This window comes from Parabacteroides sp. AF27-14 (genome assembly GCF_003635425.1).
GTDB lineage: Bacteria > Bacteroidota > Bacteroidia > Bacteroidales > Tannerellaceae > Parabacteroides > Parabacteroides distasonis.
In genome coordinates, this window is sequence record NZ_QTLZ01000006.1 from 113,679 (window position 1) to 211,528 (window position 97,850).

The 97,850-nt window shown below is 46.4% G+C and carries 74 protein-coding genes, 1 tRNA gene and 1 pseudogene (1 of these 76 only partly in view); 51 read left to right on the plus strand and 25 right to left on the minus strand.

The features are described from left to right. The 4 genes in view from DWY79_RS08735 to DWY79_RS08750 are tightly spaced (at most 10 nt apart) and all read left to right on the plus strand, a layout consistent with a single transcriptional unit that may run on beyond the window. A protein-coding gene (locus DWY79_RS08735; protein ID WP_036617276.1) for a nucleotidyltransferase family protein crosses the window boundary here: on the plus strand, positions 1 to 242 show its 3' portion. The gene continues 94 nt to the left of window position 1, outside the view; 242 of the gene's 336 nt are visible here — the last part of the coding sequence; its start codon lies off the left edge, out of view; its stop codon occupies positions 240 to 242. Next, positions 211 to 549 (plus strand): DUF86 domain-containing protein, encoded by a 339-nt coding sequence (locus DWY79_RS08740; protein ID WP_036617273.1) that lies wholly within the window; start codon positions 211 to 213, stop codon positions 547 to 549. The genes DWY79_RS08735 and DWY79_RS08740 overlap by 32 nt, the downstream gene beginning before the upstream one ends. Positions 550 to 559: 10 nt before the next feature. Continuing rightward, positions 560 to 979 (plus strand): tRNA (adenosine(37)-N6)-threonylcarbamoyltransferase complex ATPase subunit type 1 TsaE, encoded by a 420-nt coding sequence (tsaE, locus tag DWY79_RS08745; protein WP_048927062.1) that lies wholly within the window; start codon positions 560 to 562, stop codon positions 977 to 979. Positions 980 to 983: 4 nt separating this feature from the next. Beyond that, positions 984 to 1,196, plus strand: coding sequence for an immunity 17 family protein (locus DWY79_RS08750; protein WP_005859813.1), 213 nt, complete (start codon positions 984 to 986; stop codon positions 1,194 to 1,196). A gap of 103 nt (positions 1,197 to 1,299) precedes the next feature. Here DWY79_RS08750 and rnr read toward each other — a convergent pair whose 3' ends face one another. The 7 genes and pseudogenes from rnr to DWY79_RS08785 form a co-directional block, all read right to left on the minus strand. After that, a complete protein-coding gene (rnr, locus tag DWY79_RS08755; protein ID WP_008779123.1) occupies positions 1,300 to 3,486 on the minus strand; it encodes a ribonuclease R in 2,187 nt (728 codons plus the stop codon). A gap of 138 nt (positions 3,487 to 3,624) precedes the next feature. After that, on the minus strand, positions 3,625 to 4,533 hold the full coding sequence (locus DWY79_RS08760) for an SMP-30/gluconolactonase/LRE family protein (protein ID WP_122369210.1): 909 nt from the start codon (positions 4,531 to 4,533) through the stop codon (positions 3,625 to 3,627). 368 nt (positions 4,534 to 4,901) lie between these two features. Beyond that, positions 4,902 to 6,224, minus strand: a complete 1,323-nt coding sequence (locus DWY79_RS08765; RefSeq protein WP_122369211.1) for a sigma-54 dependent transcriptional regulator — start codon at positions 6,222 to 6,224, stop codon at positions 4,902 to 4,904. Further along, positions 6,217 to 7,578, minus strand: a pseudogene (locus DWY79_RS08770) (hybrid sensor histidine kinase/response regulator); the annotation flags it as partial. The gene DWY79_RS08765 and the pseudogene DWY79_RS08770, both read right to left, overlap by 8 nt. Then, positions 7,579 to 8,454: a radical SAM mobile pair protein B gene (locus DWY79_RS08775; RefSeq protein WP_004329298.1), complete on the minus strand. Its 876-nt coding sequence runs from the start codon at positions 8,452 to 8,454 to the stop codon at positions 7,579 to 7,581. Continuing rightward, positions 8,451 to 9,119, minus strand: coding sequence for a radical SAM mobile pair protein A (locus tag DWY79_RS08780; protein ID WP_004329299.1), 669 nt, complete (start codon positions 9,117 to 9,119; stop codon positions 8,451 to 8,453). Before DWY79_RS08780 ends, DWY79_RS08775 begins: the two co-directional genes overlap by 4 nt. Beyond that, positions 9,116 to 9,892: an MBL fold metallo-hydrolase gene (locus DWY79_RS08785; protein ID WP_004329300.1), complete on the minus strand. Its 777-nt coding sequence runs from the start codon at positions 9,890 to 9,892 to the stop codon at positions 9,116 to 9,118. Before DWY79_RS08785 ends, DWY79_RS08780 begins: the two co-directional genes overlap by 4 nt. A 130-nt stretch (positions 9,893 to 10,022) precedes the next feature. Between DWY79_RS08785 and DWY79_RS08790 the strand changes: the two genes are divergently transcribed. Beyond that, positions 10,023 to 10,922 (plus strand): AraC family transcriptional regulator, encoded by a 900-nt coding sequence (locus DWY79_RS08790; RefSeq protein ID WP_004329302.1) that lies wholly within the window; start codon positions 10,023 to 10,025, stop codon positions 10,920 to 10,922. Between the two features lie 47 nt (positions 10,923 to 10,969). On the opposite strand, the gene DWY79_RS22570 is transcribed toward DWY79_RS08790, so the two are convergent. After that, entirely contained in the window at positions 10,970 to 11,158 is a 189-nt protein-coding gene (locus DWY79_RS22570) for a hypothetical protein (RefSeq protein ID WP_158593843.1), read from the minus strand. 23 nt (positions 11,159 to 11,181) lie between these two features. Here DWY79_RS22570 and DWY79_RS08795 point away from each other — a divergent pair, with 23 nt between their 5' ends. After that, complete coding sequence (locus DWY79_RS08795; protein WP_004329304.1) at positions 11,182 to 11,841, plus strand: AraC family transcriptional regulator; 660 nt, start codon at positions 11,182 to 11,184, stop codon at positions 11,839 to 11,841. Between the two features lie 21 nt (positions 11,842 to 11,862). Here the strand turns inward: DWY79_RS08795 and DWY79_RS08800 are convergent, their stop codons facing one another. From DWY79_RS08800 to DWY79_RS08825, 6 genes are all read right to left on the minus strand, one after another. Then, on the minus strand, positions 11,863 to 12,810 hold the full coding sequence (locus DWY79_RS08800; RefSeq protein WP_007560543.1) for a relaxase/mobilization nuclease domain-containing protein: 948 nt from the start codon (positions 12,808 to 12,810) through the stop codon (positions 11,863 to 11,865). Beyond that, positions 12,807 to 13,172 carry a MobC family plasmid mobilization relaxosome protein gene (locus DWY79_RS08805; protein ID WP_004329306.1) on the minus strand — a complete coding sequence of 122 codons (366 nt, stop codon included), beginning with the start codon at positions 13,170 to 13,172 and terminating at the stop codon, positions 12,807 to 12,809. Before DWY79_RS08805 ends, DWY79_RS08800 begins: the two co-directional genes overlap by 4 nt. A gap of 176 nt (positions 13,173 to 13,348) precedes the next feature. Further along, complete coding sequence (locus tag DWY79_RS08810; RefSeq protein ID WP_005775883.1) at positions 13,349 to 14,287, minus strand: toprim domain-containing protein; 939 nt, start codon at positions 14,285 to 14,287, stop codon at positions 13,349 to 13,351. A 256-nt stretch (positions 14,288 to 14,543) separates the two neighbouring features. Continuing rightward, the gene (locus tag DWY79_RS08815) at positions 14,544 to 15,749 is read right to left on the minus strand and encodes a primase-helicase family protein (protein ID WP_004328112.1); all 1,206 of its coding nucleotides are present in this window, start codon (positions 15,747 to 15,749) and stop codon (positions 14,544 to 14,546) included. A gap of 277 nt (positions 15,750 to 16,026) precedes the next feature. After that, positions 16,027 to 16,416 (minus strand): hypothetical protein, encoded by a 390-nt coding sequence (locus tag DWY79_RS08820; protein WP_004328110.1) that lies wholly within the window; start codon positions 16,414 to 16,416, stop codon positions 16,027 to 16,029. Continuing rightward, positions 16,413 to 17,636: a site-specific integrase gene (locus tag DWY79_RS08825; RefSeq protein WP_122369213.1), complete on the minus strand. Its 1,224-nt coding sequence runs from the start codon at positions 17,634 to 17,636 to the stop codon at positions 16,413 to 16,415. Before DWY79_RS08825 ends, DWY79_RS08820 begins: the two co-directional genes overlap by 4 nt. Before the next feature lie 293 nt (positions 17,637 to 17,929). Between DWY79_RS08825 and DWY79_RS08830 the strand changes: the two genes are divergently transcribed. The 12 genes from DWY79_RS08830 to DWY79_RS08885 all read left to right on the plus strand — a co-directional run bounded on the left by DWY79_RS08830 (position 17,930) and on the right by DWY79_RS08885 (position 31,372). Further along, on the plus strand, positions 17,930 to 19,057 hold the full coding sequence (locus DWY79_RS08830) for a hypothetical protein (protein WP_121962689.1): 1,128 nt from the start codon (positions 17,930 to 17,932) through the stop codon (positions 19,055 to 19,057). A gap of 5 nt (positions 19,058 to 19,062) precedes the next feature. Beyond that, positions 19,063 to 20,928: a DNA topoisomerase IV subunit B gene (locus tag DWY79_RS08835; protein ID WP_005867331.1), complete on the plus strand. Its 1,866-nt coding sequence runs from the start codon at positions 19,063 to 19,065 to the stop codon at positions 20,926 to 20,928. After that, positions 20,915 to 21,388: a pantetheine-phosphate adenylyltransferase gene (gene coaD, locus DWY79_RS08840; RefSeq protein ID WP_005859804.1), complete on the plus strand. Its 474-nt coding sequence runs from the start codon at positions 20,915 to 20,917 to the stop codon at positions 21,386 to 21,388. Before DWY79_RS08835 ends, coaD begins: the two co-directional genes overlap by 14 nt. A 23-nt stretch (positions 21,389 to 21,411) precedes the next feature. Further along, entirely contained in the window at positions 21,412 to 23,001 is a 1,590-nt protein-coding gene (locus DWY79_RS08845; protein ID WP_057328230.1) for a S41 family peptidase, read from the plus strand. 21 nt (positions 23,002 to 23,022) lie between these two features. After that, positions 23,023 to 23,550: a chromate transporter gene (locus DWY79_RS08850; protein ID WP_005859800.1), complete on the plus strand. Its 528-nt coding sequence runs from the start codon at positions 23,023 to 23,025 to the stop codon at positions 23,548 to 23,550. Position 23,551: 1 nt separating this feature from the next. Further along, positions 23,552 to 24,103: a chromate transporter gene (locus DWY79_RS08855; protein ID WP_005867334.1), complete on the plus strand. Its 552-nt coding sequence runs from the start codon at positions 23,552 to 23,554 to the stop codon at positions 24,101 to 24,103. Between the two features lie 695 nt (positions 24,104 to 24,798). Then, positions 24,799 to 26,115: a TolC family protein gene (locus DWY79_RS08860; RefSeq protein WP_008772912.1), complete on the plus strand. Its 1,317-nt coding sequence runs from the start codon at positions 24,799 to 24,801 to the stop codon at positions 26,113 to 26,115. A 120-nt stretch (positions 26,116 to 26,235) separates the two neighbouring features. Further along, positions 26,236 to 27,462: an efflux RND transporter periplasmic adaptor subunit gene (locus DWY79_RS08865; RefSeq protein WP_122369214.1), complete on the plus strand. Its 1,227-nt coding sequence runs from the start codon at positions 26,236 to 26,238 to the stop codon at positions 27,460 to 27,462. An 8-nt stretch (positions 27,463 to 27,470) separates the two neighbouring features. Next, positions 27,471 to 28,211, plus strand: a complete 741-nt coding sequence (locus DWY79_RS08870; protein WP_048927065.1) for an ABC transporter ATP-binding protein — start codon at positions 27,471 to 27,473, stop codon at positions 28,209 to 28,211. Positions 28,212 to 28,248: 37 nt separating this feature from the next. Continuing rightward, positions 28,249 to 29,469, plus strand: a complete 1,221-nt coding sequence (locus DWY79_RS08875) for an ABC transporter permease (RefSeq protein ID WP_122369215.1) — start codon at positions 28,249 to 28,251, stop codon at positions 29,467 to 29,469. A gap of 83 nt (positions 29,470 to 29,552) precedes the next feature. Beyond that, positions 29,553 to 30,620 (plus strand): sensor histidine kinase, encoded by a 1,068-nt coding sequence (locus tag DWY79_RS08880; RefSeq protein ID WP_044545769.1) that lies wholly within the window; start codon positions 29,553 to 29,555, stop codon positions 30,618 to 30,620. Further along, complete coding sequence (locus DWY79_RS08885; RefSeq protein WP_008772909.1) at positions 30,617 to 31,372, plus strand: LytTR family DNA-binding domain-containing protein; 756 nt, start codon at positions 30,617 to 30,619, stop codon at positions 31,370 to 31,372. Before DWY79_RS08880 ends, DWY79_RS08885 begins: the two co-directional genes overlap by 4 nt. 7 nt (positions 31,373 to 31,379) lie before the next feature. On the opposite strand, the gene dacB is transcribed toward DWY79_RS08885, so the two are convergent. Beyond that, on the minus strand, positions 31,380 to 32,837 hold the full coding sequence (dacB, locus tag DWY79_RS08890) for a D-alanyl-D-alanine carboxypeptidase/D-alanyl-D-alanine-endopeptidase (protein WP_122369216.1): 1,458 nt from the start codon (positions 32,835 to 32,837) through the stop codon (positions 31,380 to 31,382). 58 nt (positions 32,838 to 32,895) lie between these two features. Between dacB and DWY79_RS08895 the strand changes: the two genes are divergently transcribed. Beyond that, on the plus strand, positions 32,896 to 34,053 hold the full coding sequence (locus DWY79_RS08895) for an AI-2E family transporter (protein ID WP_121772135.1): 1,158 nt from the start codon (positions 32,896 to 32,898) through the stop codon (positions 34,051 to 34,053). Positions 34,054 to 34,122: 69 nt separating this feature from the next. Continuing rightward, a tRNA-Lys gene (locus tag DWY79_RS08900) sits at positions 34,123 to 34,195 on the plus strand. Between the two features lie 258 nt (positions 34,196 to 34,453). Here the strand turns inward: DWY79_RS08900 and DWY79_RS08905 are convergent. Beyond that, positions 34,454 to 35,287, minus strand: a complete 834-nt coding sequence (locus tag DWY79_RS08905) for a class I SAM-dependent methyltransferase (protein WP_036615536.1) — start codon at positions 35,285 to 35,287, stop codon at positions 34,454 to 34,456. 101 nt (positions 35,288 to 35,388) lie between these two features. Here DWY79_RS08905 and DWY79_RS08910 point away from each other — a divergent pair, with 101 nt between their 5' ends. After that, positions 35,389 to 36,192, plus strand: coding sequence for an AraC family transcriptional regulator (locus DWY79_RS08910; RefSeq protein WP_233563953.1), 804 nt, complete (start codon positions 35,389 to 35,391; stop codon positions 36,190 to 36,192). A 16-nt stretch (positions 36,193 to 36,208) separates the two neighbouring features. Here DWY79_RS08910 and DWY79_RS08915 read toward each other — a convergent pair whose 3' ends face one another. Beyond that, positions 36,209 to 38,497, minus strand: coding sequence for an outer membrane beta-barrel protein (locus DWY79_RS08915; RefSeq protein ID WP_122369217.1), 2,289 nt, complete (start codon positions 38,495 to 38,497; stop codon positions 36,209 to 36,211). 181 nt (positions 38,498 to 38,678) lie between these two features. Here DWY79_RS08915 and DWY79_RS08920 point away from each other — a divergent pair, with 181 nt between their 5' ends. Next, positions 38,679 to 39,917, plus strand: a complete 1,239-nt coding sequence (locus tag DWY79_RS08920; RefSeq protein WP_081031961.1) for an MFS transporter — start codon at positions 38,679 to 38,681, stop codon at positions 39,915 to 39,917. 63 nt (positions 39,918 to 39,980) lie between these two features. Here the strand turns inward: DWY79_RS08920 and DWY79_RS08925 are convergent, their stop codons facing one another. Next, a complete protein-coding gene (locus DWY79_RS08925) occupies positions 39,981 to 40,877 on the minus strand; it encodes a PfkB family carbohydrate kinase (RefSeq protein ID WP_005867349.1) in 897 nt (298 codons plus the stop codon). A 672-nt stretch (positions 40,878 to 41,549) separates the two neighbouring features. Here DWY79_RS08925 and DWY79_RS08930 point away from each other — a divergent pair. Together DWY79_RS08930 and DWY79_RS08935 are read left to right on the plus strand one after the other, a co-directional pair. Continuing rightward, positions 41,550 to 44,447, plus strand: coding sequence for a DUF6383 domain-containing protein (locus DWY79_RS08930; protein WP_233563954.1), 2,898 nt, complete (start codon positions 41,550 to 41,552; stop codon positions 44,445 to 44,447). 278 nt (positions 44,448 to 44,725) lie between these two features. After that, entirely contained in the window at positions 44,726 to 46,912 is a 2,187-nt protein-coding gene (locus tag DWY79_RS08935) for a DUF2339 domain-containing protein (protein ID WP_005867351.1), read from the plus strand. Here DWY79_RS08935 and murF read toward each other — a convergent pair. Beyond that, positions 46,907 to 48,190 carry a UDP-N-acetylmuramoyl-tripeptide--D-alanyl-D-alanine ligase gene (gene murF, locus DWY79_RS08940; RefSeq protein ID WP_005867352.1) on the minus strand — a complete coding sequence of 428 codons (1,284 nt, stop codon included), beginning with the start codon at positions 48,188 to 48,190 and terminating at the stop codon, positions 46,907 to 46,909. The two genes, DWY79_RS08935 and murF, sit on opposite strands and share 6 nt — an antisense overlap. A gap of 129 nt (positions 48,191 to 48,319) precedes the next feature. Here murF and folP point away from each other — a divergent pair, with 129 nt between their 5' ends. From folP to rsgA, 13 genes are all read left to right on the plus strand, one after another. Next, positions 48,320 to 49,159 carry a dihydropteroate synthase gene (folP, locus tag DWY79_RS08945; RefSeq protein WP_122143855.1) on the plus strand — a complete coding sequence of 280 codons (840 nt, stop codon included), beginning with the start codon at positions 48,320 to 48,322 and terminating at the stop codon, positions 49,157 to 49,159. A 34-nt stretch (positions 49,160 to 49,193) separates the two neighbouring features. Continuing rightward, on the plus strand, positions 49,194 to 49,979 hold the full coding sequence (cdaA, locus tag DWY79_RS08950; protein ID WP_122143856.1) for a diadenylate cyclase CdaA: 786 nt from the start codon (positions 49,194 to 49,196) through the stop codon (positions 49,977 to 49,979). A gap of 127 nt (positions 49,980 to 50,106) precedes the next feature. After that, complete coding sequence (pta, locus tag DWY79_RS08955) at positions 50,107 to 51,120, plus strand: phosphate acetyltransferase (RefSeq protein WP_005867355.1); 1,014 nt, start codon at positions 50,107 to 50,109, stop codon at positions 51,118 to 51,120. Positions 51,121 to 51,145: 25 nt separating this feature from the next. Next, positions 51,146 to 52,348, plus strand: coding sequence for an acetate/propionate family kinase (locus DWY79_RS08960; protein WP_036614670.1), 1,203 nt, complete (start codon positions 51,146 to 51,148; stop codon positions 52,346 to 52,348). Positions 52,349 to 52,500: 152 nt separating this feature from the next. After that, positions 52,501 to 52,794, plus strand: coding sequence for a nucleotidyltransferase family protein (locus DWY79_RS08965; protein ID WP_005867359.1), 294 nt, complete (start codon positions 52,501 to 52,503; stop codon positions 52,792 to 52,794). After that, positions 52,787 to 53,158: a DUF86 domain-containing protein gene (locus DWY79_RS08970; RefSeq protein WP_005867361.1), complete on the plus strand. Its 372-nt coding sequence runs from the start codon at positions 52,787 to 52,789 to the stop codon at positions 53,156 to 53,158. The genes DWY79_RS08965 and DWY79_RS08970 overlap by 8 nt, the downstream gene beginning before the upstream one ends. A gap of 42 nt (positions 53,159 to 53,200) precedes the next feature. Then, on the plus strand, positions 53,201 to 53,911 hold the full coding sequence (pyrH, locus tag DWY79_RS08975; RefSeq protein ID WP_122369218.1) for a UMP kinase: 711 nt from the start codon (positions 53,201 to 53,203) through the stop codon (positions 53,909 to 53,911). A gap of 155 nt (positions 53,912 to 54,066) precedes the next feature. Then, positions 54,067 to 56,730 carry a substrate-binding domain-containing protein gene (locus tag DWY79_RS08980; RefSeq protein WP_122369219.1) on the plus strand — a complete coding sequence of 888 codons (2,664 nt, stop codon included), beginning with the start codon at positions 54,067 to 54,069 and terminating at the stop codon, positions 56,728 to 56,730. 128 nt (positions 56,731 to 56,858) lie between these two features. Beyond that, positions 56,859 to 58,667 (plus strand): DUF4980 domain-containing protein, encoded by a 1,809-nt coding sequence (locus DWY79_RS08985; protein WP_005867366.1) that lies wholly within the window; start codon positions 56,859 to 56,861, stop codon positions 58,665 to 58,667. Positions 58,668 to 58,685: 18 nt separating this feature from the next. Then, complete coding sequence (locus DWY79_RS08990) at positions 58,686 to 59,558, plus strand: carbohydrate kinase (protein ID WP_122369220.1); 873 nt, start codon at positions 58,686 to 58,688, stop codon at positions 59,556 to 59,558. 3 nt (positions 59,559 to 59,561) lie between these two features. Further along, positions 59,562 to 60,728, plus strand: coding sequence for an MFS transporter (locus DWY79_RS08995; RefSeq protein WP_121961584.1), 1,167 nt, complete (start codon positions 59,562 to 59,564; stop codon positions 60,726 to 60,728). Positions 60,729 to 60,993: 265 nt separating this feature from the next. After that, entirely contained in the window at positions 60,994 to 61,557 is a 564-nt protein-coding gene (gene frr, locus DWY79_RS09000; RefSeq protein WP_005859749.1) for a ribosome recycling factor, read from the plus strand. Between the two features lie 95 nt (positions 61,558 to 61,652). Next, a complete protein-coding gene (gene rsgA / locus DWY79_RS09005; RefSeq protein WP_048927091.1) occupies positions 61,653 to 62,585 on the plus strand; it encodes a ribosome small subunit-dependent GTPase A in 933 nt (310 codons plus the stop codon). 15 nt (positions 62,586 to 62,600) lie between these two features. Here the strand turns inward: rsgA and dgt are convergent, their stop codons facing one another. Then, a complete protein-coding gene (dgt, locus tag DWY79_RS09010; RefSeq protein ID WP_122369228.1) occupies positions 62,601 to 63,926 on the minus strand; it encodes a dGTP triphosphohydrolase in 1,326 nt (441 codons plus the stop codon). Between the two features lie 622 nt (positions 63,927 to 64,548). Here dgt and DWY79_RS09015 point away from each other — a divergent pair. The 3 genes from DWY79_RS09015 (at position 64,549) to DWY79_RS09025 (ending at position 72,002) form a co-directional block, all read left to right on the plus strand. After that, positions 64,549 to 67,584, plus strand: coding sequence for a SusC/RagA family TonB-linked outer membrane protein (locus tag DWY79_RS09015; RefSeq protein ID WP_005867376.1), 3,036 nt, complete (start codon positions 64,549 to 64,551; stop codon positions 67,582 to 67,584). Positions 67,585 to 67,602: 18 nt separating this feature from the next. After that, a complete protein-coding gene (locus tag DWY79_RS09020; protein WP_121961582.1) occupies positions 67,603 to 69,255 on the plus strand; it encodes a SusD/RagB family nutrient-binding outer membrane lipoprotein in 1,653 nt (550 codons plus the stop codon). 113 nt (positions 69,256 to 69,368) lie between these two features. Beyond that, entirely contained in the window at positions 69,369 to 72,002 is a 2,634-nt protein-coding gene (locus tag DWY79_RS09025) for a glycoside hydrolase family 2 TIM barrel-domain containing protein (protein ID WP_121961581.1), read from the plus strand. On the opposite strand, the gene DWY79_RS09030 is transcribed toward DWY79_RS09025, so the two are convergent. The 3 genes from DWY79_RS09030 to DWY79_RS09040 form a co-directional block, all read right to left on the minus strand. After that, positions 71,981 to 72,583, minus strand: coding sequence for an L-threonylcarbamoyladenylate synthase (locus DWY79_RS09030; protein WP_008779135.1), 603 nt, complete (start codon positions 72,581 to 72,583; stop codon positions 71,981 to 71,983). The two genes, DWY79_RS09025 and DWY79_RS09030, sit on opposite strands and share 22 nt — an antisense overlap. A gap of 1 nt (position 72,584) precedes the next feature. Beyond that, positions 72,585 to 73,442: an enoyl-ACP reductase gene (locus DWY79_RS09035; protein WP_008779136.1), complete on the minus strand. Its 858-nt coding sequence runs from the start codon at positions 73,440 to 73,442 to the stop codon at positions 72,585 to 72,587. Between the two features lie 135 nt (positions 73,443 to 73,577). Next, entirely contained in the window at positions 73,578 to 76,043 is a 2,466-nt protein-coding gene (locus DWY79_RS09040) for a bifunctional UDP-N-acetylmuramoyl-tripeptide:D-alanyl-D-alanine ligase/alanine racemase (protein WP_121961580.1), read from the minus strand. Positions 76,044 to 76,302: 259 nt separating this feature from the next. Here DWY79_RS09040 and DWY79_RS09045 point away from each other — a divergent pair, with 259 nt between their 5' ends. From DWY79_RS09045 to DWY79_RS09065, 5 genes are all read left to right on the plus strand, one after another. Next, entirely contained in the window at positions 76,303 to 79,188 is a 2,886-nt protein-coding gene (locus DWY79_RS09045) for a glycoside hydrolase family 2 TIM barrel-domain containing protein (RefSeq protein WP_122369221.1), read from the plus strand. 24 nt (positions 79,189 to 79,212) lie between these two features. Further along, the gene (locus tag DWY79_RS09050) at positions 79,213 to 82,620 is read left to right on the plus strand and encodes a glycoside hydrolase family 2 protein (RefSeq protein WP_122369222.1); all 3,408 of its coding nucleotides are present in this window, start codon (positions 79,213 to 79,215) and stop codon (positions 82,618 to 82,620) included. A 15-nt stretch (positions 82,621 to 82,635) separates the two neighbouring features. Then, positions 82,636 to 84,774, plus strand: a complete 2,139-nt coding sequence (locus DWY79_RS09055; RefSeq protein ID WP_122369223.1) for an alpha-L-fucosidase — start codon at positions 82,636 to 82,638, stop codon at positions 84,772 to 84,774. Between the two features lie 162 nt (positions 84,775 to 84,936). After that, positions 84,937 to 88,014, plus strand: coding sequence for a TonB-dependent receptor (locus DWY79_RS09060; protein WP_122369224.1), 3,078 nt, complete (start codon positions 84,937 to 84,939; stop codon positions 88,012 to 88,014). A gap of 13 nt (positions 88,015 to 88,027) precedes the next feature. Beyond that, positions 88,028 to 89,629: a RagB/SusD family nutrient uptake outer membrane protein gene (locus DWY79_RS09065; protein WP_122143862.1), complete on the plus strand. Its 1,602-nt coding sequence runs from the start codon at positions 88,028 to 88,030 to the stop codon at positions 89,627 to 89,629. A 32-nt stretch (positions 89,630 to 89,661) separates the two neighbouring features. On the opposite strand, the gene DWY79_RS09070 is transcribed toward DWY79_RS09065, so the two are convergent. Then, positions 89,662 to 90,336 (minus strand): bifunctional 4-hydroxy-2-oxoglutarate aldolase/2-dehydro-3-deoxy-phosphogluconate aldolase, encoded by a 675-nt coding sequence (locus DWY79_RS09070; protein WP_122143863.1) that lies wholly within the window; start codon positions 90,334 to 90,336, stop codon positions 89,662 to 89,664. 39 nt (positions 90,337 to 90,375) lie between these two features. Beyond that, positions 90,376 to 91,419, minus strand: a complete 1,044-nt coding sequence (locus tag DWY79_RS09075; protein ID WP_122143864.1) for a sugar kinase — start codon at positions 91,417 to 91,419, stop codon at positions 90,376 to 90,378. A 306-nt stretch (positions 91,420 to 91,725) separates the two neighbouring features. On the opposite strand from DWY79_RS09075, the gene DWY79_RS09080 reads away from it, so the two are divergent. From DWY79_RS09080 to DWY79_RS09105, 6 genes are read left to right on the plus strand one after another with little or no spacing between them, the layout of a single operon-like run. Next, on the plus strand, positions 91,726 to 92,583 hold the full coding sequence (locus DWY79_RS09080; RefSeq protein WP_122143865.1) for a helix-turn-helix domain-containing protein: 858 nt from the start codon (positions 91,726 to 91,728) through the stop codon (positions 92,581 to 92,583). A 37-nt stretch (positions 92,584 to 92,620) separates the two neighbouring features. After that, positions 92,621 to 93,313: an RraA family protein gene (locus DWY79_RS09085; RefSeq protein WP_122143930.1), complete on the plus strand. Its 693-nt coding sequence runs from the start codon at positions 92,621 to 92,623 to the stop codon at positions 93,311 to 93,313. Between the two features lie 23 nt (positions 93,314 to 93,336). Beyond that, positions 93,337 to 94,506 (plus strand): mandelate racemase/muconate lactonizing enzyme family protein, encoded by a 1,170-nt coding sequence (locus DWY79_RS09090; protein WP_122369225.1) that lies wholly within the window; start codon positions 93,337 to 93,339, stop codon positions 94,504 to 94,506. Positions 94,507 to 94,511: 5 nt separating this feature from the next. Next, entirely contained in the window at positions 94,512 to 95,306 is a 795-nt protein-coding gene (locus tag DWY79_RS09095) for an SDR family NAD(P)-dependent oxidoreductase (protein WP_122143867.1), read from the plus strand. Positions 95,307 to 95,324: 18 nt separating this feature from the next. Further along, on the plus strand, positions 95,325 to 96,197 hold the full coding sequence (locus tag DWY79_RS09100) for an SMP-30/gluconolactonase/LRE family protein (RefSeq protein ID WP_122143868.1): 873 nt from the start codon (positions 95,325 to 95,327) through the stop codon (positions 96,195 to 96,197). A 27-nt stretch (positions 96,198 to 96,224) separates the two neighbouring features. Beyond that, positions 96,225 to 97,787, plus strand: a complete 1,563-nt coding sequence (locus tag DWY79_RS09105) for a sodium/sugar symporter (RefSeq protein ID WP_233563955.1) — start codon at positions 96,225 to 96,227, stop codon at positions 97,785 to 97,787. Positions 97,788 to 97,850 lie beyond the last annotated feature (63 nt).

Genomic DNA, 97,850 nt, shown 5'->3' on the forward strand with positions numbered 1-97,850 from the left:
CAGTGACAGAGCAATTCAATCCACAGAGGAGTGATATTGACTTGTTGGTAGAGATGGAGGATATGGATCCTTTAGAAAAAGGAGAAAAATTACTTTCTTTATGGGATAAGTTAGAAGATTTTTTTCAAAGAAAAGTAGATCTGCTTACTCGGAAAAGTTTAAAAAATCCATTTCTTTTGGAGAATATCGATAAAACAAAAATTCTATTGTATGACAATAAAAGAAAAGAAGTATTTGTCTGACATGATGAGGGCGATAAGCTTGATCGAGTCGTTTACCGCAAATACTAGATCTTATACAGAATATACAATGGATCTAAAGACGCAGAGTGCGGTGGAAAGGCAATTGGCTATTATAGGTGAGGCTTTAAATCAATATGACAAACAACCGGAACGTATATCGCTGAATAATACGCGGCAAATTGTTGGTTTCCGTAATCGGATTATACATGCTTATGATAGTTTGGATGACACATTGGTTTGGGCGATAGTCGTTAATCATTTACCGGCGTTAAAAAGTGAAGTGAAAACATTATTGGAAAATTGTTAAGTTAGATAAGATGAGCACTATAAAAATAGAAAGTTTGGATAAGATCCATGAGGCGGCCAAGGAGTTTATCGCCGGGATGGATGATCGTACGGTCTTTGCCTTCTATGGTCCGATGGGGGCCGGTAAGACTACCTTTATCAAGGCGATCTGTGAGGAATTGGGTGTGGAGGATGTGATCAACAGCCCCACATTCGCTATTATCAATGAGTACCGTAGCGATACGACGGGAGAATTGATTTATCATTTTGATTTTTACCGGATCAATAAATTGAGTGAGGCCGAAGATATTGGAACGGAAGACTATTTCTATAGCGGAGCTTTATGTTTTATTGAATGGCCGGAGAAAATAGATGAGTTGTTACCCGGAGATGTGGTAAATGTCACGATCTCGGAGAATCCGGACGGTTCACGTACTGTAGAGGTTAAGTAAGTCTATGGATCCTTCCGAATACTTTATCTTATCCTTGTTTATCGCTTTGGGATTGTTCTCAATCGTAGCGGCGATCTGTAATTTTGATTGGTACTTTAAAACCAGCGGGGCGATGACTTTCGTGAACTGGTTCGGTCGTGGCGGCGCACGTATCTTCTATGCGTTGTTGGGAATCGGGCTGATCGCTTGTGGGGCGCTGGGACTTATGTATTGGTGATAAAAAGTAAATTATACTTACTTGTCCTAGTAAGTATAATCAAAATGCCTAAGTAAGTATAACTTCGTTGTCTGATGAAGTTATACTTACTTTGAAAAAAGCCTTATTCCGCTAATTGGAAATCGAGTTGCTTACGTTCCAGATTCGCTTGCGCTACTTTGATAGTGATAGGGTCTCCCAAACGATATTGACGTTTCTTGCGACGGCCCAATAAACAATAATTCTTCTCATCAAACTCATAGTAATCATCATCCAGATCACGGATTGGTACAAGCCCCTCGCATTTATTCTCGTTCAGTTCTACGTAAAGCCCCCATTCGGTGACACCGGAGATAACGCCGTCGAATACCATGCCGAGCTTATCCTGCATGAATTCTACTTGCTTATATTTGATGGATGCACGCTCTGCGTTGGCGGCGACTTGCTCCATGCTGGAACAATGATCGCATAAATCCTCATACTTCTTTTGTATAACGCTACGGCCACCAGCTAGATAACGTTCCAGCAATCGGTGTACCATCATATCCGGATAACGGCGGATAGGAGAGGTGAAATGTGTATAGTATTCGAAAGCCAAGCCATAGTGGCCGATATTCTCCGTGGAGTAACGGGCCTTTTGCATGGCACGGATCGCCACTGTCTCGATCAAGTTCTCTTCCGGCTTTCCTTGTACATTGTCCAATAAGGAGTTGATTCCTTTGGAGACATCCGTCTTCGTGCCGTCTGTTTTCAACTTATAGCCGAAGCGACGGATAAAAGAGGCGAAATTCTCCATTTTATCTGGGTCCGGAAGCTCATGGATACGATAAACAAATGTCTTCTTAGTCTTTCCTTTAGGAGGACGGCCCACGAACTCTGCTACGGTACGGTTTGCCAATAGCATGAACTCCTCGATTAACTTATTAGCGTCTTTTGAGACCTTGAAATAAACACGGACCGGTTTCCCTTGTTCGTCGATCTCGAATTTAACCTCATAGCGGTCGAAGTTGATAGCGCCACTCTTGAAACGGCGTTCCCGCAATTTCTTGGCAAGATCGTTCAAGGCTAGAATCTCCTCTTTATAATCTCCCTCGCCGGTTTCGATCACTTCTTGTGCCTCCTCATAGGTAAAGCGGCGGTCGCTCTTGATGATCGTGCGGCAGATCCGGGAGTTTTGTACCACGGCATCGCTATTTAGTTCGAAGACAGCGGAGAAGCATAATTTTTCCTCGTCGGGACGTAAAGAGCATATTTGGTTACAAAGTCGCTCAGGAAGCATCGGTATCGTACGGTCTACCAGATAAACGGAAGTCGCACGGCTTTGCGCCTCTTTATCGATGACACCGTCCGTTTTCACATAATGTGTTACGTCGGCGATATGTACGCCAACCTCCCAGTTCCCGTTATCCAAACGGCGTGCGGAAAGGGCGTCGTCGAAGTCTTTCGCGTCCTTCGGGTCGATCGTGAAGGTTGTTATCCCCCGGAAATCCTCCCGGTTCTCAATTTCCTCCGGAGAGATCGCTTCCGGGATCTTATCCGCCGCTTTTTCTACCGAGGAAGGATATTTGTAAGGCAATCCGAATTCGGCAAGGATCGCGTGCATCTCGGCGGTATTCTGTCCGGCGATACCTAATATATCGATGACCTCACCCAGTGGATTCTTGGCTTCATCCGGCCATTCCACGATACGTACGATCGCTTTGTCGCCGTTCTTGCCCCCTTTCAGTTTATCCTTAGGGATGAAAATATCGTTTGCCAACGTCTTGTTTTCCGTAATCAAGAAGGCAAAGCCTTTAGCTACTTGAAGTTTACCTACGAAAGTACGCTCCTTGCTCTCAAGGATTTCCACGACCTCACCTTCCGGCTCGGCACCTTTACGTTTGGCGAAAAGCTGTACTTTCACTTTGTCTCCATCCATGGCATGCCCGGAATTACGTTCAGCGATAAATACCGGCGTACCTCCGTCTTCAGGGATGAAAGAATTCTTTCCATTGCTGCGGCGTGCGAAAGTTCCTACGGCTAGGGTTCCCAATCCGTTGAGACGGTAACGGCCACGGTCGATCTCGGTGATGATATCCTCGGCGGACAAATCATACAGGATGTCTACCACCTGCAATTTCTGCACTTGGTTCTCGACTCCGATGATCTTGCTGATTTGTTTATAGTTGAAAGGTTCCTTGGGAGAGGATTGGAAAACGGAAATGATGGCTTGGATCATCGCTTCTTTTTTCATACGTTTACCAACACCCTTGTCCTTTTTTCCTTTTTTCTCCTTATTGTTATCTTTTTTTGCTGGTCTATTCTTTGCCATTCTGTATAATTATTTGCATTTGTTTTTGTGGAGACGGGGCACGCCTCGTCTTTTGCACGCCATGTCTACAAAGGAAACAATTTAAATTGATATTTGGTTGACAATTGTGTTAATTAGATTTATTAAGCTCGCGGATTCTTAATGGAAACAATTCGCCGGCACCCCTTTCGCTCCGGGCTTGCAACAGAATACGCTACCGCTTAGTGGATATTCCTCAAGCTGTTCCTCACTCAATCCGGCACGGGCGGTCGTTATATAAAGCGTGTCGAGCTTATCCCCTCCAAAAGCGCATGACGCTACGTGGGGGGCCAGTACGACAATTTTTGTCAACAGGTCGCCGGTATAGGGATTGTAACAATAAACACCGCCACCTCCCCATTGAGCCACCCAAAGGTTGTCGTTGCAATCTATCGTCATTCCATCCGGGGAGCCGGTGCCCTCGGGTATATTTACGGCTACGCCATCGTACAATATGTCACCGGAGCTATCGTCATACCGGAAACGTATGATCTTACGGGTAGGTGTGTCGTTGTAATACATGTATTTCTTGTTGGCGGACCATACGATCCCATTGGAGATAGTGACTTTTGTCAACTTTGTTTCGACGGTTCCGTCTGCCCATACACAATAAAGGCTGGCAGCCCCTTTAGGCGCGCCAAATCCCATGGTGCCGATCCATAAGCGTCCGGACGGGTCGCATTTCCCATCGTTGCAACGAATCTTCCCGTTATTGTCCGGGATTGGGGCGATAGATGCCGTGTTCCCATCCGTTAGGTTTACACGTATGATCTCGTTTTGTAAAGCGACGACTACCGTACTGTCCGTTTCCGGTACGACGGTAGAGACCATGCGGTCGAACTGCCATGAACGGCAGTTTTGCAAGTCCGGTATATACTCATATAACGTCTTTCCTTCAATATCTACCCAGAAAAGTGTATTGCGATCGGGATGCCAAATCGATCCCTCCCCTGTAGTAGCTTCCGCCCGAAACGCCAGATCGGGGCTGATTATAATAGGATCGTTTATACAAGAGGTTCCTTCAAACATGATAAATGCCAATATTAATTTAATAACTATTTTTTTCATGGTATGCTATGAATCTGAGTTTACAAAGGTATAAATTTGTTTTATAATGCCATGATAAAAGATTATTATTGTAATTCTGGAAGATTTTTATAACCACTTTATTAGCAAGCAGTTCTGAGGATAAGGTAAAAATGAGGTAATGATTTGGCAACCCTGTCTATTTCTACGTTCTGCTGTGAGTTGCTGTCAATGTCTCTCGTCTTGGTACAAAAGTAGCAATAAAAATCGGATACACATCAAAATGTCCCATGATTTTTATCACAGGACGTTTTTTATCTTCGCTGAATAATCCGGTTTAACCGTTACTTCTATTTTCGGCAAGTTGCGGGCTATGATTGCTGAAATTTATACTTTAATCCATACTCTTCCAACTTGCTATACAGCGTTGTACGTCCGATTCCGAGCAATTCGGCGGCAACCTTGCGGTTTCCGTTTGCCTGCTTCAACGCGCGTAAGATGCGTTCCTTGTCCTCCGCATCGTTTCGCAAGGCGAAGCTGACAGGTGAGGTCGGTTTCGTTACGGCAAGTTCCAGATGCTCTTTCATGACAACTCCCGTCTGTGCCTGCAACACCGCGCCCATTATCTTCTGCCGAAGCTCACGGACATTACCCGGCCACGGATGGGTCAGCAATGTCTTACGGGCTTCCGCATCGAACCCAGTCACGCTACATTCCAATTCATTGTTGGCAATCTCACGGAAGAACTCCGCCAACGGCATGATGTCCTCCTGACAGTCACGCAAGGGCGGAACAGTTATCTCGAAGTCGTGCAAACGGTACAGCAAATCCTGTCGGAAACGTTTTTCAATGACCGCTTTCTCCAGATCCTCGTTGGTGGCGGCGATGATGCGGACATTGAAGCTCTTGTCCGTCTTGTCACCTATAGGGTGGTATCTCCGTTCCTGTATGGCACGGAGTAACATCTGCTGGGTTTCCAATGCGAGATTGCCTACCTCATCCAAGAACAATGTGCCACCCTCTGCCTCATTGAAGTATCCTTTCTTTGTGCTGTCCGCACCCGTAAACGCGCCTTTGACATGTCCGAAGAATGCCGAGGGCGCAAGGTCTTTGGAGAGTGAACCGCAGTCCACAGGCACAAACGGTTTCCCTGCCCTTTTGCTCTTATCATGCAGATGGTGGGCGATATGCTCCTTGCCCGTGCCGTTCTCTCCGAATATCAGCACGCTCATATCAGTAGGGGCAACTAATCTTATCTGTTGCATGATTTTCTGAAAGGCGGAACTGTCACGGGCAAAAACGGGCATACGATTTCGTCCGATACTCCGTTCTTTCAGGATGGTATGAAGCAGAGGCATAAGTTTATCCTCCACAAGCTGCTTGGGGATATAGTCCAGCGAGCCGAGTTTCATACTTTCGACTGCCGTATGCACTTCGGCATAGTTGGTCATGATGATTAACGGTTGTGTCATGCCTTCCTTGCGCATCCATCGTAATAGGTCGATGCCGTCACCGTCGGGTAGTCGTAGGTCAGAAACCACGATGTCCCCGTCTGAGGCTTGTTGCAGAAGTTTCTTCGCGGTCGAGAGGTGGTAAGCCTGCACGGTACGGAATCCTTCCCGTGCCAGCAGGTTGCAGACAAACTCGCAATACACGATATTGTCCTCCACCACGATGATTCTTGTTTTATCCATTTTCGTATTTTTCCTTTCTTCTTTTGCCTGCCGGATAATTTCAGCACCTTTATCCAGCACAGCCGGTCACCGCTTTGCATATCGCTTCGTCATCTGGAGTGGCACTTCCATGAAGTTGGGCGTAAAGTTCCCTCAATGGCTGGTCGGCACGGAGAATCTGCCATGAACTTCGCAGATGGTGTGTAAGTGTGTCCAGTTCTTGGAGGTCTTTACGCTGTTCTGCATCCTTGACCGCCTGCATTTCCTTTTCGGTTTCCGCTATCAGTTTGTCCAGCATGACGGATTCATTGCCATAAGATAGCAGAGTGGAAAAATCCGGCTTTTCATCCAATATGCTGCTTAATGCGCATTTATCCGTAATCTCCATCAGTTCGGATATGGAGAACGGCTTGAACAGGCATCCGGCAAATCCACGCCCTATAAGTTCCTCCTTGCTGCAACTGCCCGAAGCGGTTGTCACGACTATGGGAATACTCTTCGAGTTGCCTACATTGGATGAGCGCAACAGTTCCAGCAGTTCAAAACCGCTTATCTCAGGCATATTCAGATCCGTCAGAAGCAGGCTGTATTCCTTTTTTCGTATCAGCTCCATCAGTACCGAAACATTGGTACAGGTATCGCAGTGTATCCCTTCATGGGCATACATTTCTTTCAACATAAGGAGAAGTACCTCGTCATTGTCGATGGCAATCACATCATGGCAGATATGATTATGGCGCATTTGCGCTTGAATTGTCTGTTCCGGCAGTTCCTCGGCTGTCTGCATGGGAATTTCCACCGTGAAGCGGCTCCCTTTGCCTTTCTCGCTTTCCAAGCGTATAGTTCCACCGAGCATCGCCACAATACGCTGCACGATGGACAATCCTAATCCGAAGCCGTCTTTTGCGGCGGCATTTGAAAGACGTTCAAATGCACCGAATACTCGTTGTTGCTCATCTTCGGTCATGCCCGTACCGGTATCTTCAACGATAAGTTTCAGCAAACCGTTATCATAATCCGCTGCCAATGATACACTACCGTTATCCGTGAACTTGATGGCGTTTGACAACAAGTTGTTGCCGATTTGCAGGATACGTTCCTTGTCGGTCAAAACCACCGCATCGGTGTGGCTCTCCACTATCAAAGTCAGCCCCTTGTTCATGGCAATGGGCATGAACTCCGTTTCAAGAATATGCGTGATTGCGGAAATCCTGCAAGGGGAAAGGTTGGGTTGCTCCTTGCCGTTGTCCAGACGGAAGAAATCCAGCAGCGTGTTGAGCATCTCCCGCATACGCTCGGAAGATTGCCGGATATTATCCACATACATGGTGCTTTTATCCGCGCTACAACTTTTCTGCATCAGTCCGGCATAGCCTCATTTTGTCAATCGTATTTTTTCGTGGTAGAAGTAGTTTACGATGACAGGTTTGCCTTTTTCCGAGCGTCCGTATGGCAGATCGTTTATACGATACGGGAAGCCCTGCTCCTTGGCGTAATTTGAAATGTCCTGCTCCAATGCCTGCCAGTATTCAAGCCTTTTTTTATTGTAAATTTCCTCGTAAAGCGGTATGAGGTCAGGATACTTCTCACGGATATACGTCATTATCCCGCCTTTGAACTGCCCGCGTAAATTCAGGTTTTCAAGCCAGATTAAATCAGCATAATCTTTTACCTCCTCTATTATTGCCTTCACGTCTGTTATTCTGGGGAATATGGGCGAGACGAAGCATACGGTGCGGATACCTGCCTCGTATGTCTGACGCATCGCTTTCAGACGGCGTTCAATGCTTACGGCGTTGTCCATATCTGCGCAGAACTGCTCGTCGAGCGTATTGACAGACCATGACACAGTCACTTTGGGAAAACTCTTCAACAGGTCGAGATCGCGAAGGACAAGATCGGACTTTGTGCATATCATAATCTCGGCATCGCTTCCTCGCAGCTCTTCGAGCAGCCTTCGGGTACGGTGGAATTCTTCTTCATACGGATTGTAACCGTCCGTCACAGACCCTATTACAACACGTTCACCGTCGTATTTATGAGGATTCGTTATCGGCTTCCAGTTTTTTACATCTAAAAACGTACCCCACGGCTCGGTGTGCCCGGTGAACCGTTTCATGAACGATGCGTAGCAATACCTGCAGGCGTGGGGACACCCTACATAAGGGTTGACCGAATATCCTCCCACCGGCAGAGAGGATTTGGTCATTACACTCTTTACATCTATTTCCTTTATTGTATCCATATTCATTGTATTCGTCTGGTAAATTGTTCCGGCAATTCCTGAATCATTCTTTCGTCGCCCATAATCGGCAGCAAATCCTCTTTCATGAACACCGGTATGCCATGAGCCTTTGCCTGTTCTGCAATGCTAAGCACCCATTCGGGGCGCGAATATGACTTTCCTTTTCGGTTTCCGGTCTCTGTGCCTATGACAATCCAGTCAATTCCCTCGAAATCAATCTCGCCGATATCATCGAAGAGAGGTTCAAACGTGACATGGTAGTGTCGTGCTTTGATATTCTTTTTCAAATCATCAATCCTCCTTTTCTCGGAACTGCGCGTGACGGTCACGCCCATCCATACGTTCTCGTCGTCAGAGGAGAAACTGATTTTGTCAGGGCGCTTCGTCAGAAAGATATAGGCGTGCTGGGGATTGCTGCTGATCCGCTCGAAAATTTCTGCGTTCCATTCAGGCTTCCAATCGGAGAAATCGCTCATTCCTGTCATGAGCCACACATGAGGACGGGACGTATCGATGATGCGCAGTTTTCGTTCCATGTATTCAGGCACGGAAAAGTCGTCGGTAATGTGGAAACGGCGGCAGTTGTTACGGGCATAGCAGTAAGGGCATCCTATAGTGCACCCTACCACTATGTTCATGTTTTTTATCAGGGATTTAATGCAGACACTCATAACACAACTGTTTCTCCGTCCTCCGGGATAATCAGCCGGCTCATGTCGGCTTCGTGATGCGTTGCCTCATTGCGCAGAATTGCACGGGTGGTCTGGCAATGGTCGATGGCATCCATGTGTACGGCTATCAGCTTGATATGCGAAGGCAATTCGTCAAGTATCTGCATCACTTCGTTCTCGTCGGGGATGATAGGACCGTCCGTTTTGGAAAATTCGGGAAAGATTGCACCTCCGGAGTTTACCACGATATAGTCAGGATTGAACCGTTCCACGGTGTCTCGGATACATGCTTCCCATCGGCAGTCACCCATTATATAAACGGTCGGGAAGCCCTCGGCTTTTAGCACATAACCTGATACAGGTCCCATCATCTGCCCGATCTGCCCGAAACCATGATGTCCGGTCGTGCGGTAAATGGATATGCCGTCTATTGTTTTTATTTCTTCGATGGGTATCACATTTGTAAATCCGTCGTTTCTGATGGCGTCCGCGTCCTGGGGCTGAACGTAGAAAGGAATTTCTTTGGGCAAATGTGTGGGGACACTCGGCTCGTAATGGTCGATGTGATTGTGGGTCAGGAGCACCATGTCCACGCCTCCGATAATATCCTGAATAGGAATGGTGAGGTGTACCCTCGGTGTTTTATTCACACCGAGGGCCGATATCAAAGTGCCTTTGTCGGCTAAAACGGGGTCAATTAGCATGGTGTGTCCCGCATACCTGATTTTCAAGGTGGCATTGCGCACCAATTGTACTGTGGATGTCTTTTTCATGACTATATGTCTTGTTATTGATTACGGGTGCAAAGTTCGGAAGAATCCGGCGAAACATCTATGCCTGAAAAAACGGTAATTATGCCATTTTGATAAATGAAATTATTATCTTTGCAAAAACGACAAGGATATGGACGAGATAATCAACCCTGATCGACTGGTCAGCGTACCGTTCAACAAGACACGCTGCGGCGTGGATTTTTACATCAATACTGCCATAAACAAGGACATCGGACTTGTGCTGACAGAAAACAAGCGGTTTAAGACAGACTTCTTCAGCTTCTACTTTTTCCGTAAGGCAAACGGATATTTGCTACTGAACTTCCGCAAGATTGAACTGCGCGACGGCATGGTTCTCCTGCTTTCACCCCATCAGCAACAAGAGTGGCATGTAGATGAGACGGCGTTGGATTACACGTTCCTTATATTCCGCGAAGATTTCATGCGTACTTTTATCGCCGACAAGTTCTTCGTTTTTCGCCTTTTGTATTGTTACCAGACAGATACGCCGCCTTACATCAATGCCACACATGACGAAATGAAGGAATATATGCGGCTGCTCGGAAAGATTAAGTATGAGCTGATGAATCCAGTGTCCGATACGTACAATATCATTGTTTCCTTACTATATTATCTTTTGCTGATTATCAATCGTACATACGCTGCCGCCTATTGCTTGCCCGCTGAAATTGCTAAAAACAATTTCGCTTTTCGGTTCAAGGACTTGTTGGAACAGAATATCCGCACCCACCAGCGGGTGCAGGAATATGCAGACATGCTTCATGTCAGTCGCATCACACTCAATAACTCAGTAAAAGCCCAATTCGGAGTATCAGCTACCCATTTGATAAAACAACGTCTGCTTGAGGAACTGAAGAACGAATTGCTATTCTCCAACCGCACTGTCAGTGAAATGGCGGATGATTTCAATTTCTCTGATCCGAGCCATCTCATGCGCTTCTTCAAACAGCAAACAGGCAAAACATTTACTCAGTACATGACGGATTACAATAAAGGCATATACGAATAACTTCTTAATATAGTCGATAGCGGCTATCGAAATATGGTTGTTGATGTTCAGGCGTTTTTGTACTGCATGAACCATTTTACGATTTCTGGATCTTCGTGCGAGCCGAGTAAGAAAGGCTTGTCGGTATCCAGCGTCTTTATCCGTGCCATGTCGTTGGCCGACAGGGTGAAGTCTAATATGTCGAGATTCTGCTTCATGTGTTCCGGTTTCACAGACTTAGGAATAATTATGCACACTGATATTTATCGCGCCCGGACAGGTGTTCGGTGCGGAAGATGACGGCATGCAGTTCCAACCAGATGGCTACCTGCTTATGTTCCATCCCGACCTGCTGCGGAATACACCTCTCGGGCGGATAATGCGTGAATATTCGTTCTTTTCCTACGAGACAAACGAGGCATTGCACCTTAGTGTGGAAGAACGGCAAATCATCATGGATTGCTTCCACAAGATTCAATATGAATTGAACCATCCGATACACCGTCACAGCAAGAACCTCATCACAGACAGCATCAAGACGTTCCTTGATTACTGCACACGTTTCTATGACCGCCAGTTCATCACACGCGACAACCAAAACCGAGACATCCTCGCAAGATTTGAGCGGTTGCTTGACGAATACTTCCATGATGGGGCTGCTAAACGGATAGGCTTGCCCACTGTACAGTATTGTGCAGACAAGCTCTGCCTCTCGCCCAACTATTTCAGTGATTTATTGAAAAAAGAAACAGGTTCAACCGCCCTACATTTCATTCATGACAAGTCTATTGAAATAGCCAAGACGGAACTTGCATCTACAGACGACACCGTTAATGAAATCGCCTATAATCTCGGCTTTCAGTACCCGCAACATTTTACCCGACTGTTCAAGAAAGAGGTAGGTTACACTCCGAATGAATATAGAGCGCAAGTGTCGTGAGAATTGGATTAGTACAGAATATTAGAACCCAACACCTCTCTTGCGCTTAACTTTCTTCCTTCTGCGAAGTATATCCACCATTTCCTGATTGGCTTCCGCATCAGCAGCGTTATAAGATGAGCCACTGCTTTTTAGCAATCCCCAAGAGCCGTTGAACAACTCGCTTTGTGCCGTGCCGGACGGTGCGCTTGGTGTAGCCGTTTCATATATTCCGGCTGTTATTCCCATACGTTCCCTGCATCTGTTGTGCTGCAAAGCCGCGTCAATCTTGGAATAACTGAAACGCCTGTCCACTTTGGAGCCGTTGAAATGGTAGCCATTCATGGAGAATACAACACCCTGCACCTCGCTGGTCTGCCCCTTATGCTTGAAATGTACTTCCACTCCCTGCCGTTTCAGGTTGGCGATAAGCACGTTCCAGTTGCCGCATCTGCCGACTTCCATTTTGATGATGTCGTAAAGCGCATATTTCGTCCTGTCTGGCTCTTTCAGGCGGTTGCGTTTGACATTGTCCTTTCCGCCAGCCATATGCAAGCCGTATTTCAAGGTCAATTCCTTGCAGATGCGGGTACTGCGCAGACGCTCGTGCCTGTCCGATATGGTATTGCCGTTGTTGTCTATGCGGTTGAAAGCAATATGCACGTGCGGATGCTCCTTGTCGAAATGCTGGGCGATGAAGAACTGCGTATTCTTGATTCCCATCCGTTCCATATATTCAAGCGCGATGCCTGCCATGATACGGTTCGTCAGCCGTAACTCATCCTCTTTGGAAAAACTCAACGCGATATGTCCGACAGGTTTTGTCACCTTATCGTTCATCCGTGACTGGGCATTGAAACTCATGGCGATAGTTTCCAGATTTTCCATAAACAAGCCTTCGCTTGCTACTATCTGCGTATCCTTCTTCTTGTCGATGATGTAATCCACCACACCCTTGAAGTCGCTTCCTTTTACGATTTTCGCCATCATATCCCTATCTTGGTTATAAGTTCATGAATCCTTGCCACTGCCACCTTGCAGTCCCACCGTTCATCGTGGAAGCCTCCGGCGTTTGCCTTACGCGCAAGCTGGTTGAGATTGTTAGCCATGCCGCAGAGTTGGCGGATGTATCCGGCATGTTCCTCCGACAGCCGTTCTTTCACATGACCGTTACGGAAACATTCCCTCATGTACTCGCTTGGTGATACGCCCGCCTCATGCGATCGTGTCAGCAGGCGGAAGTAGTCGGCTGCCGTCATTTTCACTGCGATACGGTATTTCAGTTTCTCGGTTGCTTCCTTCTTGGGGCGACCTCCCTTGTTGCGTTCCTTGTGTTCCTTTGTCTGTTCCATATTTTATTCCTTTTAATTCGGTTACTGATTCAACTGTATAGACCGACGGGATGCCACCTCCTGCAATTTGGATGGTGGGTGGCAAGCGGTTTCGGTACACCCGAAACACAAACTTGCTACCTCCCAATCCTTAAGGAATGAGTTTCGGGCATCTCCCGTTTTTCTCATTCGGGATGTCATAATCCCAACCCTTTCTTCTTGGGTTTTACGATAGTTCTTGGCGGTGGACTAACGGCTAATTTCTGCCGGATTCCACGCAGGTAATCGTTCAGGTCTTTATGCCCTTTGTAGTTGTCGGAGAAGTCGCGGATGCGTCCGGCGAACTTCCTTTCCAATTCCCGATACGCCTTTCTTCCCGCCTCGTCATTGTCGAGCATGCAGTGGATACGTCCATACCCGTGCAGCACATCTATAGCTTTGGAAACATTGGCGGTCGAATTGAGGATGACGTAATCCTGCCTGTCAAGGTCGGGCAAGTTCGAGCAGTTCCTCTTCCGCAACGTGAGGAATGAAAGATAGTCCATCATGCCCTCGAATACAAGGCATTTCTCTCTCGCTTCTCCCTGTTGCCGAATATGGCTGATGTCTTTGGGTGCGACACAGCCTTTGAAAAAACGGTTACGCACTTCAAATCCTCCCGCCACATTCGGAAAACCGATGGCGAAATAGGGCTTGCCGTTATGGGTGAAGTGGAGCTCTTTACATTGCGCCTTTGCCAAAGCGATGTTTATGCCCCGTTCCTGCAAGTATCGGAGCAATGCCGGATGGGTGAGTTCGCCCACCTCCAAATGTTGGAAACTCGGTTCGGATGCCTGCTGGCGAAAAGAGAAAGATATGGGACGGATGTGTGGTGCCTGTTCCGCTATCTTGCCAAGCAGATAAGGCACATGGTCGGATGCGTACAGTACCCCTGCAAGTGCGATGATGTTACCACCTCTTCCCAGTCCATAATCGAACCACAGGTTGCGGTCGGTGTTCACCTTGAACGAGGCTTCCGTTTCCTGACGGAACGGGGATTTATACCACAGGCAGTTTCCCTGTTGCTTTACGGGCGAATAACCCAAACTTTGCAGATAGTCCGCAATTTTGATTTGTTTTGCTTCTTGGATGTTCATGATATAATTTCTATGGATTTGATGATGACTGTAAAAACGTTGATTTGATGAATGAGATATGTATTGTCCTATACGTTAATGCTTTATATTCTCAACATCTTCTCAACAAACCACTCACAAATAGAGAATCCAACAAACTGATGCTGTTTCCCTCTCAACTTTTCTTTTCGATTGTTGAGAATTTGTTGAGAGTGTATGCTGTTTATTATCAGTATGGTTATATCATTATTCATCAATTCAACAAAAAAGAATAGTATTACAGGGATTCAAGTTGTTCCCTTGTGACGGTGTAGAAACGACCGACTCTTTTTATCGGCTCATATCGGCACTCCCGATTGTAATTGAATTGGTAAGTGGTATATGTAAGCCCGTTAGAGGCAGGAGTAAGTTTCCAACATTCCTGCAATACCTTTCTGACTTGGTGCTTCTCCACCTTTACCTGCGAATGTACCAGCAAAAGAAGAATGTCGTTGTGGCAGAACGAGAATGTGTCCGTGCCGACACTTTCCATAATGTCAAGGATAAGTTCGCACATCTCTATCTCCAATCGGTTGCGGTTGCTGCGGATAATCTTCTGCAAGGCTTCGGTATGCAGCAAAGAGGGCGCAAACCACATACGGCTTTCCTTTTCGGTGGAAAGTTGTCTGTATTGCAGGTAATACAGAAAGGCAGGTATCTCAGCTTTCAGCTTTTGCAGGAAGTCTGTGTCATCGGATTGCAGACGGTCTATCTTGCGCACCCAATAGCGTGTTTCACCTGCATCAATGATAACAGGCAGATACTCGTTGTTGGAGCATAGCACGAACTTGGCAAAGAACGCTATCTCGTCACGGTCTTTGCCTTTGGCTTCCACCTTGTAGGAAAGTGTGGTGCTGAGGTTCTTCAACCGCTCGCTGTCCTCCCTGCGGTTGAGCAATACCTCGTCCACCACGATGAGCAGTTTTCCTGCCCAGTCGGAATTGAACTGGCTGCGGAAGTCCTCGTTGGTATTGAAAGTGACATTGTTTTGAAACACAGCTTTCAGGAAGTTCAGGAATGTACTCTTGCCCGTGTTGCGTTCTTCTGATACCAACAGCAGGATAGGCAGTTTCTGCACGGGTTGCAGGTAGAGCAATTGAAGATAGTCCATGCCCAATTCATACTGTTCACCGAAGATATGGCGCACCAATGACCGGATACAGGGAAACTCGCCTTGTTGCGGACGGTGTCCTATCGGCTCGTAGAGGTTCAGGAACTTGTCCACCACGGGACGGTAGTCCACATGGTCGGGGACGGTGCAGAAGCCGTCGTACTTCGGCACGGTGGCGAGATAGTCCTTGCCGTAGTCCTGCCGCAGTGTTTCGTTGTTCCACACGATGCGCTTCTTCACATAGCCTCCGTTCAGACGGGGCTGGTTCACTAACTTGTAGAGGGTAGTACCCACACGGATAAACTCCTCATTTTCAAAGTTGCCTTGTTTCATTAGCACTTCATTTTTTTGTTTAATCAGTGCAAAACTCGGCAATTAGCGCAGAACGGATTAACAACTCACGCATACCTCACGTAAGATTTTCTTGGATTTGGCTTTATGACATACAACAAAAGCCCGAAGAAATGCCATTCTAATGGATTTTTCTTCGGGTTTGTCGTAATCGTACGTATGAATGGCAATACACCTATTCACATACTCGTATAAATACATTGTTGGCAATGGGAATACGCATAGGTCTCACTACTTCATGTCGTCATATCATTAGAACTTATGCCTGATAATTAGACATATCCCAACCATTTATACCCAGCGAAAAGAAGATATTTGTTTTCTCTTTTCGCAAGTACAGCCTTTTAAATATGGCATTGCGCACCTGTTCCGCACCGAAGCTGTCAATGCGGAAAGCAAGTGCGACTATCATCGGAAAGCTGAACACATCGGCATGATACCCGTTCTCCTGCCGAACATACTTCTGTACCTCGTATTCTTTTAATGCTCCACTGTTATAGATGTTTCTGATGGCAGAACGAAGTGTCGGAGCAATTACTCCGAACAGTTCCACCAATTCCGGCTCGCTCATCCAAATGTTTGAGACATTCTCCGGCATGATGATATTGCCGGATTCATTCACTGTTATGCTGTTTCTTCTCATACTCATGACATCGTTATTCCGTTAAACGTCTTACTCAGTTTGTCGCCGAACATGGTCAGGTCGTTGTCGAGCTTCTGCGTGGTTATCTTTGCGTAGAGTTGGGTCGTGACTATATTCGTATGTCCCAACACACGGCTTACGCTTTCAATGGGCATCCCCTTGCTCAAAGCTAATGTTGCGAAGCCATGACGACTGCAATGAAATGATATTGACTTGGTTATGCCACATTCCCTTATCATCCGTTTCAACGGTTTGCAGATAGACCAATAGTTCAAGCCGGGGAATATACGATTGTCTTTCTGCATCGGTCGGTAGCGTTCGACAATCTGCAAGGGTATATCCAGCAGCTTCACTTGGAAGGCGACTTTTGTCTTGTGGCGTTTGGACAATATCCACTTCTCGCCGTTCACCTCCACGATGTTGTCATTCGTCAGTTCCTGAATGTCCACGAATGACAAGGCGGTGAAACTGGCAAAGATGAAAATGTCACGGATGTATGCGAGCTTGCTGTCTGCAAACTCATGTGTCATGACCGCTTTCAGTTCATCCTCCGTCAGATATTCCCGTTCTTTCACATTGGGGCTGATATGAAACTGGATGAAAGGATTGCGCGGTATCAACCCGTTATAATGCGCTTTCATGACCACGCCTTTCAGCCACATACAGTTTGCCCATATCGAACCGTTCCGCAATTCGGCTTCAGTCGAGAGGTATGCGGCGAACTCATTGATGAAATCGGGAGTAAGTTCCAACATGGACATATCGCTGCGTCTGTAAAACGACTTGATAAAGGCGGCTACATGGTTTCTTGCCCGTACACGTGCCCGATAGGTAGCCATTACCCTGTCTTTGCCTACCCGTTTCTTGAACACTTCGTTCTCACGGTCGAATGCTTTTAGCAGCGTCTCATACTCGCTGCCGATTCCCTGATAGGCGTTGCGCACCATCTCAGCCGTAACAAATGCCTCGCGGTCTGAAATGCGCTGGTAATGTTTGATGATTTGCGCCTTGATGTTGTCAAGGGCAAGGTTGATGTCTCGTGCCTCGCGGCTCTTGCCTTTCGCCTTGTTTCCTTTCACGTCCCAAAGCGTTTTCGGGATGTTCTGCTTACAACTGAACTGCGCCACAGTCCCGTTGATTGTCACTCGTCCCATGATGGGGACAATACCGTTTTTCTCCTTGCTGCCGTTCACGTAGAACAGAACCTTGAATGTGCTTCTTGCCATACTCGTTTTTTGTTTGCAAAGTTATTACTCAACGAGTTAGACCTTGATATGCCAACCTGTGCCACAAGCTGCCAAATACAACACGGTGTGTTAAAAATCACCATTCGGCGGGTAATGATTTGGAGACCGTTCTTCTTCATAAATCCGCTTTCCTTTACGTTACCTCGATTTTTCGCCTGTCCTCATTTGTCTTCGCAAACGCCTTATTGACAGGCATTACGAAGACATTTGTCCCTTTTTATTCGTCTTTTCCAGAGATTTTATGTAACTTTGCCGCTTAAATAAAATTACCGATGAGCGTAGAGATAAGAGAAGTTACCAGTAAGAAGGAGCTTAAGAAGTTTGTCAAGTTCAATATCGAATTATACAAGGGTAATCCCTATCACGTACCGGGTTTAATAGAGGAAGAGATGATGACGCTGGATAAGAAGAAAAATCCGGCGTTCGAGGTGTGCGACGCTATTTACTTCCTTGCTTATAAAGACGGGAAGGTGGTAGGCCGTATCGCCGGTATGGTGAATCACCCGAGTAACGAGGCTTGGGGACAGAAACGTGCCCGCTTTGGTTTCGTTGATTTTATTGATGATGACGAGGTGGTTGATGCCCTTTTCGGCGCTGTCGAGAAATGGGCCCGCGAACAAGGCATGGAGGAGATCCACGGTCCGATGGGCTTTACCGATATGGATCACGAGGGTATGTTGATCGAGGGTTTCGATCAGATCGGTACGATGGCTACAATTTATAATTATCCCTATTACCCCAAGCAAGTGGAGCGTATCGGATACGGAAAGGATCAAGATTGGCATGAATTTAAGATCTATATACCGGATGGCGTTCCCGAGAAGCATTTGCGTATCGGCGAGATCGTGAAGAAGAAATACGGATTGAAGGTGCTGAAGTTCAAGAACGCTAAGGAGATTATGCCTTACGCCCGTCCGGTATTCCATACATTGAACGCGGCTTTCGCTCCCTTGTATGGTTTCGCGCAATTGACCGAGAAGCAGATCGATTATTATATCAATATGTATATCCCTATGCTGCGTTATGATTTGGTAACGCTGATCGTAAGGGAAGAGGATAATGCGGTGGTTGGCTTTGGCATCTCCCTGCCCAACCTATCGAGAGCCTTACAAAAGGCTCGTGGGCATATGTTACCCTTCGGGTGGATTCATTTGCTGAAAGCGTTGAAGAGCAAACCGAAAGTAATCGACCTGTATTTGACAGGAGTCTTGCCGGAATATCAAAGTAAAGGCGTGAACGCTTTATTATTTAATGACTTGATTCCTGTCTATAAGCGTATCGGTGCCGTTTACGCCGAGAGTAACCCGGAGCTGGAGACGAATAGCGCCGTACAAGCGCAATGGGATTATTTTAAGCGAGAGCATCATAAATCAAGAAGAGCATATATTAAAAAGTTATAAGAGATATGGATGAGCTGAATTCAACGATACAACAACCTACGGAATATAACGATGATGACATCAAGACACTGGACTGGATGGAGCATATCCGCCGGCGTCCCGGTATGTATATCGGAAAACTGGGGGACGGTAGCTATGCCGATGATGGTATCTATGTGTTGTTGAAGGAGGTGCTGGATAACTCTATCGACGAGTACATGATGGGGTATGGCAAAAGTATCGAGGTGACTATCGAGGAAGGTACGGTAGCCGTACGGGATTATGGCCGTGGTGTCCCTCTGGGTAAAGTCGTGGATGTGTCTAGCAAGATGAATACCGGCGCTAAATACGATAGCAAGGCGTTTAAGAAATCCGTGGGTTTGAATGGTGTGGGTATCAAGGCTGTGAATGCCTTGAGTAGTTATTTCTTGATAACCAGCTACCGTGACGGAGAGTGTAAGCGGGTGGAATATAGTAAAGCGATCGTCACGGAGGAATCGGATATCCAACCGACCGGGGAGGCGAACGGTACGCAGGTGTTTTTTGTCCCGGATCGGGAGATCTTTAAGGATTATCATTATAAGGACGAGTTTATCGAGGGGCTATTAAAGAACTATGTCTTCTTGAACTCGGGACTTTCCATTATTTACAACGGCAAGCGTTTCTATTCCCGCAACGGTCTGGTGGATTTGTTGAACGAGAATATGACCACCGAGCCTCTTTACCCGATCATCCACCTGAAAGGGGAGGATATAGAGGTGGTTATCACGCATAGCAACCAATATGGAGAGGAATATTATTCGTTCGTGAACGGCCAGCATACCACCCAAGGCGGTACGCACCTTTCCGCTTTCAAGGAGTCTGTAGGTCGTGTCATTAAGGAATATTACAATAAGAATTTCGAGTATTCGGATATTCGTGCGGGTATCGTGGCCGCTATCAGCATAAAAGTGGAGGAGCCTGTATTCGAGAGCCAGACAAAGACCAAGCTCGGCTCGAAAGATATAGGACCGGACGGCCCTACGGTAGCGAAGTTTATCGGTGATTTCATCAAGAATGACCTGGATAACTATTTGCATAAGAATATGGAGACTTCGGAGCTTTTGCTGAAGAAGATCTTGGAGTCCGAGAAAGAGCGCAAGGCGATCGCCGGTGTTACGAAGCTGGCCCGCGAGCGTGCGAAGAAAGCGAATTTACATAATAAGAAACTAAGGGATTGCCGGATTCACCTGACCGATTCGAAAGGGGATTTGCTAGAGGAAAGCAGTATCTTTATCACGGAGGGTGACTCGGCTAGCGGTTCTATCACGAAGAGCCGTAACCCGAATTACCAAGCTGTATTTAGTTTGAGGGGTAAGCCTTTGAATAGTTATGGCTTGACAAAGAAGATCGTTTACGAGAACGAGGAGTTTAACTTGCTTCAAGCGGCCTTGAATATTGAGGATGGCTTGGAAGGTTTGCGGTATAATAAGGTGATTATCGCGACAGATGCCGACGTGGACGGGATGCATATCCGTTTATTGTTGATTACCTTCTTCTTGCAATTCTTCCCCGATTTGATTAAGCGTAATCATGTTTATATCTTGCAAACCCCATTATTCCGAGTACGTAACCGGCAGAAGACGTGGTATTGTTATTCAGAGGAGGAACGCTTGGCTGCCATAGCCGCTGCCGGGAAGAATCCGGAGATCACCCGATTCAAAGGTCTGGGAGAGATCTCTCCCGATGAGTTCAAGCATTTTATCGGCAAGGATATACGCCTTGATCCGGTGACAATGAAGAAAGAGGACCTCGTGAAAGATATGCTCGAGTTCTATATGGGGAAGAATACCATGGAGCGACAGAACTTTATTATCGATAACTTAGTGGTTGAAGAAGATGTCATCAATTGAAAATAAACGTATCGCACTTTTTCCCGGTACCTTCGATCCTTTTACGATCGGGCATCAATCCTTGGTAAGGCGTGGGTTGGAACTGGTGGACGAGATCGTGATCTCGATCGGTATCAACGATAAGAAGCTTACCTATTTCTCCTTGGAGAAGCGGATGGAAGCGATCTGGAATCTATACAAGGATAATCCAAGGGTGAAAGTCATGTCATATAATCAATTGACGGTGGATTTCGCTAAAGAGGTCGGAGCCGGCTTTATCTTAAGAGGAATCCGTACGGTCAATGATTTCGAATACGAGAAGACGATTGCGGACGTGAATCGTAAGTTGACGGGTATCGAGACTTTTATCTTGTTTACGGAACCGGAGCATACGCATATTAGCTCAAGCATTGTCCGTGAGTTGTTACGCTACGGCAAAGACATTTCCCAATTCGTCCCTAAAGAGACGAGATTGTATTGAAAATTATGAAACGAATATATCTGATGAAAAGAATCGTCTTATCCCTGCTGATCGTCCTAGGTGTGTTTACCGGAGCGACAGCGCAAAAAGCGAATATGGATGCCCGGAAGCTCCAATTGGCTTTATTCGCCATCTCTAATCTATATGTCGACTCTACTAGCGAGACGAAGTTGGTGGAAGACGCTATAGTCGGCATGTTGGATAAGCTAGACCCTCATTCCAATTATATGGACCCGGAGGAGACGAAAGAGATGACCGAGCCTTTACAAGGCAATTTCGATGGTATCGGCATACAGTTCAATATGTTGACGGATACGCTTTACGTGATTCAGGTAATCCCCGGAGGTCCCTCTGAGAAGGTGGGGTTGATGGCGGGCGACCGTATTATCCAAGTAGACGATACCTTGATCGCCGGCGTGAAGATGAAGACTACCGATATCATGAAGAAACTACGCGGACCGAAAGGTACCGAGGTGCGTGTGAAAGTAAAGCGAGGCAAGTCGCCGGAATTGATGGATTTCAAGATCGTTCGCGGTAAGATTCCCGTGTATAGTCTGGATGCCGCTTATATGGCGGATAAGAATACCGGTTATATTAAGTTGAACCGTTTCGCCGCTTCTTCCGCCGATGAATTCAGGGAGGCGTTGGAGAAGCTCCGGAAACAGGGCATGAAGAACTTGATTCTGGATTTGCAGGGAAATGGTGGGGGATATTTGAATATCGCCATAGAGTTAGCGGATGAGTTCTTGGATAAAAACCGGTTGATCGTTTATACGAAAGGGAGTAAGCAACCTCGTGAGGAGGCGAACTCTACCGCTCGTGGACAATTCCAAGAGGGACGTTTGGTCGTTCTGGTGGACGAGTCCTCGGCTTCGGCCAGCGAGATCGTCTCCGGCGCTATTCAAGATTGGGACCGTGGAGTGATCGTAGGTCGCCGTACCTTTGGTAAAGGTTTGGTACAGAAACCGATTCCCCTGCCGGATGGTTCCATGATTCGTTTGACGGTTTCCCGTTACTATACACCCACCGGACGTTGTATACAAAAGCCTTACGAGAACGGGAAGATGGAGGAGTACCACCATGATCTGATCGACCGTTATAACCGGGGGGAGTTGATGAGTGCCGATAGCATTCATTTCCCGGATTCAATGAGGTATAACACCTTGGTTTCCGAGCGTACCGTATATGGAGGTGGAGGTATTATGCCGGACGTGTTCATCCCGGTAGATACGACTCGCTATACGGATTATCACCGGAAACTGGTAGCTTCCGGTTTAGTCAATCGGGTGTCCATGAATTATCTGGATCGTAATCGGAACCAGATGATGGCTAAATATCCGAAGTTCCAGCAGTATAAGCAAGATTTCGTGGTCGGAGAGGATATCATGGAGGAGCTTCTGAAGATGGCCGGCGATGAGAAGATTGAGTTTGAGGAAGAGCAATATAATCGTTCGAAGCCGTTGATCATGCTTCAGATCAAGGCGCTTATCGCACGGGATCTCTATGATATGGCGCAGTACTTCCAGATTATCAATGATGATAATCCAAGTTACCAGAAAGCGCTTCAGATTATTAATAATAAAGAAACTTACAATAGGCTTTTAGGACGTTAGCCAACGTAAACAGATAAGGGTATGTATTGGACGCTTTTTCTGACATTCGTGAAAATCGGTATGTTTACCATCGGAGGTGGATACGCCATGTTGCCGCTTATCCAGCGGGATGTGGTGGACCGGGGGTGGATGACGAAAGAGGACTTTATCGACGTTTTCTCCGTGGCCCAATCGTTGCCGGGTATTTTCGCCGTGAATATAGCGATCTTCGTGGGTTATAAACTGAAGAAGACATGGGGCGGTTTTGTTTGTGCCTTGGGTACGATTCTCCCTTCTTTTGTAATCATGCTCTTGATCGCGTTATTCTTTACGCAGGTAAAGGATAATGTATGGGTGGAGAAGGCGTTTATGGGATTGCGTCCGGCGGTGGTCGCCTTGATCGCCGTGCCTTGTCTGACAACCGCACGCTCTATCAAGTTGAGTTACGTGCAAATGATCATACCTGTCGGGGCGGCATTGCTGATCTGGATGGGTGGGGTGTCTCCCGCTTGGATTATCTTGGCGGCTATAGCCGGAGGTTTGGTGTATGGTTTAAATAAGAAGGGCTGATATGATTTGGTTGCAATTATTATATGTATATCTGAAGATCGGTATATTGGGCTTTGGTGGCGGGTATGCGATGTTATCCTTGATACAAGCCGACGTGGTGGACCGCTATGGTTGGATTTCCTTGCAGGAGTTTACCGATATTGTCGCTATCTCTCAAATGACACCTGGGCCGATCGGTATCAATAGCGCTACCTATATAGGGTATACGGCGGTGCATAATGCGGGGTATTCGGAGACGATGAGTATCCTAGGGTCTTGCCTGACGACATTTGCGGTATGTCTGCCCTCTTTCATATTGGTTCTCTTGATCTCTTATTTCTTCGCTAAGTTCCGGAATAATAAATATGTAGAGGCGGCTTTCCTTGGATTGCGCCCGGCTACGGTCGGTTTGATCGCCGCCGCTGCCTTGCTATTAATGAATAAAGAGAACTTCATCGACTACAAGAGCTTCTTGATCTTTGGCGCCGCCTTTATCTTGACTTGGAAATTCAAGATACATCCTATCTTGATGATTATTTTGGCAGGTATCGCCGGGGTTATTTTGTATTATTGAGGATCAAATCGGCTCAATTTGAGCTGATTCTTTAAGAAGAATGACTACTTTTGAGCCGATAAAAGATAGGTGGAATGGCGTTTATTCTTACTTCTTGCTCGATATAACGCAAATCCGCTGACACACCTTTTGTGCGGAGGTAGCGAGATCGTGGGAAAGAAGTGGTGATAAGCGTGCTTTTTCGTTAAAAAGAGGCCGATTTGGGACATAATAGGTGACGAGACAGCTTGCGAGAGGACGCATTCCTTGATGCGTATACTTGCGTTAGGCGTTGTGAGCGGCTGTGCATTGGGTTGTGAGTACCTGTGAATAGGCATTCGTAGCCTGTTACAACCCTATCGTAACACTGTTTCACCCTTTTTCTTGTCTAAATAGATGAATTAGGATGAATTCATTTCACTGGAATAAAAGACTGTTTTTGGGTATTCGTCTATTAGCGAGATGATTGCCGTTTTTTTCTTTCGTATTTGGGAGTGAGCCGTACCTTTGCCCGGAATAATCGATTCTCCGGGACTTCGGTTATCATTTTGTCAAATTGTCAAATCGATGGCCTTATAAATATATATCCGCACGCTTTCCTGTCGATGCAATTGCCCGTTTAATCGGTGAAAACAGCCCCTTTTTCTAGTCTGGTTGCCCATGTTTTTAAGGTAATATAGTTTTGCTTTCGTAAAAAGATAGAAAACGAAGGCAATATGAAACAATACGCTTTATTATTCGCATGTCTGTTCTTCCTCTGTGTAGGGAGTAAGGCACAAGAGCAACCTACCCGATGGACGTTGCGTGCTTGCTTGGATTACGCTTTGGAGCATAATATCCAAGTAAAGAAAAGCAAGGTGTCGCATCTTTCCGGTATAGAGGATACGAAGCAGGCGAAAGCACAGCTTTTCCCTTCCCTTTCGGCTTCGGTTACCCAAGGATTCGTGAATTATCCTTCGAGCGACGCCGCTACGAATAATAGCTATAGCGGTAATTATGCGCTGAACGCTAAATGGACGCTTTTTGATGGAGGGCAACGTGTACAGGCGATCAAGCAACAGGAAATACAAAATACCGTCGATGAGCTGGGTATCGAGCAAAACGAGGATGATATCCAAATCTCCTTGATACAGACCTATATGCAGGTACTATATGCGATGGAGTCCGTTCGTATCAACCAAAATACGGTCGAGGTATCTACGGCGCAACGGGATCGTGCGGTGGAGTTGCTACGTGCCGGTTCGATCTCGAAAGTGGATTTGGCTCAGTTGGAAAGCCAGTTAAGCACCGATAAATATCAATTGGTCGTAGCCCAGACGAATCTAGACAATTATAAGTTGCAATTGAAGCAATTACTAGAACTGGATATAACCGAAGAGATCGAATTGGTGATGCCGGAGCTTACGGAGAAAGATATCTTAACCCCGCTTCCGAGCAAGCAAACGATTTACAATACCTCTCTGGCCGTGATGCCGCAAATAAAGAGCAGTGAGCTGGCCGTGGATATCGCCGAGCTGGAGAAGAAAAAGGCGAAAGGTGCTTTCCTTCCTTCGCTCTCCATGAACGCCGGGCTGGGTACCGGCCATCTTTCCGGAACGGATTACGCTTTCGGTAGCCAGATCTGGAATAGCTTCAACGAGAGTGTCGGATTGACGATCAGCATCCCTATCTTCAGTAACCGCCAGTATAAGACGGCCTATAACAAGGCGAAATACGCGATTACCACCAGCCAGTTGGAGTTGCTGAATGCCCAAAAGCAATTGCTGCAAACCGTGGAGGGGATCTATCTGGACGCTACCTCGTCGCAGACCCAATATACCTCGGCTACCGAACGCTTGAGTTACGTGAAAGAAAGCTATAACTTGATCGATGAGCAATTCAGCCTCGGTATGAAAAATACGCTTGAGCTATTGACGGAGAAGAACAATTATCTGACCGCCCAGCAAGAGCAGCTACAAGCGAAATACATGGCCTTGATGAGCGTTCAATTGCTGAATGTTTATCAGAAGAAGCCGGTTGCGGAGAATTATTAACCCACTAATGGATATATATATTTACTCCACTCTCTTTTTTCAAGGTTACCCTGCGACGGAGGTCGCGGGGGCCTTTTGAACAAGAATACAACGTAAAACAGAAATAAAACGAATCAGAATATGGACAAGAAGAAACTAATCATGGGCGGTGTTGCCGTTATCCTTATAGCGGGGGGCGTGTTCCTTTTCACGGGCAAATCCTCGAAAGGCGGGATCAAGCTGGAGACCGCTAAAGTAGGGCGCAGCACGATCACGAATACGGTTACGGCCACCGGTACGGTAGAGCCCGTTACCGAGGTTGAGGTAGGTACGCAGGTCTCCGGTATCATCGATAAGTTGTACGCTGATTATAACGACGTGGTGAAAGCCGGCCAACTGATCGCCGAGATGGATAAGATCAACCTCCAAGCCGAACTTCGTTCCGCCGAGGCGCAATTGGCGAGCAGCAAGACGGAGTTCGAGTATCAACAAAAGAACTACGTACGTAGCAAGGTGCTTCACGAGAAACAATTGATTAGCGATACGGATTATGAGACGGCTACCTATAATTATGAGAAGGCGAAGGCCGCTTACGACCAGAGTCAGGCCTCCATGGTGAAAGTAAACCGTAATCTCGAATATGCCACGATCACGAGCCCTATAGACGGAGTGGTTATCAACCGGGCCGTTGAGGAAGGGCAGACCGTTGCCGCCGGCTTCGAGACCCCGACGCTGTTTACCATTGCCGCCGACTTGACGAAGATGCAGGTAATAGCGGATGTGGATGAGGCGGATATAGGGAACGTGGAAGAAGGTCAACGAGTTAGTTTTACGGTGGATGCCTACCCGAACGATCAATTCGAGGGCGTGGTTCGTCAGATTCGTTTAGGGGACAGCGAAAGCACTTCCAGCGCTTCTTCCAGTACTTCTTCTTCTACGGTCGTTACCTACGAGGTAGTGATTACGGCAGATAATCCGGACTTGAAACTGAAACCTCGCTTGACGGCGAATATCACGATTTATACGTTGGAACGTGCGAATATCCTGACCTTGCCGAACAAGGCACTTCGTTTTATCCCCGAGCCCGCCATCATGGAATCGTTGGGTATGACCGTGACGGATCCGAATGCGGAGGTACAACCCGGAAAACGCTTGGTTTGGTCCCGCCAAGGAAATACCTTGAGCCCGAGGCAGATTACGGTCGGAACCAGCAACAACAGCGTGACCGAAGTAACCGAGGGCTTGAGCGAGGGCGATGAGGTAGCCGTAGATTTAGCGAGCGCCGCCAACATGCCGGAAGTAGGTGCAGGAGCGGAGCGTAGCCCCTTCATGCCGGGCCCTCCGGGAAGCAACAAAAATAAGAGATAGTTTGCGTCATGAAAGAAATTATCAGATTAGACAATATAAAACGAGACTTCCACGTAGGCGACGAGACCGTCCATGCCCTGCGAGGCGTGTCGTTCACGATTCACGAGGGGGAGTTCGTTACGATCATGGGAACCTCCGGCTCCGGAAAGAGTACGTTGTTGAACACGCTGGGTTGCCTTGATACTCCTACGAGCGGGGAGTATTACTTAGACGGAGTATCCGTGCGCACCATGAACAAGCGGCAGCGAGCGACCCTCCGGAATCGCAAGATCGGATTCGTTTTTCAAAATTACAATCTGTTGCCGAAGACGACAGCGGTAGAGAACGTAGAGCTTCCTCTCATGTACAATCCTACTTATAAAGCGGCCCAACGTAGGGAGAAGGCGGTCAACGCTTTGATCGCCGTGGGCTTGGGAGACCGACTGATGCATAAAAGTAACCAGATGTCCGGTGGCCAGATGCAGCGTGTGGCGATCGCCCGTGCCTTGGTGAACGATCCGGCGGTGATCCTTGCGGATGAGGCTACCGGCAACTTGGATACCCGTACCTCTTTCGAGATCTTGGTGCTCTTCCAGCGCCTGCACGCCGAGGGACGCACGATTATCTTCGTCACCCACAACCCGGAGATCGCCCAATACAGCAGCCGGAATATCACGTTGCGCGACGGTCATGTAACCGCCGATACGGTGAATACGAATATCTTGAGCGCCGCCGAGGCTTTGGCCCGCCTGCCCAAGAATGATGATTAGAATAATGAATTAATGTGGTAATAGCATATTATTTAGAATGAATACGACGAATTTACTAAAGATAGCCCTCCGGGCCTTGGCCAACAACAAGCTGCGGGGATTCCTCACGATGCTGGGTATCATCATCGGCGTGGCTTCCGTGATCACGATGCTGGCCATCGGTCAAGGCTCGAAGCGGAGTATACAGGCGCAGATCAGCGAGATGGGCTCGAACATGATCATGATCCAGCCGGGAGCCGACATGCGTGGTGGTGTCCGCCAAGACGCCTCTGCCATGGAGACGCTGAAGCTACAGGACTACGAGGATATCGTGAACGAGACTCGCTACGTCTCCGCCACCTCGCCCTCCGTGAACAGTAGCGGGCAGGCCATCTATGGCGCCAATAACGCCCCGACTACCGTCTACGGTATCAGCCCGGATTATATGGAGATACGCCGATACGAGGTGGAGGATGGCGATATGTTCAGCGATCAGGACGTACAGACCGCCGCCAAGGTATGCGTGATCGGGAAGACGGTGGTGGATAACCTTTTCCCCGGCGGAGAGAATCCCGTCGGTAAGGTGATCCGTTTCCAGAAGCTACCGTTCCGGGTCGTGGGCGTACTGAAAAGCAAAGGATACAATAGCATGGGAATGGACCAAGACGACCTGATCTTAGCTCCATACACAACTATTCAAAAAAAGGTCTTGGCCATTACCCATTTGCAAGGTATAACCTGCTCGGCGCTCAAGGAGGAGTACACCGATCAGGCCATAGACGAGATATCAGAGATACTGAGGCGTAACCATAGGCTGCGGGAAACCGATGATGATGATTTCACGATCCGGAGTATGCAGGAGTTGAGCACGATGTTGACAAGTACGACGGATATAATGACGACGTTGCTGGCCGCGGTGGCTGGTATCTCTCTTCTCGTTGGTGGTATCGGTATCATGAATATCATGTACGTGAGCGTGACGGAGCGTACGCGGGAGATCGGCCTCCGTATGAGTATCGGCGCGAAAGGCATGGATATCTTGGCTCAGTTCTTGATCGAGTCTATCCTTATCAGCGTGACCGGAGGATTGATCGGCGTGCTTTTCGGCGTGGGAGCCGCCTTGATCGTGAATGTCGTGGCGCATTTCCCGATCTATATCCAGCCGTGGAGCGTACTGCTCTCTTTCGTGGTATGTACGGTGACGGGCGTGTTCTTCGGATGGTACCCGGCCAAGAAGGCGGCGCAGCTCGACCCGATCGAGGCCATACGCTATGAGTAGACGAATGCTCACTAGATAAGGCTACATGGCTCATATAACGGTAGGAATGACTATATTTGCGTAGCACTAAAGAGGATAATAAGATGAATGACACACCACAATCTCCCCCTATCAAAGGTTTGGGAAAGTTGATACACATTGCGGGATGGGGTATCCTGTTCTGCTCCCCCTTCTTCTTCACGGGGAGGGAGTCGCAAGTCACGTTCGAGGGCTATTTCCGGAGCATCATCGTGCCGCTTTCCTTCATGCTCGTCTTCTACTTGAATTACGGGTGGCTGGTGAGGCGGTATTTGTTTAACCGCCGGACAGGGCGTTTCCTGCTGATCAACCTATTGCTTATCGGGGGTATGATGCTGTTCGTGCATCTCTGCATGCGCTATTTCTATCCGCCGGAGATGCATCATCCGGCTCGTCCGCCCCGCCCGTTGAACGAGACGGTGGGGTTCTTTCTCGTCAACGCCGTTATCTACTCTTTGGTAGCCGGCCTTAGCGTGGCGATCAAGATGACGGACGGATGGTACCGGGTGGCGGCTATCCAGCGGGAACTGGAGAAGGAGCGTGCCGAGGCGGAATTGCAGAACCTGAAGAGCCAGCTTAACCCGCATTTCCTGTTTAATACGTTGAATAATATCTATAGCTTGATAGCGTTCAGCCCGGAGAAGGCGCAGGAGGCGGTGCACGATTTGAGCCGCTTGCTTCGCTATGTCTTGTATGAGAGTAGCCAGCCTTTTGTCTCTTTGGAGAAGGATTTCGACTTCCTTCGTAATTATGTGGAGCTGATGCGTATACGCCTGCCCAAACATGTGGAGCTGAAAACGAATATCGTCGCTTCCTCCCCGGGAACCTTGATCGCCCCCCTGTTGTTTATCTCCTTGGTCGAGAACGCGTTTAAGCATGGGGTGAGCAATAATAAGCCGTCTTTCATCCATTTGGATATCCATCAGGAGGGGGCAGAGGTAGTTTGTACTATTGTGAATAGCTATTTCCCGAAAAGCCCGGATCAAGATAAAAGTGGTTCCGGTATCGGGCTGGTGAATCTGGAGAAACGCTTGGGGCTGCTCTATCCGGGGCATTTCTCGTTCCAATGCGGTCGGGAGGGGGATAACTATTCTTCTTATCTATCAATTACTATAAACGAGACTGAGATATGAGATTGACTTGCGCTATTATTGACGATGAACCTTTAGCGGTTAGCTTGCTGGAAAGCTACGTCTTGAAAACTCCGTTTCTGGATTTACAAGGGACTTATAATAGTGCCTTGGACGCTCTTTCCGACTTACGGGATCGGCCGGTGGATCTGCTTTTTCTGGATATCCAGATGCCGGAGTTGAGCGGATTGGAGTTCTCCCGTATCTTGAACGCCGATACCCGTGTCATTTTTACGACGGCTTTCGATCAATATGCCGTGGATAGTTACCGGGTAAACGCGCTGGATTATTTGTTGAAGCCAATTAGTTATCCGGACTTCCTTGCCTCGGCGAATAAGGCGTTGCGATGGTATGAGCTGCTCCGTAAGCCGGTGTCTTCGGAAGAGAAGGAAGGATCCGCGCCAATCGCGGAGAAGGGCGGGATGGAGAGTATTTTCGTCAAGAGTGAGTATAAGCTGTTGCAAATAGAGCTGCGCAAGATATTATATATTGAAGGATTAAAGGATTACGTGAAGATATTCGTGGAGGATGAGCCCCGTCCGGTCCTTTCGTTGATGAGCATGAAGAGTTTGGAGGATATGTTACCTTCGGATCGCTTTGTGCGTGTTCATCGCTCTTTTATCGTCCAGCCGGAGAAGATCAAGGTGATCGAGCGGAATCGGATTGTCTTTGGAAAGGAGTATATCCCGATCTCCGACAATTATAAACAGCATTTCCTAGAGATGATAGAGCGTAGATCGATCCTGCCGAAATAACCGCTGGTTAGTTGAGCAACTGGAGCAATAATTTCTCTATCGCTACGGTCATAGGACGTCCGTCGCAGGAATAGTTGTTTACGAATAGGGCGATGGCGTATTGCTTATCGCCTTTGTTTATATATCCCGCATATCCTTTTACCCGGCTCATGCTTCCGCTTTTAAGATGAGCTTTTCCTTGGAGGGATGAGCCTTTTAAGAAGTTCCTCACCGAGCCTTCTACCCCCGCTACGGGCAATGATTCGTAGAAGGCTGTGTGTTGTTGTGAACAGGTTTTCATATAAATCAATAAATCAGCCACAAAAGCTGTTGATAACTTGTTGGTAACCGCAAGACCGCTACCGTCGTACATCCAGACGCACGAGAGGTCGAGTCCTTTCCCTTGCCAATAGTCCCGAAGCACCTGGATACCCCGGTTAAAAGAAGATATGACCTCTCCCTTACGGGGCGTATAGCGTAGGCCGATCGTCTTGATCAAGGCATCGGCGAATAAATTATGGCTGACATGATTGGTCACTTCCACGATTTCCCGAAGCGTAGGGGAGTAAGTGGTAACAATCTCGGTCCGTTTCCCGGGTTGCCACCTACCGGCTTCCCGCAAGATACGGAAACAGGACGGTGATTCGTCGACCGTGATCCCTTCATGTTCCAATTGCCTAGTGAGATAATCCGCTAGGAAAAGAGCCGGGTCGGGAATATCCCCTTTGAGCGGATACCATTCCCGGTTAGCGGGGACAATGCCATATAAATAACGATCCGTGGCGAATGGCGCCCCTACGATAAAAGAACTATCCGAAGATACTTGCTGGGTCGTTAAGTAATTATGGAAATGGATGCCGGATAATTCCGGTTCGGTTCCTTTCAACTTCGGGCGGGTTCCGGGAGCTCCGGTTTGCAACCCTAATTTATAAAGATTGTCGAATACGCAAATCCCATAGCTTCCGGCACCATAATAACTACCCATATCTTCGCCAACCCATTTAAGGGAAGTGCCTTCCGTGTCAAATATACTTTCATCAGCGATTACGGCTCCTTGTATTTTATGGATACCCACCTTTTTCAAGGCGGAGATCCATTCCTGTAGAAACCGCTTATGATCCGGGGCTAAATGCGCTGAGCCAAGGCTAGGATCTCCGCTTCCCTTGATATATAAATTGCCTTTTAACAAGCCGTTCTCGATGGAGCCGTCGTATTCTAATGTCGTGGGAAAGCGATAATCCTCGCCCAATATCTCCAATGCGGTAGCGGTCGTAACCGTTTTCATGACCGAGGCTGGGGTCAGCTGCCGGATTGTATCGTAAGCGAATACCGTCTCGCCACTGTTAACCTCTTTCACGATCAAGGAAAATGAAGCTCCTTCCATATAAGGCTTGCGCAGGAATTGCTTGATAGGTTGTGGAGTCTGTGCCCCCACTGAAAGGTATAAGCAAGAAATGAGGAAGAAAAAGGATATTTTACGTATCATGATGTTTATATATTCTACTTTATTCTATCTTTGTCGCAAGCAAAGATATGAAAATAATATGAATCCACTGTTTGACAAGCCTTTTACGTTTGACCGTGTAATACGCATAGTGTTCGGTATACTGGTCATCTCAGGAATTATTTATTTGATAGCCTTATTACGAAACGCTTTGTTACCTTTCCTGATCGCTTGGTTACTGGCTTATATGATGCAACCGTTCGTAAAGTTCTTCCAATATAAATTATGTTTTAAGAGCCGCATCTTATCGATTATGGCGGTATTGGTGACTTTAGGGCTATTGATAACGTTGCTGGTAGTCATGGTCATTCCTTCCATTGCGGCTGAGGCGGATAAAACGCTAGAACTGATCCGCACACATGATCCCGGTGAAGGTCATGTCCCTTTGATCCCGCATTCATGGATGGAATATCTGGAAAGTAATGTGAACTTCGCCCAGATCATGGAGTTATTGAGTAAGGAGAATTTGTTGAAAGCGGTGAAGCAGATTGCGCCCCAGTTATGGTCTATCTTATCGAACACTTTCTCAATCCTTTTCAGTATCACGATCGTGTTCGTGATCTTGCTTTACTTTATTTTCATCCTTTTGGATTATGAGAAGATCGCGAATGGTTGGATCGATTTGATACCGGAGCGTTACCGTCCGTTCCTGCAAGGTTTGGCTGAGGATGTGGAATACAGCATGAATCGTTATTTCCGCGGACAATCGTTGATCGCTCTTTCTGTAGGGGTTCTCCTCGCGATCGGCTTTAAGATCATTAATTTCCCGTTGGCGGTCACGCTGGGCCTGTTTATCGGCGTGCTGAACTTAATTCCCTATATGCAGGCGATCGGTATTATCCCGATGATTCTATTGAGCTTATTGCGTTCGGCCGAGACTGGCGAGAACTTCTGGTTGATCTTTGGTATGGCTATTTTAGTCTTGGGTATCGTACAATGTATACAGGATTTATATCTTACCCCTCGCATAATGGGTAAGGCTATGGGACTGAATCCCGCCATCATCTTACTCTCATTATCCATCTGGGGAACGATCCTAGGCTTTATAGGCTTAATAATAGCCCTCCCATTGACAACATTGTGCTTATCCTACTATAAACGCTTTATCTTGCACGAAGATAATGAGTTAGATCCCGGAAACCTTGCTCATCAACCTAAGCGAGAGAAAATAAATTCAGATTTAATCGCAAAAAAATAGCCATGCCTATTGCATATTAAAAAAATACTCCTACCTTTGCACCCGCATTACAGAAGTAACGCACAGGATGATTCGCTAGCTCAGCTGGTAGAGCACAACACTTTTAATGTTGGGGTCCTGGGTTCGAGCCCCAGGCGGATCACATAAGAACAAAGCCAAAAGAGATAAGTCCTGCAATATTAACGTATTGTGGGCTTTTTTATGTTTTAGTCTTGCTTGAAAGCCCAAAAAGGCGCACGAAAAGATACGGTTGAGTATCCAAATCGTATCCCCTTCCCCAAAAAACGATTAGGGGGTACAATTGTCGGAAAGTCCTTCTGATAAACTACGTGGAGGTCTTCTATTTAATACCAAAACTCATGATCGAATACAGAACTAGCTTTTTTATTTGGTAGATAACCTATTTACTTATTTCTCCAACTTTATAACCTACGATTCCAAAAGATTTGTGTAGCGCCGGGATTAACCACATGATCAGGCCGGGTAGTCCCCAGCGTTTTTTCTCTTCGCTGATGAAATAGAATCGTTCGATCAGTTTGAGCTTGGGGAACCATTGCTCGATTGTGTGCGGATCGTTTAGTCCGAAATGGAAACGGGCTTTTGTCCGTTTTACCGATTCATGCTTGTCGGAGTTGCGGGCGGCCCATTTATTGACGAAATCAAAATATATCTCGCATCCGGGAAAGCGTTGGGCGAGGTTTTGGATAACAGATTTTACCTGTTCCTCATTGAAATACATCATTACACCTTCCGCGAGGAAAAGGAAGCGGCCGTGAGGATGTTTTTGTCTCAACATATCCATCCAGTCCGTCTCGAGCATAGAGCCTTTGATCGTGAGATCTTTAGCGGAGGCAGGGAATAGCTTTTCACGCAAATTGATTACTTCAGGTAAGTCTAGTTCGTAGAAGGTCGCTTGGTTATGGTTGGAGACACGTTGGAAACGGCTGTCTAATCCGCAACCGATTGATACCACTACCGGATCTTCAGTTACCTTACGGTCGATGAATCGCTGGACCAAACGATCGAAATGACGTAGGCGGATAGCGGTTCCGGTAGTACTCATCGTGATTTTACCAAACTTGGCGAAATCATAATCTATTTTCTCAACAAGCTCACATGCCATCGGGTCTTTTAATATCGCATCTTTCCGGTGACTTTCGTGAGCGCGTGATAGTAAGGGAATAAACAAGGTCTCCGCGATGTTATCCTTTATCTCTGGTTTTATTTTATTCATAATATACCTATTTATAGGGATTGATTATCCGGTACAAAGATGGGATCTTTGCTTTTGGTTTATTTACGCAAGAAGGAAGTGTATTTTAATCAAACGGAAAAATGGTACACATAGAACTCTCATCTCGTGGAAGAGATACGATCGCTTTAGAAATGCCGGATATAAGTTATTTTTCTACCAATCGTTCAGGAGGGCTAGAAGAGAACTGTTGGGAGGCGGAGAACAAATTATTGACCTATCGTATCAGTGATTTCAGATGCAGGGATTTTAATGTGACAAGATACCAGATCTATTGCAAGGAGGATTGTTGCATGCGTTCCCTAAATGTCGGTAACTCGTTTATGGGACTTTCTGTTGTTCGTCAGGGGATCGTCGAATGCTTTTTGTCGGAGACACGGGATAAGCGGATTTGGCGGAAAGGGTATACGAATATGATCGTAAGTTCTGGTATCAAGGAAGAGCGGAATCTGTTCCGTAAAGGAGATACTTTTGGTATGACAAGTATTCTGGTGTCGCCGGATTTCTTCCAACATTTGTCGGAACGTTATACGGAGTACTTCGGGAGTGCTTATTTGCGATTCGACAGGGGGGAGACTTTCTTTATCGCTCCCAAGAATCTCTCGATTCCAATCGCTTTATCTGTGGCGTTGAATGATCTTGAGGTCTCTCAGATGATGGGAAATGCCTCGCCAATGTATCTCGAAGCAAAAGTAACCGAGTGCTTGTCTTTATTTATGCGGGAGACGGAAGGTAAAGAACCGGTTAACGCAAAGATAGTAGGCTTTTCCGATCGGGATAAAATTTATCAGGCCCGGGATATTATATGTTCCGAATATTTGAACCCGCCTTCATTACATGATTTGGCTTTACGTGTCGGAACTAATGAATGTACTTTGAAAGCGTAGTATAGACCATCGACTTTTATTTCCCGAATCGGGAACTATCCACCTCTTTATGCTCTTTTGCTTTAAAATCTCCGAATTTATAGATAAAGAATAAGGAGACTCGTCTGGAATCCGGGATCATACGCATATGTAAGTCTTGTGTTTTGTATTGGAGATTAAGATCTTTTGGGACCCATGAATTAAACATGTCATCTACTTTTAAAGAGATCTCCGCTTTGCCGTTGGGGGAGATCCATTTCAAGCCGGCGTCTACGTTATACATACTGCTGATCGTCATTGGGCCTTGAATGTTGCGGGTAATATAAGAACCGGATACTTCCGCTTTGATAGTAGGCTTCGATGAGATGTTGAACGTATTATTTAATTCGGCATAGAATGCCAGATTATCTTTATTGAAGCTTATATCATGGTAATTATCACATTTCATCTTGTCATAATAACCGTTTAACGTTAATCTGGAATCAAGCACGGAGCCGGCTTTGAATGGTATCATTACATTTAGGCCTAGCTTACTGGAATAGTCGAAATTCAGTGTCTTATAGATAAGAACTAGTCTCTCGGAGGATTGATAGGGGAGCTGGTTGAAATTATTGTCTATATAATTTGCGTATAGCGTGAAAATGTATTTGTTTTTTAGGATGTAGTTCAATTGGGCAGAGTAGAGTCTGGACGGCCTTAAATCCGGGTTACCTTGTATCTCGGTATATCCATTCAGATAAGACACCGTATTCTGCATCTCCCAATAGCTGGGATAGGTCTTGTCTGAAGAAACGGATAATTGCAGGATGTGGCTGGGGTGGGCTCGGTACGTGATTTCCATCATTGGGAATAAGCTCCAATAATCAATCTCCTTATGTTTGTAATACTCTCCGGTCAAAGAGGCGTTTACGGATAGGTTATCAGAGAAGCTTTTGGAAAAGCCGGTATATAAATCATATACATATTCATCCAGTTTACTGTAACTATTAGAGATGGACCAATCGTGTTCGCGCAGTGAATGATATACCTGAGAACTTTTGTCTGAGGCGAAGCTGAATTTTGTCCCATAGTTGAGCATCCAGCCTTTTCCTAATTTATGGTTCTGGTCCGCGTAGACGGAGAGCCTACGGATGTCTTGTTGTGATTTAGCGTTGAAGGCATCTTCTTTCCCGGCTTTCTTCTCTTGGTAATATTGTGTCGTATGATTGATGTAAGCGGTAAAATCAATCCCTACATTAAGGCCGAACCCGGAGGCATAGTCGAGCGCCAGATTATGCATCTGGATCGGTTTGTCGGATTTCTTTCTGTTTTCGGAATCCGAATAGGTTCCTACAGAAGAGGTGAAAGGATGAGTCCATTGCTGGATCTCTGAGGTATAGGCGAAGCTTAGTTTGTTCTTATCGTTCAAGAACCAATCATTGCCTAGGCGTATGGTATGGACTGGGAGCCGGGTATGTCCTCTGTCGAATTGCTCGATCTCGTAGGTCTTACCATCGAATAAATGGTGTGATAAGATATCCTCACCTGTCCGTTCCCTGTGGTAGCCGAAGGAGTACATGAGATCGGTAGAATATTTAGGCGTGTTGTAAACGAGAGTAGCGCCACTTTGGTAATTAGCGTAATGCCCTTGGTTGTATAGAGCATTGACTTGTCCTTGCAGTTTGGGAGTCTCGGAAGTACCGTTATTAAGGACCAGATTAATCACGGCCCCGCGTACATGATATTGGGGTGGAGCACTATACATGATCTCTGCTTCTTGAATACGTTCTTTGGGCATATTCTTAAGCAGATTCTCCAATTGGCTCTCACCCATATTGGTGGTCTTGCCATTGATGATAACCGTGACTTCATTTGTTCCGGCAAGTTGTATTTTCCCGCTTTGTTCCCGCACTCCCGGTAGTTCTAGGATCGCCTCGTAAGCGCTAGCAGCCATCTTGTCTTTTAACAAGTGTGGCATGCTGTAGGTTATTTTCCCATCAACAACCTTGGCTAAAGGACGCTCTCCGGTAACAGATACTTCCGAAAGCGTCTGGCTTTTCTCGTTCAGTTGTATATTGCCTATCGTAAGTGAGTCATAAGTGCTTTGATACGTTTCATACAGCAGATGCTGGACGGTTAAGAGGAAAGGGGATATCTCCGCTTTGACACTAAAAGAGCCCAAAGAGTCCGTATAGGTGGAGTTTACATATACTGAATCGTTCGTTTGTATAATCACGACCGCTAGTTCGATAGGATGGTTATTTAAGTCCGTAACCCTTCCCGTAATAACTTGTGCCTGTGTGAATGTGGTAAATAATAATCCTAAAAAGATAATCCAGCTTCTCATATCATCCTCGATTTAGTCAACATTCCTGTGCATATTTCGCAAATATACTTTTCATTAGGGAATCTACCTAATAAATTCTACTTTTAGGACTTAGGGGATTAGGATATATTTGATAGCTTTGCGGAGGAATGGGGTTCGTGCCTCTTTCTCGAATAGATGATAACAATAAAAGTAAATGATAATGAATGAAAAAATGAATACTCCATTGGGTAGCGCTTTTCCCAAGGAACGGGTTCGTTATGCGATGCTTTCTTTCTTTTTAGCGCAAGGTCTTTGTTTCTCTAGTTGGGCTAGCCGTATTCCGGACGTGAAGGATTTCTTTGAGGTGAATTACGCTTTCTATTGGGGCTTGGTCTTGTTCCTGATCCCGGTAGGTAAGTTTGTGGCGATACCGTTAGCGGGTTATTTGGTGTCGAAGTTGGGAAGCCGTATTATGGCGCAGGCCAGTGTGTTGGGATATGCCTTGGCCTTATTCGCAATCGGTACGGCACATAATATTTATCTGCTGGGTGTCTATTTATTCTGTTTTGGGGTGTTCTGGAATCTTTGCGATATATCCTTGAATACGCAAGGGATTGGTATCGAGCGGCTCTATGGACGTACGATTATGGCCTCATTTCATGGAGGTTGGAGTCTGGCGGCTTGTTTAGGGGCTTTGATCGGGTTTATCATGATCGTATCCGGTGTTACTCCGTTCTGGCATTTTACGTTGATTGCTTTATTGATTGTGATGATCGTTTTGGTAAGCCGGAAGTATTTGCAGGAAGACGTAGCGGTTGAATCACCGGAGGAAGAGAAGGAAGCGGAGAAGAAAGAAGCTCCGGCATTGTTGAGCTTTATCCGTAAGCCGGAAATGCTGTTGATCCAGTTAGGTATCGTTGGACTGTTTGCCTTGGTGGTGGAAAGTGCGATGTTTGATTGGAGTGGACTTTACTTCGAATCGGTACTACAAGTTCCTAAATCCTTGCAGATCGGTTTCTTAGTGTTCATGGTGATGATGACGGTAGGCCGTTTTCTCACGAACTCCGCCTATAGCGTTTTAGGAAAGCAGAAGGTATTGCAATTAGCGGGTTTCTTTATTTTTGCAGGTTTCTTTATCTCAGCCATGTTGGGTGGAATGTTCGAATCGATGACGGTGAAGGTGATCGTGAATTCCTTGGGCTTTATGTTGGTAGGCTTGGGTATCTCGTGTATGGTGCCTACTATTTATAGCTTGGTGGGTGCTAAATCGAAAACTCCGGTGGGAATTGCCTTGACAATCCTTTCTAGCATCAGTTTTATCGGCTCATTGATCGCACCTTTGTTGATCGGAGCGATCTCGCAGGCTTTCAATATGAAATACGCTTATATCGTGGTCGGCTTGTTAGGGCTTTGTATCTTGCTAATGACTACATTCTGCAAAGCATTCAAGAATAATTAAAGATAGAGAATTGAGAATTGAAAATTAGGAGAGAGCGAATAATTTTCAATTCTCAATTTTCAACTACTCAGGCATTCGTTGTTCCGCTGTCTCTAAGCATCGCAACACATCTTCCTTAGTGCCGTTGAATGGGCCTATTCCTTCGATTTTCAATGTTGTCATAGCTGCCGCGAAACGTCCGGCTTCTTCTATGCTTGCGCCTTTGGCACGTTTATAGAGATATCCTGTCATATAAGTATCACCCGCTCCGGTAGCGTTTACTACTTCTTTCGGTATGTAAGCGGGGATTTTATGGAAAGTGGAACCGTCGTAAATGATAGATCCCATGCTTCCGAAAGTCAGCAATACCTCTTTCACGCCCCAATCGTAGATAACTTTTCCTGCGTTCACGGCATCGGTATATCCGGTTAACACCTCCATCTCATGTTCGTTAGCCTTGAGGAAGTGCACGTATTTAAGTACTTCTTTTTTCTCTGGCCAATCCACGGCAAATACATCCTTGTCTCTTACTTCCCGTAGATACCCTTGCGAGTCAATCGATACTAAGCCTTTCCCCGCTAAATACTTTACCACTTCCAAAGAGAAATCATCGGCAAGCAAACTACCAAGGTGGAAGATCTTGGAGTCGATGTTCTCCAGATACTCTACGGTGAAAGGATCTGCTTTCGCCAATACACGTTGCGTACGGTTATCTTGGTTCTCTCCATAAATATTCTCGAAATAAACGGTGTGCTTACTTGGCATCACGGCAACGTCGATACCTTCGGCTCGTAGTTCCTCCACCGTTTTCATCTCAGATTCAGCCAAGGCTGTCACTAGAGTATAGTCAATATCATCGAAATGTTTTATCGCATGCGAGAAATAAAAGGAGGTTCCTCCCGGCATATGGACGGTATTCTTAGGTGTCACTACCTTATCCAAGGTGATGTGTCCTACGCAGCAAAGTTCGTGTGTATTCATTTTTTACTCAGTTTATTATAAAGCGACAAATTTATGAAAAAAGAGTTCAAGTACATAGGATAGTCGTTATTTTGACCAATAAAAGCGTAAACGAGGCGCTTCCATGCAAGAGCGAAAGTATTTACATATAGTAGAAACGAAAGTGTTTACCTCTAGAAGTAAAGTCATTTACATATGGAAGTAAACAGCGTTACATCTAGTTGTAAATGTAATATGCTGATAATCCGTATATAATACTGTTGGCGGATAATGCTCGGTGTATCTGCTGGAAATATTCAAATTCACCTTATCCGATAAGCATGCTTATTTGGATTTAGAAAGAAGAATTGATAATCAGTCAACGACATAGATAATATATAATGTACGCTCGTACATTATAATATATGCAATACGCATAGAGGTTATACTACTATATAGGTGATGTATATTTTATGTGCGATGGAATAGAATGTGAGAAACGACTAGTCTAAACGATCGATTTTTCTAGTCATTTGCAAAGGTACGCGTTTCTTCGACACTTACAACCCTTCCGCATTATTTTTTTATCGCTTATCCTCTTTCTTATCAATAGGATAGGTTATCCTTTACGAAACAACGGATTCTTTCAACAAATCTCCTGTTTTGGCACTAAAAAAACGCAAGATTTAGACGATCGTTTAGACTAGTCGTTTTATGCCCAATTTGAAGGGGCAAAATATTGAAGAGCTTTTAATTAACACTAGTATTAATATTAATTTTAGAATTATGAACAAAAAGTTTTCTACTCTTGTAGCTGGACTTGCAATGATTTCGGCTGTTGCTTCAGCCCAAATCACCAAAACAGACGGTTACACCATGTTGAAGTCCAGTTCTTCTGATTATTTAGCTGTTTATGGAGCTAAATCGGACTCTGTAGTGGTAAAAACATTTAGCAATTTGGCAACTGCTCCTAAAGCTTCTATTGACTCTGCTATGTGGAAGGTTACTGAAGCTGGAGTTGATGCTACAGGAAACAAGCTTTACAGCTTCACTAACAAAAAGACTGGTGCTGTATTGTCTTTCGCTGCAAAAAAAGATGCTAAACCTAATTTAGCGGCAGGTGTTGACAAGTGGTCTGTAACTACTGACGGCAAGATTTCTGCTTATTATTCTGCGAACGGATCTTTAGGATTGGTTGTGTCTGGAGGTAAGTTATCCTTGGGCATTGCTAGTGCCGCTACAGCATTCACTTCGGAAGTAAATTCGGCTTTGAAGGCTCGTACTTTGGCTGCCTCTGACTTAGGCGATGGTTTCACTGTATTCTCTTTGAACTTTGGAGAGGCTTATCAAGAGAACATCTTTGAGGGCAAAGAATTAGTAGCTACTCAGTTGACTGGTGCTGATGCTGATTATGTACAGTTGCAGGAAGTTGGCGCTGATAAGATCGGTGAAAAGGATGCTTACTTCGGTTTGGATACAACTAAGTACACGATCGCTGGGCAAAAGGATGTGTTTGGCTATAAATTCGCAAAAGACTCAACTTGGTTGGATAATGGTTATCATACAGTATTGAATGGTGATTTTCAAAAGTTCAAATTTATTCAAGACTTATCAAACGATAAAGTCGCTGTTTATGTAAAGAATGCACCTGTTTATAATACAACTACTAAGAAATTTGAAGTTGCGCTTACAGGTACTGCTGCTGATGTTCAAGTAGTATATGCTCAGGTAACCAATTCAAAGGTATTGACAGTCTCTAAACTTTCTGGTACTCCTTCTACAATCGAGCAAGGTGTCGCTCCTTCCGTAAAATTAGGTAAGGGCACTCCGGCTACATTGCCTACTGGTGATGGTGTTTACTTCATCAAGGTTAAATCTGGTGATGAGTTTAAGTATGTTTATGCTACGGCTAGTGGATTGGAATTGAAGAAGGATGCTCCTAATGCATATAACCCTGCTGGTCAGTTCTATGTAGTTGCTAAGGGTGGTAAATACCAATTCGTTGAACGTAACTTCAACCAAGGTCTTACAACTGCTGCCGCTCAGATCTATAAGGTAACAGGTAAAGACGCTTACAGAGTGGATGCTGTAAATAGCGCTGCCTCTGCAAGCTTAGCGGCTGGTGAGGAATTCTACTTCGAATATCAGAAAGATATCAAAGCTGGTGGCAAGGAATACAATTATATGGCTACGAAGTATTTGGATAAAGTCGCTATCGATAACTTCGCTTATACATTGAACTTGATCTCCGGTACGGAGGGTGTTGATGATTTGTATACAATCGTTGACGGCGTATTGAAGGTTAAGAAAACTACAGCCGAAGACGCTGCTAAATTCAAGGTTGAAGTAATTAAAGATAAAACGGGTAAGGTCTGGACTAGCAATGCTGATGAACACAAAGCTGGTGTAGGTGCTATCGCTTTAGGTGATACTTTAGCTACGGCTACTTATAAACTTTACAAGCAATATACAAAAGAGTATGTTGTAGCTAAGGATAATGAATTTAAGTTGGCAAAAGAAGATAATACAGCTACTCCTGCAGTTGCTGGTTCTGAGTTCACATTCAAAACAGCTAAGGGCAATGGTTATTTATTGTCTACAGGTGATAAGATTGTGGTATTGGATGTTAATACTGGTAAGTTGATCTCTGCTGCAGCTTCAGCTGTAAATAACAACTATTTTGACTTGGTAGTAGAGCCATCTCCGGACTACGCTACATTGAATGCTCCTTCTCACATGTTGGTTAAATCTGCCGAGGCTGATGGTAAAGCTCTTTCCATGAATCCTAAGTCTTTGTTTGCGGAGGTTAAGTTGGCAGGTCAAGAAGAATATATCGACAGCTTGTTTGGTTTGTGGATTGATACTGCTTGTGTAAAAGATGTAACTAGACCTACTTATTACATCACAACAGGTAATGGGTTAGACTCTGCTGCTATCGCTGATGGTTACAGATATTTCTTGGTAAATCCTCAAGATTCTGTTTATTCTGCGGTTAAGGGTGATGATGATAAATATACATCTAAGACAAATGAAGGTAGCGCTTATTGGAATGCTACAGAAGGTTTGGTGAAAGCAGCTTTTGTTAAAGCTATCGTTTATGGTGAGGATTCTTTAGCTATTGTTCGTGAAAAAGCAACTGCTGTTGATACCTTGAAGACTATGTCTGTAAATCCGGCTGCAATGGCATTTGTTACAACTGCAAATAATACATTGAAGATCGAGAATAAGACAACAAAGGAGATTGCAAACGAAGATGATGCAACTAAGACTGATCGTGAAGATGTAACTTCTTATTTGAAAGTTATCAACAACGTATTAGTTTGGACGGATAATCGTGACGAGGCTCATGAGTTCGTTGCTGAGGCTACGACATTACACCCGACATCCAACGATAACGTTGAAGAAGGAGCTTCTGCTATCTCTGTTGTCGCTAACGCTGGAACTGTAACAATCCAAGGTGCCGCTGGCAAGTCTGTTGTTATCTCTAACATCTTAGGTAAGGTGGTTGCTGAGACAGTTCTTTCATCTGATAACGCTACAATCGCTGTACCGGCAGGTATCGTAGCTGTAGCTGTAGAGGGTGAGGCTGCTGTTAAGGTGGTTGTTAAATAATTATTTTATTCGAAATGATACAGTAGAGGCGGGCACGTCCCGTCTCTATCTAAATATATTTAATTAAATAATTTCCACGCAACAAAGTATCCCGTGATGGGGGAACGTGTGGTTAATACTAAAGTAAAAAAGTTCTTCCGATAGTATTTCCGTGAGGAAGGAAACCGGATAAAAAATTGCTCCCGGCGATATTCGTATCGTCGGGACTTTTTTATGGTTCGGAAAGCTTTTACATAAATAAATGCGTATATTGCGGCAAGCTTATAATTTTAGAGTTTATGGAATATACCTTACTGATACTTCTATTACTGATCATGATTTGGATAAACTTGCGTAATAAGATATCCAAATCACAAGAGAAAACGGAGGAATTGTTGAAAGAGATCGCTGCCTTGCGTAAACGTTTGGAGAATAGTCCGGAAGTTGTGGACGAGATAAAGGAACCGGAGCCTGAGATCTTGAAAGAGCCGGAAGTTTTCGTACAACCTGAACCGGTAAGGGCGATTGTCGAACCTGCTAAAAATCCTCAACCCCAGAAGGTGCGGAAACCTGTCAATTATGAGAAATATATCGGTGAGAACTTATTCGGTAAAATTGGTATCCTGATACTCGTCTTGGGTATGGGGCTTTTCGTGAAGTATGCGATAGATAAGGAATGGATAAACGAGACCTTGCGTACGATCCTTGGCTTTGGGATGGGCGGATTACTTCTATTCGTGGCTTGGCGTTTGAAGGATTCCTATCGTACCTTTAGCTCTTTGCTGGCGGGAGGCGCTTTCGCGATCTTCTATGTAACGGTGGCGATCGCCTATCATTATTACGGGCTGTTTAGCCAAACGGTCGCTTTTATTCTGCTTGTGCTGTTTACCGGATTTATGTCGTCTTTATCTATACTCTATAATCGTAGGGAACTGGCGATTATCGCTTTGGTGGGTGGATTTATCGCTCCATTCTTAGTGGGTAGCGGAGATGGAAGTTATTGGGTGCTGTTTACCTATGTCATGATCTTGGACCTAGGAATGTTCGGGCTATCTATCTATAAGAAGTGGGGGGAATTGCCTGTAATTTGTTTTGCCTTGACTTGGATCGTCTTTGCGGGTTATACGTATGCTGCGGATCTGGATTTGATGGGAAGTGTCCAATTAACACATTTACTTATTTTCTCTATCGCCTTCTATTTGATCTTCTTATTATCGGTCGCTTCCATCGTACGAATCAATATCCGGGGGATCAATCAATATTTATTAGGAGTGATCGGATTGAACAATTTCGTATTCCTGTTCTTTGCCCTTTGTCTCCTGCAGAATATGGAGCTTGAGCGGAATTGCAAAGGTCTGGTAACCCTTTTTGTTGCGGCTATTAACTTCGCTCTTTTCTTTTGGATCAAACGGAAAGGGGAACCTTTCACTTTCTTGATGCATACGTTATTGGGTATCGCTCTTACGTTCGTATCGGTGACGATCCCGATCCAACTGGAAGGGACCTTTATTACCTTGTTTTGGGCTTCAGAGGTAATGATTATTCTCTGGTTCTATAGTCGTTTCCGTCTGCGGGTTTACGAGATATTCGCTTGGGTACTTCCGGTCTTGACGCTGGGCTCTTACGGAATGGATGTCTTCCACGGATGTATGGAGGCTCGGTACGGAGATTCTTCCCTATTTATAAATGGCTTGTTCGCTACCGGTATTTTTACGGGGCTATCGTATTGGGTAGACGCTTGGTTGGTACGTCCGACAAGGATATCTACGAAAGGGCCTCTCTTGACGGGATGTGTCGTATTATATATAGCCTTTGTTTTCGATTTCTATTCATATGTAGATCCTTCGATCGTGTCCTTTAGCTATATCGAGACATTTACGGTGGCGGTTTTATTTGCTGCGAATGTTTTATTAGGGAAAAGCTATTTGCCTGTGTCAAGAAATGCGGGGGGATACGGACTACTCTTGGGGCTATCTTTATCCCTGTTCGGAGGAATGTCTTTGTGGGTCGGGTATGATGATCTCTTTATTCCCCGGTTCCTGCTATGGGTTTCCTTGCTTTTAATCGGGGGGCATATTTTTGTCTTGGGGCGGTACTATTATAAGTCATTTGACGCAAGAGAAAAGCGTACACATGGGATGACCTTATATATTTGTTTGCTGTCTACGATATTACTGGCCGTGGGAACGAATAATTTGTTGAATCAGTTGGGCTTGCCGGATGAATTAAGCGCAGGCTTCTCTATCTCGTTGAGTCTTGCCGGTTTTATGCAAATGGCGGTGGGAATGCGATTGCACCTGAAAGTTGTCCGGATGATTAGTTTGGCCACCTTCTCGATCGTATTGCTAAAGTTGGTGTTGGTAGATCTGTGGCTCTTGCCTACGATCGGGAAAGTGGTCGTCTTTATAATCTTGGGAGTTATCTTATTGGTTCTCTCCTTCTTGTATCAGAAGTTGAAAACCGTCTTGTTCGATGATAGCTTATAGGATATCCGCTAGTTTCTCCAGCCCCATGCTATGAGAGCCTTTGATCAAGATATGATAGCCCTTTAACGGCTGTTTCCGAAGCTCTTCCACCATTGCCTCCGTGGTAGCGAAGGGGGAGAACTCTTTGCCTACTTTAGAGAAATGCTCGCCGCAGAGGAACACCTTGTCGAACTGGCCTTTCTTGATCTGTTCGACAACCTCCGCGTGTAATTCGTCGCTAGTTGGTCCAAGCTCGCGCATATCTCCAAGGATGATGGCTTTAGGCTGTACGGGCATGGTGATGAAATTGTCCAGAGCTACTTTCATGCTACTCGGATTCGCATTGTAAGCATCGATAATCAATTCGTTATTCTCGGTTTTCTTGAATTGGGAACGGTTATTGGTTGGCTCGTAAGCGGCGATAGCACGACTGATACGCTCTGCCGGGATCTTGAAGAAGCGGCCTACGGCGACGGCGGCCAATACATTATCTAGGTTATAACTACCGATCATATGTGTTTCGACGGTATGCAACTTTCCTTGTTGCTTCCAATTGAACACTAAGAAAGGATCGCAACTGACTACCTGTCCGGACGCAAAAGCATCATCCCCGTTTCCATATGTGATTTGTTCGATGCCTTTGGCGATAGACTGAAGGTACTCGTTCTCTTTCTTGATAAATATCTTGCCTTTGGAGCGACGGATATAATCATATAACTCCCCTTTTGTCCGGATCACACCCTCGAAAGAACCGAAGCCTTCCAGATGGGCACGGCCTACGTTCGTGATGATGCCATAGTTAGGATGGACGATATCCACTAATTCCTTGATGTCTCCCGGATGGCTGGCGCCCATCTCGATAACCGCCATCTCATGGTCATGAGTCAATCGGAGCAAGGTCAAGGGAACGCCAATATGATTATTGAAATTACCTTCGGTATATAGCAAATTGAATTTCGTTGAGAGTACGGCAGCCAATAACTCTTTGGTCGTGGTCTTGCCATTCGTTCCGGTAATCCCGATGATCGGCAACCCCAGTACCTTGCGGTGATGGTGCGCTAATTGTTGCAAGGTCTTCAGCACGTTATCAACAAGGATCGTGCGTTCGCCTATATAATAATCGGGATTGTCTATGACGGCATAGACACAGCCGGATGCCAAGGCTTTCCCGGCATATTGATTTCCATCGAATTTATCGCCTTTTAAGGCGAAGAAGATAGAACCCTTCGGACAGTTCCGGCTATCTGTCGTTATTTGAGGGTTATGTATAAATAAATCATAGAGGTCGATAATACTCATGACTGTATCGCGTTAAATATTTATTCCTGTCTAATTCGGCGCAAATGTAGCAATTAAATAAAGAATGAAGAATCTAGAAGGAGATTTTAAGAGAGAAACCTGTATCTTTGCTGGAAATAAGGAAAGATCATGTTAGATAAAACGCTCAATATTAGAGGGACACTTACTTCTTTAGCGACACCGTTGGTGATGGGAATCTTGAATATTACTCCTGATTCTTTTTATGCGGGCAGCCGCAAACAGACCGAGACCGCTATCGAGGACCGTATCCGGGAAATCTTATCGGAGGGAGGAGATTGGATAGATATCGGTGGTTATTCATCCCGTCCGGATGCCGCTGAGGTTACGCCGGAGGAAGAGATGCGCCGTTTGGAGTTTGCCTTACATATATTAAATAAGCATTACCCGGATATCCCGGTGTCCGTAGATACGTTTCGTGCGGGGATTGCGCGTCGTTGCGTAGAGGAATATGGAGCAGCTATCATTAACGATATCTCCGGCGGTGAGTTGGATGCGGATATGTTCCAAACGGTAGCGGATTTGAAGGTGCCTTATATCATGATGCATATGCGTGGAACCCCTCAAACTATGCAGAGGCATACTGATTACCCGGATATGATGGAGGAGATCATGCTGTATTTTTCCCGGAAGGTATGCCAGCTTCGGCTTTTAGGGGTGAATGATATCATCCTCGATCCCGGCTTTGGCTTTAGTAAGACGTTGGAGCAGAATTACCAATTGATGAGCCATTTAAAGGAGTTCTCTATTTTTGAGTTGCCTTTATTAGTTGGAGTCTCCCGTAAAAGCATGATTTATAAATTACTGGGTGGAACCCCTGCGGATAGCCTGAACGGAACGACTGTATTGAATACGTACGCTCTCTTGAACGGCGCTAATATCCTTCGTGTACATGACGTGCGGGAAGCAGTGGAAGCCATTCGCGTCATAGGTCAAATGACCAACAAATAATTTTCAATTTTCAACTTTCAATTCTCGATTAACTATGTGGATGCATTTCGGTATAAAAGACTTGATTGACGTATTGCTGGTGGCTTTCTTCCTGTACCAGACCTATAAATTGATGAAAAGCTCAGGCACATTGGCTATATTCAGTGGAGTCGTATCATTCATCGTCGTATGGATCTTGATCTCGCAGGTATTGGAGATGCGGTTGATGGGGGCCATCTTGGATAAGTTTATTAGCGTAGGTTTCGTGGTTTTGGTAATCCTTTTCCAAGACGAGATCCGCCGTTTCCTGTTGGCGTTAGGTTCGCACCGGGGCTGGAAATTCCTAGGAAAACTTTTTTCCAAACGAGGAGACGATCTGGAGAAAGAAGGGAAGTTTGTCGCCCCTGTTGTCTTGGCCTGTATGAATATGGCCCGGAAAAAGACGGGTGCCTTGATCGTGATCCAGCAAGATATGGACTTGACGATTTATGAGCATACGGGCGAGATGTTCAACGCCGATGTAAATGCCCGCTTGATCGAGAATATATTCTTTAAGAACAGCCCGTTGCATGATGGTGCCATGATCATAGCCGATAACCGGATCAAGGCGGCCGGTTGTATCTTGCCGGTCGCCCAGAACGCCACCCTTCCCAAGGATATGGGATTGCGCCATCGTTCCGGTTTAGGGATGTCATTGGAGACAGATGCGCTGGTTATTATTGTCTCGGAGGAGAGAGGAAAGATCTCCGTGGCCCATAAAGGCAAGCTAAGTGTGAATGTGACAGCGGAAGAACTGCAACAAATACTCTCCGGTGAGCGGGAAGTGACGAATTACTGTTAAAAGATCTGAAACTGGTATCTCTGCCTGTAATTCTTTTGCCTATTTTGTAAACTCTATATTGCATTATGCCTAATTTTGTAGCCGGATTACGAGTACAATTATTAAATAATATAAAATATCTTCCGCTATGGATTTAATGCAAGACATTATTGCGCGCGCTAAAGCTGACAAGCAGCGTATTGTTCTTCCCGAAGGTACCGAGGAAAGAACTCTTAAAGCTGCCGACCGATTACTGGCCGACGGTGTAGCAGACATTATCTTAATTGGAAACCCCGCTGAGATCAAGGAGTTGGCGGCTGGTTTTGGGTTGAACCACATCGGTGAGGCAACCCTTGTCGATCCGAAAAATCACGAGAAGAAAGCCGCGTACGCAGACTTGCTTTTCCAACTTCGCCAAAAGAAGGGTATGACTCCCGAGAAGGCTGCGGTTCTAGTTGAAGATCCTTTGTTCTTGGCTTGTTTGATGATCAAGGCGGGTGACGCTGACGGTGAGATCGCTGGCGCTGAGAATACGACGGGTAATGTATTGCGTCCTGCTTTGCAAATTATCAAGACGGCTCCGGGCATGAAGTGTGTTTCCGGTGCGTTCCTTATGTTCACGCAGACTCCTCAATATGGGGATAATGGTATTTTGGTATTCGCTGATTGCGCGGTTATGCCAAACCCGAACGCGGAAGAGTTAGCTAGCATCGCTGTTGCTACCGCCGCTACGGCTCGTAATATCGTAGGCGTTGAGCCTCGTGTGGCTATGTTGAGCTTCTCTACGAAGGGTAGCGCTTCTCACGAGATGGTGGACAAGGTAGTGGAGGCTACTCGCTTGGCTAAGGAAATGGCTCCGGATTTGAAGATCGACGGAGAGTTGCAGGCCGACGCCGCTTTGGTTGAGGCTGTAGGTAGCAAGAAAGCTCCGGGTAGCGAGATCGCCGGTAAAGCGAATGTTTTGGTATTCCCGACTTTGGAGGTGGGTAATATCGCTTATAAGCTGGTTCAACGTTTGGGTGGCGCTGAGGCTGTCGGTCCTATCCTTCAAGGTATGGCCGCTCCGGTGAATGACTTGTCTCGCGGTTGTTCCGTAGACGATATTTATAAGATGGTAGCGATCGCTTGTAATCAATCCATCGGTTTGAAATCCGCAAAATAATAGATAATCCTAACGACTTAATAATATGAAGATTCTAGTATTGAACTGCGGTAGTAGTTCTATCAAATATAAGTTATTCGATATGACCTCCGGTGAGGTTATGGCTCAAGGTGGTATCGAGAAAATCGGTTTGCCGGGCGCGTTCCTGAAATTGACGGATAAGGAGGGCAAGAAGGTGGTTATCGAGAGAGAGATCCCCGGCCATCAACAAGGCATCGAGTTTATCTTGAGCGTATTGACCGACGCTACTTATGGTTGTATCAAGGACTATAAGGAGATCGACGCTGTTGGTCATCGTTTGGTACATGGTGGCGAGGAGTTCGCTTCTAGCGTATTGATCAATCAGGATGTAATCAATAAGGTAATCGAGTGCTCTGATTTGGCTCCGCTTCATAACCCGGCTAACTTGAAGGGTGTTCGGGCGATGGAGGCTTTGATCCCGGGTATTCCTCAAGTAGCGGTGTTTGATACGGCTTTCCACCAGACCATGCCGGATTATGCGTATATGTATGGTTTGCCTTACGAGATGTACAAGAAATATGGCGTACGTCGTTATGGCTTCCACGGAACCAGTCATCGATATGTATCCCGTCGTGCTTGCGAGATTTTAGGTGTTCCTTATGAGGATCAGAAGATTATCACGGCTCACGTAGGTAACGGTGGTTCTATCACCGCCATTAAGAATGGTAAGAGCGTGGATACTTCCATGGGCTTGACTCCGGTTGAGGGTCTGTTGATGGGTACTCGTTGCGGCGACGTGGATGCGGGTGCTTTGTCTTTCATCATGGATAAGGAAGGCATGGATGGTGCCGGCCTTTCCGACTTGATCAATAAGAGAAGTGGTGTTGCCGGTCTTTCCGGTATCTCTTCCGATATGCGTGAGATCGAGGCTGCCGTAGCTGCCGGAAATCCGCGTGCGATCATGACCTTGAACGTATATAACTACCGCATCAAGAAATATATCGGCGCTTATGCCGCCGCTATGGGTGGTTGTGATATCTTGGTTTGGACCGGTGGTGTCGGCGAGAACCAATGGGCGACCCGTCGTGCGGTTTGCGAGAACATGGAATACATGGGCATGAAGATCGATGTTGAGAAGAACGAGGGTATGCGTGGCGAGGAGATGGTAATCAGCACTCCGGACAGTAAGGTGACTATCATCGTCGTTCCTACGGATGAGGAATTCATGATCGCCGCCGATACCTTGGAGATCTTAGATAAAAAGTAACCAGTAACGTTTCATATAATTTTAGCTAATCCTCGCAGCTTACAAAACACGGGATTAGTGTTTAGATCGCCCCGACATCGGTTGGGGCGATCTTTTTTATTTATTGTTGTATACTATAAGATTAATTCCTAATTTTGTAAAAATGATTCATTATGAGGTCTGCGGCAGAATATAAAGAGATATTGGCTAGATTCAAGAAAGAGTTTGGTGCTCAGTTCGGGATTAAGGAACTGGGGATATTTGGTTCAGTGGCTAGAGGTGAACATAGGGAGGATAGTGACTTAGACGTATTTGTGTCATTAGAGAAAGTCGAGCCTTTTATTATCTTCGATCTAAAAGAGCTTTTGGAGTCTTTGTGTAAATGTAAGGTGGATTTAGTCCGATTAAGAGACTCTTTACGGCCTGCGCTAAAAAATAATATTCTTAAAGACGGAATCTATGTTTGATAAGAATCGAATTATAGACCGTTGCGAACAAGTTGTCGAGTCAATAGATTTGATACTTCATTGGAGTGAGGCTATCAATACTCCGGAAGAGTTTTTATTGTCTCCTGATAGTGTTTTGGTATTTGACGGATGTGTCATGCGTCTTCAAATTATAGGGGAGAGCATTAAAAAGATAGATGATCAAACAAATGGTGAACTATTGTTGAGTTTTCCAGATGTTCCTTGGCGAAAGATTATAGGACTAAGGAATATTATTTCACATGAATATTCTAGTATTGATGAGGCTATTATATTTGCGATTATCAAACAAAGTCTTCTTCCTTTGAAATCGAATGTCTTGCGAATTATCACAAGCCTTCAATAAATCATTACTTTTGCGGAATTACATATTAAATATATACAAAACATGGCTCAATACAAACGTATCTTATTAAAATTAAGCGGGGAGTCGCTGATGGGTGGTAAACAATATGGGATCGATGAGGTTCGCTTGAATGAATATGCGGCACAGATCAAGGAGATCGCCGAGATGGGTGTACAGATCGGTATCGTGATCGGTGGCGGTAATATTTTCCGCGGGTTGAGCGGCGCTTCCAAAGGTTTCGATCGGGTAAAAGGAGACCAGATGGGTATGCTGGCAACGGTGATCAATAGCTTGGCGCTTAGCTCCGCTTTGGTCGCTCAAGGCGTGAAGGCGAAGGTACTGACGGCTATCCGTATGGAACCGATCGGCGAGTTCTATAATAAATGGTGTGCGATCGAGTTGCTGGAACAAGGCAACGTGGTAATCATGTCTGGCGGTACGGGTAATCCGTTCTTTACTACGGATACCGGATCTTCCTTGAGAGGCATCGAGATCGAGGCGGATGTCATGCTGAAAGGTACCCGTGTGGACGGTATTTACACCGCTGATCCGGAGAAAGATCCTACGGCTACCAAGTTCTCCGATATTACGTATGATGAGATCTATACCCGGGGCCTGAAGGTGATGGACTTGACCGCTACCACGATGTGTAAAGAGAACAACCTCCCGATCATCGTATTCGATATGGACACCAACGGCAACTTGAAGAAAGTGATGAGCGGAGAGAATATCGGGACACTGGTGCATAATTAGTGCCATTAACCGATGACATGGCAGTGCCATGCTGATGGCATAGTTGTGCCACTGGTTATGGCACAGCTATGCCATCCGTATGGCACTGTCGTGCCACAGGCATGGCAAGGTTGTGCCAGCCCTGTGGCAAATACGTTAGACCTTTATTCTTGTATATGAAGCATCCCTTTTTACTAGTATGGTTAACCTTGATCGTATTGTGTGGTTGCACGAGCTCGGGGAAACAGAAGAGGCACGTTATCGGCCTCTCCCAATGTATGTTGGACGATGCTTGGCGGGAAGCTATGATTAACGATATGCGTATCGAAGCCTCTAACTATGATGATGTGGAAATTATTATAAAGGACGCGCAAAACAATAACGAGACACAAATACAACAAATACGAGACTTGATCCGCCAAAAGGTGGATGTCTTGATCATCTCCCCCTATCAATCCGAGCCGATCACGGCAGTTGCCGAGGAAGCGTACCGTGCCGGAATCCCGACGATCATTACAGATCGCAAGGTAAATACCGATCAATACACCTCTTTTGTCGGGGCGAACAATTATGAGATCGGACTAGCGGCAGGCAATTACGCCGCCCATTATCTTCCCCCGAACGCTATTATCTTAGAGATATGGGGACTCACGCAAACCTCCCCGGCGCAAGAGCGACATAAAGGTTTTGTCGATGCCTTGCGAGAAAGGGAGGATCTTTCTTTCCGTAAGATAGAAGGACAATGGCTGGTCGATACCGCCCGGATGGAGCTTCGGAAGTTAGAGCATCCCGAGCAGATAGATTTCGTTTACGCCCATAACGACATGATGGCCATAGCCGCCCGGGAATACTTTATAGCATGGGATTCCATCCGAGGACGGGATTTGCGGATTATCGGCGTGGATGCTGTGGCGGGTGCCGGTCTGGAAGCCGTGGAAGATGGACGGATCAACGCCTCTTTCCTCTATCCGACAGGAGGGGAGCAGGTGATTCGCACGGCTATGCGTATCATTCAGGGGGAGCCGGTGGATAAGTTTATCCCTCTTCGTACGGCCCCGGTAGATCATCAGTCTGCCCGCACCTTATTGTTGCAAGCGGACCAACTCCAGAAATATAAGCAACGTATCGAGGCGCAGCGTTCCCGCATCGACGGTTTGTCCGACCGGTTTTATTTCCTGCGAAACTCTTTAGGGGTGATCTCTTTATTGATGATCGGTTTTATCGCCCTTTCCATTTACGCCTTTTACATAAACCGGAAGATGAGGCAGGCGAATCGTAAGCTAATCTCCTTGAACGCGGAGATGAAAGAGGTGACAGCGCAGAAACTCCAATTCTTTACGAATGTCTCCCACGAGGTACGTACGCCCTTGACCTTGATTCTCGCCCCTTTGGATCGCTTGATTGTCTCGTTGCGGGAATCTCCTTACGCCTCGGATCTGCGGTTGATCCAGAAGAACGCCAACCGTTTGTTGCGTGTGATCAATCAGATATTGGATTTCCGGAAGGTGGAAGGCAAGCAAGAGAAACTAGCGGTACGGGAAATCGATTTGGTTCCTTTCGTTGGCGAGATCAAATCTTATTTTGACAGTATGGCCTCGGTACGTGCGATCTCCTATACGTTCACTTCTTCGATAAAACAATGTACGCTATGGATCGATCCGGACTTATTGGAGAAGGTATTTTTCAATCTTCTCTCGAACGCTTTTAAGTTTACGCCGGAGGGAGGTAGCGTGCGAATAGAGCTGACGGAAGAGGGAGATCGGGTCTTTATACGGGTTATCGATACGGGAAGTGGTATCCAACCCGCTAACCTTCCGCATCTGTTTGACCGTTTCTATACGGAGGATCGGTCGATGGGAACCGGGATCGGATTGCATTTGGTAAAGGAATATATACATATGCACGGAGGGGAGATCCGTGTGGAGAGCGAGCCGGGACAAAGGACTACCTTTACGGTTTGCCTACGGAAAGGAAAGGCGCATTTCGAGGATAGCGACCTGATGGAAACGTCCGTATCCCATCAAGCCTACGAAGCCTCCCGGTTGGACGACTCGGAAACCAAGGAGATGCTTTCCAAGACCTATCCTTATACGATACTGATCACCGAGGATGACGATGAGGTCCGCGGCTTTTTGGAACGTGAGCTTAGCCTTCATTTCAAGATCCGGACGGCCGCGAACGGGAAAGATGCCTTGCGGGTATTGGAAGAGGAGGAGATATCATTGGTAGTAAGCGATGTGATGATGCCGGAGATGAATGGTTTCGAACTTTGCCGGACGATCAAGTCGCAACTTCCCTTTAGCCATATCCCGGTGATCTTATTGACCGCCTTGACCGATGAGCGTCAACGGATTTTCGGAATAACCGGCGGGGCGGACGATTATATACAGAAGCCTTTCCATACGGATTACGTGAAGATCAAGATTATCCACCTATTGCAAGAGCGCCAGAAGTTACGGGAACGTTTGTTGGAGAAGCTGCGGGATAATAAGCTCCTTCTGTCCGAGCCGGAAAAGGTGGAGAGTATCGATGATGCCTTCTTGCGTAAGTTCGCGGAACAGATCGAGGCGGTTTATGCGGACCCCGAATATAATGTGGAGAAACTAAGCGAGACCTTGGGATTATCCCGGGGGCACCTTCACCGGAAGATCAAGGAGCTTACCGGAACCGCACCCGTCGAGTTCTTGCGTACCTATCGCTTGAATAAGGCGACCCAGTTGTTGAGGCAGAACGCGTATACGGTGAGTGAGGTCGCTTACCGAACCGGTTTCTCCTCGCCCGCTTACTTCTCTAAATGTTTCAAGGCGGTCTACGGGGTTACGCCTACCGAGTATCAATAACATTTGTACGATCTTTATCACAAATGTCATATCTCCTCATCTTTAGGGGATAAGTGTTTTTCTATCCGGAAGAATCCTATTAATTTTGGCGGAGAATCAAACTGTATTATCCTTTAATCCGTTCGTTTATGAAACAACAAACAAAGAGACTTCTTAAGAGTTTATGCATGGCTGTCGGTGTCGTTTTATTAAGTGCTGTCGATCCGTTGGCCGGATATGCGGCAGAACGTACTATAGATATAAAGCATCTGGGCGAAGGACAAAGCATTGTCCGTGTGGATGCGCAAGCCAAGTATTTGTTGCTTCCGGTCGAGGAGTCCTCGCCGGAATCCAAGTTATATATGATTGTCGATAATGACGTGGTACGGACTTTTAATGTTCGTTTGGCGGTGAATAAGGTGGATTATTTCGTTCCGGTAGATCTATCAGGGTATGCGGATAAGCATATCTCCTTCAACTTCCAGCTTGCCCCGGAATCGGCTCTTTGCTGGAAAGAGATGAAGCTATCCGATCAGTTTGATTCGTCTAACCGGGAGAAATTCCGTCCGGCCTATCATTTCTCGCCGGCTTGGGGATGGATGAATGATCCGAACGGCATGGTATACAAGGATGGTGAGTATCATTTGTTCTATCAATACAATCCGTATGGCTCGATGTGGGGGAATATGCACTGGGGGCATGCGATCAGCAAGGACTTGATTCATTGGGAGCATCAACCGGTGGCGATCGCTCCGGATGCCTTGGGTACGATCTTCAGCGGTAGCTGTGTGGTGGATAAGGATAATACCGCCGGTTTTGGCGCTGGCGCTATCGTGGCTTTCTATACCTCGGCCAGCGACCGGCAAGTGCAGAGTATGGCCTATAGCTTGGACAACGGCCGGACGTTCAAGAAATATGACCGGAATCCGATTCTTACTTCTACGCAACGTGATTTCCGTGACCCGAAAGTCTTCTGGCATAAGGAATCCAATAAATGGATCATGGTGCTCGCCGTAGGGCAGGAGATGCAACTCTATTCTTCTCCCAATTTGAAGGACTGGACGTATGAGAGCAGTTTCGGGGAAGGACAAGGAGCGCATGCGGGCGTTTGGGAATGCCCGGACTTGATCGAGCTTCCGGTGAAGGGTACGGAATTGAAGAAGTGGGTCTTGATCTGTAATATCAATCCCGGCGGTCCGTTTGGCGGCTCCGCTACCCAATATTTCGTGGGTACGTTCGATGGGAAACAGTTCGTGAATGAATCTCCGGCCTTGACCAAATGGATGGATTACGGCAAGGATCATTACGCTACGGTAACATGGAGTAACGCTCCGGAGGACCGGAAGATCGCCTTGGCTTGGATGAGCAATTGGGAGTATGCGAATAACGTGCCGACCTCGCAATACCGGAGTGCGAACTCGGTTCCTCGCGACTTGGCTCTTTATACGAAAAACGGGCAGACGTACTTGAGCAGCACCCCGTCTCCCGAGGTGTTGAAGTTGAGAGGGAAAGCCCAGAAGAAAGGTTCCTTCAAGGTAGACCGTTCCCATGAGGTCAATCCGATACTTTCCGATCATACGGGAACCTATGAGATCGAGATCAAGTTTAAGAATAACGGAGCCGATATCATGAGCTTCCAGTTGTTTAACTCGAAAGGCGAGGAAGTGGAGATGTATTATAATCTTCTGGATAATACGTTCACGATGGATCGCCGTAACAGCGGGGCTACGGATTTTAGCAAGACATTCGCCACGGCTACCTCGGCCCCGATCTCCGCCGCTAAGGAATATACCTTACGCTTGTTGGTAGACAATTGTAGCATAGAGGCCTTCGACGGGAATGGAGAGTTTGTCATGACCAACCTAGTCTTCCCGGAAGAGCCGTATAATCGCATTAGTTTCAATGCGAAGGGAGGAGCGTTCACGGTTACGTCATTAACCATTTATCCCTTCAAATAATTAAAAACAAAATATATCATGGAAAAGAGTAAACCTGTAGTAGTAGGCATTGGTGAATTATTGTGGGATGTTTTCCCGGAAGTGAAGAAAGCCGGTGGAGCGCCGATTAATTTTGTGTATCACGCTACCCAATTAGGAGCGGAAGGTTATGCGATCAGTGCCGTGGGCAACGACGTGTTCGGAACCGAGATTATTCAGGAATTGGATAAGAACGGTATCGATAGTAATTATATCAGTACGGTGGAATATCCGACCGGAAGCGTGATGGTAGAGCTAAAGAACGGCATCCCTTCCTATACGATCATCGAAGGTGTGGCATGGGATCATATCCCTCTTACCCAAGCGTCTATCGACCTGATGAAACGTGCGGACGCCGTATGCTTCGGAACATTGGCGCAACGTGCCGCGGAATCTCGTGAGACGCTTCGTACCTTGCTTTCTTATATGCCTAGTCATGCCTTGCGCTTTTTCGATATCAATATCCGTCAGCATTTCTATTCGAAGGAATTGATCGAATCGTTGCTCGAATTGGCGAACGTATTCAAGATCAATGATGAGGAATTGGAAATGCTTCGCCCGATGTTTGGTCTGGAAGGTACGACCGAGGAGGTCTGCCTTGGGCTTATGAAGAAATATGATCTTCGTTATTTAGTTCTTACCGCTGGCGCGGAATATAGCATGATCTTTTCCGAGGAGGAGGTCTCTACGATTCCTACCCCGAAGGTACAGGTGGTAGATACGGTAGGCGCCGGCGATTCTTTCTCCGGGGCGTTTATTTCATCGATCTTAACCGGAAAACCTTTACGTGAGGCACATGAGAAAGCGGTGAAAGTAGCCGCTTATGTTTGTACGCAGAGTGGCGCATGGCCTGCTTACCCTAAAGATTTATAAGCCATGAGCGAGAAGACTTCATCCTTGAAATTGATTCCCGTGATGTTGGCGTTCTTCGCCATGGGATTCGTGGACTTAGTGGGAATCGCCTCTAATTACCTGAAAGCGGATTTAGGCTTGAGTGATTCGGAGGCGAATATCTTCCCGTCGCTCGTGTTTTTCTGGTTCTTGATCTTCTCCGTCCCGACGGGGATGTTGATGAACCGTATCGGGCGGAAAAAGACCGTGTTATTGAGCTTGATCGTAACGTTTCTTTCACTGGTGATCCCGATCTTCGACGACGCGTATATGGTCATGTTGATATCCTTCTCCCTGTTGGGTATCGGCAACGCTTTGATGCAGACTTCCTTGAACCCGTTATTATCGAATATCGTAAGCGGGGATAAACTAGCTAGTTCTTTGACATTCGGTCAGTTCGTGAAGGCGATCGCCTCCTTCTTGGCGCCTTATATTGCTATGTGGGGCGCTACCCAAGCGATACCGTCGATGGGACTCGGTTGGCGTGTCTTGTTTCCGGTCTATATGGTGATCGCCGTGATCGCTATCCTGCTATTGGGAGCTACCACTATCCATGAGACCAAAGAGGAGGGGCGGCCCTCCACCTTTGGCGAATGTCTGGCTTTGCTGGGCAAGCCTTTTATCCTGCTTTGCTTTATCGGTATCATGTGCCATGTGGGGATCGATGTAGGGACGAATACGACCGCCCCGAAGATCTTGATGGAACGTCTAGGCATGACGTTGGCCGACGCAGGCTTCGCCACGAGCCTCTATTTCATCTTCCGTACGGCGGGATGCTTCTCCGGGGCTTTTATCTTGCGAAAAGTCTCTCCGAAAGGATTCTTTGCCTTTAGTGTTTTCTTGATGTTATTGGCGATGATCGGTCTGCTGTTCTTCCATTCGAAAGAGATCATCTATGCTTGTATCGCCTTGATCGGCTTTGGAAACTCGAACGTCTTCTCTATTATTTTCGCCCAAGCCCTGCTTTCTATGCCGAATAAGCAGAATGAGGTGTCCGGCTTGATGATTATGGGACTGTTTGGCGGCACGATCTTCCCGATCTTTATGGGAGTGGCATCCGATATGTTGGCTTCTCAGGCAGGGGCAATACTGGTGTTGTGCGTGGGCGTAGCCTACTTACTATTCTTTACGCCCAAGTTAAGTAAACGATAATAGATACGGATATATTTTTTGTCGGATCTATATGATTTCTTCGTTCGCCGCCGCCGAATGATCGTTCGTTGCCACTGAATATATATTCGCCACCGCCGAACGATCATTCGGCAGTGGCGAATTGAGAATAGATCCGTATGTGCGGATCTATTTATGGAGTCTTGTGAATCTTTTCTTCGGTAGTATTTTAATTATATGCTTGCGGAGTTAGAAATCTTTATTACTTTTGTTAATTAAAAGATTCGCAAACAAAAAACGTATATTTATGATAGATACGAAACAATTGATCAAAGCAGGGGAAGAGAAGATGACGTTCGCCATTGAGTATCTGGACGAGCAATTGTCTCACATTCGGGCTGGTAAGGCTAATCCGAAAATCCTCGATTGTGTGAAGGTAATGTATTATGGGGCGCCTGTTCCTCTTACTAACGTGGCTACGGTGACGGTTCCGGACGCACGGACTATCATGATCACTCCGTGGGAGAAGAAGATCATCCGCGATATTGAGAAAGGTATTCTGGATTCTGAGTTAGGTATCACGCCGGAGAATAACGGTGAGGTGATCCGCTTAGGTATTCCTCCGTTGACTGAGGAGCGTCGCCGTCAATTGGTGAAACAATGTAAGCAGGAGGCGGAGAATGCGAAGATCAGCGTTCGTAACGCTCGTCGTGACGCTATTGAGGCTTTGAAGAAAAGCATCAAGTCTGATGGGGTTCCCGAGGACGTAGAGAAAGACGCCGAGGCAGAGGTTCAGAAAATCCATGATAAGTTTATCAAAAAGATCGATGAGCTTTACGCCGCTAAAGAAAAAGAAGTAATGACCGTTTAAATAATTGAAAGTTGAAACTTGAGAATTGAGAATTAAGGAACCCCATTGAGTCCTTATTCCAATTCTCAATTTTCAATTCTCAATTTTCAATTCTCATGAGGGGACTGGTAATAAAAAACACAGGTAGTTGGTATACGGTCCGTACGGAAGACGGGCGAGATATAGAGAGTAAGATCAAGGGTAACTTTCGTCTGAAAGACATAAAGAGTACCAATCCGGTTGCGGTAGGAGACCGTGTCGTAATCGATATTAATAAAGAAGGAACCGCTTTTATTACAGAGATCGAGGAGCGTAAGAATTATATCATCCGTCGTGCCTCTAACTTATCGAAGCAATCGCATATTATCGCCGCGAACTTGGATCAGGCGATGCTGATCGTTACAGTGAATTATCCTATAACAACAACGATATTTATCGATCGCTTCTTGGCGACAGCCGAGGCTTATCGTGTCCCCGTTAAATTAGTTTTCAATAAGATTGATCGTTATAATAATGAGGATCAAAGGGCGTTGGAGTGTTTAATCGAGTTGTATACCTCGATTGGCTATCCCTGTTCGACGCTATGTGCCCGGACCGAGGAAGGTTTGGATGCCTTGAAAGCGGATCTAAAAGATAAGATTACGCTTTTGTCCGGCCATTCGGGTGTCGGAAAATCCACGATTATCAATAAACTGGTGCCGGGGGTGAATCTCCGTACCGGTGATATCTCCGAATATCATAACAAAGGAATGCATACGACCACCTTTTCCGAGATGATTTCTCTTCCCGGGGGAGGCTATTTGATCGATACTCCGGGTATCAAAGGATTTGGAACGATCGAGATGGCGGACGCTGAGATCTCCCATTATTTCCGGGAGTTGTTTAAATACTCGGAAGAATGCCGTTTCAATAACTGCACGCACCGTCATGAACCGGGCTGCGCCGTCATTCAAGCCGTTAACGATGGGCTAATCAGCGAGTCCCGCTATAAAAGCTATCTAAGTATCTTGGATGATCGCATGGAAAGCAAGTACCGGGAAGAATTCTAACACTTTATTACAACATCAAACGGCCGGCAGGCTCATACCTGTGATTTTCCGGTATAGATCGAGCGCATATACATCGGTCATGCCGGAGATATAATCGAGTACGCATTGTATCTTGCCATATGTAGTAGGAGCGTTTGTGTCGTATTGCTCCGGTATCCGTTGTAAGAGCAGCTTGCTGTAAGCATGCTCTTGGTTCATCACGGCCTCGGTCAAGCTGTCGATCAGATGGCTGAAAATATGATAACCGGCTAATTCAATGTCGAGCACTTCTTTTGCCTTATATATTTTCTTGTATGCTGTAGCCGAGCAATTAGCGTAAGCCTGTTTGGCTTGATCGCATATGTTACTGATTAACGGAGTGCTGTAGGTACCATTGAGGATGCTTTCCTCGTTCTCTAAAAAGACACGGGAACATTCATCTACTAATAGCCCGATAATACAAGAACGCAGATAGGCGATTTGCTCATTGGTATCGTCTACCATATGCATGACCTTGTGGATATGCTCCAACCGCTCTCCTTCGAAAAATCCCAATAATAGTTGTACGGCCTCTTCGGTGGTCAGGATATGTAGTTTGCAAGCATCTTCTATATCCATAATTTGATAGCAGATATCGTCTGCCGCCTCTACTAAGTAAACTAACGGGTAACGAAGAAATTTGTCCGGGGCTTCCGGGTTATGCCCGATCCCCAGCTCTTGGGCGATTTGCAGATAACTTCTCTCCTCCGATTGGAAAAAGCCGAATTTCCCTTTCTTTCCTGAATAGATGGATGCGTAAGGATATTTGATGATAGAGGCTAATGTGCTATATGTTAAGGCAAATCCCCCTTTTCTGCGTCCAATGAACTGATGGGTCAGCAACCGCATGGCGTTTGCGTTACCTTCAAAATGGACGAAGTCTTCCCAGCGTCCCCGTTCCTTCCGTACTTTCTCTTCTAGTTTTCGCCCATTCCCTTCGGAGAAGTAAGCGGAGATCGCTCTCTCTCCGGAATGCCCGAATGGAGGGTTTCCCATATCATGGGCAAGGCAAGCGGCTGATACGATGGAACCTATCTCTGGGAAGTTGATACTGCCGTCCGGATATTTTTGCATAAGTCCTTTCGCTACGTTATTACCCAATGAACGTCCTACGCATGATACTTCCAGACTATGTGTAAGTCGGTTATGTACAAAGATACTTCCCGGAAGGGGGAACACCTGTGTCTTGTTTTGTAGTCTTCGAAAAGGGGATGAGAAAATCAAACGGTCATAGTCACGTTGGAAATCAGTTCTCTCATGTTTCCGCTCGTGATACTCTTCCATCCCGAAACGCTTGCCGGATAATAGCTGGGTCCAGTTCATAGTCAATACATTAATATATATATCGCAAATGTAGAGATAATCTGTGCAAATCATTGAATATTTGTGGAAGAAATTAGAGTTAATGGTTAATTTCCTGACTGAGTTGTTTTCGAAGCTTGTAAATAGAGCTGTAATTTTATTCCAAGATGATAGTCAGATAGTGATTGGATGTTATAGGAGGAAGATGATAATGAAGAAAAATTATGTTAATTGAAATTTGTTGTTAGTTTCATTAGAACTAAATCAAATTAACATATTTAATTTATTGAGGGATGATGAAAATTTGACTATGTGTTATCGCAAACACCTGAAAAAGTGAGGAACATACTGATTTTTGTTACGTTTTAACTTGTATGTATAGTTATTATATATATATTTGTCTGTCAAAACATGAAAAACGACTTAGTTCTAATGATACTACGTTGTTATTATTATTTAAAATAGAACCGTTTGATTTTAAATAGAAAGAGATTTCTGTATGAACATAATAATAACTTTAAACAAAAAAGAGTAAATGCCTATGCACTAAAAAAGAAAGAAAAGAGAGCCCGATCTCTCTAAAAAGAGTATGAAAATTAAAAAAGCACAAATGTAGAATCACTTAAATCAAAAACGATTTTTCATGAGAAAGTCATTTATCTTATTATTGGCGTTTTTTCTGTGTGTTACAGGATATGCACAGAAACTAACGATTAGTGGTGTCGTCATTGACAAGGATCTAAATGAGCCACTAACAGGAGTGAACGTGTTAGTAAAAGGTACGACAACCGGTACCATTACTGACTTTGATGGAAAATATACCTTGGAGGCTGACGCAAACTCTATTTTGGTATTCTCTTATTTAAGTATGAAAACGATTGAGGAGCCTGTAAATGGCCGTACGAAAATCGATGTTACGATGGTTTCAGACGCAGAGGCTTTGGATGAGGTTGTCGTAACGGCGATGGGTATCAAACGTGAATCAAAGACTTTGACTTATTCCGCACAAACGGTAGGCGGTAAGGACTTGAACGAGATTAAGAATGTGAATATGATCAACTCTTTACAAGGAAAGAGCGCTGGTTTGCAGATTACCCCGAACTCTACGGGTGCGGGTGGTTCTTCCAAGATCTTGTTCCGTGGTAATAAATCTATTAGTGGTAATAATCAGCCGTTGATCGTTGTGGATGGTGTTCCTATGATGATGAATGTCTCGGATTCACAGATTGATGGATCTTATGGTGGTGGTCGTGATGGTGGTGATGCCATGTCTACTATCAACCCGGACGATATCGCTCAGATTACCTTGTTGAAAGGTGCTTCCGCCGCTGCTTTGTATGGTGCGGTCGCTGCCAACGGTGCCATTATGGTTACGACTAAGTCATCGCAGTCTGGAAAAGTCGCTATAAATGTATCTAGCAATACGACGGTTGAGACTCCGATGGTGTTACCGAAGTTCCAGAATTCTTATGGCGTAAGTAACCAAGGAACGTTTAGCTGGGGCGATAAGCTTGCTTCTTCTTCTCCAAACTATGCGAAGGATTATTATAATCTTGGCTATACGACCAACAACTCTATCTCGTTGGCTGGTGGTAATGATAATATCTCATCTTATTTTTCTTATGCGAATGTATCTTCTAATGGTATCGTTCCGGAGAATACATATATGAGCCATAACTTGCTAGCGAAGGTTGGCTTTAACCTATGGACAAAACTTCATGTAGACGTGTCTGCTCGTTATAATAATCAGCATATCGAGAACCAGCCGACTGCCGGTTATGTAGGTAATCCTACTTTGGGCGCTTACTTGTTTCCAAGAGGAGAGGACTGGGATTATTATAAGAGTAACTATGAGGTGTACGATGGGACAAGAAATATAAATGTACACAATTGGACAAATACCGCTCAAGAGCAGTTCTCCAATCCATACTGGATGTTGAATCGCCAAAAACCGGTTTCTTATCGTAATCGCTATGAGTTTGGCGGTAGTGTCAAGTATGACATAATGGAAGGTCTTTCCGTTACAGGTCGCCTGCGCTATGAACGTGGTGATGAGACATGGAACTTGAATGAATATGCGTCTAGTACGGCAGGCCGTAACTTGCTGGGTACGATGAAAGACACACGCGTGAATAGCGAGCAGACTTATGGTGACTTGTTGGCCCAATATAATAAGACTTGGGAGGATACTTATTCTTTGTCTGTAACTGCAGGTGGAAGCTACCAAAAGACAAAAAGTTCTTCTTTAGAATTGATCGGTTGGGGTGATTCTCAGTTCTCTGTTAACGATGCGGGCGTGATTACAAGTGGTGCTTACTATCCTAATATCTTCTCTCCGGCTAACTATTATAAATTACAGACTACAAAGACTTTAGCTGAGAAACGTTTGAATTCAGTGTTTGCTACTGCCCAATTTGGTTATAAGGAAGGTCTGTTTATCGATGTTAGTGCCCGTAACGACTGGTCCTCAACATTGGCGTTTACAGATGGTGTTTCATTCTTCTATCCGTCTGTTGGAGCAAGTGTTTTGTTGGATAGATTTATTGATTTCGGCAAGAACGTGGATTTATTCAAGTTACGTGCTTCTTATTCTATTGTAGGTAACGATGTGCCTATCGGTGTGACCAACGAGCGTTATACATTAGGAGATCAAGGAGCGTTGAATCCGCCGGAAAAATCATCTTTCCGTACGTTGAAACCAGAAAAGACAAATTCGTTGGAAGTCGGCTTTGATGGTACATTCTTCCAGAATCGTTTCAACGTAAATTTGACCTATTATAAGACAAATACCAAGAATCAATATTTTGACATCTCCGCTCCATGGGAAACAGGTTTGAAGAGCCGTTATATTAATGCTGGTAATGTACAAAACCAAGGTTTCGAGGTTAGTCTAGGTTGGTATAATCAATTTACAGATAATTTCAGCTGGAGCACGAACTTTAACTTCTCTTACAATAATAACAAGATTATAGAGTTGGCCGACGAGCTTTCCGAGTGGAACCTGACAAGTTATTGTACAGGTGCCAAAGTGCTCTTGAAAGAAGGTGGGCATTTCGGAGACCTTTATGTTCGCGACTTACAACGTGATGATAACGGAAAGCCTATTGTCTCTGATACCGGTGCCCCTGTATTAGCTGGATCCGATAATAAAGATCTTGTTTATGCGGGCGATATGAATGCGAAAGTGAACATGGGTTGGACAAATACCTTCCACTATAAAGATTTCACGTTGTCATTCTTAATCGATGCGAAGGTTGGCGGTAAGGTCTTGTCGATGACTGAGGCTACCATGGATGGTTGGGGCGTTTCCGAACGTTCTGGTTTGGCTCGTGACGCAGGTTTTGTAGAGGTCGATGGAGTACAATTTGATCCGCAATTGTATTATTCAACTACCGGTGGTACAAGCTACAACTCTAATATCTTGACTTCCCAGTACGTATATGACGCAACTAATGTTCGTTTGCGTGAGTTATCATTTGGTTATACCTTCCGCAACTTGTTTGGCGCAGGTAAAAACTTGACCGCTTCTATCATTGGACGTAACTTGTTCTTCTTCTATAAGGATGCTCCGATGGATCCGGATGTAGCTGCTGGAACGGGTAATGGCTGGCAGGGTATCGATATGTTTGCGTTGCCGACAACCCGTAGCTTTGGTTTGAACTTAAAACTTAATTTCTAAATCTTACAGGTATTACTTATGAAACTAAATAGAATTCTAAAATATGCGGCTGTATCAGCTTTAGCTTTTAGCACAGGATTAACAACCGTGAGCTGTACAGACGATTTTGAGACATTGAATACCGATCAGTATGAGGTAGACCCGAACACTCTTCCTTTCTCTGCGCAGTTTAAAGAACCGCTGTCTTATGTATATGCTCCGCAACAGAACTTGTTCCAGTACTGCTTTAGTTTGAACGTAGACTTGTTTAGTGGTTATTTCATGACACCACATAATTTCAATGGTTCCGGTAACGTGGATTATGCGTTGAATCGTAGTTTTTGTGGAGGTATGTACGAGAATGTTTATTTGCACATATTCAATAATACACGTCGTTTGATCGCCTCTTGTGACGAACAAGGATTGACAGACTATGCGGGAATGATGCGTGTTGTTCAGGCTTATGCGGTCCAGATGTTGACGGATGTTTACGGCCCGGTAGCTTATACGTCTTGCATCGAAGATCCGACAAATGGTGCTTCGTTCTCTTATGATACACAGCAGAGCATTTATAACTCCATTTTCGAATTGTTAGATAAAGCGCTTCAAGATTTCCAGAGTCCGAAATCCACATTGGAGGAGAGACAGTCATTCGACTATTGGTGTAATGGCGATTTGGATATGTGGATTCAAGTAGCCAATCAATTAAAGCTACGTGCAGCCTTGCGTATCGTGAAGGCCGACCCGACTTTAGCTAAACAAAAAGCTGAAGAGGCTGCCAAGGGCGCTATCTTAAAGCAGGATGTATTGATCAATAAGAGTTTGAGTAATGAGCAAACTCGTATGTTCGAATGGGGAGATAGTGGCATGAACGCTAACTTAACCACGATACTGGAAGGATTCCAAGATCCTCGCTTACCGCTGTATATGACGAAGAACCAAGCTGATGTTGAATGTGAGGATGGGAAGACGATCGATTCCGGTACTCAATATTTAGGTATTCGCGGCGGCTGTGACTTGCCTGCTAAACCGAATCAATGGGGTAACTTCTCGAAGATCGTTTGTTCTTATACAACAGCTTTACCGGTAATGATGGCAGCCGAAGGTTATTTCTTGCGTGCGGAAGGTGCGTTGCGTGGTTGGAGTAACATGGGAGGTACGGCGAAGGAACTGTATGAACAAGGTATCCGTGTTTCTATTAAGAATCAGTTGGCTTATAAGGGAAGTCTGGCCGGAGTAAGCTCAATTTCAGAAACAGAGATCGATGCTTATATCAGTGGCACGACAACACAAAAGGACTTCGTCGACCCGGTTAATGGTCAAAACAGCATCAAGGCTCAGAATGATATTACGGTTAAGTGGGATGAGAGCGCAACTAATGAGAAGAAATTACAACGTATCATTACACAGAAATGGATTGCGAACTTCCCGTTGTCTTGCGAGGCTTGGGCGGAATTTCGTCGTACAGGTTATCCGAAATTATTCCCGAACCGCGTGAATAAGAGTAATGGGGATATTGATACGAATGAACAGGTTCGTCGTTTATTGTATTCCGATAATGAGGATAATACGAATACCGTGGAATATCAAAAAGGTATCGAGCTGCTGAACCAAGAGAATACGGGTTCGATCTCCGGTGATAAAGGTGGTACTCATGTATGGTGGGATAAAGCTGGTGCAGGTAATTTCTAATCGGCATTAATAGGTTTTATTGTTAAATAATATGTAATGAAAGGGCTTCTTCGAGTTTGCGAAGAGGCCCTTCTGAATTTTGTAGTACTTTAGAAGGATAAATCTAAGATTATATGATGAACAGATGTATTTATTTATTTTGTTGGCTTTGTCTGGCTTGCTGGTTAAAGCCCTTATCAGCAGAGGAGCAAGCCTTGTTGGCGATCCCGGAGCCGGGAGAGAAAACCTTGATTCACTCAGATTGGTATGCCCGGAAAGCGAATGAAGTGAAAATGGATGGGAACCGGTTGAGTGCGGCGCCTTTGGATAAAACAGGATGGTTACCAGCCCGTGTGCCGGGCACGGTATTGACTACACTTTTGGAGAACCATATGTATCCGGCTCCCGAGTTCGGCTTGAATAACAATCTGATACCCGATATACATGAGGTCGGCAATGATTTCTATACTTATTGGTTTACTCGTCAGTTTACTATCAATAATTTACCAGAGGGACGTAATGTCTGGTTAAATTTCCGGGGCATTAATTATAAGGCGGAAATCTTTTTAAATGGTAAGCGGATCAATCGAAATACCCATGAGGGCATGTTCTTGAGGAAGACTTTTAATATAACCCCTTATCTTCGTACGGATGCCCCCAATGTATTAGCGGTATTGGTTTATCCACCTACACATGCCGGAAATCCGAATGGCGGACAAGGTGGTGATGGGCAGATCGCCCGGAATAATACGATGCAATATACGCCGGGTTGGGACTGGATACAACCGGTACGTGACCGGAATACGGGTATTTGGGATGAGGTCTCTATTACGACAACCGGGCCGGTATGCCTCTCTTCTCCTTATGTCGTGACCAAGGTACCCGGCGTACGTGATCCGGAAACGAAAACTCAAAGGGAGGCTTTTGTGAATACCTCTGTCGAGCTAGAGAATACCGGGAGCACTTCCTTAAAGGGGCTATTGGTTTGTGAGACGAACGGAACCCGCTTAACCCAGCCGGTTACTTTATCGCCATTCGAGAAGAAAACGGTATCCTTGAATCCTTTAGCGGTAAAGAATCCTCGTTTATGGTGGCCTAACGGTATCGGTGAGCAGCCTTTATATGATATGAACCTCTCTTTTGAGATCGGGAATCAAGTGAGTGACCGTGAACGGTTGCGTTACGGTATCCGAGAGATTACTTCCGATAAATGCCCGGATAACGGGGGACGCCGTTTCTTCGTGAACGGACAGAAAATATACGTCACGGGTGGTAACTATATTAATTCCGATTGGCTGCTTCGTCTTTCTCCGGAACGTTATCGGGATGAGGTACGTTTCCATGCGGAAATGAATCTGCGTATGATCCGTGTATGGGGAGGTGCGTTGGTGGAACGGCCGGAATTCTATAACGCCTGTGATGAGTTCGGTATCTTAGTCTTTCAAGATCTGTGGGGCAGTGGTGATTGCAATGGCGCTTGGGAGGACCCGACCAAGATGGATTCCCGAGAGCGTCGTTGGGAATATCCTGATAATCACGATTTATTTATCGCCTCCGTGGAAGATCAAGTGAAAATGATCCGTAACCATCCGAGTCTTTGTTTCTGGTGTGGGGCGAATGAATGGCCTTTAGCTAAAGATATCGATCAATGTTTGAGAAAGGAGGTTTTCCCCCGGTTAGATCCGGAGCGTCTTTTCGTGAGTTTCTCTACAGATACGTTGTTTACCCGGAATTATTTGGGGGATAATGGGGATGGTCCTTACGGTATACAAGAGCCGGAATGGTTCTTTAGCTTCCGTTCGCATCCGTTTAATCCGGAAGCCGGATCGGTTGGTTCCCCGGAGGTCGAGAGTATGCGGGAGATGATGACGGAACAGGATTTGGCCGGTTTCCCAAGGAAAGGTTTTACTCGTAATTATACGTGGCGGTATCATAAGGATCTGGGCTATGGCGATCATCTGGAGCGATATGGGGAGGTGAAGGATATTGAGACCTATTGTAAGTATGCCCAAGTCGTGAACTATGACCAATATCGTAGTTTTATGGAAGGCTGGGCCTCTCATATGTGGGATTGGTATACGGGTATCTTGATCTGGAAAACCCAGAATCCATGGACATCCTTGCGGGGGCAAATGTATGATTGGTCTCTCGATGTAAATGCTTCCTTGTACGGAACCCGGAAAGGCTGTGAACCTTTACATGCCTATTATAACCCGGTAACCCGTAAGGCGGGATTGTTGAATACGACCCTGAAAGATTATACGGATTTATCGATTATAGCCCGTATTTATAATCTGGAAGGCAAACTGCTTTGGGAGAAAGAGACGAGAGCGAGCTCCAAGGCGAATACGGTACAGGAATTATTGGATATCCCCGTTCCGGAAGGGATCCAAGGCGCTTATTTCTTACGGCTGGCTTTGAATGCGGACGTTCCCAATATTTATTGGCTGACAACCGAGCCGAAAGACTACACCAGCTTATCTCAACTTCCGAAGTCAAGACCGGATATCAAGACCGAGATCAAGAAGGAAGGCTCGAATTTCGTAGGTACAGTCCGTCTGAGCGCAGATTCGCAGATCTCGTTCTTCAACCGTATCAAGGTTTTTGATAGGGAGACAGGCAAACGAATCCTACCGGTACATTATTCGGATAACTATATTACGCTAATGCCGGGTGACCAACAAGAAATAAGCTTGGAGTTCCCTGCTAATCTGCCGGAGGAGCGAATACAAATCGTGGTGGATAGCTACAATTCTCCTTTGCCTTGACGTACGATCTCGAAATTATCCGTCGTGCAATCTATAACCGTAGAGGCTTCCAATCCTCCGAAACCGCCATCGATTACGATATCCACTTGATGCTCGTATTTCTCGTGTATCAATTCCGGATCTGTCGTATATTCGATCACCTCATCCTCGTCACGGATGGACATGGTTAGGATTGGATTTCCCAAGGATTGTACCAATGTACGGGTAATGTTATTGTCCGGTACACGGATTCCGACTTCTTTCCGGTTCTTGTAAATCTTTGGAAGCTCGCTGCTGGTGGGTAAGATAAAGGTGAAAGGACCGGGTAGATGTTTCTTCATCAGTTTGAAAGCGGCGTTGCTTACCTTGGCGTATTCACTAAGATTAGACAGGTCGTAGCAGATGATAGACAGGTTGCTTTTCTGTGGATTAACCCCTTTCATCTGACATATTTTCTCTACCGCACGCACGTTTAACGCATCACAACCGATCGCGTAAACCGTGTCGGTAGGATAAACGACAAGGCCGCCGTCCTGCAGGACTTTGACGACCTTGTCTATTTCTTTTTGATTCGGATTCTCCGGATATATTTTTACTAACATATTAGCCGTAAATGACGTGTCCGTTCTCGTCTGTATATTCCTCTAATCCCTTACTGTATTGGTTCATGGCCCGGAGGCTCATACCCATGCTTGAGAAACCACCGTCGTGGTATAGGTTCTGCATCGTTACCTTGCGGGTAAAGTCGGAGAACATCATTACGCAATAGTCCGCGCATTCGTCAGCGTTGGCGTTACCCAGTGGACTCATTTTGTTAGAAAAGTCCATCAAGTGTTCCATTCCCTTCACGCCACTACCTGCGGTTGTCATTGTCGGGGATTGGGAGATCGTGTTCACACGTACGCCTTTCTCACGGCCATAGATGTAACCGAAACTACGGGCGATAGATTCCAGCAGGCTCTTAGCGTCCGCCATATCGTTGTATCCGAAGAACGTGCGCTGGGCGGCCACATAACTTAATGCCACGACGGAACCATTCTCGGCGATAGCGTCTTGTTTCTTGGCTACCTGTAGCATCTTGTGGAAAGAGATAGCGGAGATATCCAACGTCTTTTCCAGCATTCCATAGTCTAGATCATCGTACGTACGTTTCTTGCGTACGTTCGGGCTCATACCGATAGAATGTAAAACGAAATCTATTTTACCACCTAATATTTCCACTGACTTCGCGAATACGGTCTCCAGATCCTCTACGCTGGTTGCGTCCGCCGGGATTACCTGCGCGTTCAACTTCTCCGCCAAAGCATCTACCTGACCCATACGAACAGCGATAGGCGTATTGCTTAACGTGATAGTCGCACCTTCCTCTACGGCTCTTTCTGCCACTTTCCAGGCGATAGACATATCGTTTAGCGCACCGAAGATAATGCCTCTCTTGCCTTTCAATAAATTATGACTCATACCTCTTGTTTATTAATTACGGCACAAACATACACAAAATGTGCAACATACGCAAATGAATATCATAGCCTGACATTTGAATATGTGCCTTGATATTAAAACAAGGTAGAGCCATTCTTTGTTGGCAGTTACTTCTTATTCCCGGAAATAAACCCTCTTTACCCGAGGCGAGATAGAGGTTAATATCTCATAAGGGATTGTTTTCAGTTTATCCGAAAGTTCGCTCACCGGTAGTTCGTCGCCGAAAATAATTACGGCGTCGCCTTCTTGCGCATGGATGTCGGTGACGTCGATCATGCAAGCGTCCATGCAGATGTTGCCGATAATCGGGCAGCGTTGTCCATTGATCAAGACCTCCCCGCCTCCGTTGCTGAAGTGGCGATCCAATCCGTCGGCGTATCCGATCGGGATGATAGCGATCCGGGAATCACGTTTCACATAACTCATACGGCTATAACCGATCGAATCCCCTGCGGGTACGTTTTGTATTTGCAGGATCGTCGTCTTCAAGGTGCTGACGTTCCGTAAGCCTTTTTGTCCGGATGCGCTTACCCCGTATAAACCGATACCTAAACGTACCATATCCATTTGATAAGCGGCGAAACGCTCGATTCCTGCGGAGTTTAGGATATGTTTGATTACCTTATACTCTAACCCGTTTTCTAATTCCCCTGCGGCTTTGGTGAATTTATCCAATTGTTGATGGGTAAAATCATCGAAGACGTACGAGTCGCTTCCGGCTAAATGAGAGAAGACCGAACGGGCGATAACCCCGGATTGCGCTCTCAAGCGTTCACAGATCGCCGGGACATCCTCCGGTTGAAACCCTAGGCGATGCATGCCGGTATCGATCTTGATATGGATAGGGTAAGAGGTGATGCCTCTGCGCTCGGTCTCCCGGATCATGGCATCCAATAGGCGGAAGCTATAGACTTCCGGTTCCAGATGGTTCTCGAACAAGACATTGAAACTACTGAATTCCGGATTCATGACGATAATGGGGATCGAGATGCCTTCTTTACGCAATTCGGCTCCCTCGTCGGCTACCGCCACGGCCAGATAGTCGCAACGATGTTCTTGAAGGGTCTTCGCCAACTCGTAAGAGCCGGCTCCATAACCAAAAGCTTTTACCATACAAACCATCTTAGTTTCCGGCTTTAGCTTGGAACGATACTGATTGAAGTTATGTACGATCGCATCCAGATTTACCTCTAGGATCGTCTCATGCACTTTTTTCTCCAACAACTCGGAGATCTGCTCGAAATGGAAATGGCGGGAACCTTTAATCAAGATCAACTCATCCTTGAATTTCTTGAAGGAAGGAGACTTGATAAATTCCTCGGTGGTCGTGTAAAACTCCTTCTCGATCTCGAAGACGGAAGCATATTCCTTTAAGTCGCGGCCGATACCGATGATACGATCTATCTTCTTACGGCGAACCAAATCGGCGACCTTCTTATATAGAGATTTCGGCAAGGTGCCCGATTGAAGGATATCGGAGAGGATTAAAGTGCTCTTTAATTGCTTGCCTACCCGGCGGCTTTGTTGGAAATCGAGCGCGATATCCAAGGAGTTGATATCCGAGTTATAGGTATCATTTATCAACAGGCAATTGTTGATACCTTGCTTTACGTCCAATCGCATAGCCACCGGCTCAAGATGCAAGAATTTCGTTACGTCGTTTACGCTGGTGGGTTTTAGGTAAAGCATAACCGCCATACAATGGATCACGTTCTCGATAGAAGCGTCGTCCGTGAACGGAATGGTAACGACCCGGTTGAAGCCCAGTAAAGTACAGTGAATGATCGTCTCAAACTCTTTCTTATCGATAGACTCGATAAACAAAGGAGCCTCGGAGTCCGTACGGCTCCACGCGATCGCTTTATGGGAAAGGCAAGCCGATTCGATACAATTGGCGATAAATAAATCATCCCCATCATAAATAATGGCTTCGCAATCATTGAAAAGCGTCAGCTTCTCCATACATTTCTGATTGGAGGAGAGGAAATTCTCTTGATGAGCCTCCCCGATATTCGTGATGATACCGATCGTGGGGGCGATAATGGGTTGCAGGCGTTCCATCTCGTCCGGTTGTGAGATACCGGCCTCGAAGATGCCCAGTGTATTTTTCTCGCTCATCTGCCATACCGAGAGAGGAACCCCCAACTGGGAGTTGTAGCTCCGGGGCGAACGTACGATGTTGAACTCGTTATGCAGCAGTTGATAGAGGAATTCCTTTACGATCGTCTTTCCGTTGCTACCGGTGATGCCGATCACGGGGATGTTGAATTGCTTCCTGTGGTGAGTCGCCAGCTTTTGTAAAGCTCGTAACGTATCTTTTACGATCAGGAAGTTCGCATCCTTCATGCTCTCGAACTCCGGTAGCATATCGCTTACCACGAAGTTGCGAACACGAAGTTTATAGAGTTCCTGTATATATCTATGTCCGTCGTTCGTCTTGGTTTTCAAGGCGAAGAAGAGGCTTTTTTCCGGGAAGGAGAGACGACGGCTGTCAGTCAACAATAAACTGACCGTATCGTCAAGCAATTGGTTTGTTTTAGCACCGATAACTCTTGCTATTTCTTTAATTGCGTATTCCATTCTTTTATTTTAGTTTAGACTTTACTGATCCTATTTCATTTAGAATATCAAAGGTATAAATTTTTTCAGACAAAGTATGAAACAAGAGGAATACTTATATTGAACAGACGTTAAATCGATTACGGAGAATGATTAGGTTCCGTTTTGTGCAACAACTTTTCCTGGCTTTTCCGTATATGCTAATATTCTCGCAAGCGGATCCTCTGTTCTTCATGCTAATTTTAAGATCTTTGCATAAAGAATTAACAATAAACAAACCATGAGATCATTAAGTATTTTAGTCTTCTTCATTGCCATCCGTTTTTTATCCTTGGCAGAGACAGTCGTACCTCGCTTATCCCCGTTGTCCTCGAGTATTGAGAAAGAACGGGTCGGGCTGGCTGGTACGTGGTTATTTAACACGTCGCCGGGCGAGCGTTTTTGGCTGCGGGGCGCATTTGGCAATGCCTGGAAACCGATAGAGGTACCCGGAGAATGGGTCATGCAAGGCTTTGAGGTAGAAAAGGGAGCGACGGCGGGATATAGCCGGACTTTTTCCGTGCCGGCCGCATGGAAGGACAAGAGAATCAAGCTTAGATGTAATGCTATCTATAGTGAGAGCCGCTTATATATTAATGGAAAGGAAGCTGCTTATCATATAGGTGGTTTTACTGCATTTGAGACGGACGTGACCGGGTTGATTCGATTCGGGCAAGAGAACCGGATTGATGTGGCGGTGGTCTGTGAGACAGTTGCGGATTCTTTGGCCAGTGGCTCCCGTTATGCGGTTCATCCATTGGGAGGAATAACCCGTGACCTGTATTTGTTCGCTTTGCCAGAGCGAAATATATCCATGTTCCATGTTTCTACGGCTTTCGACTCTACTTATACGAAAGCGGTATTGAAGGTAGAGACCGAATTGGCGAATGAGGCTTCGGTATCCTCTGGGAATGAGTTAAGCTTATCTTTCCATCTGCGGGATGCCCAAGGAAAAACGGTTCGCTTGGCGCAAGACCACTATCCGGTAGGGGTTATCGAAGCGGGGAAGGTCGTGGGCAAGGAAGTGTCCTTTGATATTGAGAATCCGGAGAAATGGAATCCGGAGCATCCTTATTTATACACGCTTACCTGCCGTCTGACCGATGGAGGCAAGCTTTTGCACGAGACTTCGCGGAAGGTGGGTTTCCGCCAAATCGAGGTGCGTGGGAATCGGATGTTCGTGAATGGCATGCCGATCAAATTGAGAGGTGTATGCCGTCATGAGGTGATGCCCCTGCGGGGACGTTCGGTCAGTGAGGGTCTATGGAGAAAGGATGTCGAGCTTTTCCGTCTTGGCAACGTAAATTACATTCGTACCTCCCATTATCCGCCCGACGAGGCCTTGCTGGAGGCATGCGACGAGCTGGGAATGTTTGTCGAGGTAGAGGCTCCTTTTTGCTGGGCGCACGAGACGAAAGTGCCGGAGGATAAAATGGAGGCCGTATTGGTCAACCAGCATGTCGAGATGGTGAACTTGAACCGCAGTCATCCTTCCGTGCTTATGTGGTCGATGGGGAATGAGTCTAATTTATATACGGAATACTTCAAACGTGCGGCCGAAGTGGTCAAGCGAATAGATCCTACGCGTCCGCGTATTTTCAGCCAATGGGGCCCGGATGCGGATAAGGGAGAATTGGAGGTGACAAACCACCATTACCCGGGTCCGAAAGGTCCGGAGAAGTATCGTAATTATAAGCGTCCGGTCGTGTTTGATGAATTTTGTCATCTGAATGCCTATAACCGTTTCGAGCTTTCCGCAGATCCGGGTGTCCGGAGCATGTGGGGCGAACTGCTGGATCGGATGTGGAACGATATGTATCATAGTGAAGGTGTGCTGGGGGGGGCGATTTGGGCTGGTATCGATGATACGTTCTTCCTTCCGGGAGGCCGAGCCGTAGGGTATGGCACTTGGGGACCCTTGGATGGATGGAGACGCGAGAAACCGGAGTATTGGGGGATGAAGAAAGCCTACAGCCCGGTACGTCTGGAACTTCGAGGGAATATGGACAAGGACGGAAAGGTTATGTTTGATGTCGAGAACCGCTATAATTTCACGAACTTATCCGCTTGCGAGATTCAATGGAAAGCCGGAAATCTGTCTGGTACGGTAACTGCGGATATAGCGGCTCGGGAAAGCGGTGTATTGGAAATCAATCTGCCGGAAAAGGCCCGAAAGGAGTCTTTTTTGTCGGTGGTTGTTACCGGGGCGCAGGGCTTTGTGGTGGATGAGTATAAATTCAAGATCCAGCCGGATCGCTTGCGTCCGTTGTCTCCGAAAGCGGGACAAGCGATACGATGCGAGGAAACCGCTGAGGCGATCGTGGTGACCTCCTTGTCTGGTACTTATAAAGTCTCCAAACGGGACGGCTTGCTGGAGGATTACCGGCAGGTATTGATGTTGTTGCCTCTTAACTCGACCGGACGGGGTATCCAGATGGTGGGCGATGGGCAGGATTTCGAGCCTTATAATCCCGTATGTACGAACTGGGTGGCTACTTCCATTGAGAAGAGAGAGGAAGAGGACCAGATCGAGATCGTCGTGAGAGGCCAATATCAGGAGGCGGAAGGTGAGTGGCGCTATCGGATATTGTCTACGGGCGAGGTTTCTATCGCTTACGACTTTAAGGTACTGAAAGAGGTTTCGCCTCGCCAGATCGGTGTCGTATTATCGCTTCCCGCTACTTATACGCAGCTCGAGTGGAAACGAAAAGGATATTGGTCGGTTTATCCGGAGAACCATATAGGGGCCTTGGAGGGCAAGGCCGAGTTATTCAACGAGTCGTTGGCAATTAGCGGAATGGCCGGTCCGGATAAGCAACCGTCCGTGGATTGGTGTTTGGATCAGACCGCATCGGGATCGAATATGTTTCGCTCTACCAAGGAGCATATTTACGAGGCTACGTTAGCCGATCGTAAATCGGGAATCTCGATGAAGGTGCTTTCAGACGGTACACAATCGGTCCGTTGCTGGAAGGATAAGCAAAAGGTGAGGATGCTGGTTGCGGATTATAATAATGCAGGGAAGGAGGGCTTCCTTTCTCCGCACATAGAATATGCTTACCGTACGTTGAAGTATGGGGAGCGGGTGAATGGAGAGTTCTTGTTTATACGCTCTGTCTTGAAATAATAAAATAATGAAGTAATAAAAAGTATGTACGATCGATATAAGAGAGTTTTATTCTGTGCCGGGTTTCTACTTTCCTTTTGTTTTGTCTTGCAGGCTGAAGACAAGGGGTTGCGACGAGTGGCGACCAATGATTGCGGTGTGGATAATGCGCAGCCCTTTCTGATAAAGGGAGAGAATGGTATCTTGCCGGAATCTTTTCCGGGGAGTAAGGAGGCTAAAACGATCAACGTTGGCAATACGCTTATCTATGCTTTCGACCAGATGGATATACAGGCCGATTACCAGATGGAAGTTGTCTATCTGGCTGATAAGCGCGGCGAGCAACGTGTCGTTGCCGATGGGAATGAGGTACAAGCCCCCGTTGTCCTTGAGAAAGGAGTGGAGCGACGATATGTGATAGACCTGCCTAAGAAAGCCTATGCTTATGGACAGTTAGTCTTGGTATTTGAGGCATTGAATGGCGATAATGCGGTTGTCTCGGAACTGAATTTGTATTCGTCTAACCCAGCTCCGCTGAAACCTTTCGAGGGGGATCGGAAAAAGGATCTGGTACATATCCAAGCGTATACGGTAGATACGACCGTTTGTGCCGAAAAGGTGTTGCCTATATATGCGATTAAGCCGCATCTGGTAGCCGGCGTATATAATCCGGTCTTATCATTGAATGGGATTTGGTCGTTTAATGAGAAGCCCGCTACTTATTTTTATGAGCGGAAACAGATGGGGCAGGAGTGGAAGCCAATCGTGATACCGGGACAGTGGTCTATGCAGGGCTTTCAGGTTGATTCCGCGGCTTTTGGGGGGTACCAGACTACGTTTACCTTGCCTGCGGATTGGAGCGGGAAACGGGTGAAGTTGCGCTTCGATGGTGTTTCCAGCGAGTCGGTCGTTTATTTGAATGGAAAGGAGATAGGTTCCCATATGGGAGGTATGACAGCTTTCGAGCTGGATGTGACGAATGGGTTGAGGAGCGGCGAGAACGTATTGGCTTTGCGGGTTCGTAGTGAGTCGTTGGCTGATATGTTGGGTAGCTTGACGCAATATGCGGCGCATCAATTGGGGGGGATTACGCGTAAAGTGACGCTTTTCGCCGTTCCGGAGGTTCACTTGTCCGATCTGCGTATCGTAACGGATTTGGATGATGCATATAAGGATGCGGAATTGAAAGTGTATGTATCGGTAACGAATGCTTCTGCGAATGTGCAAAAGAATCTCTCGGTTCGTCTTTCGGTATCGGGTGAACCGGTCGTTTTGAGTCAGGTTATTCCGGAGATAGCGGCTGGATCTACTTGGAGCGGTTGGTTGACCGGAAAGATTGCCTCTCCGAAAAAGTGGGATAGCGAGCATCCTAATTTGTACACGTTGAAAGTCGAGTTGGGAACTTCGGAAAAGATTGTCGAGCAAGTGAAGAAACGCTTTGGTTTCCGAGAGATCCAGATTCAAGGAAATCGTATGCTAGTAAATGGAAAGGCGGTTAAGCTGAAAGGTGTGTGCCGTCATGAGATGCATCCGCTGACAGGCCGTGTGATGAATCCGGCGTTGGCACGAAAAGATATTGAGTTGTATCGGGACGCTAACTGTAACTTCATCCGTACATCTCATTATCCACCTTGTGAGGAGATGTTGGAGGTGTGCGACGAGCTGGGGATGTTTGTCGAGGTAGAGGCTCCGGTTTGCTGGCTTGGCCATCATGCGAATGAGAACTGGAAGGTATTGGATTACCGCGAACAGAAATATTATCCCTATGTATTGCAAGTCAATATGGAGATGATCCAATTCTACCGGAATCATCCCTCCATTATCTTCTGGTCTATGGCGAACGAGTCTTATTGGAATAAGGAATTTGCGCAGGTACAGGTGTATATGGAAAAGGCGGACCCGACACGTCCGTTCACCTTTCACGATCAAGGATATGGTGGCTTTAATAATCAGGGGAGCACGGCTCCTATCTCCAATATTCATTATCCGGGGCCGGATGGGTATAAGGTAGCGGCGAAGAGTGATCGTCCGATGACCTATGGTGAATACTGCCACTTAAATGTATATAATCGGAGTGAGTTGGTGACGGATCCCGGTGTCCGGAGCGATTGGGCATTAGCGTTGGCTCCTACATGGGAAAATATGTATAAGACTCCGGGTGTATTGGGTGGTTCCATTTGGTCTGGTATCGATGACATCTTCCAGTTACCGAACGGTGATGCGGTTGGTTATGGCGCTTGGGGGCCAATTGATGGCTGGCGTCGGCCGAAACCGGAATATTGGGATATGAAAAAGATTTATAGTCCGATTCGTGTGACTACAAAGACATTATCTCCGGCCAAGGAACTGGTTATTGATCTGGAAAATCGGTACACGTATACGAACTTGAATGAATTGCAGGTTAATTGGGTCTATGGGGAAGAAAAAGGAAGTATCTTTGTTGATCTTGAACCTGGTGAGAAAGGGCAGTTGCGTGTTCGGCCGGTTCATCCGGAAAAGGCCAATGAGCTTTATCTCTCTTTCGTGGATCCCCGCGGATTTACGGCAGATGAGTATCTGATTCCGGTGGGAAGGCAGATACAGAATGAGTCGCAGGTGTTAACGGCTGTTCCGACTCGCTTGAAAGAGAAAAAAGATCGTTATATGATTACCGGAAAGGATTTTACTTGCGAGATCAGCCGTATTTCCGGTCAGATACTTTCGGTAAAGAAAGGGAAAAAAGAGGTCTTGAATGGCGGGCCGTGGTTGATGGCGTTGCCGTTGACCAGTGGGGGGTGTTATCCGAATCATAATGCGAATACGCCTGCGTTTAATGATTTATGCTCTGATTGGAAAGTTGAGAAAGTAGATGCTGTCCGAGAGGGAAATGATGTGGTGGTAAAGGTAAAAGGGGCGTATAAGGAGTTTGCCGGGTCGTATGACTTGAAGGTGAATGCGAATGGTGAGCTGTCGGTCGTTTATGCCTTTGATGCGCTTGAGGATGTGAATCCGAGACAATGGGGATTGGTCTTCGAGGCTCCTGTTTCTTTCGATCAAACATTCTGGCGTCGTGACGGGTTGTGGAGTGTCTATCCTTCCGACCATATCAGTCGTCCGGTAGGTGAGGCCAGCCTGTTTTATGAGGGTCTTCCGAAGAAGGTCGATCCGCATACGGAACCGGCTTGGTCTTGGAGTATGGATTATAATGAGTTGGGTAGTAATGATTTCCGGTCTACACGTCGGAATATATGGTATGCCGGGCTGAGAAGCATGAATGGAAGTAAGATAACCGTTCCTTCTAACGGCCGGCAACATTGGCGTTCTTGGTTGGAGAAGGACAAGATCCGCTTTTTGGTTGCCGACTTTGTTACGGCCGGAAATGAGATATTCCTGAGTACCTATTACGATCCGTACCGGAAACCTGTTCGGAAAGGAGAACGGATCGGGGGAGAGATCCTAGTAAGAGTAGAATAATAAATATACTGATAAATGAAATACTTGAATTTAGTATTGGGTTGCTTATTACTTTCGGCCTGTGCCGACAACCCGAAATCGGAACTGACCATGGAGTGCCGTCCAACGATGCTGGTTGAGGCTACGGACTCTCCGGAAATGATTATTGAGAAGGCGGCGCATATCGTGCCTACCGACAATCAGTTGGAGGCTTTACGGGATGAGTTTATCGCTTTTATCCATTTCGGGCCTAATACGTTCACCCGCATGGAGTGGGGAAATGGTATGGAGGATCCTCGTATATTCGACTTGAAGGAGTTGGATACGGATCAATGGTGTGAGACGATGAAAGAGGCGGGAATGAAGAAGGTTATATTCACCGCCAAGCACCACGATGGTTTTGTCTTGTGGCAGAGCCGTTATACGAAGCACGGTATCATGTCCACCGGTTTCCGGGATGGAAAGGGGGATGTATTGAAGGACTTGTCCACCTCTTGCCAAAAGTATGGCTTGAAGCTGGGAGTATACCTTTCTCCGGCGGATTTGTTCCAAATTGAAAGTCCTACGGGATTGTATGGTAATTTGAGTAAGTATACCAAGCGTACCATTCCGCATGAGGTGCCGGGGCGTCCGTTTGAAAACAAGACTACTTTCGAGTTTGAGTTGGATGATTACAATGAGTATTTCATGAACCAGCTATTCGAACTCTTGACCGAATACGGCCCGATCCATGAGGTCTGGTTCGATGGGGCACACCCGAAGCGCAAGGGAGGCCAGCAATATAAATATTCGGCTTGGAAGGACTTGATTCATTCGTTAGCGCCGGAGGCCGTGATCTTTGGCCGCGAGGATATTCGTTGGTGTGGCAATGAGGCTGGAAGGACTCGTGATACGGAATGGAATATCATCCCTTACCCGGAAAATCCGGACACGACCTCTTATTTCCCCGACATGACGGATGAGGATTTGGGTAGCCGCGAACAATTACTCAAGGCAAAATATCTGCATTATCAACAGGCTGAGACTAATACGTCTATTCGTGAGGGTTGGTTCTACCGAGATGATGATCGCCAGCGTGTGAGAAGCGCGGACGACGTGTTCGATATCTATGAGCGTGCTGTAGGTGGAAACTCTACTTTCTTGTTGAATATCCCCCCCAACCGTGAGGGGCGTTTCTCTGCGCAGGATGTCAGCGTATTGAAAGAGGTAGGCAAGCGTATCCGTCAGACGTACGGTACGGATCTGCTGGCTCAGGCGGATGGCCCGAAAGAATGGTTGGATAAGGATGATACCACTTTCCGTGCTGTGATCGCAGGAGGCGAAGGGGTTGTCATAGAGACCGCGAAGCCTGTTACCGTGAACCGCTTTATATTGCAAGAAGCGATCGCTACCAATGGTGAACGAGTGGAGAGACATGCGCTTGACGCTTGGGTAAATGGCGAGTGGAAAGAGATCGTGGAGGCGACTAACATCGGTTATAAACGGATCCTCCGTTTCCCGAACGTGACAACCGACAAATTCAGGGTGCGCATATTGGAGTCACGTCTGATTCCGGCTATCAGTGAGGTAGCGGCCTATTATTACGAGTCGCGTCCGCCGCGGTTGACCGTGCGCAGGAACGAGGTGGGAGCGGTTTGTGTTGAGACCTTGCGCCAGGATTTCAAATGGAATACGTATGAGCAGGATATGGCTAGCGATTTAAATGCTGGCTTCAAGATCCATTATACGACTGACGGTACGATGCCCGACGAGAATTCTCCGGAATATAAGGAGCCTTTCGTGTGGGATAACGGTGAGGTGAAAGCGGTTGCCATACTGAATGGTCGTTCCGGTGAGGTGTGTGAGTCGCTCTTGGGATATGACAAGAGGAGTTGGAAAGTAGAAACTGATAATTCCCGCTCGGTCACCATCCGGTTGGATACGCCTCGCATATTGTCCGGCTTGGCTTATACGCCACAATCGGACAAGGAAGTCCAGATGATCGTGAAGGGAGCCGTGAAGATCAGCGATGACGGAAAGACATGGAAAACAGCCGGAGCTTTTGAGTTCGGTAATTTGAAGAATGACCCGACCCGCCGCAACTTTCATTTCACGGAAGCGGTAAAGGCCCGGTATGTACGTTTGGAAGCGAATCGAGAGATCGACTCGAAGTTGATGGAATACGATCTGTTTTAACCCGGAATGGTTTATTGGGAAACCACTAAAAGGAGAGTTCCGATTAGTGCATCGTTTCCTAAGTATATATTCCGCAATGCTTAAGTATAAAGGGTTATAATATAAGTTATTAGTTGTTCGAAATACCGAATTTTGCATGGTTGAACAACTAATAATTTATTTATGGACAAATTAAAAGGAAAAGCCATTTCCTGTAAGATCGCAGGAAAGTATTTTCTGCCGGCTGTTATTGCCCTCGCTTTCTCTACGGGAGCGATGCAAGCCTCAGAAAAGGGAAGGACGAGTTTTGATGTTGAGAGCGTAACCCACTCGCAACAAGAAAGAGAGTTAACGGGAGTTGTAACAGATGCTAAGGGAGAGCCCATTATTGGAGCGAATGTCGTAATAAAAGGAACTACGCAAGGAAGCATAACAGATTTGGATGGACGTTTTGTTTTGCAAGTCCCCGAGAATGCGGTCTTGCAGATCTCTTATATCGGCTATGTGATGCAAGAGGTGGAGGTGGGAAATAAGACCTCGGTTACAATCTTACTGAAAGAGGATTCACAAGCCTTGGAAGAGGTGGTTATCGTAGGTTTTGGTGCACAGAAGAAAGTGAACCTTACGGGTTCTGTCAGCAGTGTGGATTCTGAGAAGTTGTCGGGGATGCCTGCCACGAACGTAACCAGTATGTTGCAAGGTAAGTTGCCGGGCGTGGCGATTACTCAATCGTCAGGATTGCCGGGACGTGAGAAGACCTCAATTCGCATACGTGGTATCGGTACGATGAATAATTCCGATCCGATGGTCTTGGTGGATGGATTGGAATCTTCCATGGATGATGTCAACCCGAATGATATTGAGAGTGTGAGCGTATTGAAAGATGCCGCAGCTTCTTCTATTTACGGAACCCGTGCGGCTAACGGTGTGATTCTTATCACGACTAAACGAGGTAAGACGGGTAAACCTTCCATTACCTACAACGGATATGTCGGATTCCAGAAAGACATCAATCGCCAGAAACATCTTTCCTCAGCACAATATGCGGAGCTGTACAATGAGGGTTTAAGGAACGAGGGAGCCTCGCCCGCTTATTCTGCGGAAGATATACAGAAATACCGGGATGGATCCGATCCGGACAATTATCCGAATACGGATTGGATGGATGCGCTATTACAAGGTAGCGGATTCACGCATAATCATAATATCAGTTTGAACGGTGGAACGGAAGCGACACGCTACGCCGTCTCTTTGGGATATTATGACCAGTTGGGTCTGACCAAGAATACGGACTATGACCGTTACAATGTCCGTATTAATTTGGATAGCAAGGTGAACGATCGTCTGTCTTTCGGCGTGAATAGTAGTTTGTCGTATCGGGATATCTCGGTACCTACCACTCCTTATAATAACTCGGACGATTTGGCACAGTTCTTTCGCCAAGCGAATCGTATCCCAAATATGTACGTAAACAAATACTCGGATGGTTCTTGGGGACGGCATATCGACGGAAACCCGATCGCTTGGCTGGAAGCGGGAGGAAAGGGTACTACCCAAGCCGTGCATGCTTTGGGGAGTGCTTTTGCGGAATTGAAGATTATCGAGGGCCTTACCTTGAAAGGGATAGCTGGTGTGGATTATGACATGAAAGAAGAGAAAATCCATATCAAAGAGATTCGTTATGGAAATGGAACCGTACAGGGACCGAATAGCGTGAATGATATGTGGGAGCGGAAAATGACGGTAACCCTTCAGGCTTTATTGAATTATGAGAAGCAAATCGGGGCGCATAATATAAAAGGTATGCTGGGTGTCTCTCGCGAGTCGTATCGTTATCATCAAACGAAGGCGTACCGGAAGAATTTCCCGAGTAATGATCTGGATGAACTGAACGGCGGTTCTACGGATGGATGGAGCAACGAGGGAAAAGCGCTCGACTCGAATATTGGCTCTTATTTCGGACGTATCAACTATGATTATGCCGGCCGTTATTTATTGGAGGCTAATTTCCGTGCGGATGGTTCTTCTAAGTTCGCCAGTGGAAATCGTTGGGGATATTTCCCTTCATTCTCTGCCGGATGGCGTATTTCAGAGGAGGCTTTTATGGAGTCGATCGAGTGGTTGGATAATTTAAAGATCAGAGGATCGTGGGGTCAGTTGGGTAATCATCGGATGGATGATTATCAATATATTGCGTTGATCGCATTGGGACAGAATTATCCGTTTAACGGAACAATCTCTGACGGTGCTGCACAAACGGCGGCTAACAATCCCGATATCTCTTGGGAGACAGCCACAGAGTTTGACTTGGGTTTTGACTTGAGCGTGAAGAATGGCCTGTTCTCTTTCTCCGCCGATTATTACGATCGATATACGGATAATATCCTGACGAAGGTTCCCGTAACCTTGATTTATGGATTGGAGGCTCCGGTCTCTAACGCCGGCGCTATGCGGAACCGGGGTGTCGAACTTTCATTCGGACATCAGAACAGCGTGAGCGATTTCCAATATGGGGTAGACGCATATGTGGCGTTTAATAAGAATAAGGTGGAGAAATACTTGAATCCTTCCAAGGGTGATAAGATCCGGATGGAGGGAGAGTCGTGGGATTCATTCTACGGGTATGAATGCATAGGTATCTTTATGTCGGATGAAGAGGCCGCCAGCAGTCCGGTTCATTCTTCCTTGGTCAAGGGAGGCGACTTGAAGTTCAAGGATCAAAATGGAGACGGTAAGATAGATGCGGAAGACCGTGTCGTACTAGGTAACACCATTCCGAATGTTACCTTCGGACTTAACTTGAACATGAGTTTCAAGGGATTCGATCTCTCTGCTGCGTTCCAAGGTGCAGCCGATGTATATCGTACGGTAGACCGCGAGTCTATGTGGGGATTTATCGATGGAGCGAATGCTCAGGAGAAGCATCTTGACCGTACGATCGTGGAGAATGGTCAGGTGACTAGCTTAGGCCATTACCCCCGTTTGTTGATCAATCAGTCGCATAATCGTGTCATGAGTTCTTTTTTGGCGATGAATGCGAGCTATTTGCGCTTGAAGAATTTGCAAGTTGGTTATAATTTGCCGGAATCTCTATTGAAATCTGTGGGAATCGGACGTGCTCGTGTATATGTCAGTGGGCAGAATTTATTTACGATCTCTGGGCTTCCGAAAGACTTCGATCCGGAAGGTCCTAATGGTGCTGCGGGATCTTCTTATCCGCAAGTCGCTATTTATACGTTAGGTTTAGATGTTACATTTTAAATAGAATACTCAAATGAATAAGTTTTATATGACGGGAATGTCGCTGCTCTCTTTTGCCTTGGTTTCTTGTGGCGACAGTTTTTTGGATGTAACGCCAGCCGATCAGTTATCGGACGCTACATTCTGGCAATCGGAAACCGATGCGGATAGAGCCTTGACCGGTTGCTACCGGGGTTGGGAGAGCGCTACGAATATCGTTTTCCTGGATGCCGCTACCGATAATGGTTATGAGCAGTTCGACTATAATTATCAGGCGTTAGGAAATGGGCAGATCCTGCCGACTTCCGCTCCGGGACATCAGTCTCCTTGGATCGACGAATTCGCTACAGAATGGTTTACGTACGACCGTATTCGCAAATACAATAACTTCTTGGAGAAGATCGATGCCGTAGAGATGGATGCGGCAAAGAAAGAACGTTATAAGGCAGAGGTACGTTTCCTTAGGGCTTACGACTATTACAACAAGGTTATGTTTTATGGTGATATACCCTTGGTGACAAAGGTATTCGCGAATGCTGAGGAGGCGAATATGGCTCGTACACCACAAAATGAGGTGATCGATTTCGTGTTGACAGAGCTGGCCGCTATCGAAAACGCTCTACCGGAGCAAAACCAGATTCAGTCGGGTGGCCATATCACCAAGGGGGCGGTATTGGCGTTGAAGGCTCGTTTTGAGCTATATCTGGGGAAATACGCCGAGGCTCAGGCAGATGCGGCTAAGGTGATCGCTATGGGTTGCTATGAGTTGTACCCGGATTACGAGACTCTTTTCTATCCTGAGGCGGAAACATCCAACAAGGAGTCTATTTTGGATGTGCAATATATAAAGGATCAGTATAAGAACATGATTCCGCAATTGAATCTTCCTGCGATCGAAGGCGGTTGGTCTGCCTTGAATGCCTTATGGCCGTTCGTAGAAGCCTTCCAAATGCGAAACGGTAAGTTTATCGATGAGGCAGGTTCCGGCTATGATGACAATAAGCCTTTCAAGGATCGTGATCCTCGTTTGAAAAAGATTGTTTTGTGCCCGGGAGAAGAGTACAACGGACGTATCTATAACCCATTGGATAAGTTGATAAACGGGCAGTCGAATGATGATTATCATGTGAACGCCGCTGCTTCCCGCGGAGGGTTGTTAGTAAAGAAGCATATTTATCCTATGTCGGTGGAAGATGCCAACAATTACGATGTGAACACGATGGTCATCCGTTTGGCCGAGATGTATTTGACGTTTGCCGAATGTGCGTTGAAAACAGGTTCGGGAAAAGAGGAAGCATTACGCTATATCAATGCGATCCGCGAGCGTTCCGGAATGCCGGCGGTAACGAGTTTGACAGAGAAAATCGTGCGTTACGAACGTCGTGTGGAGCTTGCCTTCGAGGGATTGAGATATTTCGACTTGAAACGTTGGGACCTTGGCCCTGAGTTATTGAATGGACAGGCGATCGGTTGTCGGGACGGATCGGTGAACTCTACTACTGGCGAGGTGACGTGGAATGGTAATTATATCATACTGGAAGAACGTAAATTCTTACCGGCTCGTAAATATCTGTTGCCGATCCCTCAAGTGGAACTAGACCGGAATGAGAATATGGTACAGAACGAGGGATACTGATAAGAGAGAGACGGGGCGTGCCCCGTCTCTACTTATTTTGTGAAATTGGAAGAGATGATCGAGAGCGTGTTTGCGCAGAGTCGGCTGATCTCATCCCATTTTTTTTCTTGGATGCTTTCCTTCGGAAAGAGCTTGCTTCCCATACCCACACAAACAACCCCGGCCTCGAACCACTTCTTGAGATTTTCCTCGGTAGGCTCTACCGCTCCGGTTGCCATGATCATGGCCCAAGGTAATGGGGCCTTGATGTTTTTTACGAAAGAGGGGCCACCTACATTTCCGGCGGGGAATATTTTACATATAACGCAACCGGCTTCTTGTGCGTCGCTGATCTCACTGACCGATCCGCAACCGGGTATATAGGGAACACCTCGGCGGTTACATGTTTTCGCTATGTCGGGATTGAAACAAGGGCCGACAACGAAATTTGCTCCTAATTGCATATAAAGGGCAGCTGTGGCAGGTTCTACCACTGATCCGATGCCCAATACCAATTCCGGGCATTCCGTGGCGGCGAATCTGGATAGTTCAGAAAATACCTCATGGGCGAAATCTCCCCGGTTCGTGAACTCGAATACACGTATGCCGCCTTCGTAACAGGATTTCAGCACGTTTTTCGCGACTTCAGGATCTTTATGATAGAATACCGGGACGATTCCGGTAGATACCACTGTATTGATGGTTTGTAACAGATTGAATCTAGCCATATGTTTTTATGATTCTTATTATTGAATGATTTAATCGGTTTATCTGGATACTCTTCCGCTAGCGTCGCCTGCCATGAGTTTTTCTACTTCCTCTACCGAGACCAAGTTGAAATCCCCATAAATGGTGTGCTTGAGGCAACTGGCGGCTACAGCGAAATCAAGTGCTTTTTGGTCATCCTCCGGATACCGATTCAATCCGTAGATCAATCCTCCCATGAATGAGTCGCCGCCGCCTACCCGGTCTACGATATGGGTTATGTCATAGCGTTTGCTCTCATAAAGACGGTTGTCGCTCAGCAGTACGCCTCCCCAGGTGTTATGGTTGGCGTTTATCGCCCCGCGCAATGTGATGATAACCTTCCGGGCCCGTGGAAACCGGTTTTTCATTTGCCTGCAAACCGACTCGAAGCCGGAAGCGTCTACCTCGCCGTTCGTATGTGTGACATCGAAGTTCTCGGGTCGGATGCCGAATACCTTCTCGCAATCCTCCTCGTTCCCCAGAATAATGTCACAACCGGCAACCAGCTCCGGCATTACCTCTGCCGCGGATTTACCGTATTTCCAAAGATTCTTGCGGAAATTGAGATCGCATGATACGGTTATACCCAGTTCGTTGGCAGCCTTGATCGCCTCTAGGCATACCTCTGCCGCTCCTTGTGAGATGGCTGGCGTGATGCCGGTCCAGTGAAACCAGCTCGCTCCATTGAATACGGTTTTCCAGTCGATCATTCCCGGCTCGATCTCGGAAATAGCTGAGTGGGCACGGTCGTAAACCACTTTGCTGGCACGTGCCACGGCTCCTGTCTCAAGGAAATAAATGCCTAACCGGTCCCCGCCGTATAGAATATGCCGGGTTCCTACGCCATGTTTACGCAACTCCATCAGGCAAGCGTTCGCGATGTCATTTTTCGGAAGCCGTGTGATGAATTCCGTCTCCAACCCGAAGTTGGCCAACGAGACCGCTACGTTGGCTTCTCCACCACCAAAGGTAGCCGCATACGTGTCGGATTGGCAAAAACGTAAGTGCCCAGGCGTAGACAGGCGAAGCATGATCTCGCCAAATGTTATGATTTTTGTTCCCATTTTATGAAAATGTTTTATTGGATAAATAATGTATGGCAAAGTTATGTATTGAATTCTCGAGACGGCTGTCCGCAGGTTTCTCCGATTTGACTTATACGGAATAAACAATCGCCGATGATGACTTTTTCGGAAGTTTATCAGATCTAGTTCCGAATAAGATAACTTTTTCGACGAATAGTACCTGTTTGTATGCTTGCCTATGGGTGTCATATGTAGAATACTTAGCGGATATATCTTATTTTTGTGATATCGATTAAATATCCGGATACTAGCTGGAAATCAAGTGTAATTTAAAGATAGAGAAGCATGGAAGAGGAGAATCGTACCTTATTCAGTAGTATAGGTCAAATTATGCGTACCTTGGAGGGAAAGCGACTGGCGGATGTGTTCCGTTTTGTCTCTTTTCTCCCGATGGAACGTTTTGGCCAGCACGCTCATCACAGGTTGGAGCTTAATTATGTGAAAAAGGGAAGTTGCATTATTCGGTTGGAGAACGAGAGTGTAAGTTTTCGCGAGAACGAGTTGATGATTATCTGCTCGGATGTTCCCCACTCTTTTCAGGCTGGCTCGGAAGGATGCACGTTGATGCAACTGGAGTTCCTGCCGGAGGTATTCGGTCATTTCGAGGATTATCTGGATGTCGGCCGCTCGCTAACCCCTTTGAGTATCTTCTCATCGGCCAACCGTTTGATCAAGATCGTGAACAATGTCCGTATCATGAGAGCTATCCAGCGTATCGTGACAGAGATGAATACCCGCAATAAATACTATGAGCACTTAGTCGTGATGTATTACGCAGAGCTGCTCATCTTGATCTATCGACACATGGATGAGACCTATTTTCCGCTGTCTTCCAACAATACGATGAGAAAGGCGATTAATTACATCCGGGAACATTATAAGGATGATATCTCTATAGGGGATGTCGCGGAAGAAGCCTGTATCGGTGAACGGTACTTGCGTAAGATATTCTCCCAGCATCTTAATTTGTCGCCTGTCGATTACTTGAATCAGATACGGATAAACAAGGCGATAGAGCTGTTGCGTATTACGGAGTTGAGCGTGAAAGAGGTCTGTTTTGAGTGTGGCTTCCGCTCACCTCAATATTTCTCCCGTATATTCAAGCAGTTGGTGGGTGTGTCGCCTAGCGATCTGTTGAAATAGGAATACGATTTTATTAACTAAATAAATGAAGGAAAAAATGAAAGAATGGAGTGACGACAAATCGCTACTGGCTTTAATCAAGAATGAGCTGTATACCGCTGTGATCGGCGATATCATGGATAAGATGGGATATACGCACCAGTTTTTGCCACCTCGGATAAGGCCCTTGCGGGATGATATGTTTATCGCCGGAAGGGCGATGACCGTGTTGGAGGCCGATGTGTTGGATAACTTGACGGATGCCGGGAATAACCCGCTGTTGAAACGCTCCTTCGGATTGATGCTGGAAGCGTTGGACGATTTGAGAGAGGACGAGGTATATATCTGCTCCGGATCATCGCCCGCATATGCCTTATGGGGAGAGCTGATGAGTGCAAGGGCCATGCAATGCAAGGCGGCTGGAGCCGTGGTGAATGGGTATTCGCGTGATACGAAGGGGATCTTGGAACTGGATTTCGCTTGTTTCTCTTATGGCCCTTATGCGCAGGATCAGGCGCCTCGCGGCAAGGTGATCGACTACCGTGTTCCTATCGACATGGAGGGCGTGAGGATCAACAACGGCGATATGATCATCGGCGATATAGACGGTGTTTGTGTCGTTCCGAGAGAGATCGAGGAGGAGGTCTTCGAACGTGCGCTGGAAAAGGCGAGAGGCGAGCGGGTCGTGCTGAAGAAAATTAAGGAAGGCATGAAAGCCCGTGAGGCGTTTGATAAGTATGGAATAATGTAATACTTTAAAATAGAACAGAAGAGATGAAAATTACGGATGTAAAAGTATGGTTGGTACAAGGTATCAAGTATAATTGGACTTTATTGAAAATCTATACAGACGAGGGGTATACTGGGGTTGGAGAGGCTACGAACTGGCCGGGAAGCCCGATCGTATATGAGGCGGCTAAGCATGTGGGGAAACGTATTATCGGCTTGGATCCCATGAAAACGGATTTTATCTGGACGAAGTTGTACCGCGACTTGAACTGGATTGGCCCGTATGGTGCCAGCCTTTGCGCCATCAGTGGTATTGACATGGCGTTGCTCGACTTGAAAGGTAAGGTGCTGGGTGTTCCTTGCTATGAGTTGTTGGGGGGCGCTTACCGGAAAGATATCTTATTGTATGCGAATTATTGGTTTACGGGAGGCGGACATAACGAGGCGGATTATTTCGATCAGGCGAAGAGGGTACGTGAGGCTGGATTCACCGGCTTGAAATTTGACCCGTTCGCCCATACGAATTATTTCTATGGGGAAGACTTGGCTTCTAACTTGACACTTACGGCTGAACAACAGGATCTGGCCTTCAATGTATCCAAGGCGGTACGCGAGGCGGTAGGACCGGAAACGGATATCATGATTGAGACGCATGCTATGTTGAACTACCGTATCGCCGTGAAGATGGCCGAACGCCTGTCTAAGCTAGATATCGCATGGTATGAGGAACCGGCAGGTCCTGAGAGTGCCAAGACTTTGCGGGCGATGCGGGAACGTATCCCATCGGATGTGGCTATTTGCGTAGGCGAACGTCATTATACTCGCTTCGGCATACGTCCTGTCTTGGAGAATCATATTTGCGACGTGATCATGCCGGATATAACCCGTTGTGGAGGTCCGTCTGAAATGAAACGTATGGCTACGATGGCTGAGGCATATAGCGTATTGATCGCTCCTCATAATCCGAATGGACCGTTATCTACGCTGGCTTCTTCGTACGTATGTGCTTCTATACCGAACTTCTTCCGTCAAGAGTTCATGTTTAATGATGTGCCTTGGCGTGACCGTGTGATCGATCATCCGATAGCGGATATGGTATATGACGGTATGCTCCATCTGTCCGATCGTCCGGGTTTGGGCGTTGATTTGGTTGAGGAGGAAATGGAAGCGCATCCGGGTATCACGGAGAACGCTCCGGTTAATTTTTATATTTGATTCGAATGAGTTTTATAATAGATCTTAAGGATAAGGTTGTATTGGTGACCGGCGTGTCATCGGGTATAGGTTACGGCACGGCACGTGCGTTTGCCCATGCCGGTGCCCATGTGGCCGGATGTGCCCGTAAACCGGTGGATGATCCAAGTGCTAAGGAGTTTTGTGCGGCTATAGAATCAGAGGGCGTGAAAGCCCTTTACGTGCAGACGGATGTGACGCAACCAGATGAATTGGCGGCTTTGGTGGAGTCTACTATCCAAACTTTCGGTCGTTTGGACGTGGTGGTTTCTAATGCCGGAGCGAATGTGTTTGAAGGGGCAGCGGGTTGTAATGAGGAACAGTGGAGACATAACCTAGATTTGAATTTGGCTTCTCATTGGCGGTTGGCGAAGTATTGCAAGCCCTATCTGGAGAAAGCGGATGAAGGGGCCATTTTGTTAATGACTTCCAACCATGCCTTTAGTTCCATTCCGGGCTGTTTCCCTTATAATGTGACAAAAACGGCTATAACGGGTCTCGTTCGTAGTTTAGCGATTGAGTGGGGGCCTGAGATACGTACCGTAGGTATCGCACCTGGGTTTATAGATACGGCAGGGAATGATACATGGTTCGCCTCTTTCCCGGATCCGGCAGCTGAACGGCAGAGAACCGAGAATCTGCATCCCGTGAAACGGATCGGGACGGTAGAGGAGGTCGGGGCGCTATGTGTCTATCTGGCCTCTCCCATGGCCCGGTTTATCAGTGGTACGACGATTCTGATGGACGGCGGACGTTCTGCCTTGATGCAAGACGATGTGTAACCTATTAGATACGAGGGAATGAAAGCTACATTATTATATGAATGTAAGGATTCGATAGGAGAGGCCGCTACTTGGTTGAATGATTTGGGACTTTTCTTGTGGGTCGATATTAACGGCGGTTTATTGCATACTTATTCCCCGGACGGGGATGCGTATGCTGCGGTCCGGTTGCCGGCTCGTGTTTCCACGATTGTCCCGATGACCGACGGGAGGCTGCTGCTCTCCCTGCAAGGGCGTTTGATCGCTTATGACTTGCGGACAGGCGAGCAAGAGGTTTTACGGGAGCTTTTCCCCACGGATGGGATGATGCGGCCGAACGACGGGAAGGCTTCTCCGGAAGGACGCTTGTGGTTGGGGATGATGCACTTGTCCGATCATTCCGAGACGGGGGCGTTGTACCGGGTCGATCCGGATTTGTCCATCCATAAGATGTTGGATAAGCAATGTATCCCGAATGGGATCGTTTGGAGCGAGGATGGTTCCCGTATGTATTATGTGGACTCCGGTCGCCACGTGGTCGAATCATATCGGTACGATATGCGGAGCGGGGAATTATCGTATGAGAAACCTGCGTTGGAGATCCCGGAGGATATGGGAGTGCCGGATGGCATGACGATCGACGCGGATGGAAATCTGTGGATCGCGCATTGGGGCGGTTTCGGTGTCTGTGTATGGAACCCTCTTTCCGGCGAGTTGTTGGATAAGGTGGAGGTACCTGTGCCGAATGTCGCCTCTTGTACGTTTGGACGGGACGGCTTGCTTTATATAACGACCGCTATGGATGGGCTGTCCATGCGGGAGCGAGAGGCGTATCCGCTCAGCGGAAGTTTGTTCGTGGCTTCTACCGGCATGAGCCCCGGCAAGAACCATTATCCCTTCCGTCGTATTTAATTCCGTTATCTAAAAAATAGTAATACCATGAATATATCACCTATAGATCTAAGTGTTTTTGTCTTATATTGTGTATTGATCTTGTTTGTAGGTTTGTACGTCTCCCGGAAGAAAGAGGGGCATGTGGAGGATGCGAACGACTATTTTTTGGCGGGACGTGGTTTGGCTTGGTGGGCTATAGGTGCTTCGATCATCGCCTCGAACATATCGGCTGAGCAGTTTGTGGGAATGAGCGGGTCAGGCTATGCGATCGGTCTGGCGATGGCTACTTATGAATGGATCGCGGCGTTGGGACTCTTGATCGTGGCGAAGTGGTTCCTCCCGATATTCTTGAAGCGGGGCATATTCACGATGCCTCAATTCCTTGAGGAACGTTTCGACAAGCGGGTCAAGACCGTGATGGCCTTCTTTTGGTTGATCGTGTTTGTCTTCGTGAATCTTACCTCCATCCTGTATCTGGGTGCGCTTACGATACAGAGCGTGATGGGGATTCCTTTATTGTACGGGGTGATCGGCCTGGCCTTGTTCGCCGTGGTTTATTCGATAAACGGGGGATTGAAGGCGGTCGCCCTTACGGATGTCATTCAAGTATTTTTCTTGGTAGGTGGCGGATTGATTACCACTTATATCGCGTTGGATTTGCTAGGTGCCGGCGAGGGTGTGCTGAAAGGTTGCGAGACGCTTTACCTCAAGACCGAGGATAAGTTTCACTTGATCTTGGATCCTTCCCATCCCGGTTATATGGATCTTCCCGGCTTGTCGGTGATTCTGGGCGGTCTTTGGGTGGCCAACTTGTATTATTGGGGATGTAACCAGTATATCATTCAACGAGCGTTAGCCGCCAAGAATATAAAGGAGGCGCAATGGGGAATGGCGTTCGCGGGCGTCATCAAATTGCTTATCCCTTTGCTGGTGGTTATTCCGGGCATCGCGGCGTTTGCCTTGGATGCTCCCTTGAGCAAGCCGGATGAGGCTTATCCGTGGTTGTTGGGCAATTTGCTGCCCGTCGGCGTGAAAGGCATAGCCTTCGCCGCGTTGACCGCTGCGATTGTAAGCTCCTTGGCTTCTATGATGAATAGCATCTCTACGATTTTCACGATGGATATCTACCAGGTCTATATCCGCCCGGAGGGGGATGCCTCGCATTTGGTGCGTGTCGGGAAGATGACGAGTTTGGTGGCCATGCTGATCGGTGTTTGTATCGCTCCTTTGTTATCGGGGTTGGATCAGGCGTTTCAGTACATCCAGGAGTTCACGGGGTTCGTCAGTCCGGGGGCGTTGAGTATCTTCTTGGCGGGCTTTTTCTATAAGCGGGCTACGTCCAACGGCGCGTTGGTATCGGCGGTGGCCTCATTCGTCCTCTCGTTCGTGTTTAAGTATTTGTTCCCATCGTTGCCTTGGCTGGATCGCATGGGGATCATATTCTTGCTCTGTTGTGCCATTCTGGTCTTGATGGGGAAAAAGAACCCGAAAGGGGATGATGCGGATCGATTGCTGTTGCGCTCTTTGTTCCATACGGATCGTATATTCAACTGGACCGCGTTGTTCGTGGTGATTATTCTTATTGTTTTTTATTTCTTATGGTGGTAACTTTATACTAAATAAATCATGAACTATAATAAGAAAATTGAATACGGTTAACGATAATTAGCA

What these genes read in the sequence shown, in the direction of transcription:
- DWY79_RS08820 (WP_004328110.1), bottom strand. Translation starts at nt 16,416, where the DNA reads ATGAGTATGAGAAGAAACAGCATAACAGTGAATGAATCCGGCAATATC.
- DWY79_RS08865 (WP_122369214.1), top strand. Translation starts at nt 26,236, where the DNA reads ATGGACAAGAAGAAACTAATCATGGGCGGTGTTGCCGTTATCCTTATA.
- DWY79_RS08915 (WP_122369217.1), bottom strand. Translation starts at nt 38,497, where the DNA reads ATGAGAAGCTGGATTATCTTTTTAGGATTATTATTTACCACATTCACA.
- DWY79_RS08775 (WP_004329298.1), bottom strand. Translation starts at nt 8,454, where the DNA reads ATGAATATGGATACAATAAAGGAAATAGATGTAAAGAGTGTAATGACC.
- DWY79_RS09065 (WP_122143862.1), top strand. Translation starts at nt 88,028, where the DNA reads ATGAATAAGTTTTATATGACGGGAATGTCGCTGCTCTCTTTTGCCTTG.
- DWY79_RS08815 (WP_004328112.1), bottom strand. Translation starts at nt 15,749, where the DNA reads ATGAAACAAGGCAACTTTGAAAATGAGGAGTTTATCCGTGTGGGTACT.
- DWY79_RS09100 (WP_122143868.1), top strand. Translation starts at nt 95,325, where the DNA reads ATGAAAGCTACATTATTATATGAATGTAAGGATTCGATAGGAGAGGCC.
- DWY79_RS08845 (WP_057328230.1), top strand. Translation starts at nt 21,412, where the DNA reads ATGAAAAGAATCGTCTTATCCCTGCTGATCGTCCTAGGTGTGTTTACC.
- DWY79_RS08750 (WP_005859813.1), top strand. Translation starts at nt 984, where the DNA reads ATGGATCCTTCCGAATACTTTATCTTATCCTTGTTTATCGCTTTGGGA.
- DWY79_RS09050 (WP_122369222.1), top strand. Translation starts at nt 79,213, where the DNA reads ATGTACGATCGATATAAGAGAGTTTTATTCTGTGCCGGGTTTCTACTT.
- DWY79_RS08830 (WP_121962689.1), top strand. Translation starts at nt 17,930, where the DNA reads ATGAGCGTAGAGATAAGAGAAGTTACCAGTAAGAAGGAGCTTAAGAAG.
- DWY79_RS08965 (WP_005867359.1), top strand. Translation starts at nt 52,501, where the DNA reads ATGAGGTCTGCGGCAGAATATAAAGAGATATTGGCTAGATTCAAGAAA.
- DWY79_RS08970 (WP_005867361.1), top strand. Translation starts at nt 52,787, where the DNA reads ATGTTTGATAAGAATCGAATTATAGACCGTTGCGAACAAGTTGTCGAG.
- DWY79_RS08860 (WP_008772912.1), top strand. Translation starts at nt 24,799, where the DNA reads ATGAAACAATACGCTTTATTATTCGCATGTCTGTTCTTCCTCTGTGTA.
- DWY79_RS09095 (WP_122143867.1), top strand. Translation starts at nt 94,512, where the DNA reads ATGAGTTTTATAATAGATCTTAAGGATAAGGTTGTATTGGTGACCGGC.
- DWY79_RS09015 (WP_005867376.1), top strand. Translation starts at nt 64,549, where the DNA reads ATGAGAAAGTCATTTATCTTATTATTGGCGTTTTTTCTGTGTGTTACA.
- DWY79_RS08740 (WP_036617273.1), top strand. Translation starts at nt 211, where the DNA reads ATGACAATAAAAGAAAAGAAGTATTTGTCTGACATGATGAGGGCGATA.
- DWY79_RS08880 (WP_044545769.1), top strand. Translation starts at nt 29,553, where the DNA reads ATGAATGACACACCACAATCTCCCCCTATCAAAGGTTTGGGAAAGTTG.
- DWY79_RS08800 (WP_007560543.1), bottom strand. Translation starts at nt 12,810, where the DNA reads ATGATGGCGAAAATCGTAAAAGGAAGCGACTTCAAGGGTGTGGTGGAT.
- DWY79_RS08810 (WP_005775883.1), bottom strand. Translation starts at nt 14,287, where the DNA reads ATGAACATCCAAGAAGCAAAACAAATCAAAATTGCGGACTATCTGCAA.
- coaD (WP_005859804.1), top strand. Translation starts at nt 20,915, where the DNA reads ATGTCATCAATTGAAAATAAACGTATCGCACTTTTTCCCGGTACCTTC.
- dacB (WP_122369216.1), bottom strand. Translation starts at nt 32,837, where the DNA reads ATGATACGTAAAATATCCTTTTTCTTCCTCATTTCTTGCTTATACCTT.
- DWY79_RS08885 (WP_008772909.1), top strand. Translation starts at nt 30,617, where the DNA reads ATGAGATTGACTTGCGCTATTATTGACGATGAACCTTTAGCGGTTAGC.
- DWY79_RS09075 (WP_122143864.1), bottom strand. Translation starts at nt 91,419, where the DNA reads ATGGGAACAAAAATCATAACATTTGGCGAGATCATGCTTCGCCTGTCT.
- DWY79_RS08785 (WP_004329300.1), bottom strand. Translation starts at nt 9,892, where the DNA reads ATGAAAAAGACATCCACAGTACAATTGGTGCGCAATGCCACCTTGAAA.
- DWY79_RS08790 (WP_004329302.1), top strand. Translation starts at nt 10,023, where the DNA reads ATGGACGAGATAATCAACCCTGATCGACTGGTCAGCGTACCGTTCAAC.
- DWY79_RS09045 (WP_122369221.1), top strand. Translation starts at nt 76,303, where the DNA reads ATGAGATCATTAAGTATTTTAGTCTTCTTCATTGCCATCCGTTTTTTA.
- DWY79_RS09085 (WP_122143930.1), top strand. Translation starts at nt 92,621, where the DNA reads ATGAAAGAATGGAGTGACGACAAATCGCTACTGGCTTTAATCAAGAAT.
- DWY79_RS09060 (WP_122369224.1), top strand. Translation starts at nt 84,937, where the DNA reads ATGGACAAATTAAAAGGAAAAGCCATTTCCTGTAAGATCGCAGGAAAG.
- DWY79_RS08995 (WP_121961584.1), top strand. Translation starts at nt 59,562, where the DNA reads ATGAGCGAGAAGACTTCATCCTTGAAATTGATTCCCGTGATGTTGGCG.
- DWY79_RS08765 (WP_122369211.1), bottom strand. Translation starts at nt 6,224, where the DNA reads ATGGATAAAACAAGAATCATCGTGGTGGAGGACAATATCGTGTATTGC.
- DWY79_RS09040 (WP_121961580.1), bottom strand. Translation starts at nt 76,043, where the DNA reads ATGGAATACGCAATTAAAGAAATAGCAAGAGTTATCGGTGCTAAAACA.
- DWY79_RS08925 (WP_005867349.1), bottom strand. Translation starts at nt 40,877, where the DNA reads ATGAATACACACGAACTTTGCTGCGTAGGACACATCACCTTGGATAAG.
- DWY79_RS09090 (WP_122369225.1), top strand. Translation starts at nt 93,337, where the DNA reads ATGAAAATTACGGATGTAAAAGTATGGTTGGTACAAGGTATCAAGTAT.
- DWY79_RS08910 (WP_233563953.1), top strand. Translation starts at nt 35,389, where the DNA reads ATGGTACACATAGAACTCTCATCTCGTGGAAGAGATACGATCGCTTTA.
- DWY79_RS08805 (WP_004329306.1), bottom strand. Translation starts at nt 13,172, where the DNA reads ATGGAACAGACAAAGGAACACAAGGAACGCAACAAGGGAGGTCGCCCC.
- pta (WP_005867355.1), top strand. Translation starts at nt 50,107, where the DNA reads ATGGATTTAATGCAAGACATTATTGCGCGCGCTAAAGCTGACAAGCAG.
- dgt (WP_122369228.1), bottom strand. Translation starts at nt 63,926, where the DNA reads ATGAACTGGACCCAGCTATTATCCGGCAAGCGTTTCGGGATGGAAGAG.
- DWY79_RS09030 (WP_008779135.1), bottom strand. Translation starts at nt 72,583, where the DNA reads ATGTTAGTAAAAATATATCCGGAGAATCCGAATCAAAAAGAAATAGAC.
- cdaA (WP_122143856.1), top strand. Translation starts at nt 49,194, where the DNA reads ATGTGGATGCATTTCGGTATAAAAGACTTGATTGACGTATTGCTGGTG.
- DWY79_RS09055 (WP_122369223.1), top strand. Translation starts at nt 82,636, where the DNA reads ATGAAATACTTGAATTTAGTATTGGGTTGCTTATTACTTTCGGCCTGT.
- DWY79_RS09070 (WP_122143863.1), bottom strand. Translation starts at nt 90,336, where the DNA reads ATGGCTAGATTCAATCTGTTACAAACCATCAATACAGTGGTATCTACC.
- DWY79_RS08760 (WP_122369210.1), bottom strand. Translation starts at nt 4,533, where the DNA reads ATGTTTGAAGGAACCTCTTGTATAAACGATCCTATTATAATCAGCCCC.
- DWY79_RS08870 (WP_048927065.1), top strand. Translation starts at nt 27,471, where the DNA reads ATGAAAGAAATTATCAGATTAGACAATATAAAACGAGACTTCCACGTA.
- pyrH (WP_122369218.1), top strand. Translation starts at nt 53,201, where the DNA reads ATGGCTCAATACAAACGTATCTTATTAAAATTAAGCGGGGAGTCGCTG.
- DWY79_RS08855 (WP_005867334.1), top strand. Translation starts at nt 23,552, where the DNA reads ATGATTTGGTTGCAATTATTATATGTATATCTGAAGATCGGTATATTG.
- DWY79_RS08835 (WP_005867331.1), top strand. Translation starts at nt 19,063, where the DNA reads ATGGATGAGCTGAATTCAACGATACAACAACCTACGGAATATAACGAT.
- DWY79_RS08905 (WP_036615536.1), bottom strand. Translation starts at nt 35,287, where the DNA reads ATGAATAAAATAAAACCAGAGATAAAGGATAACATCGCGGAGACCTTG.
- folP (WP_122143855.1), top strand. Translation starts at nt 48,320, where the DNA reads ATGTTAGATAAAACGCTCAATATTAGAGGGACACTTACTTCTTTAGCG.
- DWY79_RS08780 (WP_004329299.1), bottom strand. Translation starts at nt 9,119, where the DNA reads ATGAGTGTCTGCATTAAATCCCTGATAAAAAACATGAACATAGTGGTA.
- DWY79_RS08935 (WP_005867351.1), top strand. Translation starts at nt 44,726, where the DNA reads ATGGAATATACCTTACTGATACTTCTATTACTGATCATGATTTGGATA.
- DWY79_RS09020 (WP_121961582.1), top strand. Translation starts at nt 67,603, where the DNA reads ATGAAACTAAATAGAATTCTAAAATATGCGGCTGTATCAGCTTTAGCT.
- DWY79_RS08875 (WP_122369215.1), top strand. Translation starts at nt 28,249, where the DNA reads ATGAATACGACGAATTTACTAAAGATAGCCCTCCGGGCCTTGGCCAAC.
- rnr (WP_008779123.1), bottom strand. Translation starts at nt 3,486, where the DNA reads ATGGCAAAGAATAGACCAGCAAAAAAAGATAACAATAAGGAGAAAAAA.
- DWY79_RS08825 (WP_122369213.1), bottom strand. Translation starts at nt 17,636, where the DNA reads ATGGCAAGAAGCACATTCAAGGTTCTGTTCTACGTGAACGGCAGCAAG.
- DWY79_RS09105 (WP_233563955.1), top strand. Translation starts at nt 96,225, where the DNA reads ATGAATATATCACCTATAGATCTAAGTGTTTTTGTCTTATATTGTGTA.
- tsaE (WP_048927062.1), top strand. Translation starts at nt 560, where the DNA reads ATGAGCACTATAAAAATAGAAAGTTTGGATAAGATCCATGAGGCGGCC.
- DWY79_RS08895 (WP_121772135.1), top strand. Translation starts at nt 32,896, where the DNA reads ATGAATCCACTGTTTGACAAGCCTTTTACGTTTGACCGTGTAATACGC.
- DWY79_RS08930 (WP_233563954.1), top strand. Translation starts at nt 41,550, where the DNA reads ATGCCCAATTTGAAGGGGCAAAATATTGAAGAGCTTTTAATTAACACT.
- DWY79_RS08980 (WP_122369219.1), top strand. Translation starts at nt 54,067, where the DNA reads ATGAAGCATCCCTTTTTACTAGTATGGTTAACCTTGATCGTATTGTGT.
- murF (WP_005867352.1), bottom strand. Translation starts at nt 48,190, where the DNA reads ATGAGTATTATCGACCTCTATGATTTATTTATACATAACCCTCAAATA.
- DWY79_RS09035 (WP_008779136.1), bottom strand. Translation starts at nt 73,442, where the DNA reads ATGAGTCATAATTTATTGAAAGGCAAGAGAGGCATTATCTTCGGTGCG.
- DWY79_RS09080 (WP_122143865.1), top strand. Translation starts at nt 91,726, where the DNA reads ATGGAAGAGGAGAATCGTACCTTATTCAGTAGTATAGGTCAAATTATG.
- DWY79_RS08960 (WP_036614670.1), top strand. Translation starts at nt 51,146, where the DNA reads ATGAAGATTCTAGTATTGAACTGCGGTAGTAGTTCTATCAAATATAAG.
- DWY79_RS09025 (WP_121961581.1), top strand. Translation starts at nt 69,369, where the DNA reads ATGATGAACAGATGTATTTATTTATTTTGTTGGCTTTGTCTGGCTTGC.
- frr (WP_005859749.1), top strand. Translation starts at nt 60,994, where the DNA reads ATGATAGATACGAAACAATTGATCAAAGCAGGGGAAGAGAAGATGACG.
- DWY79_RS08985 (WP_005867366.1), top strand. Translation starts at nt 56,859, where the DNA reads ATGAAACAACAAACAAAGAGACTTCTTAAGAGTTTATGCATGGCTGTC.
- DWY79_RS08990 (WP_122369220.1), top strand. Translation starts at nt 58,686, where the DNA reads ATGGAAAAGAGTAAACCTGTAGTAGTAGGCATTGGTGAATTATTGTGG.
- DWY79_RS08920 (WP_081031961.1), top strand. Translation starts at nt 38,679, where the DNA reads ATGAATGAAAAAATGAATACTCCATTGGGTAGCGCTTTTCCCAAGGAA.
- rsgA (WP_048927091.1), top strand. Translation starts at nt 61,653, where the DNA reads ATGAGGGGACTGGTAATAAAAAACACAGGTAGTTGGTATACGGTCCGT.
- DWY79_RS08850 (WP_005859800.1), top strand. Translation starts at nt 23,023, where the DNA reads ATGTATTGGACGCTTTTTCTGACATTCGTGAAAATCGGTATGTTTACC.